At 41.0% G+C, this 97405-nt stretch carries 78 protein-coding genes and 2 tRNA genes; 50 read left to right on the top strand and 30 right to left on the bottom strand.

Annotated features, from left to right (window positions below; all coding sequences use genetic code 11):
• Positions 1 to 450: 450 nt before the first annotated feature.
• The gene (locus ACM0OY_RS15125) at positions 451 to 5310 is read left to right on the top strand and encodes a PAS domain S-box protein (protein ID WP_414569658.1); all 4860 of its coding nucleotides are present in this window, start codon (positions 451 to 453) and stop codon (positions 5308 to 5310) included.
• 23 nt (positions 5311 to 5333) lie between these two features.
• On the opposite strand, the gene ACM0OY_RS15120 is transcribed toward ACM0OY_RS15125, so the two are convergent.
• From ACM0OY_RS15120 to ACM0OY_RS15110, 3 genes are all read right to left on the bottom strand, one after another.
• The gene (locus tag ACM0OY_RS15120; RefSeq protein ID WP_414569657.1) at positions 5334 to 5627 is read right to left on the bottom strand and encodes an antibiotic biosynthesis monooxygenase family protein; all 294 of its coding nucleotides are present in this window, start codon (positions 5625 to 5627) and stop codon (positions 5334 to 5336) included.
• Between the two features lie 219 nt (positions 5628 to 5846).
• On the bottom strand, positions 5847 to 6401 hold the full coding sequence (locus tag ACM0OY_RS15115; RefSeq protein WP_414569656.1) for a GAF domain-containing protein: 555 nt from the start codon (positions 6399 to 6401) through the stop codon (positions 5847 to 5849).
• Positions 6402 to 6408: 7 nt separating this feature from the next.
• Positions 6409 to 7329 (bottom strand): metallophosphoesterase family protein, encoded by a 921-nt coding sequence (locus ACM0OY_RS15110; protein WP_414569655.1) that lies wholly within the window; start codon positions 7327 to 7329, stop codon positions 6409 to 6411.
• A 236-nt stretch (positions 7330 to 7565) separates the two neighbouring features.
• Here ACM0OY_RS15110 and ACM0OY_RS15105 point away from each other — a divergent pair, with 236 nt between their 5' ends.
• Together ACM0OY_RS15105 and ACM0OY_RS15100 are read left to right on the top strand one after the other, a co-directional pair.
• The gene (locus ACM0OY_RS15105) at positions 7566 to 8486 is read left to right on the top strand and encodes a hypothetical protein (protein ID WP_414569654.1); all 921 of its coding nucleotides are present in this window, start codon (positions 7566 to 7568) and stop codon (positions 8484 to 8486) included.
• 481 nt (positions 8487 to 8967) lie between these two features.
• Positions 8968 to 9798, top strand: coding sequence for an ATP-grasp domain-containing protein (locus tag ACM0OY_RS15100; protein WP_414569653.1), 831 nt, complete (start codon positions 8968 to 8970; stop codon positions 9796 to 9798).
• 163 nt (positions 9799 to 9961) lie between these two features.
• On the opposite strand, the gene ACM0OY_RS15095 is transcribed toward ACM0OY_RS15100, so the two are convergent.
• A complete protein-coding gene (locus tag ACM0OY_RS15095; protein ID WP_414569652.1) occupies positions 9962 to 12079 on the bottom strand; it encodes an ATP-binding protein in 2118 nt (705 codons plus the stop codon).
• A 319-nt stretch (positions 12080 to 12398) separates the two neighbouring features.
• On the opposite strand from ACM0OY_RS15095, the gene cobN reads away from it, so the two are divergent.
• Both cobN and ACM0OY_RS15085 read left to right on the top strand, forming a co-directional pair.
• Positions 12399 to 16421 (top strand): cobaltochelatase subunit CobN, encoded by a 4023-nt coding sequence (gene cobN / locus ACM0OY_RS15090; protein WP_414569651.1) that lies wholly within the window; start codon positions 12399 to 12401, stop codon positions 16419 to 16421.
• A 9-nt stretch (positions 16422 to 16430) separates the two neighbouring features.
• Positions 16431 to 17570, top strand: coding sequence for a peptidoglycan-binding protein (locus ACM0OY_RS15085; protein ID WP_414569650.1), 1140 nt, complete (start codon positions 16431 to 16433; stop codon positions 17568 to 17570).
• 132 nt (positions 17571 to 17702) lie between these two features.
• Here the strand turns inward: ACM0OY_RS15085 and ACM0OY_RS15080 are convergent, their stop codons facing one another.
• The 4 genes from ACM0OY_RS15080 to lipA form a co-directional block, all read right to left on the bottom strand.
• Complete coding sequence (locus ACM0OY_RS15080; protein WP_162395449.1) at positions 17703 to 18158, bottom strand: Fur family transcriptional regulator; 456 nt, start codon at positions 18156 to 18158, stop codon at positions 17703 to 17705.
• A gap of 373 nt (positions 18159 to 18531) precedes the next feature.
• Positions 18532 to 19782, bottom strand: coding sequence for an RNA polymerase sigma factor SigC (gene sigC, locus ACM0OY_RS15075; RefSeq protein ID WP_414569649.1), 1251 nt, complete (start codon positions 19780 to 19782; stop codon positions 18532 to 18534).
• 615 nt (positions 19783 to 20397) lie between these two features.
• Positions 20398 to 21372, bottom strand: coding sequence for an NAD(P)H-dependent glycerol-3-phosphate dehydrogenase (locus tag ACM0OY_RS15070; protein WP_414569648.1), 975 nt, complete (start codon positions 21370 to 21372; stop codon positions 20398 to 20400).
• Between the two features lie 269 nt (positions 21373 to 21641).
• Positions 21642 to 22520: a lipoyl synthase gene (gene lipA, locus ACM0OY_RS15065; protein WP_414569647.1), complete on the bottom strand. Its 879-nt coding sequence runs from the start codon at positions 22518 to 22520 to the stop codon at positions 21642 to 21644.
• Between the two features lie 136 nt (positions 22521 to 22656).
• Between lipA and ACM0OY_RS15060 the strand changes: the two genes are divergently transcribed.
• The 4 genes from ACM0OY_RS15060 to ACM0OY_RS15045 all read left to right on the top strand — a co-directional run bounded on the left by ACM0OY_RS15060 (position 22657) and on the right by ACM0OY_RS15045 (position 24668).
• A tRNA-Pro gene (locus ACM0OY_RS15060) sits at positions 22657 to 22730 on the top strand.
• Between the two features lie 230 nt (positions 22731 to 22960).
• Positions 22961 to 23083 carry a hypothetical protein gene (locus ACM0OY_RS15055; protein ID WP_414569646.1) on the top strand — a complete coding sequence of 41 codons (123 nt, stop codon included), beginning with the start codon at positions 22961 to 22963 and terminating at the stop codon, positions 23081 to 23083.
• Between the two features lie 96 nt (positions 23084 to 23179).
• Positions 23180 to 23264, top strand: a tRNA-Ser gene (locus tag ACM0OY_RS15050).
• 201 nt (positions 23265 to 23465) lie between these two features.
• Positions 23466 to 24668 (top strand): CapA family protein, encoded by a 1203-nt coding sequence (locus tag ACM0OY_RS15045; protein WP_414569645.1) that lies wholly within the window; start codon positions 23466 to 23468, stop codon positions 24666 to 24668.
• Positions 24669 to 25055: 387 nt separating this feature from the next.
• Here ACM0OY_RS15045 and ACM0OY_RS15040 read toward each other — a convergent pair whose 3' ends face one another.
• Entirely contained in the window at positions 25056 to 25586 is a 531-nt protein-coding gene (locus tag ACM0OY_RS15040) for a DM13 domain-containing protein (protein ID WP_414569644.1), read from the bottom strand.
• A gap of 480 nt (positions 25587 to 26066) precedes the next feature.
• On the opposite strand from ACM0OY_RS15040, the gene ACM0OY_RS15035 reads away from it, so the two are divergent.
• Together ACM0OY_RS15035 and ACM0OY_RS15030 are read left to right on the top strand one after the other, a co-directional pair.
• Positions 26067 to 27551, top strand: coding sequence for a CIA30 family protein (locus ACM0OY_RS15035; protein ID WP_414569643.1), 1485 nt, complete (start codon positions 26067 to 26069; stop codon positions 27549 to 27551).
• A 166-nt stretch (positions 27552 to 27717) separates the two neighbouring features.
• Positions 27718 to 28065 (top strand): hypothetical protein, encoded by a 348-nt coding sequence (locus ACM0OY_RS15030; protein WP_414569642.1) that lies wholly within the window; start codon positions 27718 to 27720, stop codon positions 28063 to 28065.
• A 186-nt stretch (positions 28066 to 28251) separates the two neighbouring features.
• On the opposite strand, the gene ACM0OY_RS15025 is transcribed toward ACM0OY_RS15030, so the two are convergent.
• The 4 genes from ACM0OY_RS15025 to ACM0OY_RS15010 all read right to left on the bottom strand — a co-directional run bounded on the left by ACM0OY_RS15025 (position 28252) and on the right by ACM0OY_RS15010 (position 32765).
• Complete coding sequence (locus ACM0OY_RS15025; protein ID WP_414569641.1) at positions 28252 to 28812, bottom strand: nitrate transporter; 561 nt, start codon at positions 28810 to 28812, stop codon at positions 28252 to 28254.
• Between the two features lie 636 nt (positions 28813 to 29448).
• On the bottom strand, positions 29449 to 30024 hold the full coding sequence (locus tag ACM0OY_RS15020; protein ID WP_414569640.1) for a TIGR04376 family protein: 576 nt from the start codon (positions 30022 to 30024) through the stop codon (positions 29449 to 29451).
• A 237-nt stretch (positions 30025 to 30261) separates the two neighbouring features.
• Positions 30262 to 31713 (bottom strand): NYN domain-containing protein, encoded by a 1452-nt coding sequence (locus tag ACM0OY_RS15015; protein ID WP_414569639.1) that lies wholly within the window; start codon positions 31711 to 31713, stop codon positions 30262 to 30264.
• 179 nt (positions 31714 to 31892) lie between these two features.
• Positions 31893 to 32765: a D-alanyl-D-alanine carboxypeptidase family protein gene (locus ACM0OY_RS15010; protein ID WP_414569638.1), complete on the bottom strand. Its 873-nt coding sequence runs from the start codon at positions 32763 to 32765 to the stop codon at positions 31893 to 31895.
• 396 nt (positions 32766 to 33161) lie between these two features.
• Here ACM0OY_RS15010 and mnmG point away from each other — a divergent pair, with 396 nt between their 5' ends.
• Positions 33162 to 35084 (top strand): tRNA uridine-5-carboxymethylaminomethyl(34) synthesis enzyme MnmG, encoded by a 1923-nt coding sequence (gene mnmG / locus ACM0OY_RS15005; RefSeq protein ID WP_414569661.1) that lies wholly within the window; start codon positions 33162 to 33164, stop codon positions 35082 to 35084.
• Between the two features lie 229 nt (positions 35085 to 35313).
• Positions 35314 to 36696: a hypothetical protein gene (locus ACM0OY_RS15000; RefSeq protein WP_414569637.1), complete on the top strand. Its 1383-nt coding sequence runs from the start codon at positions 35314 to 35316 to the stop codon at positions 36694 to 36696.
• Between the two features lie 125 nt (positions 36697 to 36821).
• Here ACM0OY_RS15000 and ACM0OY_RS14995 read toward each other — a convergent pair whose 3' ends face one another.
• Both ACM0OY_RS14995 and ACM0OY_RS14990 read right to left on the bottom strand, forming a co-directional pair.
• Entirely contained in the window at positions 36822 to 38393 is a 1572-nt protein-coding gene (locus ACM0OY_RS14995; protein WP_414569636.1) for a glucosaminidase domain-containing protein, read from the bottom strand.
• 128 nt (positions 38394 to 38521) lie between these two features.
• Entirely contained in the window at positions 38522 to 39286 is a 765-nt protein-coding gene (locus tag ACM0OY_RS14990) for an N-acetylmuramoyl-L-alanine amidase (RefSeq protein WP_414569635.1), read from the bottom strand.
• A gap of 554 nt (positions 39287 to 39840) precedes the next feature.
• Between ACM0OY_RS14990 and ACM0OY_RS14985 the strand changes: the two genes are divergently transcribed.
• On the top strand, positions 39841 to 40410 hold the full coding sequence (locus ACM0OY_RS14985) for a Uma2 family endonuclease (protein WP_414569660.1): 570 nt from the start codon (positions 39841 to 39843) through the stop codon (positions 40408 to 40410).
• A gap of 60 nt (positions 40411 to 40470) precedes the next feature.
• Here ACM0OY_RS14985 and ACM0OY_RS14980 read toward each other — a convergent pair whose 3' ends face one another.
• The 3 genes from ACM0OY_RS14980 to ACM0OY_RS14970 all read right to left on the bottom strand — a co-directional run bounded on the left by ACM0OY_RS14980 (position 40471) and on the right by ACM0OY_RS14970 (position 47702).
• Positions 40471 to 41865, bottom strand: a complete 1395-nt coding sequence (locus tag ACM0OY_RS14980; RefSeq protein ID WP_414569634.1) for an ATP-binding protein — start codon at positions 41863 to 41865, stop codon at positions 40471 to 40473.
• A 344-nt stretch (positions 41866 to 42209) separates the two neighbouring features.
• Positions 42210 to 45173, bottom strand: coding sequence for a beta-phosphoglucomutase (gene pgmB, locus ACM0OY_RS14975; RefSeq protein ID WP_414569633.1), 2964 nt, complete (start codon positions 45171 to 45173; stop codon positions 42210 to 42212).
• 117 nt (positions 45174 to 45290) lie between these two features.
• Positions 45291 to 47702 carry a sucrose synthase gene (locus ACM0OY_RS14970; RefSeq protein ID WP_414569632.1) on the bottom strand — a complete coding sequence of 804 codons (2412 nt, stop codon included), beginning with the start codon at positions 47700 to 47702 and terminating at the stop codon, positions 45291 to 45293.
• Positions 47703 to 48269: 567 nt separating this feature from the next.
• Between ACM0OY_RS14970 and ACM0OY_RS14965 the strand changes: the two genes are divergently transcribed.
• Positions 48270 to 48509: a HetP family heterocyst commitment protein gene (locus ACM0OY_RS14965; protein ID WP_414569631.1), complete on the top strand. Its 240-nt coding sequence runs from the start codon at positions 48270 to 48272 to the stop codon at positions 48507 to 48509.
• Between the two features lie 281 nt (positions 48510 to 48790).
• Here ACM0OY_RS14965 and ACM0OY_RS14960 read toward each other — a convergent pair whose 3' ends face one another.
• The 4 genes from ACM0OY_RS14960 to ACM0OY_RS14945 all read right to left on the bottom strand — a co-directional run bounded on the left by ACM0OY_RS14960 (position 48791) and on the right by ACM0OY_RS14945 (position 54473).
• Complete coding sequence (locus tag ACM0OY_RS14960; RefSeq protein ID WP_414569630.1) at positions 48791 to 49174, bottom strand: beta-lactamase hydrolase domain-containing protein; 384 nt, start codon at positions 49172 to 49174, stop codon at positions 48791 to 48793.
• A 493-nt stretch (positions 49175 to 49667) separates the two neighbouring features.
• On the bottom strand, positions 49668 to 50927 hold the full coding sequence (locus ACM0OY_RS14955) for a M20 family metallopeptidase (RefSeq protein ID WP_414569629.1): 1260 nt from the start codon (positions 50925 to 50927) through the stop codon (positions 49668 to 49670).
• 796 nt (positions 50928 to 51723) lie between these two features.
• Positions 51724 to 52398, bottom strand: coding sequence for a dethiobiotin synthase (gene bioD / locus ACM0OY_RS14950; protein ID WP_414569628.1), 675 nt, complete (start codon positions 52396 to 52398; stop codon positions 51724 to 51726).
• 332 nt (positions 52399 to 52730) lie between these two features.
• Positions 52731 to 54473, bottom strand: coding sequence for a protein kinase domain-containing protein (locus ACM0OY_RS14945; RefSeq protein ID WP_414569627.1), 1743 nt, complete (start codon positions 54471 to 54473; stop codon positions 52731 to 52733).
• A gap of 655 nt (positions 54474 to 55128) precedes the next feature.
• Between ACM0OY_RS14945 and ACM0OY_RS14940 the strand changes: the two genes are divergently transcribed.
• The 4 genes from ACM0OY_RS14940 to ACM0OY_RS14925 all read left to right on the top strand — a co-directional run bounded on the left by ACM0OY_RS14940 (position 55129) and on the right by ACM0OY_RS14925 (position 58306).
• Complete coding sequence (locus tag ACM0OY_RS14940) at positions 55129 to 56145, top strand: ribose-phosphate pyrophosphokinase (RefSeq protein ID WP_414569626.1); 1017 nt, start codon at positions 55129 to 55131, stop codon at positions 56143 to 56145.
• A gap of 175 nt (positions 56146 to 56320) precedes the next feature.
• On the top strand, positions 56321 to 56896 hold the full coding sequence (locus ACM0OY_RS14935) for a Uma2 family endonuclease (protein ID WP_414569625.1): 576 nt from the start codon (positions 56321 to 56323) through the stop codon (positions 56894 to 56896).
• Between the two features lie 128 nt (positions 56897 to 57024).
• A complete protein-coding gene (locus ACM0OY_RS14930; protein WP_414569624.1) occupies positions 57025 to 57663 on the top strand; it encodes an SMI1/KNR4 family protein in 639 nt (212 codons plus the stop codon).
• A gap of 112 nt (positions 57664 to 57775) precedes the next feature.
• Complete coding sequence (locus tag ACM0OY_RS14925; RefSeq protein WP_414569623.1) at positions 57776 to 58306, top strand: SH3 domain-containing protein; 531 nt, start codon at positions 57776 to 57778, stop codon at positions 58304 to 58306.
• 38 nt (positions 58307 to 58344) lie between these two features.
• On the opposite strand, the gene ACM0OY_RS14920 is transcribed toward ACM0OY_RS14925, so the two are convergent.
• The gene (locus ACM0OY_RS14920; RefSeq protein ID WP_414569622.1) at positions 58345 to 59643 is read right to left on the bottom strand and encodes a chloride channel protein; all 1299 of its coding nucleotides are present in this window, start codon (positions 59641 to 59643) and stop codon (positions 58345 to 58347) included.
• A gap of 232 nt (positions 59644 to 59875) precedes the next feature.
• Here ACM0OY_RS14920 and ACM0OY_RS14915 point away from each other — a divergent pair, with 232 nt between their 5' ends.
• The 4 genes from ACM0OY_RS14915 to ACM0OY_RS14900 all read left to right on the top strand — a co-directional run bounded on the left by ACM0OY_RS14915 (position 59876) and on the right by ACM0OY_RS14900 (position 62139).
• The gene (locus ACM0OY_RS14915) at positions 59876 to 60616 is read left to right on the top strand and encodes a DUF2993 domain-containing protein (RefSeq protein ID WP_414569621.1); all 741 of its coding nucleotides are present in this window, start codon (positions 59876 to 59878) and stop codon (positions 60614 to 60616) included.
• Between the two features lie 165 nt (positions 60617 to 60781).
• Entirely contained in the window at positions 60782 to 61333 is a 552-nt protein-coding gene (locus ACM0OY_RS14910) for a DUF2231 domain-containing protein (protein WP_414569620.1), read from the top strand.
• Between the two features lie 184 nt (positions 61334 to 61517).
• The gene (locus ACM0OY_RS14905) at positions 61518 to 61940 is read left to right on the top strand and encodes a DUF2809 domain-containing protein (protein WP_414569619.1); all 423 of its coding nucleotides are present in this window, start codon (positions 61518 to 61520) and stop codon (positions 61938 to 61940) included.
• Positions 61912 to 62139, top strand: a complete 228-nt coding sequence (locus ACM0OY_RS14900; RefSeq protein WP_414569618.1) for a DUF167 domain-containing protein — start codon at positions 61912 to 61914, stop codon at positions 62137 to 62139. The genes ACM0OY_RS14905 and ACM0OY_RS14900 overlap by 29 nt, the downstream gene beginning before the upstream one ends.
• A 111-nt stretch (positions 62140 to 62250) precedes the next feature.
• On the opposite strand, the gene ACM0OY_RS14895 is transcribed toward ACM0OY_RS14900, so the two are convergent.
• Positions 62251 to 62880 (bottom strand): glutathione S-transferase family protein, encoded by a 630-nt coding sequence (locus tag ACM0OY_RS14895; protein WP_414569617.1) that lies wholly within the window; start codon positions 62878 to 62880, stop codon positions 62251 to 62253.
• A 199-nt stretch (positions 62881 to 63079) separates the two neighbouring features.
• Here ACM0OY_RS14895 and ACM0OY_RS14890 point away from each other — a divergent pair, with 199 nt between their 5' ends.
• From ACM0OY_RS14890 to ACM0OY_RS14870, 5 genes are all read left to right on the top strand, one after another.
• Positions 63080 to 63757 carry an SOS response-associated peptidase gene (locus tag ACM0OY_RS14890; RefSeq protein ID WP_414569616.1) on the top strand — a complete coding sequence of 226 codons (678 nt, stop codon included), beginning with the start codon at positions 63080 to 63082 and terminating at the stop codon, positions 63755 to 63757.
• Between the two features lie 79 nt (positions 63758 to 63836).
• On the top strand, positions 63837 to 64358 hold the full coding sequence (locus ACM0OY_RS14885; protein ID WP_414569615.1) for a photosystem I assembly protein Ycf3: 522 nt from the start codon (positions 63837 to 63839) through the stop codon (positions 64356 to 64358).
• Positions 64359 to 64486: 128 nt separating this feature from the next.
• Positions 64487 to 64777, top strand: a complete 291-nt coding sequence (gatC, locus tag ACM0OY_RS14880; protein ID WP_414569614.1) for an Asp-tRNA(Asn)/Glu-tRNA(Gln) amidotransferase subunit GatC — start codon at positions 64487 to 64489, stop codon at positions 64775 to 64777.
• Between the two features lie 693 nt (positions 64778 to 65470).
• A complete protein-coding gene (locus tag ACM0OY_RS14875; protein ID WP_414569613.1) occupies positions 65471 to 67231 on the top strand; it encodes an iron uptake porin in 1761 nt (586 codons plus the stop codon).
• A 649-nt stretch (positions 67232 to 67880) separates the two neighbouring features.
• A complete protein-coding gene (locus ACM0OY_RS14870) occupies positions 67881 to 68393 on the top strand; it encodes a hypothetical protein (RefSeq protein ID WP_414569612.1) in 513 nt (170 codons plus the stop codon).
• A 117-nt stretch (positions 68394 to 68510) separates the two neighbouring features.
• Here the strand turns inward: ACM0OY_RS14870 and ACM0OY_RS14865 are convergent, their stop codons facing one another.
• The gene (locus ACM0OY_RS14865; RefSeq protein WP_414569611.1) at positions 68511 to 69092 is read right to left on the bottom strand and encodes a thioredoxin family protein; all 582 of its coding nucleotides are present in this window, start codon (positions 69090 to 69092) and stop codon (positions 68511 to 68513) included.
• Between the two features lie 621 nt (positions 69093 to 69713).
• Here ACM0OY_RS14865 and ACM0OY_RS14860 point away from each other — a divergent pair.
• The 9 genes from ACM0OY_RS14860 to ACM0OY_RS14820 all read left to right on the top strand — a co-directional run bounded on the left by ACM0OY_RS14860 (position 69714) and on the right by ACM0OY_RS14820 (position 79491).
• On the top strand, positions 69714 to 70661 hold the full coding sequence (locus tag ACM0OY_RS14860; RefSeq protein WP_414569610.1) for a vWA domain-containing protein: 948 nt from the start codon (positions 69714 to 69716) through the stop codon (positions 70659 to 70661).
• A gap of 35 nt (positions 70662 to 70696) precedes the next feature.
• Positions 70697 to 71761 carry a vWA domain-containing protein gene (locus ACM0OY_RS14855; protein ID WP_414569609.1) on the top strand — a complete coding sequence of 355 codons (1065 nt, stop codon included), beginning with the start codon at positions 70697 to 70699 and terminating at the stop codon, positions 71759 to 71761.
• A 16-nt stretch (positions 71762 to 71777) separates the two neighbouring features.
• Entirely contained in the window at positions 71778 to 72401 is a 624-nt protein-coding gene (locus ACM0OY_RS14850) for an OmpA family protein (protein ID WP_414569608.1), read from the top strand.
• A gap of 91 nt (positions 72402 to 72492) precedes the next feature.
• A complete protein-coding gene (locus ACM0OY_RS14845) occupies positions 72493 to 73548 on the top strand; it encodes a TerY-C metal binding domain-containing protein (RefSeq protein ID WP_414569607.1) in 1056 nt (351 codons plus the stop codon).
• 31 nt (positions 73549 to 73579) lie between these two features.
• Entirely contained in the window at positions 73580 to 74080 is a 501-nt protein-coding gene (locus ACM0OY_RS14840; RefSeq protein ID WP_414569606.1) for a CAP domain-containing protein, read from the top strand.
• 133 nt (positions 74081 to 74213) lie between these two features.
• Complete coding sequence (locus ACM0OY_RS14835; RefSeq protein WP_414569605.1) at positions 74214 to 74855, top strand: vWA domain-containing protein; 642 nt, start codon at positions 74214 to 74216, stop codon at positions 74853 to 74855.
• Between the two features lie 82 nt (positions 74856 to 74937).
• Complete coding sequence (locus ACM0OY_RS14830) at positions 74938 to 76533, top strand: PP2C family serine/threonine-protein phosphatase (RefSeq protein WP_414569604.1); 1596 nt, start codon at positions 74938 to 74940, stop codon at positions 76531 to 76533.
• Positions 76534 to 76541: 8 nt separating this feature from the next.
• Positions 76542 to 77972, top strand: coding sequence for a protein kinase domain-containing protein (locus tag ACM0OY_RS14825; protein ID WP_414569603.1), 1431 nt, complete (start codon positions 76542 to 76544; stop codon positions 77970 to 77972).
• A 172-nt stretch (positions 77973 to 78144) separates the two neighbouring features.
• Positions 78145 to 79491, top strand: coding sequence for a hypothetical protein (locus ACM0OY_RS14820; protein ID WP_414569602.1), 1347 nt, complete (start codon positions 78145 to 78147; stop codon positions 79489 to 79491).
• Between the two features lie 171 nt (positions 79492 to 79662).
• Here ACM0OY_RS14820 and ACM0OY_RS14815 read toward each other — a convergent pair whose 3' ends face one another.
• The gene (locus ACM0OY_RS14815) at positions 79663 to 79878 is read right to left on the bottom strand and encodes a chlorophyll a/b-binding protein (protein WP_190876056.1); all 216 of its coding nucleotides are present in this window, start codon (positions 79876 to 79878) and stop codon (positions 79663 to 79665) included.
• 281 nt (positions 79879 to 80159) lie between these two features.
• Here ACM0OY_RS14815 and ACM0OY_RS14810 point away from each other — a divergent pair, with 281 nt between their 5' ends.
• The 4 genes from ACM0OY_RS14810 to ACM0OY_RS14795 all read left to right on the top strand — a co-directional run bounded on the left by ACM0OY_RS14810 (position 80160) and on the right by ACM0OY_RS14795 (position 83512).
• Positions 80160 to 81656, top strand: coding sequence for a thymidylate synthase (locus tag ACM0OY_RS14810; protein ID WP_414569601.1), 1497 nt, complete (start codon positions 80160 to 80162; stop codon positions 81654 to 81656).
• Positions 81656 to 82207, top strand: a complete 552-nt coding sequence (locus ACM0OY_RS14805) for a deoxycytidylate deaminase (RefSeq protein ID WP_414569600.1) — start codon at positions 81656 to 81658, stop codon at positions 82205 to 82207. Before ACM0OY_RS14810 ends, ACM0OY_RS14805 begins: the two co-directional genes overlap by 1 nt.
• Before the next feature lie 27 nt (positions 82208 to 82234).
• Positions 82235 to 82957 (top strand): dCTP deaminase domain-containing protein, encoded by a 723-nt coding sequence (locus tag ACM0OY_RS14800; RefSeq protein WP_414569599.1) that lies wholly within the window; start codon positions 82235 to 82237, stop codon positions 82955 to 82957.
• 84 nt (positions 82958 to 83041) lie between these two features.
• Complete coding sequence (locus ACM0OY_RS14795; protein WP_414569598.1) at positions 83042 to 83512, top strand: XRE family transcriptional regulator; 471 nt, start codon at positions 83042 to 83044, stop codon at positions 83510 to 83512.
• A gap of 156 nt (positions 83513 to 83668) precedes the next feature.
• Here ACM0OY_RS14795 and ACM0OY_RS14790 read toward each other — a convergent pair whose 3' ends face one another.
• A complete protein-coding gene (locus ACM0OY_RS14790) occupies positions 83669 to 84205 on the bottom strand; it encodes a P-loop NTPase family protein (protein ID WP_414569597.1) in 537 nt (178 codons plus the stop codon).
• A gap of 343 nt (positions 84206 to 84548) precedes the next feature.
• Between ACM0OY_RS14790 and ACM0OY_RS14785 the strand changes: the two genes are divergently transcribed.
• Positions 84549 to 85172, top strand: a complete 624-nt coding sequence (locus ACM0OY_RS14785; protein WP_414569596.1) for an adenylate kinase family protein — start codon at positions 84549 to 84551, stop codon at positions 85170 to 85172.
• On the opposite strand, the gene ACM0OY_RS14780 is transcribed toward ACM0OY_RS14785, so the two are convergent.
• Positions 85161 to 85391, bottom strand: a complete 231-nt coding sequence (locus ACM0OY_RS14780) for a hypothetical protein (RefSeq protein WP_414569594.1) — start codon at positions 85389 to 85391, stop codon at positions 85161 to 85163. The two genes, ACM0OY_RS14785 and ACM0OY_RS14780, sit on opposite strands and share 12 nt — an antisense overlap.
• A 23-nt stretch (positions 85392 to 85414) precedes the next feature.
• On the opposite strand from ACM0OY_RS14780, the gene rph reads away from it, so the two are divergent.
• The 5 genes from rph to ACM0OY_RS14755 all read left to right on the top strand — a co-directional run bounded on the left by rph (position 85415) and on the right by ACM0OY_RS14755 (position 90251).
• Positions 85415 to 86161, top strand: coding sequence for a ribonuclease PH (gene rph, locus ACM0OY_RS14775; RefSeq protein ID WP_414569593.1), 747 nt, complete (start codon positions 85415 to 85417; stop codon positions 86159 to 86161).
• Positions 86162 to 86699: 538 nt separating this feature from the next.
• Positions 86700 to 87422 carry a 6-phosphogluconolactonase gene (gene pgl / locus ACM0OY_RS14770; RefSeq protein WP_414569592.1) on the top strand — a complete coding sequence of 241 codons (723 nt, stop codon included), beginning with the start codon at positions 86700 to 86702 and terminating at the stop codon, positions 87420 to 87422.
• A gap of 194 nt (positions 87423 to 87616) precedes the next feature.
• Positions 87617 to 88495: an FHA domain-containing protein gene (locus ACM0OY_RS14765; RefSeq protein WP_414569591.1), complete on the top strand. Its 879-nt coding sequence runs from the start codon at positions 87617 to 87619 to the stop codon at positions 88493 to 88495.
• A gap of 241 nt (positions 88496 to 88736) precedes the next feature.
• Complete coding sequence (locus ACM0OY_RS14760; RefSeq protein WP_414569590.1) at positions 88737 to 89474, top strand: M50 family metallopeptidase; 738 nt, start codon at positions 88737 to 88739, stop codon at positions 89472 to 89474.
• Positions 89475 to 89507: 33 nt separating this feature from the next.
• Positions 89508 to 90251 carry a 3-oxoacyl-ACP reductase family protein gene (locus ACM0OY_RS14755; protein ID WP_414569589.1) on the top strand — a complete coding sequence of 248 codons (744 nt, stop codon included), beginning with the start codon at positions 89508 to 89510 and terminating at the stop codon, positions 90249 to 90251.
• A gap of 86 nt (positions 90252 to 90337) precedes the next feature.
• Here ACM0OY_RS14755 and fusA read toward each other — a convergent pair whose 3' ends face one another.
• Both fusA and ACM0OY_RS14745 read right to left on the bottom strand, forming a co-directional pair.
• Entirely contained in the window at positions 90338 to 92380 is a 2043-nt protein-coding gene (gene fusA, locus ACM0OY_RS14750) for an elongation factor G (RefSeq protein WP_414569588.1), read from the bottom strand.
• Positions 92381 to 92589: 209 nt separating this feature from the next.
• A complete protein-coding gene (locus tag ACM0OY_RS14745; RefSeq protein WP_414569587.1) occupies positions 92590 to 94374 on the bottom strand; it encodes a diguanylate cyclase domain-containing protein in 1785 nt (594 codons plus the stop codon).
• A 387-nt stretch (positions 94375 to 94761) separates the two neighbouring features.
• On the opposite strand from ACM0OY_RS14745, the gene ACM0OY_RS14740 reads away from it, so the two are divergent.
• The 3 genes from ACM0OY_RS14740 (at position 94762) to ACM0OY_RS14730 (ending at position 97369) form a co-directional block, all read left to right on the top strand.
• Positions 94762 to 95361 carry a macro domain-containing protein gene (locus ACM0OY_RS14740; RefSeq protein WP_414569586.1) on the top strand — a complete coding sequence of 200 codons (600 nt, stop codon included), beginning with the start codon at positions 94762 to 94764 and terminating at the stop codon, positions 95359 to 95361.
• Positions 95362 to 95419: 58 nt separating this feature from the next.
• Positions 95420 to 96202, top strand: coding sequence for a nucleoside phosphorylase (locus ACM0OY_RS14735; protein WP_414569659.1), 783 nt, complete (start codon positions 95420 to 95422; stop codon positions 96200 to 96202).
• A gap of 576 nt (positions 96203 to 96778) precedes the next feature.
• Positions 96779 to 97369, top strand: coding sequence for a TIGR02281 family clan AA aspartic protease (locus tag ACM0OY_RS14730; protein ID WP_414569585.1), 591 nt, complete (start codon positions 96779 to 96781; stop codon positions 97367 to 97369).
• The last annotated feature ends 36 nt before the right edge of the window (positions 97370 to 97405 follow it).

Raw genomic sequence — 97405 nt, 5'->3', positions numbered from 1 at the left:
GGCAATAGTGAAGAAGGGTATTAGAAGTGTACGGATTTTTTTCAGAAATCAAACCGGATTCCTATATCTTTGTTGAAGATAGCGTTGACTGATGACTGACAAAGAAATATTTTCATAATTTGCATTGTATTATTTATTACATTAATCTCTCGATTGAAAATAGGTATTGATTAGTGGGGGTAGGAGTTAAGAGATTTTCATGCTATTGTTGTGTAATTTATTACATTTTTATATCTTTCATATAGGGAGTGCCTACAGACGCGATTAATCACGTCTATACGTGAATAGATATTTTTATGCTTCGCTGTACTTTCCTAGAGTAGGCTTGGTGCTGACTTTGTTCATTTTGTCTGCTGCATAAATATTTTTTGTCTAATCTTTAATTTCTGATTTCCTATTCAGTTTGATTCCAAAAATAATTTGTAATTAAAAATTAACTCAATCCCTGATATGGATACTCAAAAAATCATAATTTTATTAGTTGATGATAACTTAGAGAATTTAGATTTTTTATCAGATATCCTTCAAGGTCAAGGTTATCAAGTGCAAAGTTTTATTTCTGGACAAATGGCAATCAATACAGCGCTTGCTTCCCCTCCTGATTTGATTTTGCTAAATGTTATCTTGCCAGATATGGATGGTTATCAAGTTTGCCACCATTTGAAAAGTAAACAAAAAACTCAAAAGATTGCGATAATTTTTTTCGGCACTTCAGATGAATTATTTGAAAAAGCCAACATCTTAGATTTTCAGAATGTTGATTATATTACTCAACCATTCAAAACTAAAGAGGTTTTATTACGCGTAGAAAAACAATTAAATATCCAAAGGCTAAAAAAACAGTTAAAACAAGAGATTCAAGAGCGTCAACGCCTTGCATTTGAGTTAAATATTCGCAAGAGACAAACACAAGAAATCTTACCAGAAATTAGCGTTAGTAAAACTTTACCAACAAATTTTCAAATCCTGGATGAAAGTGCGATTAAGCTCCGCACTCATAACTTAGTACTAACGCGATTAGCACAAAATCAAACGCTTTATCAGGGTGATTTGAAAGCAGCCTTGAGTACAATTACAGAAGCAGCTACCCAAAATATTGGGGTGGAACGAGCCAGTGTGTGGCTGTATGACGAAAAAAGGACAAAAATCCAGTGTCTTGACTTATTTCAGGCGAGCCGCAATCAACATAGCGAAGGAGTTTGTTTATTAGTAGCAGACTATCCAGCTTATTTTGCAGCTTTGCAGCAAGACCAGCCAATTGCCACAGATAATGCCCACATTGATCCCAGAACTAAAGAATTTTCGGCGTCTTACTCTAGATTAAACATCACTTCCATACTGGATACACCAATCAGGTTGGAGGGAAAAACAGTAGGAGTTTTATGTCTGGAAGCGGTAGGGGGTGTCCATTCTTGGACATTAGAAGACCAAAATTTTGCTCGTTCTTTGGGCAATTTACTCTCTCTGGTACTGGAAGTACGCTCTCGCCAACGTGCAGAAGCAGCGCGACGCGCTTCTGAAAAAAAGTTAGCATCAGCTTTTCGGTCATCTCCCGATCCAATTGCCTTAATTACTGTTCCTGACAAACGCTATATCGAAGTTAACGACAGTTTTTGTCGATTTTTTGGTTATTCTCGCTCTCAAGTTATCGATCGCACCGATGAAGAATTGAATATTTGGGTGAATCCAGAGGAATATAATCTCGTCACCCAGACTCTGGAACGAACTAAAGCCATTCGCAACCACGAAGTTGATGTTCGCATTTCTTCGGGAGAAATCAGGACGACTTTATTTAGTGCGGAAATGATCGACATCGACGGACAATGGTGCGTACTAGGCACCGCCAAAGATATTACTGAACGCAAGCAAGCAGAAAATGAAAGCCGTTTGCTGCTGTTGACAACCCAAGCCATTACTCGCGCCAGTGATGTCAACAACGCCTTAAGAGTGGTTTTGCGTTTAATTTGTCAGACCATCAGTTGGGATTTTGGCGAAGCCTGGATACCGAATGAAGATAACACCGTTTTAGAACACAGTCTGGGTTGGTATGGACAGGAAGACAGTTTAGAAGAATTCTGTCGTCAAAGCAAAACTGTTACATTTGCTTTCGGAGCGGGACTACCAGGGCGAGTTTGGCAGAACCAAGAGCCAGAATGGATAGAAGATGTTTCCCAAGTGAGGGAGCCGATTTTTGTGCGATCGCTACAAGCTACAAAGGTCGGATTAAAAGCTGGTTTTGCCGTTCCCATACTGGCTGGTAAACAAGTATTAGCCGTTTTAGTGTTTTTTAAACGTAGTTCAGTATTAGTAGATCGGCGTTTGCTTCTACTGGTAAGTGCTGTTGCTGCTCAATTGGGTGGGTTAATTGAACGCAAACGCGTTGAACAAGAACTGCGTTTAGCAAACGAACGCCTACAATACCTGCTCACTTCTAGTCCTGTAGTGATTTATAGCAGGAAAACATCAGGAGACTTTAGCACTACTTTTATTAGTAAGAATGTTAGAGCAATGGTTGGCTACGAAGCGCGGGAATTTATTGAGAATCCGAATTTTTGGCTGGATCGCGTCCACCCAGAAGATGTTGAACTGGTCTCAAGAAAATTTAAGAAGCTAGTTGAGCACGAATACAATTCCTACGAATATCGGTGGTTACACGCTGACGGAACTTATCACTGGTTCTACGAAAAGATGAGGTTAATTCGTGACGAAGATGATAACCCAATTGAATGCGTTGGTTATTGGGCAGATATCAGCGATCGCAAGCTGGCAGAATTCGCTGTGCAGGAAGGTAGACAGCGATATCAACTTTTAGCAGAAGCTTCGCCAGCTTGTATATTTTATACCGATGTTGATGGGAGTATACTATATTTTAATCAACGCTGGAGTGAAATTACTGGTTGCAGTGTTGAAGAATCTTTGGGTACAGGTTGGGTAAATGCCGTGCATCCAGATGACCGCGAGCAGCTGTTACTAGCATGGGATCAAGCAACAATATACGGTAAAAAATATCAGTACGAACATCGCTTCTGTCATAAGAATGGCTCAATTGTTTGGGTAATTTGTCAAGCTTTGCCAGAATTTGGAGACGATAGAGAAATTAAAGGCTACATCGGTATGATTACAGATATTACCGAAAGAAAATTAGCAGAAGAAGCCTTGCGTGAGAGTGCAGAACGGGAAAGAGCGATCGCTCAAGTGATTCAAAGGATGCGCCAAACACTGGATTTAGAGACTATATTTGCGGCGACAACCCAAGAATTACGGCAAGTACTTAACTGCGATCGGGTCGCTGTCTATCGTTTCAATCCCAACTGGAGTGGCAAATTTATCTCTGAGTCAGTAACAGAGGGCTGGATTTCTCTGCTCGAAGAACAAAAAAATGACCCTCATTTGACAGCAGATGTCTTAGAAAATGGCCGTTGCCTCATGAAAATCTGGGATCGGTTGGATAACAAAACACAAAATACTTACCTCCAAAATCTGTACACACAAAGTGCAAGTTTCAGCTGCATCCCAGATATCTACAACGCTGGGCTTCATCCTGTTTATATCAAACTCTTGGAACGCTTTCAGGCAAAGGCTTACATTATTGTCCCTATTTTATCTGGTAATCAGCTTTGGGGGTTGCTAGCAAGTTATCAAAATTCCGATCTCCGCCAATGGAAGCCAGAAGAAGTCAATATAGTAGTTCAAATTAGCAATCAGTTAGCAGTTGCTTTACAGCAGGCACAATTGCTCACACAAATGCAAAGGCAATCACAAGCACTGCAAGAAGCTGCGATCGTTGCCGATGCTGCTAACCGCGCCAAAAGCGAATTCCTCGCCAACATGAGCCACGAACTGCGTACCCCATTGAACGCCATCCTTGGTTTTACCCAACTCATGAGCCACGATGATGCTTTATCTACCGAACATCAACAAAACCTAGCAATCATCAATCGTGCTGGCGAACATCTTCTCAACTTAATTAACGACATTCTGGAAATGTCTAAAATCGAAGCTGGAAGAATGACATTGAATCTCAGCAGTTTTGACTTAATTCACCTCTTGGAAAACCTTGAAGAGATGTTGCGTTTCCGCGCCACTTCCAAAGGATTAGAATTGGTATTTGAATATACATCTGACCTTCCCCAGGTTATCCAAGCTGACGAAAGTAAACTGCGTCAAGTCTTGCTCAACCTCCTGGGAAATGCAATTAAATTTACCGATACTGGGAAAGTGATGCTGCGGGTGGGGATGGGGCATGGCAAAGAAGACGCGGCAACACGGGGACGCGGGGATGCAAAGATAATAAACTTCTCCCTGTCCCCGCCTCTCCCCATCTCCGTGTCCTCTCCCCAATCCCTAATCTTCGAGATCCAAGACACTGGTTGCGGTATTGCCCCAGAAGAAATTAACTTGTTGTTTCAAGCTTTTGGGCAAACTGAAACTGGAAGGAAATCGCAACAAGGAACAGGACTGGGTTTAGCAATTAGTCGCAAATATGTGCAACTCATGGGGGGAGATATTAATGTCACCAGCAGTGTTGGTGAGGGAAGTAAATTTAGCTTTGATATTCAAATTGGTTTAGCCGCAGCCAGTGAAGTACACGTCAAGCAGGCTACACGGCGAGTTTCCAGTTTAGCGCCTGCTCAAAATCAATACCGCATTTTAGTAGTTGATGATTCTACAGATAGCCGTTTAGTGCTAATAAAAATTCTCACAGCCATCGGTTTTGTTGTAGAAGAAGCTGCAAATGGTCAAGAGGCGATCGCACTTTGGCAACAATGGCAACCACATCTCATATTAATGGATATGCGGATGCCAATCATGGACGGCTACGAAGCCACAAAAATTATTAAAACTAGAGAAATTCAGCACACGCAACAAATTTTACAATCCCCCATTACCCGAACTGACACTATAATTATTGCCTTAACTGCCCATGCCTTTGAGGAACAACGAGAGGCAATGATCGAAGCGGGTTGTGATGATTTTATTAACAAGCCCTTCCGTGAGAATGAATTACTAGAAAAGTTGAGAAAATATTTAGATGTCCAATATATTTATCAAGAACAAACCTATCAGATAATAAATGGAAATCAAGAGACAGCAGAATCAATGTTGACGCTTACAGATTTAGCTACTATGATATCTGCATTGCCACCTGAATGGGTGAAACAAATATACAATGCCGCAGCTCAATGCAGCGATGACCTCATTTTAGAATTAATTGAGCAAATACCATTTGAAAGTGCTGCCGTGCGAAACTTTGTCGCCGATTTAGCTCATAATTTTCAATTTGAGAAAATTATGGAATTGACCAAATAATTACAGGGATTAGTAATCTGTATCTAAATCTCAACTTCTTGAAAGTGCTCAACTGTGGGAAATGGCTCGTAAAAATGATGCAGAAGTTTCTTCCACTCTTGATACTCAGCAGAACCTCGAAATTGCACAATATGAGATTCTAAAGTTTCCCATCTGACAAGTAATAAATATTTATCTTGTACTTCTATGCATCTGTGCAATTCATGGGATAAATATCCCTTCATTGAGGAAATAATTTTAGAAGCTTTTTTGAAATTCACTTCAAAGTCGGATTCAGAACCGGGTTTAACATTAAGTATCACAGCCTCAAGAATCATAAAGTATTTGGTGAGAATTAAGTTTGTGTTATAAGGACGCAAGAAAGAGAGCTAGAAATAGAAGCCTTGCATAAATGTACGATAAAATTATAAATTTCTCTTTGCGTCTTTGCGACGGCAGTCGCTTCAAGTCGGCAGAGCCGCCCAACGCGCTGCCTCGCCTTTACGTGAGATATTCATCTGTAAATTCAGCAAGGCGAGAAGGATAAGAAAAAACAGCTAATCAAAAGCAGACTTGACATAATCAACTGTCAAAGGAGTGATTTTTTGGACAATATTATTAATCACCACTCGTTCATATCCAGTCCAAATTCTAGGATGACCAAAAATGCATGGTTGTAAAACACCCCAGAGTTGACCATCCTGTTGAATATGGGCATGAATTAGGGCACGGTGACCAAAGTTTTCCTGTTCAAATTTGCGATTTAAAACTTCAGAATCAGCGGTTTCTACATCTTCTACAAAGATTGAAGGTTTCCCATGTAGTGCAGCCCTAAACATTGGATCTTCATCTGAAAAAGATAAAGGCTGTGGTTCCCACTTTTCACTGTAAATTGTTGGTACATCTGGCGTGCGAACCCAACAAAAGGCAACTTTACCAAGATTCATTTGCGGATTGTGCAAATATAGAAAACATCGATCGCACTGCAAAAACTCACCCACAGCTGGTAACAACAGAGGAAAGAGAACATCGGGTGTTGGAGATGATTCTATAATATTGGCGTAGGCGCAGCCCGCCGTAGGCATCGCCGCAGTAATATCTGGCTGATTCATAGTTTAATTAAGCTGATTTCAATTGAATAATACCTTTATCGAAAACGCGATTATTAGTAGCGATCGCACTTACTTCTATTCTATCTTGATATACCTCATACGCCGCAAAACTCAACTTCTCAGCAGAATATTCTGTCCACTCAGAACGCCCTACAGGACGAGTACCCGCACCACCACCAGTAATTAAATAAGTCGTTCCATTAATTGGACGCGTGCGTTCATAATGATGTTCGTGACCATTGATATAAACTTGAACGCCGTACTTTTGAAATAATGGAGTAAAAGTTTTAATAAACTCTGGATTACTTCCATATACACCAGATGCATAAATAGGATGATGACCAAATACAACTTTCCAAGCAGCATTACTGCGGCTTAATTCTTTTTCTAACCAAGGTAACTGGTTTTTCCAATCAGCATTACTATTAGTATCTAAAGCAAAAAATTGTACTGCTCCACGGCGGAAAGTATAATATCTTCTACCGTTCATATTAAAACCGACATACTTCACTTGTGGATCGCCATTTGCGGTACGAATATCGTGATTACCTAAACAAGCTTGAAATTTCACCCCTTGCTTGAGCAAAGCTTGATAGGGACGCTCAAAAACTGCGCTAATTTTCTCAATTTCGCCGTTGTTGTAAATGTTATCTCCGGCTAAAACGACTAAATCATAAGGATTTTGTTTGTGATAAAAATTCATTGCCCCAGCTACAGCATACTGTCCTTTAGCACCGGTTCCTGTATCTGCAACAGACACAAAACGTAATAACAAGTCTTTTTTAGCCGGGTTGGCAGCTATGGCTGTTGTAGAATCGCTAATATCAGCATTTTGATAATTTTGCTCGCTTAACATCCAGCCCAAAAATCCTGTACCGATGGCGCCCAGGCTACTTAAAAATAAAAATTGACGGCGTTTCAGGTTCATAACTCACCAAATTTAATAAATAGTCAGTTTCCGCACAAGTAATGTGCAATGAAGTGATACATTAAGGCAAAAGAGGCAGCACCAGTAATAATAGACTTCTTGCAGAAGTGGGGAAAGGGGTAAGAAAAAACCCTTTCCCTTTAACCTTTTCCCTTTCCCCCTCTTGCAAAACTATTTTTGCAAGAGGTCTAATGTACGTTGTTTGTCTTTGATTCGCTGCTTTTGGTGAAAGTTCCATGTCACAAGACAATCCAAAACCGACCGATGAGCAGGTAACTCAACCTCCCCAAAAACCTTACCAGAGAGTTCAGCCAATTTGGAAGGCTAAAATTATCCAAATTCTCCGAGGGACAATTGGGGTTTTAGAAGTAACAGTCCAAAAACTGGAGACAGCACCCCCACCCGGTGCTGAAGAAACCCCTGGTTTTTTGCAACAGCTTCAGTTGCGCTGGGGTGGACTATTAAGGACAGTCCGCTTATTTTTGCCATCAAATTTATCAACAAAGTTATCAGATACAGCTTTGACGGGAATTATTACCGGAATTGCTGTAATTCTCGTTTGGACAACTACGACTATCTTTACAGGTAAACCTACGGAAGTAGCGACACTTCCTCCGGTTGAGGAGGTTCCCATACCAACACCAACAATAACTACTCCACCGGAGTCAGTCATACCAGAACCACAGCTACCAGAGGAAACTACGCCGCCGCCAGAAGCACAACAACCACCAGAGGAAATTACGCCACCACAACAACCAGAACCGGAACCAGAAGTAATTCCCACGCCAACCCCAACACCAACGCCAACGCCAACACCAACACCAGCTATAGAATTGACACCCGAACAAGCGTTAATTGTGGCTATTGAAAATCAGGTAGCCGAAATTAGCGATCGCATTGCCTCTGGTCTGATAAAGTCAATTCAAGCGAACTTCCGCACAAGTAATCTGACTGTCAAAATTAACGACGATTGGTACACTCTCCCAGAATCTCAACAGGATAAACTCGCTGCCGAAATTTTACAACGCTCTCAACAACTTGATTTTACTCATTTAGAAATTATCGACTCCCAAAATCGCCTGATAGCGCGTAACCCAGTTGTTGGTACCCAAATGGTAATCTTTAAACGACAAGCAACAAGTTCAACAACAACTTAGAAATTGGCGTTGCATATTTTGAGAATCAGGATTTTTAGATTTCAATATCTAAATTTCATCCCTTGTTTATGCAACGCCCTAAGAGTCCGAGCTTGTGAAAAAAATAAAATAAATAATAGATTTCTTGGTTAAGTGTAAAATCTGTGTTTATCCCATTTTTGTATTCGCTATAAAATTGATGATAAACTGTTGCATTATCTACTAAATAGGTGTATTTTAGAGAATGGCTTTTATCAAAAGCTTTAGCAAAAGATAATGTTAGCAATTTAGAAAAAGCTCTCAATTGATATTTATCAATTCTAACAAAGCTTCTCTTCTGAATTTTTATAAATACTGTAAAAATTCCGAATGATTAAAAATTAAGTATGCTATGGCTTCCTAATTTTATTAAAATTATTAAGCTTATGTCTGAAAGTCTTATTAATTCTGAATTCTGAATTTTTACTAAACACTTAACTTATCAGCCCAGCTTCAAGCATTTATGTTAGACAACGTTTCGCTATTGCTCCAAGCTTGTGAAAACTTAAACATCAGCTATGAAATTATTTATCCTGCTGAAAATTTAATCAAAATAAAATTGAATAACAAACACCACTATTTTTGTAATTATAGCACTCCTTTAATTAATCAAGCAGTGTCAAAAATTGTCAAAGATAAGGAATATACTTATCATATTTTAAATAAAAAGATTAAAGTTCCTCGCACAATAGGTTTTCTTTCACCTTTTTGTGACTCACGATACAAGATGTATTTAAAATTTCCGACTATTCAAGATATTATCTTAGAAATTAAGGAAAATTTTGAAACACCTGTGATTGTAAAAAGAAATTCTGGCTCCAGCGGACACAACGTCTTTTTATGCCATAATCAAGATGAAATTGAAAATGCTTTAAAAGAAATTTTTAATATTAGTAATAAGTATGATTATGTCGCTATTGCTCAAGAATTAATTCCCATAAAATCTGAATATAGAGCAGTTTTCTTAAATAAAGAGTTAGTTTTACTCTATGAAAAAGATATAAGTAACGCGAATTTTGCAGGTAACTTAAGTCCTCTCCACTGGGATGGCGCCAAAGCAAAATATATCAGCGATCCAAAAATATTGTCAGAGATTGATAATTTTACCAAACCCATTTTTGAAGAATTAGACCTTGATTATGGTGGCTTAGATATAGTATTAGATAAAGATAACCAATATTGGTTAATTGAAATTAATTCTCATCCCAATTTTACTATTTTCACCAGAGACAATGGAAAAGAACATGCGTTGAAAGTTTTTGAAAAAATTCTAACTAGTTTAGCTTCAAAATAATTTAAGGCATTGGGCATGGCGTATGGTGCAGGTAAGATAATAAGTAGCTGGGCGAAATTAAATACAAATGTCATTGCGAACGCCAAGGGCGAATGCAATGACGAACTATCTTATATTTATTTAGATCCATCTACTTATTAACTCCTCACTGCAAACTCCTCACTCACAACTCACTACTATGCACTTTCATTGTTTGAGTTGGTATCCATACAGAAAAAATTGAGCCAACACTCACAGTTGATTCTACTTCAATTCGACCCCGATGGAGTTCTACAAGTTGTTTAGTTAAAGCTAGTCCCAGTCCAGTACCTTCATAGCGGCGGCGATAGGGTGTATCGAGTTGCTGAAACTTCTCAAACAATAATGGTAATTGTTCTTCGGGAATACCAATTCCCGTGTCTTCCACTTGAAAAATAGCGGTATCGTCTTCCACCCAAAGACGCAAAGTAACACTGCCATTTTCCGGAGTGAATTTGATAGCATTAGTTAACAGATTCCAGAGAATTTGTTCTACTCGTTCGGAGTCAGCGATAAAGCGATCGCGCTGCGGATCGATTTGCAAATCAAGTTTGAGATTTACTTGTTGGCTTGTTGCTTTTTGTTCCAGTGATTCTATAGTTCTTTGGGCAACATTCACCAAAGAAAATTCCGAAATATTTAAAGCTGCCTTACCAGCCTCGATTTGTGATAAATCAAGGATGTCATTGATCATTTCTAATAAATGTTCTCCACTATCGTGGATTGTTTGCAGATAATCGCGTTGTCGTTGACTTAATTCACCCAAAGGCCAACGTAACAACGTCGAAGACATCCCAATCACATAAGTTAAAGGCGTGAGTAATTCATGACTGATGGTAGCGAGAAATTCACTTCTGAGCCGGCTAGCAGCTTCAGCAGCCAGTAAGGCATCACGTAGCGCCCTTGTACGTTCAATAACTCGTTCTTCCAGCCTTTGTTTTTCTTGGGTGAGGGTTTGCATTAACTCAGCTTGGTGAATAGCGATCGCTAATTGTTCGGCGATCGAACTCAGCAAATTTTTTTCGCTATCAGTCCACTGACGTGGATTATCGCACTGATGAGCAATTAACAATCCCCAGAGTTTTTCCTCAAAGATAATCGGTGCAGCCAACTTTGCCCGGACTTTGCATTCCCTTAAAAAATTTAACAAACACTCTTCTAAAGCATAAGTTTTTTCGACATCATCCACAGCTAAAGTGAAGCCTTGGCGATACTTCTCCCAACATCTAGAGGTTGGGAAAAAGCAATTTCTTTCTCTATAATTCAACACCGATATAATATTATCTTTACCACGAGCTTCATAGACGATATAACCCCGATACTTTTGATACTCTTCTGCTAAAGATTGACTATTTACTGACACAGAAGTTGAGGGTATACCATTATCGTTATCGGAGGAAAAACCTAAGCCTTGCCTTCCTCGAATTGAGATTTCCGGTTTGATACTACTAGCTAAAATTCCCTGTGTTGTAGTCAGTGCCGTGCCATTGAAATCAATACTATCAAGCTGGTATTGTTGAGTCTTGACTTTGGAACCCTGAAATTTATAAATTACTAATCTGTCTAATTCCAGAAACTCACGCACCTGTGTAATTGCCGTTGCCATAATTACTGGCAAATCCATGCTTTTGCGGATCTGCGTTGTTACCTGATTTAACAGCTGTTCTTGGGAAACTTGTTTTTTGAGGGCATCTTCTACTGGCTGGCAAATATAAACAGCCGGTCCAATTGCACTTGGAGGTGGTATTATTTCTTGGCTTGGCTGAGTTAGAAAATATTCTAATAACAACAGCGTAAATTTACTTTGGAGCTTAGAGTCATTAGCCCTAATAACTTGGCCATAGCGTTCGAGATTTTGGTAAGTATTGGAATTGCACTCAAACAAATCTCTCAATTGCAATATAAAAGAGGCGATCGCCTCCGAATTAAATGTCAATGTAGCATTGATTCCTGAGTGCCCAGTGCTGAGTTCTGAGTTCTGAGCAGGTAGTTGTTCTCCCCGATCTCCCACCCTACCAGAAGCTAAAGCTACATCTGCCTCCAAATTTCCCAGCAACAGCGCACTAAATTGTTCAGAAAGTACTACTGTAAACCTTTGCTTGTCCCACTCCACAGGTATGCGAATCGACGCCAACATCGCCTCTGTCATTACCAGAGCCGGACTTCCCACCGTTTGAGCCATCTGCTCTAACAATTCCCCAAGCTGATTGAATACAACAATAGGCAAGGTTCGAGAAAAGCTCAAATCAGGAGAACTCAGCATTTTCAATCATTATGGTAAGAGAGGGCTGTATGCAAGGACGAAAGTTTATTTTTCTTAAGAAAAACTCAGAACTCAGGAGCAAAAATCGAGACGCTCCCCCAAGACCTCAGAATTCAGTGAGAAATCGGAGTTTGAGTTTGTAATGAGTATTAGTCAAAACCTCGTCCCCTTGTAGGCGAAATAAAGTTCAAAATTCTTCCTTGTTAAAACTCCATATATCAAAGTATGGAGGCTTCTGAATTCTGAATTCACAAATTCTGAATTCTAACTCCTTTTTTATTCTGTACTAACCAATAGTTTAAGACGGTAATACAAGATTATGCATCGTATTAGTGGCATATCAGGTGGATTGAATCAGTCAGAGAGTTTAATTTTTATAGAACAAACTCCAGCGACCTTGGTTTTGATTACGGCTGCTGATACCGATATTCAAACCTTGGCAGCTGCCGTTCCAAAATTACCTGCACACTTTCCTACATTCAGAGTCGCCAACCTGTTGCAATTGCAGCAACAATTAAGTATAGATACTTATGCAGAACAAGTTTTAGAACATGCCCAGGTAATAATTTTGCGCCTCTTAGGAGGACGTTCCTACTGGGCTTATGGCTTAGAAGTAGTCCAGGAAATTGTGCAACGTAATGGTACAACCCTTATTGTAATGCCCGGAGACGACAGTCTCGATCCCGAATTAATCTCCCAGTCTACCGTGCCTTTGGGCATTGTTAATCAGGTATGGCAGTATTTTAGCGAAGGCGGTGTAGAAAATTTTGTCAATGCTCTGCAATTTATCGCCGACACTTGTTTGTTAACTGCATACAATCCTCCACCACCCCAGCACATCCCGCGTGTGGGATTGTATCAATGGAGAATGGAGGGGCACAGGGGCAAAGGGGCACAGGGGCAAAGGGGCAAAGGAGAGTTAGAACTGGGTTCATCCACCTCTGAACTGGATTCATCCACCTCTGAACTGGATTTATCCACCTCTCAACTGGATTCATCCACCTCTGAACTGGATTCATCCACCTCTGAACCTCAAAGTTTTCAATCCCCAGTCCCCAAAGTTGGCATCCTTTTCTACCGCGCCCATTATTTGGCGGGAAACACTAAGGTAATTGATGCTCTATGCCAAGCCTTGGTACAGAAAAATTTACAACCTGTACCAATTTTTGTTTCGTCATTGCGCGAACCGGATGTTCAACTTGAGTTGAGTGAATTTTTTCAACCCAAAGAAGCCGAAGCAATTGGACTGCTACTGAATACCACCAGTTTTTCTCTAGCAAGGTTAGAAAGCGAGACACCCCAAACCGAACTTTGGGAAAAGTTAGATGTGCCTGTATTGCAAGTTATCCTCAGTGGCGGGTCAGTTGAACAGTGGGAGTTACAGTTTAAAGGGCTTTCTCCCCGCGATATTGGGATGAATGTAGCGCTACCAGAAGTAGATGGGCGAATTATTACTCGTGCTGTCTCTTTTAAAGCGGTGCAAACTCGTAATTCCGATTTAGAGACAGATGTGGTAGTTTATGAACCAGTGAGCGATCGCATCGAGTTCGTTGCTCAATTAGCAGCAAATTGGGTGCGTCTGCGTTCAAAACCACCCCAAGAGCGGCGAATTGCTCTAATTCTGGCAAACTACCCCAACCGCAATGGACGCCTAGCTAATGGTGTAGGACTCGATACTCCAGCTAGTTGCACAGAAATTCTGCAAGCTTTACACCAAGCTGGATACCAAGTAGAAAATCCACCTGCTCAAGGAGATGAGTTGATTCAACGGCTAACATCTGGCGTCACCAACGATCCGGAAAGTCGAGAATGGCGTCCGGTGCAGCAAAGTCTTTCTTGGACAGAATATCAAGAGTATTTCGCTTCTTTGCCAGAACAAGTTAGGCAAGGTATTAGTGAACGGTGGGGAATGGAAGAGGACGCAAAGAGTGGGAGACGCGGGGACGCGGAGAGTTCTTTCCCCGTGTCCTCCTTTCCCGTTCCCGGAATTCAACTCGGCAACATCTTCGTGGGAATTCAGCCACCAAGGGGCTATGATAATGACCCGAGCTTGAATTATCATGCACCAGATTTAGAACCAACCCATGCTTATTTGGCTTTTTACTATTGGGTTAGAGAAAGTTTTGGTGCTGATGCTGTAGTTCATGTGGGCAAACACGGAAATTTAGAATGGCTACCCGGTAAAAGTGTGGCTTTATCGAGTAATTGTTACCCAGAAGTAGCTTTCGGCGCACTTCCCCACCTTTACCCGTTTATTGTGAATGACCCTGGTGAAGGTTCTCAAGCCAAACGCCGCGCCCAAGCAGTGATTATAGATCACCTGACGCCGCCCATGACTCGTGCGGAACTCTACGGTTCTTTACAACAGTTAGAAAATCTAATTGATGAGTATTATGAAGCGGAAAGTTTAGATCCTTCCCGTTTACCAGCAATTCGCGATCGCATCCGCGAACTGATTCTTAAAGAAAATTTACATCTAGATTTAGGAATCCCAAACGAACAAGTTTTAAATTCAGAATTTTCAATTTTGAATTCTTTAGATGGTTATCTTTGTGAACTCAAAGAAGCTCAAATCCGTGATGGCTTACACATTTTTGGGCAATGCCCTCAAGGACAGCAATTAAGAGATTTAATAGTAGCGATCGCTCGCATACCCAATCGCTATTCTTTAGGCATTACCCGTGCCATAGCCCAAGATTGGGGTCTAGACTTCGACCCCCTCACAGCAGACCTGTCCATGACTAGTGGTCAATATTCAGTAATTAATGGCACAGAATGTCGCACCATCGGTGATATTGTTGAAGTCCTAGAAGAACACGCCGCTTTTCTAGTAGAACAACTCATCAGCCAGAATTCAGAACTCCCCATCTCACCATCTCCCTCATCCCCCCCACTCCCCACTCCCCACTCCCCACTCCCCACCGTTCTCAATTGGATACGCCATCGCTTGCTTCCTGCTTTACAACAAACCGATCAAGAGATTGCCCATTTATTACACGGACTCGATGGTGGGTACGTCCCAAGCGCCCCATCTGGCGCACCCACCCGCGGCCGCCCGGAAGTTCTACCAACTGGGAGAAACTTTTATTCTGTGGATATTCGCGCCATTCCCACAGAAACAGCTTGGGATGTCGGCAGGAAAGCCGCTGAAACCTTGATTGAATATTACACCCAAGAACATGGTGAGTACCCAAAAACACTAGGTTTATCACTGTGGGGAACTGCCACCATGAGAACAGGAGGTGATGATATTGCCGAGGCTTTGGCTTTACTGGGAGTACGACCAGTTTGGGATGGTGCAGCACGGCGAGTCGTCGATTTTGAGATTTTGCCTCTGGCAGTTTTGGGGCGTCCGCGCGTAGATGTTACCTTGCGAATTTCCGGATTCTTCCGCGATGCTTTTCCCAACTTAATTGATTTATTCGCTCAAGCAGTGACAGCAGTGGCAAACTTGGACGAACCCCCGGAACAAAATCCCCTCGCCGTTGCAGTTCGCCAAGAGACTGATTTGTGGACTCAACAAGGTTTAACTTTAGAAGCAGCAAAAGTGCGATCGCTTTATCGCATCTTTGGTTCTCGTCCAGGTGCTTACGGCGCCGGACTCCAAGGTTTAATCGAATCACAAAACTGGACAGATGACCAAGACTTAGCTCGCGCCTACATCAACTGGAGTTGTTACGCCTACTCCTCAGCAGGGGCAGAAGGGCAGGGGGCAGGGGAGCAGGGGGCAGGAGATCTTCCTAATTCCCACTCCCCACTCCCCACTCCCGAAATCTTCGAGCAACGGTTAGCCCAAATGCAAGTTGTACTCCACAATCAAGATAACCGCGAACACGACCTACTCGATTCTGATGATTATTACCAATTTCAGGGAGGGTTAACGGCAGCGGTGCGTTCTCTACAAGGAAAAAATCCCCAAATCTATTTTGGGGATCATTCTATACCCGCCCAACCGCGAATCCGCGAACTGAGAGAAGAAATCGCACGAGTGTATCGTTCTCGCGTAGTTAATCCTAAGTGGATTGCCGGAGTCATGCGTCACGGTTATAAAGGTGCTTTTGAAATGGCGGCGACGGTGGACTATTTATTCGCCTATGATGCTACAACTAAATGTGTCGAAGATTATATGTATCAAGGCATTGTACAAGCTTATTTACTCGATCCAGTTGTCTTGGAATTCATTGAGGAAAAGAACCCTTATGCACTGCGTGATATTGCTGAAAGATTAATAGAAGCATACAAGCGCAATTTATGGCAGGATGTAAATCTAGGAACATTAGAAACTTTGAGAAACCTAGTACATCAAGCTGAAGCAGTTATCGAAGAAAAATCAATGGTGTAGGAAAAAAATATGGAGAATCTTGCGTATTTACACCTAGCTTATGCCTATGAGGACGGCACACCCAGTGAATTGATTTCGCTCAGTTCTTTGTTAAACAAAGCAACTGCACCAGACTGGGGGCGGCTTTCTGGAAAGGCCTGGAAGTATATGCTGCCCCTTGCTCTGTCTTTGTCTATTCTCAGTGCTGTCAGCAGCGTCATGGCACTGGAAAAAGGCGATCAAGGGCCTTCTGTCAGGAATTTACAACAAAAGTTAAAATCAGCAGGTTTTTATCAAGCTCCTATTACCCAAGTATATGACGTATCCACAGAAGAATCTGTGCGACGCTTCCAAAAGGCTGCTGGCATACAAGTAAACGGTGTTGTCGGTCCAACCACCCTGCAAAAATTAGAAAACTGGCAACCTAAAAAGCCTAGTACCGCAGCAACACAAGCTAAAAAAACTAGTGCTGCGACTACACAAGCTAAAAAAACCAGCACTACGAGTTCAGCTAGTTCAGCAAGCAACCAACGCCGCAATTCCAACTATTTGATGAAGGGAGATGAAGGCGAAGATGTTAGAGTCTTGCAAGAACGCTTAAGAGTTGCAGGCTTTTATTACGGGAATGCCACAGGAATATTTGGCCCGATTACAGAAGAAGCTGTTAAGCGCTTCCAAGATTCTTACAACTTAAGTGTTGATGGGGTTGTTGGTCCAGCAACATTAGGTAAATTGCCACCATTTGGTGTGGGTGATGGAGAAGAAGCTCCTAAAAAGGTAGCAAATCGAGATAAACTCCGCCTTGGCGATCGCGGTGAGCCAGTTAGATTGCTTCAAGAACACCTAATTCAAGCAGGATATTTAGAGGGAGAGCCAAATGGCTACTATGGTCCCTACACTGCGGATGCTGTCAAGAGATTTCAGGCAGCTAATTTCCTGGCAGCAAGTGGCGTTGCTGGCCCAACTACTAGAGCTAAGTTATATAGCTCAATAAATACTGCTCCGAAAAGCGACTTTAGTGTTCTGGAAATCCAAACGCGATTACGGGAGCGCGGTTTTTATAAAGGCAAGCTCAACGGTGTAATGGCAGATGACACCAAAAAAGCAATTAAACAAGCCCAAGAGTTCTACGGCATTAGTCTCAAGGATCTTAAGAGCGGACGCTTTTAGCATCCGCTTTGGTGTTGTTAGTATCAGTCCTCAACTGGTTGCTTGCCTCCAGTAACAGCAAAGAAAGGAACTGCTCAAAATTCCACTTATTTGGTTAATTTGAGTAGTTTCGTTTTTTTATCTACCCAATTCTTAAAGCGGCATCAGCGCTCGTTGGCACTTGGGACACACCGCATGGATGGTCATTTGACAGTCAAGCAGGTGAAAACCTTCTTTTTGAGCAGTTTTCGCCCCAATTTTTAAAATTGAGTCATTTTTAAACTCAATTGTTGAGTTGCAGCGAACACAAATTAAGTGATGATGGTGATGCGGATAGGGCTGGTTAAGTTCATAATGCTTATGTCCCTCACCTAGTTCTAATTCCCGTAGAATCCCCATTCTTGCCATCAACTTCAAAGTCCGATAAATAGTTGACAGACTGATCCCTTCGCCATCAGTTTCTAATCGGTGATAAAGATCTTCCGCACTCAGATGTTCACCTTGCGGAAGTTCTTGAAAAATGTGTAAAATTGTTTCGCGCTGGGGAGTTAAACGCCAGCCTCGTTCGTTCAGTTCTGCCTTGAGTGAAGTAGTTGTGTAGACAGTCATAGCTAATATTTCTCAACAAAGCCTGTTAGTTGAGAATATAACAAATCTTGGGAGCAATTTGCAACAATCATTGCCTATTGAGAATCTTTACTAAATGCTTAAGAAAAACTCATCAAATATTGATGAAAAATCCGCTAACAATTGATCTCTACCTTCAGGATATTCTGAACAAAGGTCTAGGGAAAGTAATCTACGCTTAGATGCCAATAATTGGCTATAAGCTTCTAATAAGTTTTGTGTCTGGCGATCAAATGCAGTTCTTTGTCGCTAATCACTGGTAGATAAAGTTTTCAAATGACAAAGCGCAAAGTCTGAGCGCCGACTTGCGGCACTCAGACTTTGCCAAAGAGGACTAATAACAAATGGCCATTGACTAACTTAGAGACTCCAAATAATCGCGGATGAGGTTGCGACGCTTGGGTTGGCGTAGCTTTTGTAAAGCCTTGGATTCAATTTGTCGTACTCGTTCCCGGGATAAGTCGAGAGCGCGTCCAATTTCTGCTAAGGAGTAAGGATGACCATCGGCCAAACCAAATCGCATCAAAATCACGTCGCGTTCCCGGCTAGTCAAATCTGACAGAAGATGATGCAAGTCTTTTTGTAAAGATTCTCGCATTAACATCTCTTCTGGAGTTACATTGTCAGTTTCGAGTAATTCTCCTAACTCAGTATCTTTATCCTTTCCTACTTTGGTTTCCAAAGAAACGGAGCGAGGAACCCGCAACAAAACTTCACGCACTTGTGTAGGTGTCATTTCCAACTCAGTTGCTAGATCCTCTAGAGTCGGAGTGCGCCCTTTTTCTTGAGCAATTTTGCGTTGGGCTTTTTTGATTTTGTTTAACTTTTCTGTAATATGAACAGGTAGGCGAATTGTGCGACTAGAAGTAGCGATCGCCCTTGTAATTCCCTGACGAATCCACCAGTAAGCATAGGTACTGAAGCGATAACCCTTAGTTGGGTCAAATTTTTCTACGGCCCTTTCCAAACCTAAAGTACCTTCTTGGACTAAATCCAACAATTCCAAACCACGATTTTGATACTTCTTAGCAACAGACACAACCAGGCGAAGATTAGCCTTAATCATGTGTTCTTTTGCCTGGAGTCCTTGGGACTGAATTTGCTCCAACTCTTCTACTGTCAATTTGGCTATTTCAGCCCAGCGACGTTTGCCATCTGCCAAAATCGGTCTGAGATCCGATACCATGACACCAGCAGTAGTAGCCCATCTTTCCAAAGACGGGCGATGTCCTAGTTCTGAAGTTAGACGCTCTTGAACTTCAATTAACTTCTGATAAGGTGAAATTACCTCATCTCCTTGCTTTGCGGCATTAGCAAGTACTATCCGCATCCGCAAGTAACGCTGAACTTTTTGAGCTTCTGAAACCTCTTCGTCCCGCCCTAACAACCTAACCCGACCAATTTCCTGAAGATATAGACGTACAAGATCTGTACTACGGCGGTTGGCGTTAGCAGCAAAGCTAGCATGGTCAACAGAAGCCATTTCTAACTCCTGTAGATCGTCTACCGATAACTCACTCTCATCAACCGTGAGATCCGAGTCCAAAACCTGGCGGGACTTTTGGGTATTGTAGGCGGCATCTGCATAAAAAGATGTTGCTGGCATAAAACGTCTCAATGGCTCCAGGTAACAATAGATTAGGGTCAGCTTAAGATTACGGTCAGCTATTCAACTGTTGCTATTGTTCCCGTGATTCACGATGAACTAACACGGTAGAGGATTCCATTACAATTTTTTTAGAAAATTCAGGTAATGGTTTTATTGAATACATTATTACTGAACTTAATCGCCTGCTAAGCTTCTGATTGAACCAATAGCTATTCAAATCCGCAGCTAGGCTTTCAATATCTAAACTACTTAGTTAAGATTTCAAATTTGATGGTTTTTGATAGTTATTTTTGTCACACTGTATAAACATAGTTCAGTGAATATCTTGTTTATATTTGTCATAGTCACATTTACATGACTACGAAAGTAATATCCTGACGATTTACCAATTTTTTCTCAGGATTATTTGGGTATAAGTTTAACTAATATATAACAGAAAACTGATTAGTAGCGGTAGGGTAAGAAGACGCGGTGATGAGGAGACTATTTGTGATAAATTCTCCGCGTCCCCGTATCCCCCGAAGTTCAGATCGCCGGAAGCCGGCGCTCCGACTTCCCTCCGTGTCCTTGCGTCTCGGTGTCCCCGTATGCCCGCATCTCCGTATCCGACTACTAGTAGTTATACTCAGGCTTGATATCTCGCAACATTAGTTCATCAAGTGCTTGTCGGGGTGTGATATCACCCTGAAGTAAGCGATAAACTTGCTCGGTAATTGGCACAGCAATATTTTGTTGCTTGGCTCGTTGGATCAAAACCCGACAAGTGTTAACTCCCTCAGCAGTTCCTTGTAAGTTTGCCAGAATATCTCTAAGTGTTTTACCACTAGCTAGCTGATAGCCGACTTGGTAATTGCGACTTAAGGGACTGTTGCAGGTTGCTAACAAATCTCCTAGACCCGATAAACCATAAAATGTTTCCGTCTTTGCGCCCCAGTCGTTACCGACGCGAATTATTTCTGTAAGTCCACGGGTGACTAAAGCAGCTTTGGCATTGGTTCCCAGCTGTAAACCATCGCACACACCAGCAGCGATCGCAATGACATTTTTTAAAGTTCCCCCTAGTTCTACGCCAAGGGGATCGGGATTGGTATATACCCGGAAACGATGTGAAGAAAATACTAACTGCACTAGTTCAGCAGCCGTGGGGATATTACTGGCTACCACCGTTGCTGCTGGTAATTCTTGTTCAATTTCTTTAGATAAATTCGGCCCTGACAGAACAACTACTCCATGGTTAGGGAATATTGTTTGCCAAATTTGTGACGGTGTACAGATGGTTTGGGGATCTAAGCCCTTCGTTGCTGTGATAAAAATTGTCTCTGGAGAAACAGGGAAAGAGTGTACTTGGGAAGCAACATCCCTGACACCTGTCATAGAGATAGCCGACAGGATTATTTGGACATCTTTGAGTACTGCTTCGAGAGTTTGAGAACCATGACGCGACCATAGACGCACCTCATGGCCATTCGCTGCTGCCAGATTTGCCAGCGCCGTACCCCAAGCACCTGCACCCAGAATTGCAACGGATTTTGGATTTTGGACTTCGGCTACGCTCAGTCGAATGATTTCGGATTTTTGATTAGTCATTACTCAAGAGACTCCATGAGTTGCGCTCACAAGGAAAGACAAAAATTTTTCTTCCCCTCTCCCCACTCCCATAGAGACGCGATTAATCGCGTCTCTACCCACTCCCCATTTCTCCATCTCTTCACTCACCAATCTAAAATCTGTCTTGAAAAGTTCAGTTCGCTCTTAGCGTTGGCGTTCCCGCAGCGTTTCGTAGAGAAGCCAGACGCTCGCAGGTTCGCTAACGCTGCGCTATCGCCGGAGACCAGCGCTCCGACTTTTCGCAAAATCTAAAATTGGGTGCGGGGATAACGTTCCATTAATTCCCTGACTTCTTCTGCATGATATGAGCTTCTTGTCAATGGTGAAGAAACGACTTGTAAAAATCCTATTTCTTCGCCGAATGCCTTCCAAGCAGCAAATTGTTCTGGGTGGATAAAATCATTTACTTTCAGGTGTTTTTGACTGGGTTGGAGATATTGCCCAATTGTTAAAATGTCGCAATCTACAGTTCGTAAGTCTTCCATGACTTGGCGGATTTCGGCGTCAGTTTCACCGAGTCCAACCATGATACCGGATTTAGTGTAGGTGCTAGGAGAAAGTTGGCGAGTTCGCTGCAATAATTCTAATGTGCGATCGTAGTTGCCTTGGGGACGCACCCGACGATACAAACGCGGAACAGTTTCCGTATTATGGTTTAACACATCTGGTACCGCTTGGAGAATTAACTCTAAAGCATTCCAATTACCGCACAAGTCAGGAATTAGAACTTCAATTGTGGTATTAGGTGAGACGGTACGAACTGCATCAATACACCCTACAAACTGAGATGCACCACCATCTGCCAAATCATCTCGGTTTACAGAAGTGATTACCACATGATTAAGTTTCATGCGGCGAACAGCTTCCGCTAGTCGTGCAGGTTCCGTGGGGTCTAATGCTTTGGGTTTTTTCTCAAAATCTATATCGCAGTAGGGACAAGCCCGTGTACAAGCAGGTCCCATAATCAAAAACGTGGCAGTGCCAGCGTTAAAGCATTCACCAATATTCGGACAGGACGCTTCCTCGCAAACTGTATTGAGGGCTAAATCCCGCAAAATGTCTTTAACGTTACCGATGCGCTCACGCTGAGGTGCTTTCACCCGCAACCAGTCTGGTTTTACAGTCACAATCCGCTTTTACCACTAAAGTTGTACAAATTTTATGGTAGCAAGCAAAGCCTTTGGTGAAGTGATTATATATAGATATAATTTTGTCATTTGGCACGGGTTGTGATATTTTTGATTTATAGTGCCGTTTTTTTGGCGGGATGTAGCGCAGCTTGGTAGCGCACTTCGTTCGGGACGAAGGGGCCGCTGGTTCGAATCCAGTCATCCCGATTTGTAGTTGTACATTCGCACATTATTTGTCGTTGTTAACACATTAGTGTCGTTATTGACAAATTATTTGTTGTTTTAACAAAATAATGTCGTTGATTTGCTTGTGAAATTTGTTAACAAATTAGTGTCGCCGACTTTATTGATGTGGAGTTTAATATCAGTCTTTTTTCCTGATACTCCATAACTAGTCTTTCTGCTGTCCAAACACTCCTGTGCAGTTTTTCTGCTGCTTGTCTAAAGCTTATCTCGTAGGTTTGGCGATCGCGTATCTCAATATTAGGATAAATTATGTGATGTCTTTTTGGATGCCTACATATCTTAGTAAAGGTGAATTCAAGCGATCGCTTGATTAATTGAAATGCTATAATAGTAAAGGGGATGCACTAGACATTTCCCTAATCTTGCAAGATTTGAATGTAAATAAATTTCAAATCTGTGAATAAATACCTGGAGAGGTGTCCGAGCGGTTCATGGTGACGCACTCGAAATGCGTTTTGGGGAAACTCAACGGGGGTTCGAATCCCCCCCTCTCCGTTAAAAAAAATAGTCGTACAACTCACGCTAGAATTCAGAAGTCTCGGCTGTGACTATCCAATTACCAGATGTATTGCACCCAAGCTAGAACGACTATACTTCAGTAATTACTTAGCCTGATATTTGCTATAAAACACTAAAAGATACATCGCCAACACAGATTTTTAGGATAAACTAATGCCATCGTGTGAGGAGTGAACGATGGCGAATACAAGCTTGGGGCAAGCAGTTTCGTTTGCTTTTATTGGTGTCTGTTTTTATCTGGGTATTGGTGTAGGAGTTGTGGTTCGGCTTGGGCAATCACAGCGAACAAACGCTGCTACTACACCTGCTGAATCTGGTTTGTTACCATTAGCCTTACCTGAATCTACGCAACCAACATCAAAAAAACAAGCCTTTGCAGACACCATTACCATTAAAGCTGTTGGAGATATTATTCCTGGTACAAATTTTCCTAACTACAGATTACCCCGCTTTCGAGATCAATTATTACCAAAATCAGTAAGAACCCACTTCCAAGGATCTGATATTTTATTTGGTAACTTTGAAAGTAGTTTAACTAATTATCCATACACTACTAAAGATATTACTCGAGGACAAGTCTTTGCATTTCGCTCGCCACCTGCATATGCTCAGTTATTTGCTAAGGCTGGTTTTAATGTATTCAATATGGCAAATAATCATGCAATGGACTTTGGTTTAGTAGGGTTCAAAGATACAAAGAAGAATCTGGAGGCTGTGGGCATTGCTACATTAGGTCATAAAAATCAAATTCTCTATCTAAAAGTTAACAATATTCGTATAGGGATGATTGGTTTTTCTCCTTATGAAATGTATAATTCGATCCATAATTTAGCAGCAGCCGAAAAGCTCGTAGCAGAAGCGAAAAATAATGCCAACATTGTAATAGTATCGATGCACGCTGGAGCCGAAGGAACGGAGGCATTACACGTTAAGAATGAGACAGAGTTTTTTTATGGAGAAAACCGAGGTAATTCAATCAATTTTGCCAGAAAAATGATTGATGCGGGAGCAGATTTAGTACTGGGACACGGTCCTCATGTTCCGAGAGCAATGGAAATTTATAAGAATAAAATCATAGCTTATTCTTTAGGAAATTTTTTGGGATATCGGACTTTATCTACAAATGCTCAAGCAGGTGACTCACTAATTTTAGAGGTCAAACTCAATTCATCTGGAAACTTGGTATCGAGTAAAATTATTCCCATTCGTATGGATAAACAGGGAATTCCTCAAGTAGATCGGCATTTGAGGACTGTGAAACTTATGCGCCATTTGAATAATCAAGCTTTTCCAAAAAACCCGGTGAAGATTAATAACAAAGGCGAAATTATTCTACATCAAAAATCACAGCGATCGCCCTCTTTTGAAAAGAAATTTTAGATTTTAGATTTCAAATTTTGGGTTGTTAGTTCAAAACTTAAAATCTCAAAAATTCCCAGATCGAGCTTGCTTTATTTGTAGAATAAATCCTTTCATCCAAAATTATTTATTCAAGCACCTGGCTATCCTGTAAAAACGTGCAAGTAACAGCTATGAGGTCAATCTAAAATCGTATATAAATCTCCCAGCACCCAGTAAGAAGAACCTTGTCCTGGTTGTTGCAATAATTTTTTTGATTGACTGTCATAGTAATTTCCTCACTTTCAAGATTTTATACGGAGTTCGGCATTGGGCAAAGGGGACAAGAGGCAGAGTAAAAGACTGCTGCAACCTGCTTGGCAATAAATTTAGTTAGCAACGTGTTCGCTTTGAGTTTTTGATTAATCTTTACAAACTCAAACTGGCAGCACCAAAAGTAGCATTAAACTTCCGACACCAGATAGCAGCAGATTTATAGTCTGCTAAATTGATGTTTTGAGGAATGGAATAAGTTTGAGCACCACTGTATTTTTGCAAGGGAGCAATAACGATATAGTCTCCCTTTTTTAAGGGATAAGATGGTGGCTTAGTTGAATTGATGACGTTATCTGAACGATGTAAAATTACTACCAAATCTGGCCCTGATTCAGAGGTATTAAATGACTGCTCAAGCTCTAGAAATGATTTACCGTCTTTAGTAGTAATACGGACTGTTCCTTGAGTTGTATGTTCTCCAGAAACAAACGTACCTGACTTAATAAAAGTTGAATTTTGAGATTGTGCTGATTGGGCTAAAGACTTGGTCTGAGTTGAAGATACTGGAACAGATGCACTCACAGCCGTAGGAGTTTTATTAGATTGCTTATTTGATACTGCTGTGGTACAGCTAGCTATGACAAGAGAAGACAAACTTATAATTAACAAATGTCTGATTTTCATAATTTAAATATTTTAAGGCATCAATAAGTAATATAGCTTTTAGCTGTAACTTTAAATTGATTATTACTTGAATAATTAGTTTAAAAATTATGGATATATAAGGATTAATATCTAAAAAGCTGATATTTTGTTGAGAAATTTCTTAGAAATTTCTCAGCAAAATTTAAATTTTCAGACTGCGAGTAATTAAACGAGGTTTTGAAGTTGCAACTGGGACTGGGCATCAATACTTGTCGGTTAAGGGGAAAAGGAAAGGGAGAAAGAAAAACCTTTAACCTTTACCCTTTAACCTTCTCCCAAACCCAATTCCGAGTTCAAAATGCTTAACCGAGTAGTATTGGACTGGGCATTAGGAGTGTAGGAAGGGTGGAAGGGTAGGAAGCTTTTTATCATCTCCCCACACTCTCCGTATCTGTCTCATTTTCTCCACTCGCGACTCCCCAAAATTGCTAGAGTGAAGGAAGTTATGAGGACGCAAATATGACTGACAAAAATCGTTCTCAATGGGACTTAGGCAGGTTTATCCAAACCCTGACTTACTTTGAGGTAATTCCTTTCCTGAACTGGGTACAGCAATTAATCCAAGGCCGTCCTCAGGATAATCAAGATAGACCCAATGGAGGAAGAAATGTGGGTGTAATATTAGTAGCAGGTGCCACAGGTGGTGTAGGTAAGCGAGTGATAAAGCGATCGCTCGAACGTGGTTATAAAGTTCGGGCGTTGGTGAGAGACATTGACAAAGCACGGTCAATTCTTAGTAATGATGTTGACTTAGTAGTTGCAGATATCACCAAACCAGAAACTTTAACTCCTGTCGTTATGGCTAATATCGAAGCCGTAATTTGTTGTACAGCAGTGCGCGTACAACCAGTAGAAGGAGACACAGCAGATAGAGCAAAATACTACCAAGGTGTGAAATTTTATCAACCAGAAATTGTTGGTGACACTCCAGAAAATGTGGAATATCAAGGCGTCAAAAACTTAGTCCGAGCAGCAGCAAAATATCTACCCCAAGCAAACGAAAAACTAATATTTGATTTTACAAAACCATCAGCAGAATTAAAAGATGTTTGGGGGGCGCTGGATGATGTCGTGATGGGTGGTGTCAGTGCTAGTAATATCCAATTAGTGGAAAATACAGCTTTGTTTACTGGCAATGTTTCCACTGCCAACTCTGGCGGATTTGCTTCTGTGAGAACTAAGAATTTCGATCCACCATTTAACTTATCTGGTTACGAAGGTGTGAAATTGCGCGTCAAAGGTGACGGTCAGCGTTATAAAATCTTTCTCCGAACAGATACAAAATGGGATGGCATTGGCTATAGCTATTCTTTCGACACCGTAGCTAATACCTGGGTAGATGTTCACGTTCCCTTTAAAGATTTGATTCCTGTATTTCGGGCAAAAGTTGTCAAAGATGCGCCACCAATTGAACAGAGTAGAATTTGTTCATTCCAACTGATGTTGAGCAAATTTGAATATGATGGCGCTTTAAATCCGAAGTTTTCTCCAGGTGGTTTTGCTTTGGAGTTGGAATCAATTAAAGCTTATAGTGGTGCAAATTTACCCCAATTTATCCTTGTTAGTTCAGCAGGTGTAACTCGTCCAGGACGCCCTGGGATTAATTTAGATGAAGAGCCACCAGCAGTGAAATTAAATGAGCAATTGGGAGGAATTTTAACTTGGAAGTTGAAAGGAGAAGATAGTTTAAGAGAGAGCGAAATTCCTTATACAATTATTCGACCTTGTGCTTTAACTGAGGAAGCAGGTGCTAAGGAATTAATATTTGAGCAAGGTGATAATATTAAAGGCAAAATCAGCCGTGATGATGTCGCAGAACTTTGCGTGCAACTGCTAAAAGTAGCAAAAGCATGTAATGTTACGTTTGAAGTGAAAGAGGGAGACAATACTGTTAACTCTATCGATTGGGAGAGGCTATTTTCTAATTTAGAACAAGATAAATAAGGAGTCAGGAGTTAGAATTCAGGAGTCAGTAATTTTTGTAGAGTGGGTAATGCCTACTGTTCGCTAAAACCATGATAAATTTACTGAAATTCGTGAGTTTAAAGATGAGAATATTCTGAATTTTGACTCCTGCCGAGAATTATTGAGAACAGTGCAAGATATTAATATGAATAAATTCAAGGTGCTAATAGTTGCTGTAATTTTAGCAGCGATTACTTGGGGCGGATTATTTTCAAACACTGCTTCATCCCAGCAAATCGAGTCGCGGCTTAACAACTTGGAAGCAGACTTTAATCGTGTCGAGTCGCGGTTAAACCAGCTAGAATCTCAACTAAATCGAGGCGGCCGATCGCCATCTGCAAGAACAACACTTACTCCAAGACAGTCAACAGGTTCTAGACAGAACTTATCACAGCAAGATCCGATGTTTGATCGGCTTGCAACCTTGGTGATTGAATTGAAACAACAAGTCAATAAACTAGAAGAGCGAGTTTCTAAAATAGAATCACGCTGAATATTTCAATTACATAAGCGATTTATAACAAATAAACGATCCCATCTTGTGAAGCTGGTATCTTGCCCGCCTTCGGTTTTGACTGATAAATTTTATACCAATTTTAAAAGCGATCGCCACAGATGGATTCACTAAACCCAGATTTAGAAGGCTTTCCCAATCTCAAATCTAAAATCTAAATTGGTACTAGGAAGATTTTTTGTTATCTGATACCATTTCCGAGAGAATATATGCTGTAAAATCTAGCAACTGATCCAGCAAAAAGCCAATAATACCAATGTAGAGTATTGCCTCGATAGTCGAATCGATGTTACCAGTTTTATAACTATCCCAGAGAATAAAGCCAAGTCCTTTTGGGCCTGTCAACATTTCTATGGCAATCACTGTAAACCATGCTACCCAAATCCCAACTTTCAGAGCATGGAATATATGAAATATAGCTACTCGAAAGTTTTTATTTTGTCTATGAAAATGTCGCAGGCCTATTGCGGTATTAATGATTACTGTCCAGAGAGTTGCAAAAAAGATTACGACAATAGCAGCGGCTTCACTTTCTCTAAATACTAATAGAGTAATAGGTAGTAAAGCTATAGGGGGAATACTATGTGGTATCTGAAATATGCGCCTGAATAGCTGATAAACCATGCTATTCATACCGATGAAATATCCGATGAAACTACCCAATACAGCGGCTGGAATGTAACCAACAAATAATCGTTGCAGGCTGGCTAAAAATTCTAAAAACATGTTTTTTCCATGCCTCAGTTCTCATTGAGAACATGTAGGAAATACTGGGGTAACAGCACAAAGCAGCATGTCTGGCAAATCATTGATGACTGCTATAGTAATGTGCTTTAAGTTTTGAACTTATTTATTTCCGTCAGTGAGTAGGTAGAGACGCGATTAACTGCCTTTGTACTAGGGAATAGGCAATCAGCCTTTTCGAGTTGAGGGTGAGTTTTTTCACGCAATCAAATAAAAGTCCTATATAGAAAAGCGATTTTAATTGAACTTACTCTTTTCTCACTACAAGATTTCCTATATCTTTTCCTCCTTGGTGTTTACTCAAACAAGTTTAGGTATTCTGACAATGAGATAGGAGTAGTGCAAAAAAAGGTAAAACTTGGCTTTACTAGAATTTATCATCAAAATAAATCCTGATTAGTAAATTGAATACAATTTCTGTAATTGACTTGCTCACCAACAACCAGAACCCCGACTTATCTAATAACTCGGGATTTTGAGTCTTGTAATTTTTACAAATTAAATAAGATTGCTATAGCTAAACCTGTAATTAGTAATACAGATAATCAATAAAATAAAAAATGTGAAAGATGAAATTTTATGATTTAACTTTCATCCTTCATATCGTATAATTTGCGATTATTTTCCCATATTTCGCTTCATTTGCTCTAATTCGTCTTGTGTTTCCCAACGGCGGAACTTTTCTTCTAAGTCGTCAAATCCACTGGAAGAACTGCTAGGTTGATTCCACCAGCCATTAGTTTCCAGCCGCTGCTGGGTTTGGGCTTTAGCACGGGCTGTCTGTGCTTCAGCAGCTTTAGCTTGTACCTCTTGTCGTCGCTGCTGAATTTTCCGCAGCAATTCCTGAGATTGATTAATGCGTTCTTTCAGCCCTTGCATCTGTCCCCAGCGCTGATTTCCTTCTCGTAACAAAGCTGCTTCTCGTTCGCTGGCCGCAGTCACCAAATCTTGTCTACCAGCATCTTTGGCTTTTTGAACGCGGATGTGCCAACGCTGGATTTCTTGAGCTGTAGCCAGAATATCGTCTTGCGATCGCTTTTCTTGTAATTGTAAATCTGCAATCAGCTTTAATGTATCTTCCTCTTGCTCACGCAGCTGTTCTAGCAGCGCCTCTAACTCCAAATGTGGATTGTTACGCAAGAATTCTTCTAAACGGTTTTCTAGAAACCGACTCAAATCATCAAATAAACCCACTGCCAGAACTCCAGAGTTCGCGTGTGTGACTATTTTATTGTAGTAATTATTATCGCGGGCCGAATGTAAATTTTAATAGTTTGCTTTATCAAGTAATTGAAATTGCTGATAAAAAAGTTAAACTCCAGGTAAACGCACTAATTTTATGTCAAAAAAAGCACATTTTTGATTATTTAGTATAACTAAGTTAAACTTTAGCAGTTACAGCAATTTATTTTAAATTAATGCTAGAGTTAGTTAGACTTTTGATAGATTTTTTTGATGAGCTATTAGAAATTGATTTAACTTTTCTCTCCAAATAAGTTTATTGTTGCTAATATCTAAACTGGTATTTGATTCTTCAATAATTATCTTGATAAAGTTAGTAAATTTACTATTATATTTTTTTTGCTTTTCGTCAAAATTTGGGATGTTATTTTTCAAAATTTGATGAATTTGAGACATGGGAATGCCTGCTTTTTGAAGTTGACTAGCTTGCTGGCTATTCTGCTGCAATTCCTGTAATATTTTATTAGTTTTGACAAAGATTTCATCATTTAATAAATTATCTTCAGTAACTTCAGTAACTTGAATATCTTCTGTTTTTGCTTGGGGAGCAGGTATAGGTAGAAAGCGATCACAAACAGATTTCAAGACACGATTCATTTGTCCTTCGTAAGCACATCCAATTACAGACTTTCCATATTCATGGAGTTTTTTAGCTAAAGCAGCAAACGCACCATCCCCTGATACAATAACGAAAACTTCCAAAGTAGGGCGACTCTGAGCTAATTCCATGACATCAATTGCCAGTTGCATATCTGCTGCATTGCGTTTATGACTGTAGTCAAAAATTTGGACTGCTTCAATTCCCAGTTCTTGAATCTGATTCTTGAGTAGCCTTAAGCGCGAATCACTCCAGTCAGCATAAGCACATTGGATAGCAATTTTATTCACCATACCAACTTTTTCGACATCAGTTTGAATTTGTTTTAAAGAAAAATTTAAATTAGGCTCGTTTCTGCCCATTGTTAAATTTTCAATATCATAAAAAATAGCTGTATTGAACTTCTCGATTTTCGGTAGTTCATTCGCCGTGTTAGTAAATTCCTCTAAACGAATCTGGCGCTGTTTTAAATCATGAAGTTCAGTTATCAAAGATGTTGAATCCGAACTAATTTCTTGCTGTTTGAAGTGCCTAATTATTGTGTTTAAATCTTTAAATTGTAAATTTGCTTGTTGTAATTCTTGCTGTAATTGCTCAGTTACTATCTTAATTTGAGTCTGAGTTTGAACAGTCTGCTGCTGGAGTTCACCAAGAGTTTTGGAAAGCGTATCTTGGCGTTGCTGATAAGCAGTTACTAAAGCTTGCTGGACGATATTTGATTCTTTAGGAAATGTTTCGCGGTTGTAAATGTGTAAAACCACTTCATAACCAGCGATCGCAATTTCCAAATTAATCGCAGGATTGCCTTGTTCAAAGCTTTGAATCGTTGTACTCAGTTTGACAATGACTCTGGCTATATTAATAGCGTTGGCAGGTTCTTTAGTAAAGCGATCGCTTACCCATTTTCGTAATATTAAAGCCAAATTATTATTGAGTTTAGTTAAGTTATCTTGCAAAATTGGATATAATTCCTGATTTTGATATGTTGCTCTTAATAAGCCAATCAGGAAAGTTTGCTCCTCGTTAGCAGCTTCATTTGGCATAGCTAAATCCCTAACAATGCACCTTTTGGTTTAGTATTCCCAATTTTGTGTAGTATCTAACAGAAGAATTCAGAAGTCAGAATTCAAAACCTTCAAAATCAATAGGAAAGGTATTGATTATATATCTGATTTTTAATACCTAACGTGATTCATCGCGTCTCCTAATTTATAATTTTTACTTAAAGCGGTGTCACCCAATAACTAATACCTCGGACAAGTTTATTTTTCAAACCAAACAAAGGTAATTTATCCTCAGATAAACCTATATACGTCCAGTGTGGAACATCATTTTCTACAGTTTGAAACCAACCATTTTCATTGAGTGCTTTTCTCTGTTCTTTACTGGATACGCGTAAATCAATAGCTAATCCCCAAAGATGTTGTGAAGTTCCAGGAGGTGCAACTACACCGAGAATTTTTGTTTCTTTACCTTGTTGAACTCTTGCCAAAGTTTGATTATTTGCATATTTGTGCCAAAATCTTAAATTTGTGTCGAAAGTACGAGTACAATCTCCAGAACCATAACCAGATTTAAGTGGAATTTTTTCTAGGTTTCGAGCTTTATTTAAAGCGTCTGCTGCAGATTTTTGTAAATAACAATCTCTAGTGTCATCAACATGATCCATCGTCAAAGTAGCTTGAAAATCTTGGGTTTCTTGCTCATTAGTAAAGATTTCTTTTGGCGGTAATTTAATTCCTACACCTGGATTGACAAAAACTGAGCCGTATGTACGTAACAAAATATATTCATAAGTATTTGGCTGCGGAATTGTCGATAAATTTCTGGCGATCGCCGATAAAAAACGTTGTTGATCATTTAATTTTTGATCGGGAATAAATGGTTCCGATGTTAATTCTTTTGAAGTGTTTGTGCAGGATACTGAATCAGTACTTAAACATCCGTTTAATGGTTGGGCAGTTTTACCCAAACTATGATGGGTAATCTCATGACTTGCTACCAAAGCAAAAATCATCAAAATTACTATCGTGATAAAAGTTGCAGCTTTGATAATTTTTTTATTGAAATACTTTTTGTGTGTGATAATTTTCATTTTCCAATAATTACCTAAATATATTTACAACTATTCTTCGTAACGTTTTTCTGCTAATCAGGTATTTATCAATAAAAAATAGGAATTAATAACCATAGTTTATCCCACGAAGATCTACACAGTTAGGGGCGCACAAGTGTGCGCCCCTAACTACTATATTGTGCACCTGTTTTCATATATCCAAGTTATCTATTTTGGCAAAATGTCTAATATACATTGTGCATAAATCAAGTTGTCTTTATGAGTGACAAGATAAAAGATGTTTGTAAAAAATAGAAATGTCTTTGTTATTGAGTAATAGTAAATTTGATAACTTATTTATTAGAAAGTTACATCCATGAAATCACTGGAAAGGTTAAAATTGGAGAGAACTTTCAGCTTGCTGTTCCTGTAAGTATGACCATGCACAACCTTGTTGAATTCCAAGACGCTTTTGATGTGATTGTCGTCGGTGCAGGTCACTCCGGTTGCGAAGCAGCTCTCGCCTCTGCCCGCCTCGGTTGTCGTACCTTGCTATTGACACTCAATTTGGATAAAATCGCTTGGCAACCTTGTAACCCAGCAGTGGGTGGCCCAGCTAAATCTCAGTTGACTCATGAGGTCGATGCCCTCGGCGGGGAAATTGGGAAAATGGCAGACCGCACCTACTTACAAAAGCGCATCCTCAACTCTTCACGGGGGCCTGCAGTTTGGGCTTTACGCGCCCAAACTGATAAGCGCGAATATGCAGGGGTGATGAAAAATATTGTGGAAAACCAAGAAAACTTGACCATCCGCGAAAGTATGGCAGTAGATTTGGTTTTGGGCGCTAACGATGAAGTTATCGGCGTGGAAACTTATTTTGGTGTGGCGTTCCAATGCAAAGCCGTCATCTTGACAACTGGCACCTTTTTGGGCGGGAAAATTTGGGTAGGTAACAAATCGATGCCAGCCGGACGAGCTGGCGAATTTGCAGCTGAGGGCTTGACACAAACCCTGAATCGCTTGGGATTTGAAACCGGTAGGCTCAAAACTGGAACTCCTGCCAGGGTAGACAAGCGATCGGTGGATTACAGTAAAATGCAAATCCAGCCTGGGGATGAAGATGTACGCTGGTTTAGCTTTGACCCCGATGTGTGGGTAGAACGCGAACAAATGCCTTGCTATATTACCCGTACAACTACTGAGACTCATCGCCTAATTCAGGAAAATTTACACCTGTCGCCGGTTTATGGTGGTTGGGTGGAAGCCAAAGGACCGCGTTATTGTCCCAGTATTGAGGATAAGATTGTCCGCTTTGCTGATAAAGAAAGCCATCAAATCTTTATAGAACCGGAAGGACGAGATATTCCCGAACTTTATATTCAAGGGTTTTCTACAGGGTTGCCAGAAAATCTGCAACTCCAAATGTTGCGGAGTCTCCCCGGTTTGGAAAAATGCGTGATGCTGCGTCCGGCTTATGCTGTGGAATATGATTATTTACCTGCAACTCAGTGTTACCCCACACTGATGACCAAGAAAATTGCGGGGCTGTTTTGTGCTGGGCAGATTAACGGCACCACAGGCTATGAAGAAGCCGCAGCTCAAGGCATTGTAGCGGGAATTAATGCAGCTCGGTTTGTAAATTCTCAGGAGATGATTGTCTTCCCCCGCGAGCAAAGTTACATTGGGACGCTAGTTGATGACTTGTGTACTAAAGACCTACGAGAACCTTACCGAATGCTTACTAGTAGGTCAGAGTATCGGTTGATTTTGCGTTCTGACAACGCCGACCAACGCCTGACACCCTTGGGACGAGAAATTGGTTTAATTGACGATCGCCGTTGGAATTTATTTACCCAAAAACAAACCCAGATTACTACAGAAAAAGCACGGCTATCCAACACCCGCATCAAAGAACATGATGAAATTGGTATAGCGATCGCATCTCATACCCAGCAAGCAATCAAAGGTTCAATTACCTTAAATGACTTACTGCGGCGTCCGGGATTCCATTACGTTGACCTCGACAGGTTCGGACTGGGTAACCCCAATCTCAACCGCGCCGAGAAAGAAGGTGCAGAAATTGACATCAAATATTCTGGATATCTCGCTAGGCAACAAAATCAGATTGACCAAATCGCCCGCCAAGCCCACCGCCAGTTACCTGCGGATTTAGATTACATAAAAATTGATACTCTTTCCAAAGAAGCGCGGGAAAAATTGGCTTATGTCAAACCGCTCACACTCGGTCAGGCTGCACGTATAGGTGGCGTCAACCCAGCCGATATTAACGCCTTGTTATTATATCTGGAATTGCGTAAAACTAAGAGCCAGCCAGAGTTTACAGCGTTAATTTAACAAAAACTTCATAAAGGGCGAGTATAGTAGTAAAGAGCGAGATGGGTATGATAGATGACATAAGTCTTAGTACTGCCATCATTAACAATCCCCAGATTGAAGTTGATTTTAATACCACCGCTCAATAACTCGTCTTCATCAGACGGGGGATTGACTATTCGATCGATAATCCTGATTAAAAGGCAGTAGGAGCGGCGTTTCCCTGTCCTAGCAACAACCCAAAACGTCTATGTTACAACAAGCCACGACCCGTCTCATAGTTCCAGAACCATCAGAAGACTTAATTGCCAACGAACCTTGGTCGATAGAAAACTATGCTGATGGTTTAATGGATGAACTCTTTGCGGATATCGACTACATTCTCGATGCTAGTGGTAATCTGGCTTCTCAAACCTTTAGGCAAAGTAGTCAGAAAAAATCGAGCCAGTCCGTTGGCGGGGTTTCTCCCGAAGTTCAGAACGGCCCAAACCACCGCTCTGGCTTCTCTCCAGTTGTAGCAACTGGCGCTCTTAACCCACTGCAAACAGTTACCATGCCGCAGGTTATCTCAGCAAATGCAGCCAATAGTTCAGCACAGTCAGTTCCTCAAGCTAACCACAAGCAATTGAGTACTGTTGTGTTTGACACCGCCACCGTAAAACCACTGACTAGAAAGCGCCACAAAAGCAATTCTGCTTTGGGCAAACTGCTGATTGTGGGAACAACATTAGGCGTGGCGATCGCCAGTATGGTCTACTTGGTACAGTCTGGCGTTGTCCATCTTTTAAATACTAAATTCCCCGAATCAGCTCTTGTAGTGCCACAGTCCCAGTCAGAATTGGCGGCAAAACCAGAAATTGAGGCAGAGTTAGTTGACTACATGCTCAGTGCCCTATCAGTTATAGATAAGCAAGGTGTAAAAAATCATCAAAACTACGTCAGACCTGGATTTTACAGTCAAACTAGTACTAGCCAAATAGCTGTTGCCAACCAGCAACCAACTAATAATCTACCACCACTGCCAGCTTTAGCAGCTAACAATACATCACCAATTCCTAACCGTTCTGGCAACGTCGTCGAACGCATCTACGTCCGTTCGCCAATACGCTACGCTCTCCCAGCGATTCCTGGTACTCCCGCACTTTTACCACAAGTTGCGACAGCATTGCAGGGTTCTCAACCTCATGTTGTGAAAACTGCCTTGAATACCGTGCGACAAGCTGCCAAACCCGCCACAGTCAACATGCTAGCTGCGGCTGTACGCCCAGACATCAAAGCTGTGGCTACCAAAACTGCACCCATTACCGTGCGACAAACACCCAAGCCTCTACCTGCATTACCAGTTGTACCATTACGTGCAGCACTCGCGCCAGAACCAGAACCAACTATCACCCAGCATCAAGTGTATTTGCCAACTGCGATCGCCCAGACTCCAAGCAGTACCTTAGAAGGATTGCTAGAGTTAGGCAACAAATCTGCTGCTTTGTTTAAAATCGATGGCGTAACTCGTCGCATCAATATGGGTGAAACTATTGGTTCTAGTGGTTGGACACTTGTAGATGTTAGTAATGGTGAAGCAGTTATTCGGCGTAACGGCGAAGTGCGATCGATTTACGCAGGGCAAAAATTGTAAGGATTTTCAAAAAATATAGCAGGCAACAGGCAACAGGCAATAAGCTTGAAAGTTTTTTGGTGTCTGGGTTTTCCTATCGGTTTATGTCCTCACCTAGCTGGCAACTGCTATATTATCCCCCAAAATTAGTTTCTAAGTGGTGGGTTAATTTCAAAGTGAATATGATGATGGTGATCACTTGCAAAAGCACAAAGCCCCTCTGTAATTAGCTTTGGATCGTTGAAGAAAACCGCCCTTGGCTTTACTAGCTTGTGTTTGCGAATAGATTTAAGAATAGCTCGTGTAGCATCTTGATCGTATTCAGAACTCGACCAAAAAATCCCACCAAAAGCTCCATTTTTTTTGGGTAAGAAAACATCGCACATCATACCCGTTTCATGTCCCTGATGGTCGGGAGTATCTCCCCCGTGAGGAAGGCTAACATCATTAATTGCAAATAAACCAGCTGTGGGGCGAGTTTGACGATAACTATTTTGATAGTCTTGGGCAATTTCTTTAATTGCGTCAGCTAACCAGTGCGTTCCATAATCGTGGTTATCTTCAGTTTCGGCCAGTTCACCATTGACCAAACCGTTGTCTGGATCGCTGTTTGGCATTAACACCCACTGTGGCGCGTTAGCTGCTTGCAGCCATCGATGAGTCATTTGACCAACATCAACTCGACCATCACCATTAACAGTACTGCGACCAGCAATGATTGATTGAAATAGTTTGATGGCATCAAATAGCCCTCTGTCTATAGTTGCACTGTTAGGATCGCCTGCCCAGGTGTAGCCTAGCTCATGCAATCGTGCTTTCACTGCCTTAACATCATCAGCTTTATTTACTCCGCCAATTCCTACACTACCAGTGAGTTGAATGACCTTCGCTCCTAACACACTGGATGCTGTAGGTTGTTGAGTTTCTTCATCTAACTTATTATCAAAAGGAACAACAACTTTAATGGCGATCGCTAGAGTTTGATCCTCCAGAGTAAGGATCATACCGCGATCGCCTTCTTGTTTAAACACGAAATCAAATTGCCACTTCCCGCCCTCTTTGATTGGTACATTTGGCCCTGGAAATCTGTCATCAATAGTTACCGACAAAACTTTCCCGCTGTCGGCTAAACGTCCTATACCTTCAACTCGAAAACTTTGCCCTACTTCCACTTCTTGAGGAACACGAATTAACTGTAGTTGTTCTACTGGAGGAAGAATAGCAACTCCACTTGCATTAGCCAGTAAACTCTGCGCTTCTGGAAGCAAATTCACAACTTTAGTAACATAGTTAGGATCGGATGAATAACCTTTACCCTTGAGAAAGCCAAGAAAATTTTCTGGTGTATTGGTGTAATCTTCTAAACCTTTATAGGGAGTGCGAGTTAAAAACTTCCAATACCCAATAATAAAAGCATCTATATTTGTGAATTTACAAAACTCAACTTCTTCTGGCTCTGAAGGAACTTTGATTTTTAAAGGTTCGGCAAACCCCTGCATATCAGGATGTCGCCATTTTAATCCACCAAAATTGTTAGCTTTGATAGCAAGTTCACTTTCAGTTCTAGCAGACTCTAGTAACCATTGAGCAAGGGTAACTTCTTTTAAAATTTGCCGATTGTTATCGGTAATCTTGTCAGATTGAATGCCAACTTTAGTCAAAACTTCTTTTAAGTCCTTTTGCAGATAGTTATTCACCAAATCATTTAGTAATGACATAGGTTTTTCCTGTTAAAAAATACTTAATTTTTTCAAGAAACCAGTAATCTAAAAATCGATATATTCAGATTCCCGACTTAGAGAAAAAGTCAGGAATCTAATTATCAGCAAAGTTATAGAAAATTTAGTTACTCTTTTTCTATAACTTTGCTATATCCAGCAAACACAAAATGTTGATCTCGATTTCCTTTACTTTTATCAGGCCACTTAACCCAATAATGATTTTCCTCAAAACGAACATCTAAAACTGGATAATCTCCTGGTTCAATATCAATTAGAGATTCTTTTGGTAGTTCTGCACCCTGTTCTGTAGAAGGTTTGAGAATAGTTTTTGTTGTAATTTCCAAAACGTATTTCTTATCAGATTTATGTTCCTCGTCATTTGACTCACCAATTAATCCATCTTTAATCGCTTCCGCCATTTTTTCAGCATCAAAGCGATTCATATCTGTTGTCGAGTCACAAAAGCAGCACTCAATTAAAATAGCTGGCATTTGTGTATTCTTCAGAACAAAGAAACCTGTATTTTTAACTCCTCTCGTATTAAAACCAAGTTTAACAATCTCTTTGAGAACTGATTGAGCAATACCTTTTGATGCATTACTAATGGCAAAAATTTCTGTGCCATTGGCTCTACCATCGAATTTATTAAAGTGAATCGAGATAAAGACATTAACGTTATTGGCATTTGCCTTATTAGCTCGTTGTCTCAAAGAATCTGTGACACTGCTGGCGCTTGTCGGAGTGCAATCAATAGCAGTATGACCTGCTGCTTTGAGCTTTTGGATTAAATGTGTACCAACTGCTTTAGTTAAAGTATCTTCTTGTTTGATGCCTGTTGCTCCTGTATCGTGAGGAGGGCAATTGTGTCCCATATCAATACCAAATTTCATAGAGTTTATCTCCTGGTTATAAATTTCGAGGTATCCATTGCCTATAGTGTATTAATTATTAAGCCAAATGCAATGCTCTATCAGTGAGAAAAAGTGAGTACTTACTGTAAAAATTTGTAACGTTTAACATAATCATCTCCTAGAAAACAGAAATCTCATAAGTCTAACCTATAAATAAAGCAGGCTGACTAATGACGGCAGAAGAGGCGCTGAATCTAGTCGATAGTCTTTTATGCTCTACGTTTGGGCAAAGGCTCAATGATGTTCAATCTGTGGTATTTCTGGAAAGTTGGCTAGGACACACCTATGCGGAAATCGCGGTGCAGATAAGTTATGAACATGACTATATTAAACAAATTGGTTGCCAGTTGTGGCGATCGCTATCTCAGTTATTTGGTCAAGAAGTATGTAAAAAAAATATCCAAACTGTTTTACGTTACTACTATCAGTCTTCAAACAGTAGCCATTCAAAAAAACCGACCGACATCAACATATCTGAATTAGGTAAAATAGTAATTCAGAATTCTGAATCAAAAAAGCAAACGAGAACAATCATGAGCCAAGCTATTGACAGAGTACGCTGGACAGTTCAGGATTTAGAGGTTTTACCCGAAAATGAGTGGACACGCTATCAAATAATTGATGGAGAACTTTTTGTGACTCCTACTCCTCACCGCCGTCATCAACAAGTTTGTGGCAAAATCTTCCGAACACTCGATGCTTGGTCGGAGTCTACTGGTTTAGGCGAAACAATTGTGGCTCCAGGGGTGTTATTTTCCCAAGCAGATAGCGTCATCCCGGATGTAGTTTGGGTAAGTCGAGAACGACTAGCGCAAATTGAAGATGAAGCGGGACATCTAACCGGCGCACCAGAGTTAGTAGTGGAAGTTTTATCTCCTGGTAAACAAAACGAACTTCGAGACAAAGAAGACAAATTGAAACTATATTCAATTCATGGCGTGCGTGAGTATTGGATTGTCGATTGCTTCACTCAAAAAGTCGAAATTTATCGCCGAGAAAAAGCACAGTTGATTTTAGTTGCCACTTTATTAGATAATGATGAGATTACATCTCCACTCTTACCCGAATTTTGTTGTTCTATCCGTTTATTTTTTCCTACATAACGAAATTAAAGTAAAAGTTAAAAGTTAAAACTTTCTCTTAAATAAAATAATTTGAAACTCTTATTCTTCAACGTCCTCTGTGGTGAAATTTTCTTTCACCTCTGCATAACTGATGTGAAGATTACTTGAAAATGGCACAATCACTGTAAAAGTAGTTCCTGCATTGATCGCACTTTCAACAGTAATCTCACCGCCGTGCAAATCTACAGCTTTTTTGACGATGGACAACCCCAATCCTAGCCCTGGAATATTGTCGGTATTACTAGCGCGATGGAAAGGTTCAAAAATATGTTCAATGTCAGTAGTGGGAATACCAATACCAAAATCTTGAATTTCAAATATAGCTCCATTGCTGGTATTACTAACCGAAAAATTAATCGTACTGCCAATGGGAGAATATTTTAAAGAGTTGGAAAATAAATTATTTAAGATTTGCCGCAGTAGTTGAGCATCGAAGTTAGCTTGCGTGCATTGGGACTGATTACTAAAAGCGATCGCATGTTGAGAACCATCGCCTTGTTTTAATTCTTTTAACAGATGCTGGCAAAATTGTGCTAAATTCAACGGTCTTGGATTAAACCCTAACTTACTGATTTCATCCTGACTCAGCACCAATACATCATCTAAGAGCTGAGTCATATGCATCACAGATTTTTGAATGCGACGCAGGTGGGTATTTTGACGCTCCTCGCTCCATCGATGGCGATAATGTTCTAGTAGTTCCGCAGAAGAATGGATAGCAGCCAAAGGCGTGCGAAATTCATGGGAAGTGGTAGTAAGCAAACGGGATTTAAGTTCACTGAGTTGTCTTTCTTTGGCAAGTGCTTGTCGCATCGCCTCTTCTGCCCATTCCAGCTTTGCTTGGGTTCGTTTACTTTCGCTAATATCCCGCAATAGCCAGCGTAGACCGACTAACTCGCCTTGTTGATTACGCACAGCAGCCACCTTAAGCGCAACGATAATCGGCGTTTTCTCATACGGTCGCAGGTTTACTTCCCATTCTTGAGTTTTCCACTCTGGAATTTGGCGCTCGCGCAGATGAGTTAGTTTAAGATGAAAAGCAATCAACTCTTTCTCAATCGCAAAATTTTCCAATAATTTACCCACTAATAAACTTTTGGAAATGTTGAACAGAGTACTAGCAGCAGAGTTAGCTTCCTGAATTATGCCTTGTGTATCAGTTACCAAATAAGCATCTGGTACTTCCTCAAAAAGTTCGTGGTAGCGTTGATGTTCTACTACCAATGCTTGTTGAGCATTGGATAATTCTTTATTTTGTTGTTGTAGATTTTCATTAGCCATTTGCAATTCTTCCAAAGCTAGGTAGACTTCCCCAAATATTGCGGTGACTAGTCCAATGTCTTGCTGTACTTTTTGCTCTTCACTTTTGCTTTGCAAAATGGCAACACGTTTCCGTATATTTTGTATCTGTAGGGCTAAATCGTCCAAATTCACGTTTTTGCTCCTATTCGATATCTAAAGTTGGGTTTCCTTTCAGATTCCTTACTGGGACGATTTTAGCTTTTGAAATTTATATAATTATTAGTTCTCAGTTATCAGTTTTAATTATTGAGTTATAAAGCAGTTAATTGATTACTATTAACTGCTTAATGGAGCTATAGCAGGAGGCAGAAGGCAGGAGGCAGGAGGTAAAAGTATTACTATTCCTAGCTTCCATGCTTTCAAAATGTCCTAACCTGTGTGACTACGGCTATAATAACTGTGTGAATGAGTCTTTGATACTCGTCAACGAGTCTTTGAGTTTCACTCTTGCCCCTCTGCCCCTATTTTTTAGAGTTCTATAATTGACTTTGTATATCTGCCCATTTAACTCCTGCTAGACTGGGCAAAACAACATGAGCAGCTCCAACTCGTTCAACTGGGCCAATACCTACCGCCCACATCCCAGCAGCTAGAGCTGCCTCAACACCTGCTGCTGCATCTTCTACAACTACAGATTGCGCTGGTTCGATTCCTAGCTGCTTAGCTGCATAGAGAAATAAATCGGGTGCTGGCTTGGGTTTCTCTACACTATAACCGTCAGCGATCGCGTCTATTTTATCAGCAATACCCAATCGCTCGATCACTGTACGGGCATTTTTGCTCGCTGAGCCAATGGCTATTTTAATCCCAGCTTGCCGCAGTTCATCCAAAAGTGCGATCGCTCCCGGTAACAAATCTTTAGAGGTCATATTTTTCAGCAGTTCCACATAGTAGCGGTTCTTGCGCTCCATCATTTCCTGGATTTGTTGTTCCGAATACGGTCTATGCCCAATAATCAGCATTAGCGAAGCACGACGGGATACCCCCCGCAGCGCTTCATTAGCTACTCGATTAAAGGGTATACCCTGTTCATCCGCTAGCTTTTGCCAAGCTAGATAATGAAGTTCGGCTGTATCTGTCAGTACGCCATCTAAATCGAAGATGACTCCTTGGATGTTGGGGATTAGGGATTGGGGATTGGGGATTAGGGATTGGGGATTGGTTATTCCCCTTGTCCCCCTGTCCCCTTCTCCTTTTGTCTCCTTGTCCCTAGTCCCCAGTCCCCAGTCCCCAGCTCCCAGCCCCTGATGCAAATCAAAGTCGTACCATAACCCTTGCCAGTGCAATTTAAACTTCAGCCGCGTCCAGTTAGCGGGCAAATGCGGGTTGGCTACAGGACAATTTTTGCCCAATTGGATACCGCCAAAGCCAAAAATTACGGCTTGCCAAACGCCGCCAGCAGTGGCACCATGAATTCCATCGTTGGTGTTTCCTCGGTTATCTTCAAGATCTACCATTGCTGCTTGCATAAACAGTTTGTAAGCTTCAGTAGATATATTCAAATCTGAAGCTAAGATGGCGTGAACTGCGGGGCCGAGGGAGGAACCATAGGTGATGTCAGTGCGGGGTGCGTAGTAATCCCAATTTGTGTGCAATGCTTTTTCGCTGTAGGGAAAATCTGCTGATTCTCGCATTAAATAAAGCAGCATTAATACATCTGGCTGTTTGAGTACTTGATATTTGTTAGTTTTCTCGATACCTAAGATGGCTTGCATGGAGCGATCGCGCCCTTGATAATCTGCTAAGTTAATATCTTCCAATTGAAAAAATCCCTCGAATTGCTCGATTAATTCTGTTAATGGGTCGTAAAACAACAACATTTTGGCGATGATGTCTTGCCAGTGGTTTTGCTGTTCTGAAGTGAGTTGCAGTTTTTCTTCTAATTCCCTGGTTCGTTCTGGGTATTTGTGAGCCAGCCAATCATAAACTGCGATCGCTTTTTCCAGATGCCATTGCACCATCCGGTTTGTAAACATATTGTTGTGGACGAATTCATGGTATTCATCCGTTCCAATCACTCCCCGAATTTCATACTTTTGACGTTGAGGATTGAATTCCACCCGGCTACCCCAAAAGATGGCGGCATCCAAAATAATCTCTGCACCGTATTTTTGCATCCATTCATCATTGCGAGTGGCTTGCCAATAGTTCCAAACCGCGTAGGGGATATCTGCGTTGATATGAATTTCGCGATCGCGGCACCAAATTCGCACATCTTCACCATAAAAATCAGTCGGAAGTGACCAACGTGGTGTTACTTCGTCTCCGGTAGCAGCACTTTCCCAAGAAAACATTGCTCCTTTATAACCGTAATGAGTCGCCTTGCGTCTAGCTCCTGGTAAAGTGTGCCAGCGGTAACTCAGTAAATTACAGGCGATCGCAGGTTGGGTAAACAGAAAAAAGGGCAGCATAAAAATTTCTGTATCCCAAAAAATATGACCGCGATAGCCAAACCCCGAAAGAGTTTTAGCAGGAATGCTTACTTTGTCATCATGCCGTGGGCTAGCAATTAGCAACTGGAACAGATTGTAGCGAACAGCAAAAGCCGCTGTGCTATCCCCTTCAATCACGATATCGCTTTGTTGCCAAACCTCATCCCATGCCTGTTCGCTGGTTTTTAGTAGTGTTGCGTAGTCTGGTAAGTGTCCGAGTTTTTCTTGAGCTGCTGCAACTGGTGTTTCAACCTCCCGCGAAGTAAAAACTGTGACGAGTTTTTCCACTGTTACCGTCTGTTGCGCTTTAAGCAGAAAGGTGGTGCTTAGGGTGGGATAACCAGGTGCGGTATTGACTTGCAAAGAAGCTTCCGTCCCTAATATTGTGATTTTAGCTGCCATACCCAATTCAATTTGGGAATTGCGGGTACGGCGTTGCAACCAAATACCTTCGTCAGTCTTGCCTTGGTCTAGTCCTTCCCAGTGATTAAAACCCTGATTTTCTGTATACCCATTAATGCTTCCTTGAACTTCAATTAACCCATCGAAATCTACTGGCGTTAACTGACAACGTTGCCCTAAGACATGCTGGTCTGCAAAACTGACAAAGCGTTCAAAGTCAATGTCTATGGTTTTCCCACTGGGAGAACGCCAACGTAAAGAACGGCTGACAAGTCCCTGACGTAAGTTAAGCTTTCGTTCATACCGCAATATCTCGCCTTGGTCGAGACGGAAGCGTTCGCCATTCACAATTACTACTAAAGGTAACCAGTCAGGGCAATTAACTAGTTCGGTGTACATCACCGGCACATCGTCATAGACACCGTGGATAAAAGTAGCGGGCAATGCATGAGGATAGCCTTCCTCAAAACTGCCCCTTGTTCCCAGGTATCCATTGCCGATTGTAAAGACAGTTTCTTTGGAGTGCAATTGGTCAGCGTCAAACTGGGTTTCGGTTAATATCCAGTCTGTGTAGATAAAGTGGCGAGAATGACCTTTTGTTTGCATTGTGAATGTGTGATTAGGGATTAGAAGTCGGGAGATGAGGGAGAGTTAAAACTTGAAGCATTAGGATCAAAGGTTCATTAATGGAGTTCAGAGGTTCATTTATCCCCCTCATCCCTCTCACCCACCCATATGTTTTTCTAAAATCTTTTCGGCTCTAGGTTTATAGATAAGGTGAAATAAAGTTTCCATGTAACGATCTCTGGCTTCGTTATTTTCAGGGGCAACAAAGTTCCAAAAACTAAATATTTTCGTCAGCAGTAATACTTGATTAGTATGTGAATGCCAATTGTATCTATGATGAATTCGCTGAGTCATCCATTCTGAAACTTCCTGCCAGTGTTGAGGATGAGTATCACATTCTTTAAGGAAGTCTAAAATTTTATTGGCTGTTCCTTCTAAATCTGTAGGATTAATATTAAATCCGTTTTGTTGATTTTCAATAATTTCTAAAGAACCGCCAAATTGAGTTGCAAAAGTTGGTAAGCCAGAAATCATAGCTTCCAAAATACACCTGCCAAAGGATTCAAAACGGGCAAATTGCACATAAATTCCCTGACAATCTGCTATTACTCGATATGCTTCACCGAGGTCGCGGCTAGGAAGACGCATCGCCAACCAACGAATCTTGTCATGGAGATGATATTGATTAATAATGTCGTGTAGTTTTTGGATTTCTCCTGCTTCTTCTGGATTTGTAGCTTCATATGGATACAATTTACTAGCTACGAAAATCAGGTTGCAATGTTCTTGTAACGCCTGACTTTTACCAAAGCATTCAACCAAACCAGTGAGATTTTTAATTGTGGTGAAAGTAGCAATCGCAAAAATTGGTCGCTTGTGAGGATTATCTAAGTGACCAAATATTTGGGCATCTTCACTACTAAAGAGTAGTTCGTGAACTTGTGTACAAAGGTGAGCATCTCGGTCTGATTTTTGGCTGTAGGGGAAGAAGATGTTTTCATTTACTCCTGGTGGTACAAAGTTGAACTTAGGGCTAAACAAATCAATCCCATCAACTACATGATAAAGTTGTGGCATAGTAAACCACTTGTATGACTCATACTGACCTATGGTGTCGGGTGTGCCGACAATTTCTTGATAAGATGATGTGATGATAAAGTCAGCTGCATTCATACTAATTAAATCGGCGGTAAATTGTGCCGAAAAGTGGTATTGATCTTCTAAGTCTTGCCAATATAAATTGCTAAATATATGTTTAGGTTTTTCTAGGGAATGAGCAATATTACACTGAGTAACTTTGAGACGATGAGATAAGAGAAAAGCCACTAAATTACCGTCGCTGTAGTTACCAATGATTAGATTAGGTTTACCTTTAAATTGTGCTAATAATTCTCTTTGAGCATCTGAAGCAAATGTTTCTAAATACGGCCAAATTTCAAATTTAGAAATCCAATTGTTGGTAACTTCTGGATTAAATTCAGCAAAAGGAACCCGCAATATCCAAGCGTTTTCGGTATCTTCAACTTTTTCTAGGCGCAGGTTACAACATGTTCCTTCACAGTTAGGAATTAGCCGAGTGAGAATAATTACATGGGGTTTAATCCCTAAATAATCGAGACCAGCCAGTTTGATTTCTTCACGAAGTTTGTTTTCTAAACTGCGGGCTTGTTCGAGAACATAAATAACTTGACCGAGTGTTTCATCTCTTCCTAAGACATCTTCTTGTCCGACCCAGCCGTGTATAGAAATGAGGACTACGCGAAATACAGCGGGGATACGGGCGACAAATGTTTCTAAAATGGCTGGTTCTGGAGAATAAATCAGTCGCTCAAAAAGTTCTAAGGTTTCGCGGACTCGCGCCACAGTGTTACCCCAACCCGGTTCAAAGCCGAGTTCTTGGAGGTGAGAGCAAAATTTTTCGTAGGGTTCCTCAGGCGATCGCTGACTTAGGAATTTCAGGGCTAGCTTAATTTGTTTAGCTAACTGTATACCTGAAGGAATGCGATCGCCAATTAGCAGCGGAATACCTTCGTAATTAATTTTGTCTAAAGCTAGATACAAAAGTTCTAGCCAATGTTGGGGGTCACTCAACAATTGACTGCACAGGTAACGGTTAAGAAAGGCTAAACCTTGACCGATATTTCTCGGGTCGTCAATTCTGGGGGAACCTTCATAAAACGGATGGAGGTCGATTTCTAGGATGTGATCTTGGTAGCGGTTCACCAAGCGATCACTCACATCTAGCAACGCTTGAGGCGTCATCTGCTTAAAGCTAGTAAAGTCATCTGTCAATTGCCAAACTTCTTGGCTAGCAATCCTTGGTCGAACAACAAACCAACTACACTCGTCCTCTAAAATTATTTCATGGGTATACTGGATGAGTTTCCCCACAGAAGAAGAGTGATAAAAGTAAGCTGGCTTTTGGGATTGCTGACAGTAATCTGCAAAAATTTGCAAAATCTCATTCCTCAGGAAGTAACGCTTCCCAGAGACGTTCAACGCATCTATCAACTGACGTAGAACAGTTTTTTCATCGCTGTTCAAGACAGCTTGAAATAATTCATACATAGCAAATTCCAGAGATTTAAGTAATTCAGAACCTCATTCTTTTCTCCTCAACAACTTTACTTTTCAACGACGAGTGTTCTGTGGGGCAGATTCTGACTTCGAGTGTAGATAAAATGCGAAAACTTTTGCTTCTAGCTGTGGTATGAAATGATAAAGACTGTTGACTCTTAACTGTTGACGCTTAACAGTTAAAGTGAAATCCCGTCTCTTTTTAAGGATGGGATGAGCTTCAAGAATGCAGAAATATAAGTCTTTTTTCGGAAAAAACTGCCAATTTGGCTAAAGTAGCCGCAAAGACATATTATTCTATATGTGTATAAGTTCTCAATCAGGCATAAAACACCATAAACTTTTCGTTAATAATTGAGGACTGATTTAAGACTCTGTGGGTTGAAGTGGGGCACATTCTTGGTTTAACGAGTTCACTTAGCCAAGACGACCTTGCGGTATCTAAATCAAAAGCAAAAGTTTCTTTTCCTTTATGGCTGAAGTCGCTTAATCCAGACCAAATTGCCGAGTCATTAGTATCAATCGGCACTGTTTAGGTAAGTCACATCAGGGTTACCCATGAACTACCAAATTTCTTCTTCTCAAAAGAATTTTCAGAAAGCTATTAGTCCAGAACAATTCGAGCAGGTGATCGAAGCTATTACCGATGGTCGATATTCCTGGGCTTGTGTACTGATTTTACGTTTTGTTGGTTACAATCCATTGCATTTTATTCCCCAAAGGACTTACAGTCGTTTAATCAAAGAAAATAGCTGTGTCGCCAATTCGCCTGTATCTGCTACTAGGCAAAATTCGTAATTATTAATTATACCAATTGGAAAAAAGAATGCGACAGATACATACTCCCAAACCCTTTTAATGTCTGGCTTTCTTAATTTTGAATTTTGTTAACGTAGCTAAGCCGTGTCCGCGAGCGTCATTTTGAATTTTGAATGCGTGAATTTTGAATTGGTATTACCTTTGGGCAAGGATTGAAAACATTAAAAATGGTTGTTTGAATGAATTTGCACTCTACGGCGAACTAATCAAACAGCAAAGAAACTGCATGATAAAAGTTGCATAACACATAGACATTCTAGTTAAATCAAGCCTAAACTAATAACTTTTTGCAGTGCTTTTTCAAATCCTATGCCCTGTTTTAAGGCAATATATAACAATACTATAGTGGCTGAACGAATTGAATTATCACAATGGATGAGAATCGGTTTTGGTAAGTCAGTAATCTTCTGAAATATCTCGAGCGTAGCTCCATCATTAATGTCTTCAACTTTGAACGGGAGGTTTATATAATGCAATCCTAAAAGCTCAGTTTTCTCCTGTTCATCAACCAGCAAACCTGCTTCATCGGGTAAGCGCAGGTTCAGTATACACTTATAACCCTCATCAGCTATTTGTTTGAGCTGAACTAATGTAATTTGTCCAGCGATCGCTAAATCATCATTAATCTTCCTAACAATATTCATCGGGAGTATCCCAATTTTGGCGACATGTTACCCACACTCGCAGTTTAGGAAAACAATTTGAGGAAGTTGTGAGCGAATTGGGAATTGGGAATGCTGACTGTTGAGTGAGGAGTTATATCATGTTCGGGTGAAGACTTATCATTAGGACTGACGCGGAAGGGGACGCAAAGACGCGGAGAAATTTTAATAATAAGTGATTATCCAAACTTGATATTAGGAGTTAATAGGACTTACGCACTGTAACAATTGGCTATTATGTGCATAAGGATTGGTTCACAACACAAGTCCTTTGGTTCACAACACATACTCAAATTGACATTGCTGATTAATGGGATGATTTTTATGTGTAATTTGCAGTAGGGGCACACAGCTAGCTGTGTGCCCCTACAATGAAGCTACTTGACGGTAGTTAGGGAGACCCCAAAACCGTAGTAACTCTCCCTACTCCCCGTCTAAGCAAATAATTTCAAGAATCATAGTGTACTACCATAACTCAACTAAAAAACTTCTCCACGCATCTGACAAATATTTCCACACCCATTCCCAATGCCGTCTCATCAAAATCAAACCGTGGGTGATGATGTGGATAAGCCAAATCTTTCTCAGGATTCGCAGAACCCAAAAAGAAATAGCAACCAGGGACTTCTTCCAAGAAAAATGACATATCTTCAGCAGCCATAGTTTGGCATTCTGGTACAATTCCCACAGGAGTTTCTACCACTTCTTCTGCTACAGACCGCACCAACTCTGCCATTTTTACATCATTAATTACTGGTGGATAAAGTGACCAATAATCTAAGTCATACTTCGCACCCTGGCTCTGACAAATTCCGGCAATAATCTGCTCAACGCGCTGATGGAAAAAGCCTTTAAAGTTCGGATTAAAATACCTGACAGTAGCACTCATTCTCGCTGTGTCAGCAATTACATTCCGCTTGCTTCCAGCATGAAGTTCACCCACTGTCACCACAGCCGAATCAATAGGATTGACATTCCGAGCAACAATAGTTTGCAAAGCATTGACAATTTGGGCAGCAACAACAACGGAATCCACAGTTTGATGAGGTAGTGCGCCATGTCCACCTTTGCCCAAAATTTTGCAGTTAAAGCACTCCACGGCCGCCATCAGGGCACCACTGCGAACACCTACAGTTCCTAAGGGCAAATTATTCCACAAGTGCAAACCGATAATTGCGTCAACATCAGGATTTTTCAGTACCCCAGCTTCAATCATTGGCTTTGCGCCTCCTGGTGATTCTTCCGCTGGCTGGAAGATAATTTTCACCGTACCAGAGAAGTCTTGACAATGCTGTTGCAGATAGTAAGCTGTACCTAAAGCGATCGCAGTATGCCCATCATGGCCACAAGCGTGCATTACTCCATCATGCTGCGATTTGTACGGTACTTCGTTAAGTTCTTGAATTGGCAAAGCATCCATATCGGCTCGAATTGCCAAAACTTTCTCAGTGGCGAGTGGGGAGTCGGTAGAGACGGGATTAATCGCGTCTGTGGGGAGTTTTTTACCTTTGATACTGGCGACAATACCAGTTTGAGCAATGCCGGTTTGATGCTCAATTCCCCATTCTTGCAATTTTTGTGAGACAAATTCAGCAGTCAGTTTTTCCTGAAAACCCAACTCTGGTTGTTGATGTAATCGCCGCCGCCACTCGATCAATTGTGGTTGCAATGAGCGGATTGAAAGCCTAATTCGAGATAAGTCAACAGAAGAGGGGTTGGGGAAAGTGGAAACCATTATGACAAAGTAGTTTTAGCAGAGCTAACTTAGGTTATTTTCCAGGGCAAACGCATCTAAATTACTCTTGATCACAACGAAGGTTAAAAACCAACGAAAAAATCAGGATTTCGCGCTTGATTATTTTTTAAGCCCCAAAGCGATCGCCTAAAATTTTCGCAATAAGCAAGAGTTAATGACATTAATTTTAGTTCTATTGAGAATAGACTTTGCTTGTTGACATGATGCGGCCGCCCTGGGTTATTTTCCCACTTTAACGTGAGTTTGATGAGTTGCCTTTACGCATCAACGGCCACATCGATTGATATTTCGGACTTCATACCTTAAAGGACTTCCAAATACAAAAATATCGCACTGTTGACAGTCAACAGTCATCAGTCAGCAACTTCAAGCGGTTGTTTTTATGGAAGTCCAAAAATTAAATTACTCAATTCCTGCATCCAATACGACTGATTTATTCTCCCCCTGCTCCCCCTGCCCCCGGTCACTGAGCGTAGTCATACTCTTACGGAGAAGCAAGCTACGCACAGCGTCTTGTAGAGAAGTGCTGCCCACCAAAACTATTGATTATTTTTTTATTTGGAAGTCCCTATTTCTTGGAGTTCCCTAATAGTCATTGTCAGCCACACAAATTCCTTTACATTTAATACCGTTCGTAGCGGTGCGCTGACAATGAGAACATAGAACTTTTTCGTTTTCTGCTTCTTGATTTATCTTTATATTAGTGCTTGCCTTTCCTTTGTCTTTTTCGGTCTGGAGTTCTACAGTCATAAGATATAAAGGAATTTTTTGCGATTTACATTAGTCTTTCTAAATCTAAATCTGATGCTATTTGAGCAAGTTTCTCTAAATCAGTGGGGTTGTCTACATAAGGTAAGCAGCCTAAAACTGGTGTGTTAGTTAATGATTGAATCAATTCTGGTGGTGTCCAGTCGGCTATCTCTGCATCTGAACGCGGTTGTACGCAGTTCAACACAATACCTACCAGATGCACGCGCGATTGTCTAGCTAATGCTACATTCGCCACTGCACTAGCGATCGCTCCTAATCTCACAGGTACTACCAATACCGTTGGTAAACGCCATTCTGCGGCTAAATCAGCTACTGTTAATTCTTCTGTGACTGGCGAACCCAAGCCACCCAAGGCTTCTACCAACACAAAATCACGCTGCGATCGCAATTTAGACAGGGCTTTCCACACCAGTGCTAAATCTACTTGGCGATTTTCTCGTGCTGCGGCGATGGGAGGAGCTAAAGGTGCTTGAAAATACAAAGGTGTAATTTCTTCCGGAGATTGTTCTAGGGCGAAGAGATTTTGGTACCATTCGCGATCGCCAATCCCTGATTGAATCGGTTTCATAATTCCCCAGCTATGCTGCGGGTAATATTTTTGCCAATAAGCTGCTAGGGCTGTGGTTAAAACAGTTTTACCAGCTTCCGTATCAGTTCCAGTAATCAGTAATGAGTTCAACAATGATTGCTAAATACTTAACGTTTTTTCATTCTGATAGCAAATTTCAGTTAAGCTGAAAGCTAAACACAGAGCTTTTTTTACTTTTGAATTCTGCTGTAGTTATTAGCGATCAGAAAATAAACACTAATAACTAATAAATCATTTTAGTACAATTTCGACAATTAAATTCATTGCTCGATGATTCCTTGATGGTACACAGCAAGCTAATTTATTCCTAGGGTCAATCCAAAATCCAAAATCGTTCGACTGAAGGTAGCCGTACCCCTCCGGGGAAGCAAGCTACGCGTAGCGTTCCGCAGGAAAGTCCAAAATCTAAAATTGTCTGGCTTTTAGGGCGAAATTGTTGGATCTGGAATTAGTGTGGGTGTGCTATCAATCGGCGGATTATTATTTGGATTATTGTTTTCTGTCTCTGGAGTTGGAGTTAGTGTGGGAAATGGTAATGGTGTTTCTGTGGGAAATGGTAACGGTGTTTCTGTAGGAATTGGTAGCGGTGTTTCTGTAGGAATTGGTAATGGTGTTTCTGTGGGAGTTGGCGTTGGGGTTGGCGTAAAAGTAAGTGTGGGTATCGGTTGGATAACTTTTTGTAATCCAACATTGAGATTATAATTACTTTCGGCAACTTCTGGAGGCAGAGTTAACTCAATAGTGTATACGCCAGGAACGAGCAATGTACCATCATAAGATGTAACTCGCAGAGCATTATTATCAATTGGTTGTTGATTGGGATTTAAAAGTGTTAGCAAAACACTGCTTCCTGGCTCAAGAAATGCACTTAACTTGGCTCCCTGCTGGGCAACAAAAGTATAGCGGATGATTTGATTTGTTTTGAGAGTACCTTCAGTTGTGGTAGCGTTAAATGCTCCCAGATTTAAACGCTTAGTAGAAATAACAGGTTGCTCTTGAGTAGGTGTGGGTGTGGGTGTAGATGTGAATGTAGTGCCACCAGAAATCACTGGTGAAGGAAAATTTTGGGGAAGGGTCTGTTCTGGTGTTGCTTTTGACTGACTGCGAATCGAACTTACTAGTGCCCAAGAACCAAATCCCGCTAAGATAACCACAGCACCACCAATTGCAGCGATCGCTAACGGATTATCCAAGACTGAGCTAGTCTGACTTGGTGGAATCACGGGAGCAGGTTTTTTTGGCGAAGCTGCTGGTGACACCAAATCAGGGCGACGGCCAACAGCCATTGTCTGCAAGTGGGAAAAATCAGGGCTAGGGGCACTAGGTTGCTGCAAAGATTGTAATGCTTGGGATACATCAGCAGCAGTTTGGTAGCGATCGCTAGGAATATGATTTAACATTCGATGCAAAACCTGAGCAAATTGTGGATTTACTTTTACCCACTGCTGCCAATCCCAAGTTAATTGGTTTTCATCAAATAAATCTCTTGGTTCCCTACCAGTCAGCAAAACAATCGCACTCACCGCTAATGCATACAAATCACTACTAGGGTAAGCTCCTCCTGTTTGTACTTGTTCGCTCGGAGAGTAGCCTAATTTTCCCACACTAGTTACTGGCATTGGGCTATCTGGCGATTGTAAACGCGTTGCGAGTTCTTTCACCACTCCAAAGTCAATTAACACAGGCTTACCATCGCTATCTCGCAAAATAATATTTTCTGGCGAGATATCGCGGTGAATAATCCCTCGGCTATGAATATGCTCTAAAACAGGCAACAAAGACTGAATTAACCCAAATACTTCTGCTTCAGTGAAAGTTTGACCCACAGCTTGCTTTTCGGTCAACAGAGTTCGGTACGTCTGACCTGCAACGTAGTCCTCCACCAAAAACAAGCGATGGTCTTGCTCAAATCTTTCCCGGAATTTCGGCACTTGTGGGTGTTCGATTTGATATAAAATAGCAGCCTCTCGGTGAAAAAGCTCTTGTGCCTTCTCCCAAGCCGAAGCCTCCATTGCTGTTGAAATCAATTCCTTGATCGCGCAAAGTTCGTTAAAGCGCCTCTGGTCTTCTGCCAAATAGGTTCTACCAAATCCCCCCTGTCCGAGAATTTGAATTATCCGGTAACGGTTTTGCAAGACAGTGCCAACTGTAATGGGTGATTGCATGATCCAATAATTGAGTGTAATGGCAACTGAGAAGTAAGTCACCGACAAAGATTAAGTCTAAGTGGCAACGGACAGTTACATGCAGCGATATTTTAACTTACCAAAACGGCTTTTTCGTTGACTGTTGACTGTTGACTGATAACCGTCAACCGTCAACCGTCAACCGTTAACGTAATAATTTCGCTAAATACGGATATTCTCGGTTTTTATTGTGTTAATTAGAACTTAAAATTAAATATGTCAGATTATTTATTTGCCGTTAAAATCGTAGAATATAATAAGATACGCCCTAAACACTTAGTCACAAGCCTTCTTCTGTCTCTGAACAAATTTCAATATCACTTAAGTTGTCAATGCTTTGCTCTCAGTTATAAATGAGGTAGTTAGAACAATCTATCTATCACACCAATCTTTGAGAGATTTTGGTTATTTACCGCAAAGCCAAAAAATTCCACTAGTATATCTAGTGGGCTAACTTGACTTAATGCCAGTTAAGGTATCAATAGTTTGTTGACCAAGAAGATTAGACAATTACCAAATGATAATTTTATGGAAAAATGTTTAAATTTTGTATTGAAGCTTCAATAAAACTCACAGATGTTTTTTTAGGCTATTTCTTGGTTAAATCTATAAAATCTCTAATGATAATATTGCTATGAATGCACATCGAGGATCTGCTGTGCTCAGTTCTGCAACTTTCAAAGTGGAAGCATCTGCAACAGGAATGACTGATAATCATCGCCTGCGGCTGTTTTCTGGTTCTGCCAATCTCCAAGTCTCTCAAGAAGTCGCTCGTTACTTGGGCATGGACTTGGGGCCAATGATCCGCAAAAGATTTGCGGATGGAGAACTTTACGTTCAAATCCAAGAATCGATTCGGGGTTGTGATGTCTATTTAATTCAGCCATGTTGTCAACCCGTCAACGATCACTTGATGGAATTATTGATTATGGTTGACGCTTGTCGTCGAGCTTCTGCACGACAAGTAACGGCTGTAATTCCTTACTATGGCTACGCCCGCGCCGATCGCAAAACCGCAGGACGAGAATCAATAACCGCCAAGCTAGTTGCTAACTTGATCGTCCAAGCAGGTGCCAACCGTGTTCTAGCAATGGATTTGCACTCGGCTCAAATTCAGGGCTATTTCGACATACCCTTCGACCATGTTTACGGTTCACCAGTATTATTAGATTATCTGGCAAGCAAAGAACTGCCCGACCTTGTGGTTGTTTCCCCAGACGTTGGCGGTGTTGCACGAGCCAGAGCATTTGCCAAAAAACTCAATGATGCCCCACTAGCAATTATTGACAAACGTCGTCAGGCACACAATGTAGCAGAAGTGTTAAATGTGATTGGCGATGTTAAAGGTAAAACCGCAGTCTTGGTGGATGATATGATCGACACCGGCGGTACAATTGCTGAAGGAGCGCGACTATTACGTGAAGAAGGAGCGCGTCAGGTATACGCCTGTGCCACTCATGCAGTGTTCTCTCCACCTGCTGTGGAACGGTTATCCAGTGGCTTGTTTGAAGAAGTCATCGTCACAAACACAATTCCCATACCAGAAAGCAATCGCTTTCCACAACTAGTGGTGCTGTCAGTGGCTAATCTCTTAGGAGAAACTATCTGGCGAATTCATGAAGATACGTCAGTCAGCAGCATGTTCCGCTAGTCAATAAGAGACTGTCATTACTTTTAGAGGCTGAAGAATGAAGTTTTTAGACTTCATTCTTCAGCCTTGATTTTTTATTTATACGAATTCAAAAGAAGAAAGCTACAGATTCTCAAAAAGTAATGGAATCTCAGTCTAAAATTGAAGTGTCTATTAAGCTTGCTATGACATTATCATGAACAGCGAACAAGTAACAGTGGAATCTTTGTACACTGTCACTGATGAAGAATTAATGTCGATGAGTTCGCAAAACCCAGAACTGCGGTTTGAACGCAATGCTAATGGAAATTTAGAAACTATGCCTCCAACTGGTGGAATTTCTGGTAATCGAGAAATAAAAGCAGGAGCCTATCTGTTGAATTGGGTAGAAAGTCAAGATTTAGGTGAAGTTTTTAGCTCAAGTACAGGTTTTAGATTAGCAAATACGGCAGTGCGATGCCCTGATGCTGCTTTTGTTGCTAAAGGACGTTTACCAGAAGGTTGGGACGAGCAAGAGGACAAATTTATTAACTTAGCACCGGATTTTGTGATTGAAATTCGTTCTAAAAATGACAGCTTGGCAAAGCTCAAAACCAAAATGGAAGAATATATTGCTAATGGCGTTCAATTAGGATGGTTAATTGACACCAAAAATCAGCAAGCTTTAGTTTATCGTCGAGACGATTCAATTACTCAATATCCAGCTACAGCAACCTTAAGTGGAGAAGATATTGTGCCCGGTTTTATGTTGCCTTTAAAAAAATTATTGTAGCACGCGAATGACATTAAGATAAGCTCATCCACTCCTAAAAGCGGATGAAATTTCATGTTGACGGTTAGCAGTTATCAGTCAACAGTCAACAGTAAATCGCCTTGTTATATATAGCCAATCTCAAACACATGAACAATCAGGTTAGCCAATACTGGTTAAGCTATAAAGAAAAAGTTAGCAAGTGGTTTCCAGAACATTACAAGCTCAACCCCCCAGTAAGTGAAGATGAAATTTCTCATCTGGAAACGGTACTTGGTTATGAAATCCCAGAAGATATGAAAACTTTGTATCGAATCAACAATGGAGAGTCAGACGAAGGGTTGGGCATTTTTTATGGCTTAAGATTTATACCACTTAATGAGGTGGAGCAATGTTGGTTAGGTTGGAAAAAAATCATTGAAGATGGTATAGAAGATTTCAATGAATTTTGTACATCTAATCCAGAAGGAGTTATCCAATCCGTCTATGCAAACGAGAAATGGATACCTCTAATGGATGATTCTGGGGGGTGTCATATTGGCATTGATTTAGCACCTGGTTTTAAGGGATGTATTGGCCAAATCATCAATTTTGGTAGAGATGAAGATGATAAATACGTGCTAGCTCCTAATTTAGCAGAGTTGTTGAAACTGCTAGATACAAAATTTGAGGGAAATCTGCAAATACCCTGCGAACAGGATGATGGCATCGACATATTTTCACTTAACCAAGGACATTTAATAGATGAGTTAAAAGAAATTGTTAAAAATCAACAAACTACTAGCTGAAGCTTTTTCACAAAATCTCTGATTTTTCTATATTTGTATCTAGTTAAATTAGCTTGCAAGTTCAATTTTATTCTTTGTTAATTGGGTATCTCCTGGAGAATTTATGGGTTTAATGAGAAAGTTGACAGTGGGATTGTTGACTTTTGGGACAGTAATCACTGGAGTATTACCTGTAATGGCTCGTCCGGCGACCTTAACGAGTAGAAGTAATCTGCGAACAGATGCATCTTTGACCGCATCGTTAGAAGAAATTTTGCCATCAGGGGCTAATGTGGAGGTTTTGAATATTACGGTGGGTAATGATGGCGAGTACTGGTACTATGTGCAACCAAAGGTGGAAGGAACCCTAAGCGGTTGGGTACGCAGCGATTTAGTCAGGTTTGAGGTGAGCAACAAGCGTTATGCAACCATCGCAGGGAAGCGCGGCTATAAAATTAACGTCCGTTCGTCTCCCAACTTAAAAAGCAAGGTTCTGTACAACGCACTGTCAGGTGATTTGGTGACGGTTGAAGATTTGTATAAACAGCCGGGTCAATATCGTTGGTATCGCATTAAGTTCCCAAGTAATGTTATTGGTTGGGTGCGAGAAGATCTACTATCGATATGGCCCCAAGGATGTATTATTACTTGTCCTGAGATTTAGGCGATCGCAGTTCGGCAAAAAGCATAATTTTAAATTTTTTATATTTGCTCAACAGATTGCTGTGATTTAAGTTGAGAAGCTATTAAGGGAACTTTTGGTGCGAGAAAAAACCCAATCAAACTAGCAAACAGGATTGGCGTAAAAGGACTAAAATTAGTCAATTTTGATAGCAACAAAGTTGTACTTATGGGTGTGCGTGTCACTGCTGCATTAATAGCTGCCATTGTACAGATCATAGCTAGTGCAGGATTCAAGCCCGGAATTAAAATTGCAATTGCTTTACCAATACAAGCACCAGTAAAAAATAAGGGAATAATGAAACCACCACGCCACCCACCAGTAACTGTGATGCTGATGGATGCCATTTTACCCAAGGCTAAAATTAACAAAAAAACAAGTGGAAAATTAGTAGTTAGGACTGATTCTAATTCTTCATGTCCAAAAAAGCGGGTTAGAGGTAAGAAGGCTGCCAAAGTACCTAAGCCTAATCCTGCTAATGTGGTGCGTACATAAACCGGGCCGGGAACCATCGCAAAAAGCCTGTCACAGCCGCGAAAAATGGCCATAAAAATCCAACCTGCAACTGCGCCGATGATTCCGAACAGGATAGCCAAAGCAAAATCATCGATGTTCTCTAAATGGTATTGGGGAAAATGCCAGGTGGGGGCAATTCCCAAACGGGTGATGAAGGCAAATACTAAGTAACTAGCGCAACTAGAAATGATCGCTGGCATTAAAGCTTCGTAGTATTCGACGATATGCTGATGGTGAAGAATTTCTAGGGCAAACATCGCCCCACCTAATGGTGCGCCAAACAAGGCGGTAAACCCAGCCGCCATTGCTGCTAAACTCGTGGTTCTGAGGTCTTCGCCCTGGAGGCGGAGGCGATCGCCTATCCATGTACCAAAAGATCCTGTAACCTGTACTAATGGCGCTTCCGGCCCTGCACTACCCCCAGCAGCGATACTCACCAAAGAAGCGAGAATCATCGCCGGATTTTTTCGTGCATCCAAACGTCCGCCACGAAAATGGATATTATCGACAATAACGGCAATTTCCCCAGGATTGCCTAAAAAATGAATTACCAAACCAACAATTAATCCAGCTATAGGCATAACTATTAGCAGACTCACACCCCCAAATCTTTCGAGTTGGTGAGTCATCAGTTCCAGAATATTCCAGTACAAACTAGCAAATAGACCACAAACTGTCCCCACTACTACCCAGCGTAAAACCCACCGTGAAATGAAAAGAGGATTACGTCTTACCAGTCCAAAAAGTTGTAAAAACTTCCAGCGTTGAGTTTGGTTTATAGGAGTACGGTTATTTGGTAGCACTGCTGATTTCCTAACTGAAAAAATTAAATGTCACAGATTTTTGACATTTATTATAGTAATGTAACCTGAGTTCAAAAGGTAGAAACACAAAAAAATATTAAAAATTATATCGTTATACTTTTAGATAGACAGCATTTATAACTTTACTACATCGCCAGATAGATAAATTTTTGATGCCAATTTATTAAATTGACTCAAGGAGATGATATTTCAAGTAGGAGTTAATTTGATAATGCCAGACAATCCTGGATTAGGAGAACAGGCGCTGAATAAAGCGGCAGAAATAGGATTATCTAGCCAGTTAGATGAAGTAGAAAATTTAGATGTTAATATCAAAACCGATCCACTGAAAGTGGTTCAGGGACAAGTAGATGCAGTCACAATTGAAGGCGAAGGTTTAGTAATGCAGAAAGACCTCCGGATGGAGGAACTTGAAATGCAAATGACTAGTGTTGCCATCAATCCTCTGAGTGTAGCTTTTGGCAAAATTGAACTGACAAAACCTACTGAAGCTAATACACGAGTTGTTTTAACGGAAGCTGATATCAATCGCGCCTTCAACTCTGAATATGTGCGATCGCAATTACAAAATCAAAAAATAAGCGTTAACGGACAACAGACGACTATTGAACCTCAACATGTAGACTTTCGACTACCTGGTGATGGAAAAGTAGCGCTAAATGCCAGCGTCAAATTAGTAGAAACAGGCGACAATCAGCAAGTTGCCTTTTCAGCAGTACCTTCAATCAGTGCTAATGGAAAAAGTGTTTCTCTGGAAAATGTTGAGTATGGTGAAAGTGAAGAAATATCGCCAGATTTGACAAAAGCTTTGATAGATCAAACCAGCGAAATTTTGAATTTGAGTAACTTTGATTTGGAGGGGATGAACCTGCAAGTTAATCAACTAAAAGTAGAAGTAGGTAAACTAACCCTGCAAGCCCAAGCTTATGTAGAACAAATTCCTTCTGGTTAGAAATAGACACTCATAACAATTCAAAATTCAAAATAACGCTCGCAGACACGGCTTAGCTGCGCTAACAAAATTCACGCATTAAAGACAGTTTCAGACCGGGCTTAAATCCCCTGTAGACGTAGGGGTATTAAACCCTTTATTTGCAATAAATTCAGGACACTAATAATGGAAACTACAGAAACAACTCAAGCAAATTCAACACCTTTTCCAAACATCCCACCAGTTATTGAAAGTAACGATAGTGATTATCGCGATCCTGGCGTACCTAGCACTGTTGCGATCGCCGGGCATCCCTTACACCCCTTGAGTGTGATTTTCCCCATCGCCTTTTTAGCCTTAGCTTTGGGAACCGATTTCGGCTACTGGTTAACTCGTGATTTCTTCTGGGCTAGGGCTTCGATATGGCTAATCGGACTCGGATTAGCTGGAGGTTTGATTGCAGCTGCAATCGGTCTGAGTGACTTTTTGAAAATCGAACGAGTCCGCAAGCGTACTGCCGGTTGGGTGCACTTGATACTTAACGTTTCTATCCTGGTTTTAACACTCTTCAACTTCCTCCTACGTTTGGGCGACCCTGAAGCCCGAATACTACCTTGGGGATTGGTTCTCTCCTTGATTGTTGGTACATTGACTAGCGCTTCCGGTTGGTTCGGTGCTGAACTCTCTTATCGCCACAAAATCGGTGTAGTCGGTGCCGGCAGTCGAAGATATCCATAATCACGGAAGGGACTGGCGATTGGGTATGTTTCAGTAGATTTAATAAAGTTTTTGGCTATTTAGTAGATATCTTCTCCAACTCATACTATACAGCCCTAGTCCCTAATCCCCAGTCCCCAATCCCCAGTACCCAGTCCCTTCTACAAAGGCTAAAATTTTGCTTAGTCTTCTGAAGTTTCAAAAAATGCGCCGGAATCAAAATCAAACAATATATATTGTTCTTTCTATACTCATCGTTGTACCGATGGGTTTTTTCTTTAAGTATTACACTGGTCCTGGCTATAAGTGGTTTAATGACTACGGAGGAGATATACTTTACGAAATATTTTGGTGTCTGTTTGGATTTTGGTTTTTTAGAAGTCGAACAGCGGTAATCCAAATTCCGATATGGGTTTTTGTCATCACCTGTATAATAGAATTTTTGCAACTTTGGCATTTGCCACTATTAGACGAGATTCGCGCCACCTTCATAGGTAAATTGTTACTTGGTACTACCTTTGTTTGGTGGGATTTTCCTCATTACCTATTGGGTTGTATTTTAGGTTGGTTCTGGCTGCAACAATTACAAAAAATTGGTTATGCAAAAAAAAGTCAAGGTAAAACCTAACTCTAAACAGCAAAAAATATTAGAACAAGCTGATAATAGCCTGATTGTATATTTAAAATCGCCCCCAGTTGATGGCAAGGCTAATGAAGAGTTAATTGAGCTTCTAGCAGAGAAATTTGGTGTAGCCAAATCTGATATCACAATTAAGTCTGGTTTGTCCTCTCGACAAAAGCTGATTGAAATTGACATGGCTATCTAGTGCTGACTATTTTATCTTTACCGATTCACTGCTTGGTAAAACTTCATGTAATGTTATGTATCACTGGATGCGACCAGAAATCGAGAGGCACAGGCTTGTAAAATAGAATTTTTAAAATTCTATATCTTTGGGTATATCGTTAATAGTAATATACCTGGGCTGAGCTTTGACTCTTTTTATCCAAGCTTGGATAGCAGGAAATTGTGTTAAATCAAATCCTCCTTCATCAGCTACATGAGTATAAGCGAACAAAGCTATGTCAGCGATGGTGTAACGTTCTCCTACAAAAAAAGTTTCATAAGTTAAGTGTTTTTCCATCAAGTTAAGTGCTGCATAACCTGGTTCGCGTTTTTGCTTTAAAGCTTCACTATATTCTTCAGCTTTACCTAAAATAGAAATCCAAAATCTTGATGGGGCAATAAAAGGTTGATGGCTATACTGTTCAAAAAATAACCATTGGAGGACTTGCGATCGCAAAAAGCGATCATAGGGTAAAAATTCTGTACCTTCACTTAGATAAACCAAGATAGCATTTGACTCTGCCAGATATTTTCCTGGCTCAATTTCCAGAACTGGAATCTTGCCGTTGGGATTTTTGCTTAAAAATTCTGGTGTTCGAGTCTCGCCTTTTAAGATATTAACCTCTACCCTCTCAAAAGGCATACCTAGTTGTGTCAATAAAAGACGTATCTTATAAGCATTACCAGAAGGTAAAAAATCGTACAAACGCAGTAGTTCCATGCTAAAATACAGTAATGAATGTGTTGATAACTAAGGGTTCAAAATACAATATCTTACCAAAATATTTTACAAAAACCGGATAATTTCTTTTATATTTAACTTCTTGCTCGTTCAGATAAAATCATCCCCAAAAATAAAAAAAGTATTATTTATTTCAACATTGAGATGTTTAATTTAGTTAGCAGTCGGGAATAAAAGTATGTGTGGAAGATTTACTCTAAACCAGTCACTAGAAGCTCTAGCTAAAACTTTCGATGTTCAACAACTTCCGGATTTAGCAGCCGAATATAACATTGCACCTACGCAAAAAGTAGCTACGGTGTTACAAAATTCTGAAAGCAAAAAGCGTGAATTTCAGCAGTTGCATTGGGGATTAATTCCCTCATGGGCAAAAGATCCCGGAATGGGGGCAAAATTGATCAACGCCAGGGCGGAAACCGTTGCCGAAAAACCTGCTTTTCGGTCAGCTTTTAAGCATCGACGCTGTTTAGTGCTAGCTGATGGCTTTTATGAATGGCAACGTCAACAAGGCAAGAAGCAGCCATTTTATTTTCGTCTCCAAGATGGAAAACCCTTCGCTTTTGCAGGTTTGTGGGAGAGATGGCACTCGCCTGCCAAGGAGGAAATAATTTCTTGTACAATTTTGACAACATCAGCTAACGAATTACTCCAACCCATCCATGAGCGGATGCCAGTGATTCTAGAGTCGCAAGATTACGATTTATGGCTAGATTCCCAAGTGCAAACGCCCCAAACCCTACAACAGCTATTGCGTCCCTATCCAGCCCCAGCCATGACTGCCTATCCAGTCAGTACCATAGTAAACAACTCTCGGCACAATAGCCCGGAATGCATCACGCCGATTAGTGGAGACTAGGGACTGGGGACTAGGACTGTATACTATGGACTAGAGAAGAGTTTTCGTAACCCCCAGTTCCCAATACCCAGAGACAAGTATGCCAAGAACGCAAAAAAACGATAACTTTGTTGACAAATCCTTTACAGTGATGGCGGATATCATCCTGAAGATCCTGCCAGCCAACAAAAAAGCTAAAGAAGCCTTTGTGTATTATCGAGATGGCATGTCAGCCCAAGCAGAAGGAGAATATGCTGAGGCATTGGAATATTATGAAGAAGCTCTAACACTAGAGGAAGATACCAACGATCGCGGCTATATTCTCTACAATATGGGGCTAATCTATGCCAGCAACGGCGACCACAACAAAGCTTTAGAACTGTATCACCAAGCAATTGAGTTAAACCCACGCCTACCCCAAGCTTTGAACAACATCGCTGTGATTTATCACTACCAAGGCGAAAAAGCCAAAGAAGCTGGAGATAACGACGGTGGCGAAGCACTGTTTGACCAAGCCGCAGACTATTGGATTCGAGCTATTCGTATGGCTCCCAATAACTACATTGAAGCCCAAAACTGGTTGAAAACCACAGGGCGATCGCAAATTGACGTATTCTTCTAGTCATTAGTCATTAGTCATTGGTCATTAGTCATTAGTCCTTTGCAAATGCCCAATGACTAATAATCAATGCCCCATGCCCCATACTTCGGCTACGCTCAGTACAAGTGCCCCATGCCCAATAACAATTTATGATTGACCAAGAACAAGTCCACAAAGTAGCTAATCTTGCTCGTTTAGAGTTAACTCCGGAAGAAGAAGAACAATTTACCAATCAATTGGGAAGCATTCTCGATTATATTCAACAACTCAATGAACTCGATGTTAGTGATGTGCCTCCAACAACACGGGCAATAGATGTAAGTAATGTTACGCGAGAAGATGAGTTGCAACCCTATCCTGACCGTGAAAGCATCCTCAACAGCGCCCCCGAACAAGAAGGCGAATTTTTCAAAGTACCAAAAATCCTCAACGCTGAATAGTCTAAAGCTATTCTGATTTCTGAGTCCTGGTGTATAAGTTAATATTATTCAGCGATCGCAAAAAAACGTTGATCTTGCCAAAATCGCCGTGATAAAGTACAAATACTGAAATCTACGACACACCAATAGTGTCTAAGTAAATTAATAGAGTTATGAAATTATTTTTCACAAGCAGTTAGGTGTTTCCTTTTTGCCACCTAATTTTTGAAGATTAATTTTATAGCTCTATATCAACTTGGATTTGTATGAGCCAATGTGTTGGTTTGGCTATTAATTATGTGAATCCTGTACAGAGCAATTCTGACACTAGGGATTGACATGTTTAACTAGCAAACTATTAGCACAGAAACGTGATTCATACATATTTCGTTTGCTTGTTGGGTTCCTAATCAATACTTGTCGGTTAAGGGGAAAAGGGGAAGGGGAAAGGGGGAAAGAAAAAACCTTTAACCTTTACCCGGTTGGTGAGCTTGTCGAACCATTAACCTTTTACCCAAATCCAATGCCGAGTTAAAAATGCACAAAGCGAGCAGTATTGGGTTCCTAATGCTAGTAGGGCACTCATTGTCACAACAATTTCACAGCAAACAAATTCAATTTATGAATACAACGCTCTCGTGACTCAAACATTTTAAAAAGCTATTGGTTGTCACAAAAATAAGTAGATGTTGTATTTGTGTGTGAGGAATAAATATGAATCACGAGCAATTAAGATCCATTGCGAGAGCCAGTTTATTGTGCTTAGTTACAGGTTCAATTTCACTGGAAGTATATCCTACACTTGCCAATCCTGCTGAGACGCAGCCTAATTTTAGTATTGATAATCAATCCCCAAAAACTGATGCCATTGGTCAAGTAAACTCTGTATCTCGATTATCTGATGTTAAACCAACAGACTGGGCTTTTCAGGCATTACAATCTGTAGTAGAACGTTATGGTTGCATTGCCGGATATCCTGACAGCACATACAGAGGAAATCGTGCATTAACTCGTTACGAATTTGCTGCTGGTTTGAATGCTTGCCTAGACAGAATCAACGAAAGGATTGCTTCCACTACTGGTGATTTAGTTACTAAAGAAGATTTAGTAACTCTGCAAAAACTCCAAGAAGAATTTGCAGCAGAACTAGCAACATTACGGGGCCGTGTAGATGCTTTAGAAGGTCGCACAGCTACCCTAGAAAAGCAACAGTTTTCTACCACCACTAAACTTAATGGTGAAGCGATTTTATCTTTAGCAGCAGCCACAGGTGGAGAACCAGGTAGTGAAGATGCCAATGTTGTCTTTAATAATCGTGTGAGGCTAAATCTCACCAGTAGCTTTAACGGCACTGACTTATTAATTATTGGACTCCAAGCTTATAACTTTAGAGCTACTGATTCACTTTATAGTCGGGGCACGATTCAAGGACAATTATTGCCAAATTCGAGTTTGTTGGGTGCAGGTTCAACTAAGTTAAGCTTTGAGCCAGAATTTCCTGGTTTTAGTCCTCAGACATTGCAAGCTGATGGCGGAGTCAATTCAGTTAGTCTTTACAAGCTAGCGTATGTCTTACCCTTGTCCCAACAATTTGCCGTATTTGCCGCCACAAATGCAGAGATTACAGATGTGTTTCCTGCCATCACCCCCTACGCCAGCGATAGCCAAGGAGCAATTTCTCGATTTGCAGGCTACAACGCTGCTGTACGAATTACTGGGGGTACTTCTGGGAGTGGTTTACTTGCAGGCGCTGGTTTTTTGTGGAATCCTTCAAAACAAGTAGGACTTGGAGTTATATATGGTAACGGTACATCACCCTTGCCCCAAGATCTCGGTCTTTTGAACACACCTTTGGGGGGAGGTTTCTTTAGCGGCACAGGAGCACTTGCAGCACAACTTACCTTAAAACCAATTTCAAATCTGGATATTGGAATCAACTATGCACACAGTTACCACGAAATCAACATTTTGGGTACAGGTCTGAGTAGCGCTGATATTGCTTCAATTCGGTTTGCTCCCAACGCAGCACAGCTGGGACAGGTGGGTGGTAATGCCACATTAGCAATTCTCAACGAGCCTATCAACGTTGATTCTGTTGGTGCGACAGCAACCTGGCGATTTACACCTCAAACATCTTTGTCAATATCGGGTGCTTTGCTTTTCGCCAATTTGTCAAATGTAAATGCTTCTACAACCTTTAGTAGCTGGTCAGCCGGGTTGCATGTTAGAGACATCTTCGGTAAAGGAAACGCAGCCGCAGTGATTTTCGGACAGCCGCTTTATCGACAGTCTACCGGCGGAATTGCTATCCGTCTTGAAGATACGACTCCTTATCATTTAGAAACTTTCTTTAACTACAGGGTTAATGACAATATCAGTATTACCCCTGGGGTATTTTGGCTATTCAACCCCGAAGGATTTAGCGCCAACGACACAGCAGTTGTAGGCGTACTTCGTACCACTTTGACTTTCTAGTACGGCTATTGGGCATGGGGCACTTGTACTGAGCGTAGCCGAAGTATGGGGCAAGGGGCAAAGGGCAAGGGGCAAAGGGGAAAAGAAAGATCCCTTCCCTCCTTTTCCCTTTTCCCTTGGCGAAGCCATCTCCCCACACTCTCCGCACTTCCCCATCTCTTCATCCCCCCATCTACCCACCCCCCTCAAACTAAAGAGAAAGGTCTTCTGGAATTTCTACGGTTATAACTGAAGCCAAGAGTAGGATACACTGGCTTTTGAATACACCAAAAGTTCGTCAGCGAGTTGATTTGCCGCTGGTGCTTCCTCCCTAGTATCCTACGCTTTTTCTTGTATGAAACTTACTCAAATCTACGGTAAGTCCGCCCAAGAAGGTTTTTTTGCATCTACTAAAGACTGCCACTGTTTTGGGTCTATAGCTTTAGAATATTTACAAGCTTTAATTACAAATTAGCTCTCTCTAGAAAAACCGCTATTTTTGCTGTCTCAGCTTGCATCCTACCTGTTGCTATCTCAATTTGTGTAGCTTAGCCAACCAGCGAATTCAGTTAATATTAAGCCTGTTTTACTATTTAGTTTCTTACCCTGACCATTAGACTCCTAGTGTTCATTTCATTTTGTTCAATAGCTTTTAGCCCTTATCGCTCCCATGCTGACCCATCACCGCAAACCCGTGTGCTTATCAATTATTTCTACTGACCTACCAATCTGGTCTGTTGTTGAAACTGCCGGCACATTGTATCAAAAAGATACTGACCGGTTTCATTTACTGTTGACTGCACCGCCCCTAATTACTTGCGAAGTCGAGAGTGTCCTCAGTCCAGAGGACGCTTCTCCTCAAAATAAGAGCAAAGCCTATGCTCCTAGCAGTCCCAGAATTTTGTGGTTGGAGATTTCCCCATATCGGGTAATTATGACTATGCAAGGTAACGCCCAAGTGAGTTATCGTCACTTCTGGGAACAGGGTGTTTATGGTATAAGTCGTTATTGGTTGCCAACTGAGTCGTTGCAATCTAACGATCCGATTCGTTTACGAAATTTTACTAGTAGTCTAGCTCTCAACGCACATCCTTTACCAGAGCATTTGCGACTGGAATATGAGTTGTGGGCAGAAAAAATCCAATTAGGACGCTACATCCTGAATTTGGAAATTAAGCACTGATATCTGGGAACTGGGGGCTGGGGAGTAGCGACTGGGAATAGAGGCGTAGAGGACAGAATTCCTAACTCGTAACTCCTCAGTCAATAGTCAACAGTCAACACTCCCAATGTCCCCCTTTCAACCAAAATAACTGGGTTGGTTTCCAGGTTTCCATTTAATGTTGCAACCAACACTCGGCTTTTGCTCAGTCGCAACAGGTTTATCCGCTAACACTGCTTCAATAGCTGCACGTAAATCTGCACCTGTTACAGGTTTACCATTACTAGGACGACTATCATCTAATTGTCCCCGATAAACAAGTTGGCGGGAGCCATCAAATAGAAAAAAATCTGGTGTGCAAGCAGCTGTGTAAGCTTTTGCCGTTTCCTGGCTTTCGTCGTAGCATAACGTAAAAGTAAATCCTTGTTCTGTGGCAAATGCTTTTAAGGACTCTGGCGCATCATCTGGATAATTCTTCGCATCGTTAGCGCTGATAGCAACGATCGCTAAATCACTTGTAAAATAATCTTTTCCTAACTGCACTAATTGTTGTTGCACATGCTTGACAAATGGGCAATGCCGACAAATGAACATTACCAACAGCGCTTTTTTATCTGCAAATGTAGCAAGTGAAGTTGCCTTTCCAGATACAACTTCCGGTAGATTAAAATCTGGTGCTTTGGTGCCTAATGGCAACATTGTTGAAGCTGTTAAAGCCATATTTAACCCGATATTTTTACCCTGATAAATGCTTTTGTTATCAGTATGTTTTCAACATATCATTAAAATTTTCCATAAATTTAAGATACGGGAAAATTTTGAAATTTGACTAAATATTAAGGCTTTCAGCCGTTGTTTTTCGTGCTAGCGATCGCAACTACTTGCCCTCGCTCTTAAGTCTACCTAAAACAAAAGTAAATGAGCGGCAGAGTAAAAGCTGATTTTGGCGGATTATATTCCCCAGGATAAATTAAAGGCTAGTAAGGATTCTGGAAAACTTTTTGGTCTGTTACTACATTTACTCCCTTAATTGTCAATAAAAATTTTTATTTATTAACTAAATATTTTAGTAATTAATTAATCTTAATTGAATTATTAAAACATAAATAAGATCATAGTAAAAAAAAGAACATGTATTATACTAAACTTCATTAATCTTATCTACTAAAAAGCAGGTACAGCAACTGTTTTGCGTAGTTTTTGAAGACAAACTTCCCCAAATTAAAGCTGGGAGAGTATTAAAGATTATTGTCGAGCAAATGTCAAAGCGATCGCTAATGATTCAGGAATTGTCCAAGTAGGGAATGTAATTAATTTCAACAATCCAGGAGGCATTCTGATATGCAGTTAGAAAATGTAGTTGAGCCATTTGGTGAAGTGAATGTCTACAAGCAAAAAAACGCTGAATTGAACATTGTTGCCACAATTCTCACTGTTCCCGATCTTGAGGGAGTGCGAATGGGTTTAGCCCTGGATGGTTCGGCATCAATGAAAAAAATGTATGGAGTTAGCGGTATCGTTGGTGGGGCTTTTGCTCAAGCAGCTAGTAGTCTCAACTTTGTTGAACCAGTTGCTCGCACAATGGTGGATTTTTTATCCAACTTTTCCTCCAATGGCAAAGTTGATTTAATTTATTGGGCTTGCAGTCCAGGTGGAGCAGCAATAGAAGAATTAGGAGAATTTGACAGCCAAAATATCAACAACATGGTAGTTAAAGGCCCCAAAAAATGGGGAACAGGTACTAAATTATTGCCACCATTGCAACATTTTATTGATAAATTCAAAAATGCTCCAGCACTGGGAGTCAAACAACCCGCTGCGATGTCTGTCTTTGTTACTGATGGAATTATTGAAGATTTACCAGCAGTGAAACAATACTGCATTCAGTATGCTCAAGAAATCGCCCAAGCACAAAAACCATTTATCAAATTGTTCCTCATCGGTATCGGTGATGAAGTAGATGAAGGACAAATGAATGAACTCGACGATATGTTTGAAAATAATCCGATCAAAGATAGCACAGGACTAAATATTGACCTTTGGGATCATCAATTAGCCAATGATATGAACAAACTAGAACAAGTCTTTAAAGAACTTGTTTCCGAAGACATGATTGTTCTGGGTTCTGGGCGGATATTTAACCAAGCAGGAAAACTTTGCCGTGATTATGCTGATGGGGTTCCCGCCTTACTCAAATTTACTCTGCCTGCTGGCTCAACTGCCTTCACCTTGGAATTTACTGGAGGAAGCATCACTCAAGACATTTCAGAAGCACTATCACAACCATAAATTAGGTGAATGACAGTCCAAGGAGTAGATAAAGTATGCCTAGACATAACTCTGATTCATCAAACGAACAAAAAAGCCACCAACTACCTAGCAGTATGGTTGCTAAAGAGTTTGGAGAAGTGAATGTTCGCAATACAGGTCAAGAACTGCAAATTTTGTTCACGATTCTGATGGAACCCCAAGGAGAAGAAGCTGAAGGCTGGCAAACAGGCGTTGCCTTGGATGCGAGTGCATCTATGAAGGACTTTTATGGGCGAAAGTTAGAAGGAAAAATTCCCCCTGATGTCAGTGAAGAATACGAAAAAAAGGGTTGGTTAGAATCTCGAATTGAAGAAGGAAGGCGTGTTAAATCCTTTCAAAAAGCAGCCTATGAAGATGCTATTCAAAGAGGATATCTGCGTCAAAGCCCAAATATCGTACAACCTCTTGCTCAACAATTTATAGCCTATTTGGCAGAGAATTTAGATGCTCATGGTGGTACTACAGTTATTTATTGGGCATGTGGTTTTGGTTCAGAAATTGAAGTTTTAGGAGACTTTTCCGAGGCTGAATGTCGTACCCTTGATGTTATTGGGCCGAAAAGCATTAATTTTGGCAACAGCACTATACTTGCCCCTGCGGTTAAATACTTTACGGAACGGTTTGTAGATGCGAAGCGAGGTATGTTTATTTTCATTACCGATGGTCGCGTTTATGATTTGGAAGCAGTTAAACAATATACAACCCAACTGGCAAAAGATATTGCATCTGGTAAGCGTCATCCAGTTAAATTCGTTTTGATAGGAGTAGGGGATCAAATTGACAAGAGTCAATTAGAAGAATTAGACGATTTTAATACCGACACCGATGTTGATATTTGGGATTATAAAATAGCCAAAGAAATGGCATCATTAGTGCAAATTTTTGCCGAGGTAGTCGATGAAAATCAAATAGTAGCACCAATTGGTACTATTTATGATTCTGCTGGAAATGTGATTAAAAAATACACAGATGGATTACCAGCAAAAGTATCTATATCTATGCCTCCCCAGTCTCAATGGTTTGAAATAGAAGTCTACGGTCAAAGGATTCGTCAATCGATAGTTCTCCCTAAAGTTTAAAAGTAGGAAGGTAATCATGGAAGATAACGATGAAATCTATGTGATGGCCGATCCAAATTCTCCTCAAGTGACTCCTGTTCCACCGCCTCCTGTTCCACCCCAAAGAAAACTTGCTGGTAAAACCCTATGGTTATTAGGAGGATTAATAGCGATCGCCACAGGTATATTAGCCTATTTTTTAGTAAATAAAACACCTGTCGCCGAGCAAAAGCCTGCCCAAATAACTATTGCTCCACAGGGAGCAAGAAATTTGAATCCGTCAACAAATCCCCCATCACCCCAAGTTTTGGCTGCAACACAAAAGCAAAAATTAATAATTAATTTTGGCCTCAACAGGGCAGAATTAATGCCAGCAGACATATCAAAGATTCAATCTTTATGGTCTAACGCTAAGGGGAAAAATGGCACAGTCATCATTACAGGACACACCGATAATTTAGGTGCTGAATTATATAATCAAAACCTTTCCCAAAAACGGGCCCAAAAAGCGGCTGAGATTCTGCAAAACCTTGGCATAGATAATAGCTATCAACTCCAAGTTAAAGGATTTGGTGAGACTCAACCCCTAGCTAACAACAGTACAGCACAAGGTAGAGCTTTAAATCGACGTGTGGAAGTTTATTTGACTGTGCAAAATTAATATTTTGTTCATGATTTTCTGAATATTTCATCAGCTGTATCTACTGCTTAACTAGCAATTCCATTTTCACAACTTAGAAAAAGCAAACAGGATGTCTAACTACTCGCGCCGTTTACCAATATATTTACTACTGGACTGCTCCGAATCTATGGCAGGTGAAGCATTCACGGCACTACAAAATGGTGTGAATGCCATGATTAATGAGTTGCGAACTAATCCTATGGCTTTAGAAACCGTTGCCATTAGCCTGATTACATTTGCCAGTACAGCCAAGCAAGTCATCCCTCTAACAGACCTGCTGAAATTTCAAGTGCCCCAACTGAGATTGGGATCGGGTACAAAACTAGGAGCAGCTTTAGATATTTGGCAAAAGTGTTTAGAACGGGAAGTAGCGAAAACAACAGCAGAACAAAAAGGTGACTACAAACCAATTTGTTTCATTCTGACCGATGGCGAACCGACAGATGCCTGGGAAAATGTTGCTCAAAAGGTAAGAACTACAATTGTAGGCAAGAAAGCAAATGTAATTGCTGTAGCCTGCGGCCCTGATGCAGACACCGAAAAGTTACGGCAAATTACTGAAACAGTAATAGTTTTAAAACAAGCTACACCAGATACCTTCGCCAAGTTTTTTAAATGGATTTCCGCTTCTGTATCAGTCGCCAGTGAGAGGATAGAAACTGCAACAGAGCAGGGAGTAGCATTGCCAAGATTGCCTGAAGATTGCATGGAAATACCGCAACCAGGAAAGCCAGCTCAGGTAATAACATCAGAGCGTCAGATTTTTCTCCATGCTAAATGTGTTAAAAATAGCGGTTTCTATTTGCTGAGGTATGTCAAATCTGGGAATCGTGACCAGCTTTTCGGTTTGGGAAATAGTCAAGATATTTATAAAGCTATTGCCACTCATGCCGTCAAAGAATTTGAATTTGAGGAGAATGGCCAAGGTCTACAAGTTTCTACAACTCAATTAGAAGATTTTCAACCATGTCCTTATTGTAGTAACCAATTATGGGCTATGTGTTCTCAGGGTCATGTTCATTGTTGCCCTGAGTATCAAGGTTCGCTAACTCTGACTTGTCCTTGGTGCAATACAACTGACACCTATGCTGCTCAGAATTTCGATGTCGGACGTGGCCGGGGATAAGACATCAATAGGATATCGCAGGTAATAAAAAGTGACAAATTCTCCTCAAATTGTAATATCCATTTCTGGTTTAGAACAGCAGATTCATCAATTAATTAATCAGGAGCGACAGCAGTATAATCTGACATTATTAACCTTTGACTCTAAGCTTTCAAACATAGCTCGCCAACATAGTCAAGATATGGCAATCAGAAATTTCTTTAGCCACAAAACTCCAGAAGGAACAACCCCTACAGATAGAGGAAATGCTGGTGGTTATGCCTGTCGAAAAAACTATGGCAATTACTACACCCAAGGCATAGCTGAAAACATTTTTATGAGCCATTTATACAGTTCAGTCACTTACTATAATGGAGTTCCTCAATATAACTGGACGAGTCAAATTGACATAGCTAAATCTACAGTTATGGGTTGGATGTCTAGTCCTGGACATCGACAAAATATCCTCACAGCCACTTATGACAAAGAGGGTATAGGAGTTGCAGTTTCTCAAGAGCGTAATCAAGTCTACATCACTCAAAATTTCTGCTGATTAGAGAAATTCTTAGCGATTTCTAATGTAATCCTGTATTACAATCCGAAATTCTAAACATTCAATTTGGATAAAGAGTGTAGCTAAAGTAATCGCAGAAAACCGACTTAAAAATAATTTCAGGAGAGAAAAAATGACATCACGTCGTCTACCAGTTTATCTGGTACTAGATTGTTCTGGTTCAATGAATGGCGATCCCATTCAGGCAGTTAATCAAGGAGTCAAGGCCCTAATTGCCGAATTAAATAATGACCCTTTTGCCATAGAGACAGCGTATTTGTCAGTCATCACATTTGAAAGTGATGCTAAACAGTTATCTCCCCTTACAGAACTTACAGCATTCCAACCTCCCAACCTTTTTGCTGGCGGTGCTACTTCATTGGGTGCAGCACTCAAAGTTTTAGGTAAATGTTTTGATACAGAAGTTCAAAAAGCCAACGAAACACAAAAAGGCGATTGGAAACCCTTGGTGTTTCTGATGACCGATGGAGAGCCGACTGACACTTGGCAACAAGCAGCATCTGAGTTAAAGCAGAAAAAGCCTGCGAACATTATTGCTTGTGCAGCAGGTTCCAATGCAAATGAGAATACACTCAAACAGATTACAGAAATCGTTGTTAAGCTCAATGACCTCCAGCCAGATACCCTCAAGGCCTTCTTTAAGTGGGTATCACAGTCAATTAAACAAACATCCCAAAGTGTAGCGCAAGTAATGGCAGACAACGCACCAGTAAATCTGCCACCACCACCACCCCAAATTCAAATCATACCTTAATAGTATTTGTTTCTAGGTAGCACCTGCTCAGGTGCTACCAGAAAAAGTATAGATTCACAAAGAATGTCGCGGGGTGACAATTATGAGTACAGCAGACGAAGAATTGGAAAACTTAATTGATGCTATTTCTTGGAAACTTTATCTTGAACCACACTGCGATAAATACGAACAAATCTGGAATAAGTTTGTCAAAGATCCCAATTTTCAACAACAGATTGCTAAAGTCTGTAATGTTTTAGGAAAGATATCGATTCAAATGTTTGCAGAACGGCTGAGTCTTGATAATTTGGAAAAACGAGACGGCATCAAGTTTCTTGATTTAATGTGGAGAAAATGTATTTATGACAAGGTTTTTCAGGATATTGAATTACAGAGAAGAGTCCGTTACATTCTCCGCAATGCAATCCGTGAAGCTTTAACATCTACAGAACCAGAATCCTCAATCAATTTCTCAGCCCCAAATTATGGTGAATCTCCTCAACAAACTCCTACACCCGCTACTGCAAATTGGAATTATCTTCCAGTAGAAGAAGTACCAGATAAGCATAGTGAATTTGACTGTAAATCTGGCACATCACCAGAGGAATTAAATATAATTGGCGCACGAGTGCGAGGGAAAGCACACAAACATCAAGGCACTAATTGTGATGATTGGTTTGAGTTTAAGACTAGTGGTCAGTGGACAATTGTTGCTGTATCTGATGGCGCTGGTTCTAAAAAGTTCTCTCGGATTGGTGCTAAGGCTTCCTGTAAAGCGGCTGTAGAATACCTAGCAGAAAAACTTCAGAATTACTCTATCAAAGAATGGGATAAAAAAGAGGATTTACTCCAGTCTTTAACTAGAGATGAAAAATGGGTATTTTCAGGAGAAGATATTGAGTCTGTTCAAAATGATTTATACCAAGCAATACAAGAAGCTTACAAAGACGTTGAGCAAGCTGCTACACAACGCAAACTCGAAGTAAACGACCTTTCAGCTACCCTATTACTCGCAGTACACACTACTGTTCAAGCTGGCGAAAAAAAATATAGTTTAATCCTTAGCTGTCAGATTGGAGATGGGATGTTAGCAGCTTTATCTCGTGAAAATAGGCTTACCTTATTAGGCAAGCCAGATAGCGGTGAATACGGGGGACAAACTGAGTTTTTGACATCTAAAAACAAGCTACAGAGAGCAAATCTGGTACAAAAGACATTTGTATTTGCTGGAGACCTTAAGGCTTTAATGGTCATGACTGATGGTGTAGCAGATGACTACTTCCCATCCGATCCTGGAATTTTGGAACTTTATGGAGATTTGGTTCTCAATCAAGTAATTCCAATTACCAAGCCGCAAGATACAGAGATTGAAAATGAGCTACAAAATATAAATCCGCCACGAAGTATTCAAGATGTCAAAGATATCTTCCTGCTAGAAGAAAGAATTCTTGACCCTGACACAACAGATGAACCGAAAGAAGTCAACATTGCTTCTGTTAAGAACTATGCCACAGTATTGGGTAAAGAGCTTAAGGAAGTTGTAGCTTCTACGGCTTTGTTAGCAGCAGGAACTTTGGCAGGGCAGATGTACCAAGAGTGCCATAACATGCCCCCAGAAAAAAAATTGCGACTGTGGCTTGATTCTTACTATCGCCGAGGTTCATTCGACGATCGCACATTAGTAATTCTTTATCGGTAGGAGCACAAATGGCAAAAGCAACCCTGGCAGACGGTAACACTATTGAGTATCTCCCAGAGATGATTGGCGAAGGTGCTATGAAGCAAGTTTATTTCACTGCTGATAAAAAATCGGTAATTTGCTTCTACAAAGATGTTCAGGCTGATTCTGATATTAATCGACGGTTACGGTTAGAAAAAATTTTAAGTAGTTTCAATCCCACAATCGCTAAAAATGGCGACTATTTTCAGAACCTATTTTGCTGGCCTACAGGAATTGTAGTTCAACCACATTTAGGCATTATCACTCCTGCTTATCCAGCCGAATACTTCTTTAAACAAGGTAATTTGGTAGGTAAAGAAAAGGAAAGTACATGGTTTGTTAGACCTAAACTGCGTCCACTTTTACCTGAAGCAGAACGAGGAACTTGGATTAAATATTTTCAAATTTGCATACTTTTAGCACGGGCTGTTAGACGCTTACACCAAGCAGGACTAGCACATTCTGATTTATCAAATAAAAATGTGTTGATTGACCCTACTACCGGGAAATGTGTTGTCATTGATATTGACTCATTAGTTGTTCCTGGTTTGTTCCCGCCAGATGTGTTAGGGACAAGGGGATACATTGCACCAGAAGTATTAGCGACAATTCATCTACCACTCCAAGACCCAAAACGACAACATCCATCAGCAACTACTGACCAACATGCTTTAGCAGTGCTGATTTACCAGTATCTATTGGGCAGACACCCTTTAGAAGGCCCCAAGACATATCCTGCGTCTTCTTCCGAAGAACAAGAACGCTTAGAAATGGGGTCTAAGGCATTGTTTATTGAACACCCTACTGATAAATCAAATCGTCCCAACGATTTGAAAGTACCATACACTGCACTAGGACCACATTTAAGTAAATTATTTGAAAGGGCTTTTGTTAAAGGGTTACAATCCCCTCAAGACCGACCCGCAGCTATTGAATGGGAAAAAGGTCTAATCAAAACATGGGATCTACTTTTTCCATGTGGAAATTCTAATTATTGTCCTAGCCATTCGTTTATTTTGCACGATCGAAATAATCTCAAATGCCCATTTTGTAGCTCAAAACCTAAAGGCAGTATACCTACTCTCAACCTACTTGTACAACGTCGTCCTGGTCAATGGGCTGTAGATGCTAAATTAGTTGTCTACAATAATCTTTATCTGTATAAATGGCACGCATTTGATAATATTTTTCCAGGTGAAGAAGCAGACAGAACTCCTCAAGCATACTTTGTTTTTCATGAGAATAAATGGCTGATGATTAACCAACAACTAACTTCACTAACTTCTCCTGGAGGTAATATAGTAGCACCTGCTCCTCAACCAGGACAGCCAGGGCAAGCTATTGAATTAAAGCATGGAATTAGGTTCCAGCTGTCTCAAGACCCTCATGGTAGGATGGTTGAAGTAGAAATGATTTAGGTATAAAAATTTGCCAATTTGGGTAAGTTATATTGGAGTGTATATACCAGTCCTTAATGAGAAAGTGAAATCTTGCATATAGGCTGTTGACTGTTGAGTGTCAACAGCCACCACTGATATTTTTCACAACTAAAATAGGATTGCCATAGATCGCTAATTGAGTAATAACTAAATGTTTGAACTAATTAAGCAATTACTGGGCAAATCTTCCCAGTCAAGCATAGAACAGCAGCAGGTTGTAGAATCATCTCCAGAACCTGCAACACAAGAGCTGGTAATTGACAATTTTAAGCAAGAAAATGTTGCAGTATCTAAATATCAAGAGCAGTCTGCGGTAACTGGGATTGGATCTTTGCAACAACAACTTAATACTCTAGGCGATCGTGCAATCCTATCATTGTGGCCTCCCAATGGAGAGTACCCAGGCCCAATAATCATCAATCATCCTCTGACTTTAGACGGTCAAGGTGCAACTATTTGGGCACTCACCGGGCCAGTACTATCTATTCAATCAGATAGAGTTATCCTCAAAAATCTGAGAATAGAAGTCACAGGATGCGAAACTATTAGTAGTCAACGAGATTATTGTGCAATTCTGGTCAATTCAGGACAGAATTTAGAGTTTGATAATGTTGAAGTGCGAGGAACAGCAATGGGATTACCAGAACAAGAAGGGGAGTGGAAGTATCCCAGCCAGCTGAATCTTGGCAAACTAGCACCACGCACAGAGTACAATTTACGGCTGCGGATTGTTGTTCCAGTTGCCTGTAAAATTGAATCACAGATATCGGGACTAGAATTTACACCTCGCAACCTAACTCCTGGTGACAACGAAATTCAACTTTATCTAGAGGAACTTTCACCATCTACTTATATTAATGGTAGTATTTTTCTCGTTTCTGCATCTTTGAAAAGACGTATCACCTTAACTGCATATATTAATTCAGAAGCAAATGCAGAACTTTTATTAATTCAGAACTGCATCGTTTGGAAACCAGAAGAATGCGCTATTGTTGTTGACACGATTCCACTTTTGACGAACCAGACAGACACAGAAAACATAGAAAATGAACTATCTATAAAAAGTAATATTATACCGATCGCAAATCAGGAGAAAACCCAACCACACCAATCTTCACGGGTAAATAAAATTCAGAGAGAAATCAAGCCTAACAATGAAATTTTCTTGGCAGTTCCAGAAAACAACAGATTAGAAGAACCGCCGCAACCAGCTCGTGAAATCAAAAAACAATCACAATTAGGTGGCGCATTTACAATATCTAACTCAGATTCCCAAACTCAACAGACTATATCCAATCAAGAGCAAGTATCCGAGCTACCTTTATCTCGTATTAAGAGTTCTAATTTACCAAATTCTATTTTTAATTATTCTCAGCCTAGTGCTAGCGAACCTTCGGAAAACCCCGAGGATGTTTCGATTGAGTCTGGTGAAGAACAACAGCGATCGCCAGCCATTAATCCTATATTTAAACACAAATCTTCGTCAAGTCAAACTTAGAGTTCCTGTTGAGGTTGGCAATATCAGTAGACCGAAAAGTTTTGCGATCGCAAAAAATAAAATACTTAACTCGGTTAGAAGCTTTACTTTGTTGACAAACTACGAAAATTAAGAGACGAGATATTTCCCGTCTCTTATTTTTGTTAAAAGTTACTTTACACAAGTCAATTATTACAGACTTGTCAAAAAACCAATTATCCCGTGCCCTGTTAAGACTTCTAATGCTATCAAAGAAACAAAACCAATCATTGCTAAACGACCATTGAGTAGTTCTGCATAGGTCGTGAAGCCAGTGCGATCGCCTTGCTCGTCTACATAAACCTTTGGCTCGAGCGCAAAGTTGTTCAGTTTGCCTTGATCGTCAATTATGGCAGCAGTTGTACGCATTTGATTATCCTTTGTTTTTTCTTATGTAAAGAAGTGTAACAAGTTTATTAAAATTTGTAAAGTATAAATTGCGATCAAGCTGTGGAAGAAGTATTTGTGGGGGCATAACTCTAGCCATAGCAAGGGAAATAGCGATTATGATCTTTGTGAGAGATTGAACTGTTCAACAGATCGCTTGTAGTGTTTCCTTCATCTCAGGTGTAATTTCAATAGTCAACTTTCACAGCTAGCCTTAAGTGTGATTGAATGGTAAATTATTCAAGTTTGACTTACAACCAACAATGACAAAAACGGGTCGAATAACCCAATTTCGTTACGAAGCACAGCACAAGCCCAACCAGCTGATCTATGGACATGCGCAAACAGCGGTGATTACAGGATGGACGGTGAAACAGGCGATCGCTAAACACCTGCAACCCCAAGAGTATGCTGTGATTGGACAACTATACTCGCCCACAAGGGGGATAAACTTACTAGTTCGCAATTTGCTGTTGAATCCTCACGTCCGCTATTTAGTTGTTGTCAACGCCACAAAGGAAGACAAGAATGCTGGGGCATGTCAATGCTTGCTCGACTTTTTTCATAATGGCGTTGAAGAATCTGTTAGCGATACTGGACGTAAAGCCTGGGTAATTCGCTCTACTATTCCTGGTTATATTGATATTGAAATTGATCTTAATACGCTAAACAAACTACGTCATTCTGTAGAGTACACAGAAGTCACATCAATTGCCCAAGCAGTTAGTGTAATTAAGTCTTATGCCGAATTGGAAGCACTTGAACCGTGGGGTTCACCGTTAGAATTTCCTATGTCTATCGTTAAGCCAACTGTTTTACCAGGACCACGTTACGGACATCGAATACAAGGTAAGACCATAGCTGAAACTTGGGTAAAAATCATTCATAGGATTAAGACAACAGGAACAATTAGACCAACTGGTTATGATGGGCAATGGCAAGAATTAATTGATTTGATGGCAATTGTTACCGATGAGCCTGCTGAATTTTATTTTCCTGAGCCAAATTATTTACCAATTGACCGTCCTTTTCTTGAAGAATACATTTCACAGATTTTAGATGATGCACCATTCAGGGAAGGGTTGAAATATACATATGGTCAACGTTTACGTTCGTGGTTTGGACGCGATCAAATTGAACAAGTGATTGAGAAATTAATTGGAGAAATTGATGCTGCAAGTGCAGTGATGAATATATGGGATGTAAAAGACCATGACAAAGGTGGTAGCCCTTGCCTAAATCACATTTGGTTGAGAGTGGTTGATAATGAATTATCACTAACTGCTACTCTCAGAAGTAATGATATGTTTGCTGCCTGGCCTGCAAATGCAATGGGATTAAGAGCTTTGCAACAACATATTAAAAATGAAATTTCTAACCATTCTCAATATGAATTAAAAATGGGACCACTGATAACTATTAGTCAGTCTGCTCATATCTACGATGATACTTGGAGTAACGCCGAGCAATTGATTAACCAACAGTATGCCACTATTTGTAGAACAGTAGATTACCATGATCCGGCAGGAAATTTTTTAATCGAGATTACAGAAAACAAAATAATTATTACACAAACAACTCCCGGTAGCGGTGAGGTTGTAAGTTGCTATTCTGGTAAAGATGTCTTGAAATTACTTAGAGAGATTTGTGCTGCTTCGCCTTCAATACGTCCAAATCATGCCGGGTATTTGGGAATGGAATTACAGAGAGCCTCTGAGTGTTTAAAAACAGGCACTAAATACATTCAGGATAGTAAATAATGGTTTGTGATGACCAAAGACCAACATGGAATGAATACTTTCTAATGTTGGCTAAACTTGCAGCAACTCGCTCAACATGTTTGGCTTTTCCAGTAGGTGCTGTGATTGTGAAAAACAAACAGGTAGTGGCAACAGGTTACAATGGCTCACCATCTGGTTCAGTCCATTGTACGGCTCAGGGCTACTGTTATCCAGGGTTAAGTAGCTGCGATGCTAGTAAAACTTTACCATCAAGGGCTGTACACGCGGAAGCAAATGCGATCGCCCAAGCAGCTAAACATGGTATATCTACAGATGGTGCAAGTATTTACGTCACATTGGAACCTTGTCTGTCTTGCTTAAAGCTAATTATCTCCGCAGGGATTAAGGAAATTTTTTATGAAACTCCTTTCAATGGTGCAGAAAAAGCCTTGGTAAGAGATTCCTTTGTTAATGAAGGTCTAGTTAAGCTCAAGCAAGTTAAGCTTTCTGAACCTACAGCAAAAAGAGCAGCCTCGTTCCTACTATCTTCTACATCTGTCGTCAGTTTTGACATTGTACAAAATTCATAAACTCATATCAAAACATAATTACTCACTATGTTGAGCGATACAGATATTAAACAACAATTAGAAAACAGAAAAAATAATCCAACGCAAGGAATATATATAGATCCTTTTGAGGAAAAGTATTTGACTCCTGTTGGTTATGATTTTAGAGTAGGGCTAAAAGGATTTTCTTGGAAAAATAAGTGTGAAATTGATATAGAAAAAGAGAAGTATATTAAGATTCAACCTAACGACACGGTAGTTATTGAAACCCTGGAATCAGTCAGTTTATCTAAGGAAGTTAGTGCTACGATACATGCAATGGTTTCAAAAGCTGTTGTTTACGGTTTATCTCATATTTCTACGACAATAGATCCAGGATGGACAGGCAAACTATTAATTTCGGTAAGTAACTACCGAGATAGTTCTGTAGAGCTTCGTTTTAGAGATTCCTTCTGTACAGTTTGCTTCCACAAAATGGAATCTGAATCAAAAGTACCTCTTGTAAGGCCTCAGGATAGAGATGATATTTGGGAAAGATTGCTAGAGATAGCAAAGGAAGAAAGAGATAGACAAGTAAAAGAAACCCAGATCAAGAAAGGAAAAGAAAAAGCAGAAGATAGAATTCGTATTGGCTTAGTAGTGGGTTTCATCCTCGTAGTATCATTTGTTGGTCTTCAAATTTCTTTTAAAGATGCTGCATTGGGCGCGTCTTTGGCTGCCTTCCTCGCTGTGGTTAGCCCTATTATAATTGAGATATTAAAGCCAAAATAGATATTGCTTAACTTGAAAGAACATGCAAGCAGTAAATTATAAATTAGTCATATAATTTTGTTGTACTTGAAGAGTATGAATCAAATGAAAATGCGCGTATATATATCTGGCGCGTTAACAGGCATTGATAATTTAGATTCAATTAAAGACTTCTACATAGCTATTGGGTTATTGTGTGAGGAAATAGAATTTCAGAGTTACGTCCCTCATCTCAAGACTGACCCCATCAATCACCCTCATATCAGTCCTCGCCAAGTTTTTGAAAATGATAAATACCAAGTAAGTGAATCTGACTTAGTTATTGCCTATGTTGGCTATGCTTCACTAGGTGTTGGGATGGAACTAGCATATGCAGAGACAAATGCTATTCCAATTATTTTACTTTACGAAAAAGGTAAAGTAATATCGAGATTTCCTCGTGGTATACCTACTCTATTTTCTGAAATCGAGTTCCAAGACTATAAAGATGCTTTGACTCAACTTGAGAGTGTTTTGAAACAGTGGAGACAACAGCACAAACAAAAATCTTCATTAGAGCCATTTTCCTCCACTTAAATACTACCAGTAGCAATTCATATCATGTCCGGTTGAAGACTTATTATTAGGACTGACACAGAGACGCGGGAACGCGGGGACGCGGAGAGTTTTTTTGATAAGTGATTAGGCGGACATGGTATCACCTTTTGAGCAAGTCGATTAGGTCTTGATTGTTTAGGGTCGATGACTGCGGCGGATTTCTGTAATTTGATCCGCTACATCCAACAGAGATTTTGGCATCTCTGGCCCTGTGAGAATGATATCGACATGGGGAGGACGTTTTGCCAGAAAGGCTAAAACTTCCGTTTCCAGAATTAAACCAAAGTTAATCGCTAAACTTAACTCATCTAAAACCACGAGATAATACTTACTTTCATGTACTACCTGTTGTGTGTATTGCCACAGTTTTTGTAAAGCTTGGTTTTCTATATCGTCGAGATGTGGTGTATCAATACAACGAGGTAGATCGCAGCGAATCCAATCTAAATTTTGTCCTAATTGTATAGGTCGTTCCTGTCCCTGACGAATACCTCCTTTAAGAAACTGCACTATTAGCACTGGCGTTCCTTGTCCGGCGATTCTCAGTGCTTGAGCCATCACGCTCGTAAAAAAATTACGATGAGAACTAGTAAAAACTTGTATTAGTCCTTCAACAGGATATGGTAAGGTAAGGGTTGAATTTATACTTTGTGTTTCTAACTGTGCGACCATAGGTAAAGTTCAAAAAGTTACAATAAGTTACAGATTATTACTTGGATTAGTTATTCGGAATCTGCCTGTATAATCAATCTGTTTTTCACAGGTGCAGTGGTTTGGGCAAATTGCATTCTTAGTCAAACACTACCTTTGTGCTGAAGTCAAGAGTCATTTTGATTTAAATTTTAGTTTTTTCTCTGAAATTATTCGTAAAAATGATAACAAATAAGTTACAGTTACAATCACTTAAAAAGGCTAAAAATAGCGGCTGAAAGTCCCTAGATATTGGATTTTGCGATTATTTGCACAAAACACACTTATAAAGTAGTAAATTTGACACGATGAGGAGTGAATTGTTGTGAGATTAGTGATTCTGGGAGGTTCAGGATCGGGTAAAAGCACTCAAGCACAAAGGCTTTGCAGATACTTTGATATTCCTCTAATTTCTACAGGTGAGATTTTACGGAAAGCCATATCTGGTGACAAGCCGTTGCAGAACTTCCAATGGTCGCAAACCGATTCCCGGACTTATCTTTCTGTTTACGCTAGCCTGAATGAATTAGGCTACCATGCACGGCCATATGTAGAAAAAGGGGAATTAGTTCCAGACGAAACCATCGTTGAACTGATCCGAATTCGCCTCAGACAACCAGATATTAACTGCGCTTGGGTGTTGGAAGGGTATCCCCGCACTGCTTTTCAAGCTGAAGAATTAGATTTTTTATTGGATGATTTAGGGCAAAAACTAGATTGGGCGATTTATCTACAAGTTCCAGAAGCAGTGATGGTTAGCCGATCTTTGGGGCGATCGCTACCAGATGACCAACCGGAAATCGTACAGCGTCGTGTAGAATTATTCTACGATCGCACCATCCCCATCTTAGAATATTACGACCGTCGTCGCCGCCTATTAACCGTCAACGGCGACCAGTCACCAGAGATGGTGTTGCAAAATATTTTGACTCTGCTTTCAGTTCCTTAAAGATGAGGATGGGGCATGGGGATGAGGAGAGAAGTCTGAGCGGAGGTTTCCGACCATCAGAACTTTCCAGAGATGAGGGAGATGGGGAGATAGGGAGATAAAGGGAATAACCAATGCCCAATGCCCAATGCCCAATACCCAATGTCCAATGCCCAATACCCAATGCCCAATGCCCAATACCCAATACCCCACTAAGGTAACCTTAAGGCAGTATTCCATTTAAAAATCTTGAGGCAACTCCAATGGCTTGGCAGCGTCCAGACGGTCGTCTTCCCTACGAACTACGTCCGTTCAGCTTTTACCCCAGTTTTACCCATTTTGCTCCCGGTTCTGTTCTCGCAAGATGCGGCGATACTCAAGTCCTTTGTACCGTCAGCGTCACTAAGGGAGTTCCTAGGTTTTTGGAAGGAACAGGTAAAGGCTGGTTAACTGCTGAATACCGAATGTTACCATCTGCTACACAACAACGGCAAGAAAGGGAATTACTGAAATTATCTGGACGGACGCAAGAAATTCAACGCTTAATCGGGCGTAGTTTACGCGCAGCATTGGATTTTGAGGTACTAGGAGAATATACGCTGACTGTGGATGCTGATGTGTTGCAAGCTGATGCCGGAACTAGAACCACAGCAATTACAGGTTCTTTTGTCGCCTTAGCTCATGCCATTTCTAAATTATTGCAGCAGGGGACGTTGCAGCGATCGCCTCTGTGTGGACAGGTAGCAGCCGTTTCCGTAGGATTACTGGAAAAAGAGCCGTTTTTAGATTTAAATTATATCGAAGATGTGGCTGCAACAGTAGACTTTAATGTGGTGATGAATCAACATTTAGAAATCATTGAAGTTCAGGGAACAGCTGAAGAAGGTAGCTTTAGCCGTAATCAGTTGAATCAGCTGCTAGATGTCGCCCAAAAAGGAATTGAGCAATTGTTAATCGCTCAACGCGAAGCGATCGCTGACTGGGAAGATCTATTTGTGGGCGATTTATAATTTATCATTGTTGCTACTGAAAAATACACAGTAGGGTAGGACAATGGCGCTATCCTACTACCCAAAATCAAGTAATTAATTATTTTTACAAATTTTTGTTAATTTTTAATAAATTTCACCCATCAGGTGTCAATCAACCAAGTATGAAGTAACTGGATGTCAATAATAATAATCATGAGAGTCGTTAGTAGTTAGTACAACTGACTACTGAGAACTTAACTGTGAAGGCGATAAGGTACGTCTACGTTTATTCAAGAGACTTCTTGCAGAAGTGGGGAAAAGGGTAAGGGGTAAAGGGGAAAGGGCTAATAAAAACCCTTTTCCCTTTAACCTTTTCCCTTTCCCCCCTCTTGCAAAAGTTACTTTTGCAAGAGGTCTAAGGTAGACGCTCTTATGATAAATCACACAACGAGGGCAGAAAAATATTTATTTCCCAGTCATTAGTCAACGCTATGTTAAATGTTTCAAAAGTTCAAAAGGGGGATTGTAAGAAGTTCGGTATTGTATTGCTGGAAGCCAGCAATATGATGATGAAGCTATGAACAAAACGGTTGAAGTTCTACCGGATCAGCCAGCGCTGGTTGCAAGAGCGCTAGAATTAGTTCTGTCCAAGTTAGAAACTGCCATTGAGCAGCGGGGGCGATTTACCATCGCTTTATCAGGCGGCAGTACACCTAAGCCGTTATACGAAGCGATGGCCAATCAAAAATTGCCCTGGGATAAAATTCATGTATTCTGGGGGGATGAACGTTATGTACCACCGGATCATCCCGATAGCAATGAACTGATGACGCGTCGTGCATGGCTAAATCATGTTGATATCCCAGCTGCTAACATTCACCCCGTACCGACTTTAGAAGCTGACCCAGCTCAAGCTGCTGCTAAGTATGAACAGCATCTAAAAGAATTTTTTAATTCTTCTGGGGCGGAGTTTCCCATGTTGGATGTAATATTACTGGGGATGGGTGATGATGCACATACCGCATCTTTGTTTCCCCACACAGAGGCTCTCAAAGTACGCGATCGCTTGGTTACTGTTGGTAACAAAAACGAAAGCCTGCGGATAAGTTTCACATACCCCTTCATCAACTCTGCTCGCAGCGTGATATTCCTGGTTGCTGGTGCTAACAAAAGACCAGCTTTGGCGCAAGTCTTTGCACCTGTAGCCGATGACTTCACTTACCCATCCCGTTTAATTCAGCCCCAAGGAGAACTTTGGTGGCTGCTGGATGTAGCAGCCGGTTTGGAACTCCAACCTTAGCAAAGTAGACGCGGGGAGTGAGAGACACACAGACGAGGTGAAATTATCAAAATAGTTTCTCCCTTCTCTATTCCCCGCGTCCCCGCGTCCTCCCATCTCTTCAGGAGTAATTGCTAGAATCGATAGCTAAGGCCGCCCTGGAGCTTGCCAGTCTTACCTTATTTTATGATGATCTTGAACAAAGGCTAAAATCGATGATCGTCTGCCCTAATTGCAATCATCCCAATCCTGACGGCGCTGTCCAGTGTGAAGCTTGTTATACGCCGTTACCAGCAACTACTCACTGTCCCAGTTGTGGGGCAACAGTGCAGGCAGATGCTGCATTTTGTGGTCAGTGTGGCTATAACTTGCACTCAGCAGCAGTTCCACACGTTCACGCCCCAGTGGCTGCAACAGTGACTCCCGATATGTCCGTGGAAGTACCGCCGTTAGTTACACCCGATCCCCTTCTAGAACTTTTACAGCCAGATGCTTTGGGAATTAACGGATCTCCTAACTCCCATCCTCCTGTTACATCATCTTTACCCCCAACAGCGGTGGCGGCTCCTCCTGTAACTCCGCCACAGCCATCTGTTACAGAAAACAGCCCCCCAACACCACCGCCAACGGTCGCAGTTGAACCCGTGGTATCTAGCCAAGCTATTCCAACACCACCACCTTTGGAACCAGCACCCCAAGAGCAAGCTGAAGTACCCCTACCAGCAGCACCACCAACGGTAACTGCTGCCAGAACACAATTGCAGCAGGTGAATGCGCGGCTAGTCCACGTTCAAACGGATACGCTGATTGAATTGCCGCAAAATCTCTCTGTGATTCATATCGGCAAGCCCAATGACCGGATTCCTCCAGATGTTGATGTTTCAGGATTTCCCAATTCAGAAATTGTCTCCCGCATTCATGCAGATATTCGCGTCGAAGGAGACGCTCACTATGTAGAAGATGTGGGAAGTTCCAATGGCACTTACATCAATAATTTGCCCCTCTCATCGGGGAATCGTCACCGCTTGCGACCAGGCGATCGCATTAGTTTGGGCAAAGGAGACTTGATGACATTCCTGTTTCAACTTGCTTAACTGATTCTCCATCAATTGTGACCTCAGTTTAGATGTTTTCTGCCCATCCTCCGGCATCCATTTTGGAGAAGAAACAAATCAACGGCATCAGACAAGAAATGGATAACTATGTTGTTCAGTTTAGGTAGTTAAATGCTGTGTAGTAACTCCCCTTTCTGGGGAGTATTAACTTTAATACTATTGGAATAAATGCCCCCGATTAATGCGTGGGTAAAATCTAAAATCTAAAATTGAGTTATCTATGAAAGAACCAAGCAAAAATTCTGAAACCTTGCTGACAAAAGAAGCTCCGGCAGTTGTTGAACGCATGGGGCTAAAATGGCTAGTTGCTGCGGCGATCGCTACTGCTTTATTATGGCAAGTTCCCGGAGGAGATTATATCTTATACCCATTTACAATCTTGGCAACTTGGTTTCATGAAATGGGTCACGGCTTAATGGCACTCCTATTAGGAGGACAGTTTCAAAAATTGCAGATTTTTAGCGATGGTTCCGGTGTTGCAACTTATGGTATTCGGTCATCATTGGGGCCAATCGGCCCGGCTTTGGTTGCAGCAGCAGGCCCAATGGGGCCACCTCTTGCCGGCGCAGCTTTGATTCTGGCTTCCCGCAGTTTTAAAACAGCTTCCTTGAGTTTGAAAATTTTGGGGAGTTTTTTATTATTTTCTACATTAATTTGGGTGCGTTCTTGGTTTGGGTTGATGGCAATTCCATTGTTGGGTTTAATAATTTTGGGTATCTCTCTGAAAGCACCTCGTTGGGTACAAGGGTTTACTGTTCAATTTTTGGGTGTACAAGCTTGTGTAAGTACATACCATCAACTAGATTATTTATTTAGTAGCTCTGCTGGCCCCCTTGGACTCTCAGATACAGCACAAATGCAGCGGTATTTGCTTTTGCCTTATTGGTTTTGGGGTGGGTTAATGGCGATCGCATCTGCGGTGATTTTAGTCCAAAGCCTCCGCGTTGCCTATCGTTGAGCATAATAGTATATTTAGACCCATAACCCAATCATGGCAAAAAGACTTACAGGGAAAGTTGCATTGGTCACTGGTGGCTCCCGTGGTTTAGGGGCAGCGATCGCCAAACGTCTGGCGGACGATGATGCAGCCGTAGCCCTCACGTATACTAGTTCGCCACAAAAAGCCGACGAGGTAGTGCGTGCGATCGAATTGGCCGGTGGAAAAGCCCTGGCGATACGTGCTGATAGTGCTGATGTCGAAGCGGTAAAAAACGCCGTCGCTGAGACTGTGAAAGCCTTTGGTCGTCTCGACATCCTCGTGAACAACGCCGGGGTCGCCGCCTTAGCCCCCATCGACCAGTTCTCCCTGGAGGACTTTGACCGACTTGTTGCAGTTAACATCAAGGGTGTGTTCGTCGCCACCCAAGAAGCTATCCGCCACATGGGTGAGGGCGGACGAATCATCAACATCGGCAGCGTCAACAGCGACCTTGTGCCCTTTGTTGGCGGCTCCGTTTATGCTTTGACCAAAGGTGCGATCGCTAGTTTCACGCGTGGTCTTGCCCGCGATCTCGGCCCTCGCGGCATCACGGTCAACAACATCCAGCCCGGCCCAGTGGACACCGACATGAACCCGGCGGACGGCTCCTTTGCCGACAATATTAAAGGTATGACCGCCCTCCAACGCTACGGCCACAGCGACGAAATCGCTGGCATGGTTTCCTACCTCGCCAGTGCCGAAGCTGGTTTCGTCACCGGCGCAAGCTTGAAGATTGACGGCGGTTTCACAGCCTAATCTTAGTTTACAACCTACTGAAAGGGACACAGTTATTCTGTGTCCCTAAATTAAACTAATTCAAGATGCTAATTGCGAATATGGATTCAGGACTGTTTATGGCAGGCAAATTCCATTGAAAAGGTAGCCATACCAGAAGTCAACGATCGCAAGTCTGTAGAATACCCAAACATTCGCGCTAACGGTACTTCTGCCCTAATCACTGTATATCCTTGCATTGTCTCGGAACCCAACAGCAAACCTCGACGGGAGGAAAGGTCACCCTGAACTCTGCCCATGAACTCGTTTGGTGTTTCCACTTCTACAAGCATAATTGGTTCGAGGATGTAGGGTTTGGCTTTGGCGATCGCACTTGAAAGTGCTTGATGGGAAGCCGACCGAAACGCCAATTCTGAAGAGTCAATGGGGTGATCAGAACCCCCCTCCAAAACGACTTTAACTCCGGTCACCGGATAGCCTGAGAGCTTTCCTGATTGCATCGCCTCCCGAAAACCCTTCTCACACGCCGGGATGTATTCTTTGGGAATCGCACCCCCAACTACCCGATTCTCAAAAACAAATGGTTCATCTGTCGGTTCAATCCAACCAGTAACATGAGCGTACTGACCGGGGCCACCTGATTGTTTTTTCAGTCGGTAGTCAAAGGTAGCTTTTTGTCCAATGGTTTCTCGGTACGCCACGGCAGGAGTACCAACATAAACCTCAGCATTGTATTCCCGTTGAATCCGTTCTAAGTAGATTTCCAGGTGTAGTTCACCCATCCCAGAAATCAAAGTTGCTCCTGATTCTGGGTCGATGCCCAAGCGGAAGGTGGGGTCTTCCCGTTGAAAGCGGTTGAGTGCTTTGGAAAGGCGATCGCTATCTTCCTGTTTTTTGGGCGTAATTGCCAGGGTGATCACTGGTTCCGGCACAAACATTTTTTCTAGGGATACTAGTTCCCCGGTACATAATGTATCACCAGATGCACAATCTACACCCAACAGGGCAACAATATCGCCAGCAATTGCAACTTTAACCTCTTCGCGCTTGTTGGCGTGCATTCTCACCAAGCGACCGATTTGTACCCGTTGTCCTGTACGGGAGTTATAGACAGTATCACCGGGCTTTAATGTCCCAGAGTAAATACGGCTGTAGGTCAACTGTCCAAAAGATTCAACGGTGAGTTTGAATGCCAAAGCGACTAAGGAAGCATCGGGGTTAGGGATTAGGGATTGGGTATTGGGTATTGGGGATTGGGTATTGGTTATTTCCCTTGTCCCTTTATCCCCTAGTCCCCAGTCCCTATCCACCGGAGATGGTAGATAAAGAGCGATCGCATCCAACAGATTTTGCACTCCTTTGTTTTTGAATGCTGAACCCAGTAGTACCGGTGTCAGTTCTAAACTCAAGGTTGCTTGGCGGACGGTTTGCCAAATCAGTTCTTGGGGAATCTCTTTACCTGACAACAACATCTCGGTCATCGGTTCACAGAATAGCGACAAAGCATCTAGCAATTTCTCCCGCCCCTGTTGTGTTTCTTCTACAAGAGTGTCGGGAATTGGCTGTTTTACCCAATTTTCACCGTTTTCACCCTCAAAGTAGTGAGCCGTCATTTCCACCAGATCAATCACACCTTGGAATTGGTCTTCACTGCCGATGGGATATTGGAGTAATACAGCATTTAATTGCAGGCGATCGCGTATTGCCTGTACTACACGAAACGGATTTGCACCCATCCGATCCATCTTGTTGATGAATGCCAAACGCGGCACACGGTAGCGTTTCATCTGCCGATCCACTGTGATGGACTGGGATTGCACACCCGCCACGGCACACAACACCATCACTGCCCCATCCAGTACCCGCAGGGCACGCTCTACTTCAATAGTGAAATCAACATGTCCTGGTGTATCAATTAAATTTATTTGGGTATCATGCCACTGGCAGGTGGTCGCCGCCGAGGTAATGGTAATACCATGTAGCTTTTCCTCCGGCATAAAATCCATCGTTGCACCCTTGCCGCCTCCCTTCACCTCCTCAATAGTATGGATTCTGCCTGTGTAGAAGAGAATTCGCTCTGATAGAGTAGTTTTACCAGAGTCGATGTGAGCAGAAATACCAATATTGCGGACGCGTTCTCGGGGAATCATAAAATTTCCTTTTTGTTTTAGCGACAAATAGTCACCATTGTAGTGGTGATATATTTTGTATTATATATGTAGTATTGCAAAAAGAAAAGACTGTTGACTTCGGGCGGGGCATGTAGCTTGCTTCTGGGTTCGCGTAGCGTTCCGCAGGAAAGGAGTACTGAAATAATCTAAAATCTAAAATCTAAAATTCTTAGTCAACAAACAACCTGTTAGAATTTTGCAGCACAAACCCACCTATTGCGTCCTTGTTCTTTAGCTTTATACAAAGCTTTATCGGCTGCATCAACTAACTCTTGAGCAGAACTTTTAGCTGTTGGTATTTGAGTTGCCACGCCTAAACTGACGGTCACAAAATGTTGATAATTCTTCTTTTTTGTATGAGAAATCTTTAAATTTTCAATAGACTTATGAATTAAGTTAGTTACTTTAATAGCACCTGATTCGTTCGTATTTGGCAAAAGGACAATAAATTCTTCACCACCATAACGAGCTAGGAGATCCGTAGGACGCTTTAACACAATTTGTGCTGCACGAGCAACTTGTATTAAGCATTCATCCCCTGCTAGGTGTCCATAAGAATCGTTATAATCTTTGAAATAGTCAATATCAAATAAAATTAAAGATAAATAATTCCCAGTTCGTTTTAGTCGATTCCATTCTCGTTCTAAAAATTCATCAAAACAACGACGGTTAGCTATTTTGGTTAGACCATCTAGCTTACTAAGTTTTTCTAATTTGGAATTTGCTAGTTCTAGAGCATGATTCGCTTGAGCTAATTGATTAGCTTGAAAGCGGGATTGCTCTAATAATTCGGAATGTTCTAAAGCGACATTAAACTGAGCCGCTAATTGTCGGATAAATTTAATTTCCAACGTATTCCACTCGCGTGAGCAACCGCACTGATGAACACATAGTAATCCCCATAAAGTTTTTCCTTCCATTAGAGGTACAACAATTTGCGCCTTAATTTCAAATTGCTCTAACAGTATAAGGTGACAATCTTGTAAGCCAGCTTGATAAATATCTGATAATACCTGTATACGCCCTTGGTGATAAGGAACTGCATATTTTTCACCAAAACAATGATCCTTCACTTTTATGCCAATCACCGAATCGTAATCAGGCAATACATTCTCAGAGACAAATTCACCAGAGGTATACTTCGATTCAAGGTCAAATTGAAAGATCCCGACGCGATCTGCACGGAGAGCTTTACGAACTTCTCGCACAGTTGTCTTAAACAAAGTGTCTAAATTCAGAGATTCACGAATTTCAGCAACTAAATTAAACAGAATCTCCTGCTGCTGATACGCTTTATGCAGTTCAGCCGCTTTTTGTTCTGCTTGAGCTAACAATTCTGCTTGTTTAACTGCAAACCCTAACTGCGTTGCAATCTGAGACAGAAACTGTATTTCTAATTTTTGCCATTCATGTGGCTGTGAGTGCTGATAAGCGGCAAGTACTCCCCACAGTTTTTTTCCCACAAAAATGGGTGCAGTTGCATAAGCTTGAATATGGAACTGTTGTAAAATTTCTAAATGGCATGAAGACAAGCCTGCTGAGTAGACATCTGAAACCACTAAAATTTCATTATTACGATAACGTCCTCCTTGATGTTCTTGTAGATAAGAGTCATTCCAAACTGTATTTTTTCCTAATGTCTCTACATCATCCCATCCAGGCTCTGCAAACTCAAAGTCGTTGACAAATTCTCCACCCCAGTTTTTATAGAAACGATAGACGGCAATCCGCTCGACGCGGAGTAACTTGCAAGTTTCTTTAGTGGCTGTACGAAAAATTGTTTCTAACTCTAAAGAAGCTCGGATTTTACTAATAACTCTATAAAGCGCCTTTTCTTGCTCTTCTAGTTGCTGAATTTGAACGTTTTTTTCATTTAATTGAGTTGTTAAATCACTAACACTAGGTTTTCCTAAAAATTTACACAATAAATCAACAGATAGTTTGGCGATGTTATGTAAAATTGTGTCTGACATAAAAAGATATTTTAAATTATTTTACTTACAAAAAGATGGAAGTAAACGCTATATTTACTTAATTATTTTTACTTTATATTAAGTTATACGAAACCTTTCTTTAAGTCTAACTCTGCTACAAATTATTATGTGAAAAGATTCAATTAAAGTATCAAGCATAATACTTGCTGTTTATTAGTATTCTAGTCCGATTCCGAGCAAGTTAAAAATACGTAGATTTCGTCAATGAGATAATCAGATTGTTGTAAGTACCACAATTATTACGTAAAGCAGTACTGCACAAGAAACAAAGTAGATATAGAAGAAAAGACTGATAATACAGAAAAACTGTTGATGCTTCCCCTAGCTGACGTTTAAAATAGGTATTCAAGCGGAGGAAATAAAAGCTTGAAACTGATATTGGTAGCTCCCAACCCATTGTTGTGTGCAGCCTTTCAACAGAATTTTAATTACTTACCCAATGTAGAAATAGTAAATAACTATTTCGAGTGGTTGCCAGATTTTGATTGTCTGGTCAGCCCTGCGAACTCTTTTGGAATGATGGATGGTGGCATAGATGCTGCTATTATCCGTTTTTTTGGTCGTTCGTTGATGGCAAGAGTGCAGCAGCGTATTCTTGAGGATTATTTGGGTGAACAGCTTGTGGGAACATCTATGATTGTGGAAACAGGTCATCACAAACATCATTTTTTGGCTCATACACCGACGATGCGAGTTCCCATGATCGTTGCTGGGACAGATATTCCTTATATAGCAATGTGGGCAATGCTGCTAGCAGTTCGGCATCACAATCAACAGGCCAAGCAAAAAATTAATACCATTGCCTGTCCTGGATTGGGTACAGGAATAGGACGAGTCCCATATACTGAGGCTGCTAGACAGATGGCTTTAGCCTACGATCATTTTTTGTATCCACCCAAGCATCTCAATTGTATAGTTGCAGCCGAAAGACAACTTCAGATATGGGAAGGAGGTGATTCTAGGTAAAGTCTTAAAGAACGCCCTGGCGTGTTATCCTGCTGGGGCGATCGCTACTCTGAACGCTATGCCAAATAAACACTTCTATCACATTGGTTTTGGACAAGATGATTTAGGTTCATTGCCTCCCAGCATAGCCCTATTATCTGGCGACCCGGAACGATCGCGTCTGATTGCCCAAACTTATTTACAAGATGTACGCTTGTTGTCAGAAAATCGCGGACTCAATAGCTATCTGGGATTTTTACCTGATGGTCGCCCCATCTTATCAGCTACTAGTGGTATGGGTGCGCCTTCATTAAGTATTGTTGTAAATGAGTTAGTACAAGTAGGAATTCGGCAAATTATTCGCATTGGAACTTGTGGTTCCATTCAACCCCATATAAATGTCGGTAGCGTTGTTATTAGCAGTGCAGCATTGTGTCGCCAAGGTGCAGCAAATGATATTGCGCCTGTGGAATATCCAGCCGCAGCCGATCCATTTTTGACAGTCGCCTTAGTTAAAGCCGCGCGAGAATTAGAGGTTGACTACTATTTAGGAATTACGGCATCAGTTGATACTTTTTATGAAGGACAAGAACGCACTGATTCGGCAAATCCAAATTTAATGCGATCGCTGCATGGTATTACAGAAGAATATCGGCGATTAAATATTTTGAATTATGAGATGGAATGCGGCACGCTGTTTAAAATGGCAAGTGTATATAATTTTGCCGCAGCAGCTATTTGCGGTGTAGTCGCTGGACGTACTGTTAGTGAAAATATTATTTTAGAACAGAGGGATATTGCTGTTAAAAATGCGATCGCCACTGCTGTACATGCAGCAGCAACATTTGAATCGGCTAATTAATAAGGGAGTAGACATTGGGCATAAGAGGTAGAGGGTAAAGACTACTTTAACTTCTCTTCTGGTCTCCATCTCCCCATTTTCTATTTACTTGATACAGCAAATTACAAAGGAGTGAGGTAGAGATAATTGTAGGGGTACAACATGAGATCTCTTGCATAAATCAAAAATAAAGAACCCCACCCCGCATTTGAAGACAGCAAACGCTCCCCTAAGAGCTTGCGGGTGGGGTGTTAGGCACTTTTTCAAGACACTCCATCAACACGGTGAGCGCAAAGCGCACGCTACGCGAGCACAACGAAGGAATGAAAATATTTCTTCCCCAGTCCCCAGTCCCCAATCCCCAGTCCCTATTTTCAAGGCAGGTCTATGTTGTACCCCTATCGGTTTACTTCATTTACCTGAAATACGCTGTAAATCCATTCTCAGTAGTTTTATCATGTCTTTATCTAATCTTTAATTTATCAATCAGTAATTCTAGCTAATATAAGTAAAAATATAAAAGTAAAAACTATAAATAATTCTATTTTAGTAGTTGAGATATTAATAAATATCCCAAAAATGGAGAGTTAAGATAATATGAATAATGTCTGGAGGCATGGAATTAAAACTATTAATTTAAGTGCGGTTGCACTCATGCCGACACTACTATTTTTAGTACTATTTAATCAGGCATCAATTGGAGATCCAGGAACGTGTTTCATGGTAACCTCTTCTGGTGAAACTGTTAGATTGGCAAGGCTTTGTGGTGGTACCACCGCTACACCTTCAGATGCATCTTCAGAGGACGGAGTATTTCGGGTTCCCATCAAACGCCGCTTTGGTGGAACTCCTATAGTTGATGTCACTTTCAACGATAAAAAAACCTTTGAAATGATTGTAGATACAGGTGCTAGTGCTACTGTGATTACTCGAAATATGGCAAGTAGCTTGCAACTGAAATCTACAGGTATTATACAAGCCAAAATTGCTGATGGCAGTGAAGTGCAATTTTCAACCAGTAAAGTCAAATCGATTACAGTAGGTGGAGTTGTAGCGAATAATATTCAAGTAGCGATCGCTCCACAAGCTGATATTGGGCTACTAGGTCACGATTTTTTTGGGAATTATGATATCAAGATTTTAGAAAAAGAAGTGGAATTTCATCATCGCTATAGGACTAGTATTTGATTTTTGAAATTACTCGTAGAGGCAGGGAACAGGCAA

It is taken from the genome of Nostoc sp. CCY 9925 (assembly GCF_963920935.1).
Taxonomy (GTDB): Bacteria; Cyanobacteriota; Cyanobacteriia; order Cyanobacteriales; family Nostocaceae; genus Nostoc.
Note: the sequence above shows the minus strand (reverse complement) of the source record. Positions and strands in the feature narration are given on the sequence as shown.

What these genes read in the sequence shown, in the direction of transcription:
- ACM0OY_RS14780 (WP_414569594.1), bottom strand. Translation starts at nt 85,391, where the DNA reads ATGGAATACTGCCTTAAGGTTACCTTAGTGGGGTATTGGGTATTGGGC.
- ACM0OY_RS14865 (WP_414569611.1), bottom strand. Translation starts at nt 69,092, where the DNA reads ATGGCTTTAACAGCTTCAACAATGTTGCCATTAGGCACCAAAGCACCA.
- ACM0OY_RS14850 (WP_414569608.1), top strand. Translation starts at nt 71,778, where the DNA reads ATGGAAGATAACGATGAAATCTATGTGATGGCCGATCCAAATTCTCCT.
- ACM0OY_RS15095 (WP_414569652.1), bottom strand. Translation starts at nt 12,079, where the DNA reads ATGCTGAGTTCTCCTGATTTGAGCTTTTCTCGAACCTTGCCTATTGTT.
- ACM0OY_RS14795 (WP_414569598.1), top strand. Translation starts at nt 83,042, where the DNA reads ATGAAAATGCGCGTATATATATCTGGCGCGTTAACAGGCATTGATAAT.
- ACM0OY_RS14940 (WP_414569626.1), top strand. Translation starts at nt 55,129, where the DNA reads ATGAATGCACATCGAGGATCTGCTGTGCTCAGTTCTGCAACTTTCAAA.
- ACM0OY_RS14735 (WP_414569659.1), top strand. Translation starts at nt 95,420, where the DNA reads ATGCCAAATAAACACTTCTATCACATTGGTTTTGGACAAGATGATTTA.
- ACM0OY_RS14905 (WP_414569619.1), top strand. Translation starts at nt 61,518, where the DNA reads ATGCGCCGGAATCAAAATCAAACAATATATATTGTTCTTTCTATACTC.
- ACM0OY_RS14915 (WP_414569621.1), top strand. Translation starts at nt 59,876, where the DNA reads ATGCCAGACAATCCTGGATTAGGAGAACAGGCGCTGAATAAAGCGGCA.
- ACM0OY_RS14875 (WP_414569613.1), top strand. Translation starts at nt 65,471, where the DNA reads ATGAATCACGAGCAATTAAGATCCATTGCGAGAGCCAGTTTATTGTGC.
- cobN (WP_414569651.1), top strand. Translation starts at nt 12,399, where the DNA reads ATGCATCGTATTAGTGGCATATCAGGTGGATTGAATCAGTCAGAGAGT.
- ACM0OY_RS14910 (WP_414569620.1), top strand. Translation starts at nt 60,782, where the DNA reads ATGGAAACTACAGAAACAACTCAAGCAAATTCAACACCTTTTCCAAAC.
- ACM0OY_RS14995 (WP_414569636.1), bottom strand. Translation starts at nt 38,393, where the DNA reads ATGTCATTACTAAATGATTTGGTGAATAACTATCTGCAAAAGGACTTA.
- ACM0OY_RS14965 (WP_414569631.1), top strand. Translation starts at nt 48,270, where the DNA reads ATGAACTACCAAATTTCTTCTTCTCAAAAGAATTTTCAGAAAGCTATT.
- fusA (WP_414569588.1), bottom strand. Translation starts at nt 92,380, where the DNA reads ATGATTCCCCGAGAACGCGTCCGCAATATTGGTATTTCTGCTCACATC.
- ACM0OY_RS14790 (WP_414569597.1), bottom strand. Translation starts at nt 84,205, where the DNA reads ATGGTCGCACAGTTAGAAACACAAAGTATAAATTCAACCCTTACCTTA.
- ACM0OY_RS15040 (WP_414569644.1), bottom strand. Translation starts at nt 25,586, where the DNA reads ATGAAAATCAGACATTTGTTAATTATAAGTTTGTCTTCTCTTGTCATA.
- ACM0OY_RS15035 (WP_414569643.1), top strand. Translation starts at nt 26,067, where the DNA reads ATGACTGACAAAAATCGTTCTCAATGGGACTTAGGCAGGTTTATCCAA.
- ACM0OY_RS14755 (WP_414569589.1), top strand. Translation starts at nt 89,508, where the DNA reads ATGGCAAAAAGACTTACAGGGAAAGTTGCATTGGTCACTGGTGGCTCC.
- ACM0OY_RS15015 (WP_414569639.1), bottom strand. Translation starts at nt 31,713, where the DNA reads ATGCCAAATGAAGCTGCTAACGAGGAGCAAACTTTCCTGATTGGCTTA.
- ACM0OY_RS14835 (WP_414569605.1), top strand. Translation starts at nt 74,214, where the DNA reads ATGACATCACGTCGTCTACCAGTTTATCTGGTACTAGATTGTTCTGGT.
- ACM0OY_RS14830 (WP_414569604.1), top strand. Translation starts at nt 74,938, where the DNA reads ATGAGTACAGCAGACGAAGAATTGGAAAACTTAATTGATGCTATTTCT.
- pgmB (WP_414569633.1), bottom strand. Translation starts at nt 45,173, where the DNA reads ATGCAAACAAAAGGTCATTCTCGCCACTTTATCTACACAGACTGGATA.
- ACM0OY_RS15115 (WP_414569656.1), bottom strand. Translation starts at nt 6,401, where the DNA reads ATGAATCAGCCAGATATTACTGCGGCGATGCCTACGGCGGGCTGCGCC.
- ACM0OY_RS15080 (WP_162395449.1), bottom strand. Translation starts at nt 18,158, where the DNA reads ATGACTGTCTACACAACTACTTCACTCAAGGCAGAACTGAACGAACGA.
- ACM0OY_RS15120 (WP_414569657.1), bottom strand. Translation starts at nt 5,627, where the DNA reads ATGATTCTTGAGGCTGTGATACTTAATGTTAAACCCGGTTCTGAATCC.
- ACM0OY_RS15070 (WP_414569648.1), bottom strand. Translation starts at nt 21,372, where the DNA reads ATGACTAATCAAAAATCCGAAATCATTCGACTGAGCGTAGCCGAAGTC.
- ACM0OY_RS14820 (WP_414569602.1), top strand. Translation starts at nt 78,145, where the DNA reads ATGTTTGAACTAATTAAGCAATTACTGGGCAAATCTTCCCAGTCAAGC.
- ACM0OY_RS14935 (WP_414569625.1), top strand. Translation starts at nt 56,321, where the DNA reads ATGAACAGCGAACAAGTAACAGTGGAATCTTTGTACACTGTCACTGAT.
- ACM0OY_RS14845 (WP_414569607.1), top strand. Translation starts at nt 72,493, where the DNA reads ATGTCTAACTACTCGCGCCGTTTACCAATATATTTACTACTGGACTGC.
- ACM0OY_RS14825 (WP_414569603.1), top strand. Translation starts at nt 76,542, where the DNA reads ATGGCAAAAGCAACCCTGGCAGACGGTAACACTATTGAGTATCTCCCA.
- ACM0OY_RS15110 (WP_414569655.1), bottom strand. Translation starts at nt 7,329, where the DNA reads ATGAACCTGAAACGCCGTCAATTTTTATTTTTAAGTAGCCTGGGCGCC.
- ACM0OY_RS14815 (WP_190876056.1), bottom strand. Translation starts at nt 79,878, where the DNA reads ATGCGTACAACTGCTGCCATAATTGACGATCAAGGCAAACTGAACAAC.
- ACM0OY_RS14745 (WP_414569587.1), bottom strand. Translation starts at nt 94,374, where the DNA reads ATGTCAGACACAATTTTACATAACATCGCCAAACTATCTGTTGATTTA.
- ACM0OY_RS14810 (WP_414569601.1), top strand. Translation starts at nt 80,160, where the DNA reads ATGACAAAAACGGGTCGAATAACCCAATTTCGTTACGAAGCACAGCAC.
- ACM0OY_RS15025 (WP_414569641.1), bottom strand. Translation starts at nt 28,812, where the DNA reads ATGTTTTTAGAATTTTTAGCCAGCCTGCAACGATTATTTGTTGGTTAC.
- gatC (WP_414569614.1), top strand. Translation starts at nt 64,487, where the DNA reads ATGATTGACCAAGAACAAGTCCACAAAGTAGCTAATCTTGCTCGTTTA.
- ACM0OY_RS14955 (WP_414569629.1), bottom strand. Translation starts at nt 50,927, where the DNA reads ATGGTTTCCACTTTCCCCAACCCCTCTTCTGTTGACTTATCTCGAATT.
- mnmG (WP_414569661.1), top strand. Translation starts at nt 33,162, where the DNA reads ATGACCATGCACAACCTTGTTGAATTCCAAGACGCTTTTGATGTGATT.
- ACM0OY_RS14990 (WP_414569635.1), bottom strand. Translation starts at nt 39,286, where the DNA reads ATGAAATTTGGTATTGATATGGGACACAATTGCCCTCCTCACGATACA.
- ACM0OY_RS15125 (WP_414569658.1), top strand. Translation starts at nt 451, where the DNA reads ATGGATACTCAAAAAATCATAATTTTATTAGTTGATGATAACTTAGAG.
- ACM0OY_RS14895 (WP_414569617.1), bottom strand. Translation starts at nt 62,880, where the DNA reads ATGGAACTACTGCGTTTGTACGATTTTTTACCTTCTGGTAATGCTTAT.
- ACM0OY_RS15010 (WP_414569638.1), bottom strand. Translation starts at nt 32,765, where the DNA reads ATGAAAATTATCACACACAAAAAGTATTTCAATAAAAAAATTATCAAA.
- ACM0OY_RS14970 (WP_414569632.1), bottom strand. Translation starts at nt 47,702, where the DNA reads ATGTATGAATTATTTCAAGCTGTCTTGAACAGCGATGAAAAAACTGTT.
- ACM0OY_RS14890 (WP_414569616.1), top strand. Translation starts at nt 63,080, where the DNA reads ATGTGTGGAAGATTTACTCTAAACCAGTCACTAGAAGCTCTAGCTAAA.
- ACM0OY_RS15100 (WP_414569653.1), top strand. Translation starts at nt 8,968, where the DNA reads ATGTTAGACAACGTTTCGCTATTGCTCCAAGCTTGTGAAAACTTAAAC.
- ACM0OY_RS15030 (WP_414569642.1), top strand. Translation starts at nt 27,718, where the DNA reads ATGAATAAATTCAAGGTGCTAATAGTTGCTGTAATTTTAGCAGCGATT.
- rph (WP_414569593.1), top strand. Translation starts at nt 85,415, where the DNA reads ATGGCTTGGCAGCGTCCAGACGGTCGTCTTCCCTACGAACTACGTCCG.
- ACM0OY_RS14945 (WP_414569627.1), bottom strand. Translation starts at nt 54,473, where the DNA reads ATGCAATCACCCATTACAGTTGGCACTGTCTTGCAAAACCGTTACCGG.
- ACM0OY_RS14805 (WP_414569600.1), top strand. Translation starts at nt 81,656, where the DNA reads ATGGTTTGTGATGACCAAAGACCAACATGGAATGAATACTTTCTAATG.
- ACM0OY_RS14855 (WP_414569609.1), top strand. Translation starts at nt 70,697, where the DNA reads ATGCCTAGACATAACTCTGATTCATCAAACGAACAAAAAAGCCACCAA.
- ACM0OY_RS14930 (WP_414569624.1), top strand. Translation starts at nt 57,025, where the DNA reads ATGAACAATCAGGTTAGCCAATACTGGTTAAGCTATAAAGAAAAAGTT.
- ACM0OY_RS14730 (WP_414569585.1), top strand. Translation starts at nt 96,779, where the DNA reads ATGAATAATGTCTGGAGGCATGGAATTAAAACTATTAATTTAAGTGCG.
- ACM0OY_RS14860 (WP_414569610.1), top strand. Translation starts at nt 69,714, where the DNA reads ATGCAGTTAGAAAATGTAGTTGAGCCATTTGGTGAAGTGAATGTCTAC.
- ACM0OY_RS14885 (WP_414569615.1), top strand. Translation starts at nt 63,837, where the DNA reads ATGCCAAGAACGCAAAAAAACGATAACTTTGTTGACAAATCCTTTACA.
- ACM0OY_RS15085 (WP_414569650.1), top strand. Translation starts at nt 16,431, where the DNA reads ATGGAGAATCTTGCGTATTTACACCTAGCTTATGCCTATGAGGACGGC.
- ACM0OY_RS14765 (WP_414569591.1), top strand. Translation starts at nt 87,617, where the DNA reads ATGATCGTCTGCCCTAATTGCAATCATCCCAATCCTGACGGCGCTGTC.
- ACM0OY_RS14925 (WP_414569623.1), top strand. Translation starts at nt 57,776, where the DNA reads ATGAGAAAGTTGACAGTGGGATTGTTGACTTTTGGGACAGTAATCACT.
- ACM0OY_RS14760 (WP_414569590.1), top strand. Translation starts at nt 88,737, where the DNA reads ATGAAAGAACCAAGCAAAAATTCTGAAACCTTGCTGACAAAAGAAGCT.
- ACM0OY_RS15045 (WP_414569645.1), top strand. Translation starts at nt 23,466, where the DNA reads ATGGCGAATACAAGCTTGGGGCAAGCAGTTTCGTTTGCTTTTATTGGT.
- pgl (WP_414569592.1), top strand. Translation starts at nt 86,700, where the DNA reads ATGAACAAAACGGTTGAAGTTCTACCGGATCAGCCAGCGCTGGTTGCA.
- ACM0OY_RS14900 (WP_414569618.1), top strand. Translation starts at nt 61,912, where the DNA reads ATGCAAAAAAAAGTCAAGGTAAAACCTAACTCTAAACAGCAAAAAATA.
- ACM0OY_RS14800 (WP_414569599.1), top strand. Translation starts at nt 82,235, where the DNA reads ATGTTGAGCGATACAGATATTAAACAACAATTAGAAAACAGAAAAAAT.
- ACM0OY_RS15000 (WP_414569637.1), top strand. Translation starts at nt 35,314, where the DNA reads ATGTTACAACAAGCCACGACCCGTCTCATAGTTCCAGAACCATCAGAA.
- ACM0OY_RS15105 (WP_414569654.1), top strand. Translation starts at nt 7,566, where the DNA reads ATGTCACAAGACAATCCAAAACCGACCGATGAGCAGGTAACTCAACCT.
- sigC (WP_414569649.1), bottom strand. Translation starts at nt 19,782, where the DNA reads ATGCCAGCAACATCTTTTTATGCAGATGCCGCCTACAATACCCAAAAG.
- ACM0OY_RS14985 (WP_414569660.1), top strand. Translation starts at nt 39,841, where the DNA reads ATGAGCCAAGCTATTGACAGAGTACGCTGGACAGTTCAGGATTTAGAG.
- ACM0OY_RS14960 (WP_414569630.1), bottom strand. Translation starts at nt 49,174, where the DNA reads ATGAATATTGTTAGGAAGATTAATGATGATTTAGCGATCGCTGGACAA.
- ACM0OY_RS14870 (WP_414569612.1), top strand. Translation starts at nt 67,881, where the DNA reads ATGCTGACCCATCACCGCAAACCCGTGTGCTTATCAATTATTTCTACT.